The organism is Buchnera aphidicola (Melaphis rhois) (assembly GCF_005080745.1).
GTDB lineage: Bacteria > Pseudomonadota > Gammaproteobacteria > Enterobacterales > Enterobacteriaceae > Buchnera_B > Buchnera_B aphidicola_AT.
This window is the reverse complement of the sequence record NZ_CP033004.1, coordinates 139,384-254,726: the sequence shown is the minus strand read 5'-3', so window position 1 is coordinate 254,726 and position 115,343 is coordinate 139,384. Positions and strand designations below refer to the sequence as shown.

Sequence of the window (115,343 nt, the reverse complement as noted above, 5' to 3'; positions counted from 1 at the left end):
AAATTTTTTCGTTTTAATTCGAACGATTTTATCAATTTCTAATATATCTCTGAATATTATAGGATTAGAATAAGACAATGAACTCAAAGCAAAATCAATAACTCTATAAATATCGGTAAATTTGATTTGAGAATTTAAAAATGCAGAAACAGCTACTTCATTAGCGGAATTTAATATTACCATAGAAGAATGCCCGCTAGAAAATGCATTAAGAGCCAAATTTAAACATGGATATTTTTTAAAGTTCGGTTTCAAAAAAGACAATTTTTTAATCTTAAAAAAGTCTAAATGAGGTAAATTAAAATTAATACGATCTGGCCAAAACAGTGCATACAAAATAGAAATTTTAATATCATTAATTGACAAGTTTGCAATTATGCTACCGTCAATATATCTAACCATAGAATGTATAATAGATTGAGGATGAACAACTAATTCTATTTCAATATCAGAAGCATGAAATAATAGCTTTGCTTCAATATATTCAAATCCTTTATTCATCATAGTAGCAGAGTCAACCGAGATTTTTTTTCCCATAGACCAATTTGGATGCATACAAGCTTGACTAGGGGTAATAGTATGAAACTGTTTCAATGGAAAATTTAAAAATGGTCCACCAGATCCTGTTAAAATCATAGATTTAATTCCATTCTTACTAAGTTTAATTAATCCTATTTTTTTTTGAATATGAATAGGCAAACTCTGAAATATTGCGCTATGTTCACTATCAATTGGTAATAATAACGCATTATTTGATCTTACCTCTTTCATTAATAAATCATTACCAATAACAAGCGATTCTTTATTTGCTAACAATATCGTTTTACCAGATTGAATTGCATATAATGTAGGCATAAAACCTGCAGCACCTGCAATAGCAGAAATAACATAATCTACTGATTCTAAACTAGCTAACTTACATGCAGAGTGATCACCTGAAAGTACTCGAGTTGTGATGTTTCTTTTTTTAAGTTGAATCATTAATTCTTTAGCAGCGTTTATATTTTTTAATGATACCCATTCAGGAGAAAAAAGTTCACATTGCCGCAACATTACTTTAATGTTTTTGTTTGCAGACAAAGCAACAATTTTGAATAACTTAGGATATTTATGAACAATTAATAAAGTATTAATTCCAATTGATCCTGTAGAACCTAAAATAGTTAATCTTTTCACGACTATTTTCCAAGCTATACGATAATGTCACAAATTTAATAACAAAAATTTTACATTATTTTATAATAAAATATCTCTGATTTTGTTTTAACTCAAATTAAAATTTTTTACAAACATAGATATGTGATCTATTATATCTTCATAAGATCTTTATCTTTTTTATCTAAAATATGATTTATTTTTTTTATATATTTATCGGTTAGATTTTGTATTTTACTTTGTAAATTTCGCTCTACATCGTTGCTAATGAGTTTATCTTTTAAAATACGTTTTATTTTTTCATTAGAATCACGACGAATATTACGAATACTAATTCGACCTTGTTCTGCCATATTTCTTGCTAATTTTACATAATTTTTTCTTCGTTCTTCTGTTAAATTAGGAAGTATTATCTTTAAAGTATTTCCTACAGAAATAGGATTAATATTAAGATCAGAATTTGCAATAGCTTTTTCAACGTTTTTTTTAATAGAAACGTCAAACAAATTAATTTTCAAAGTATTAAAATTTTCTACAACTATATTTGATAATTTACATAATTTAACTTTATTTCCAAGATAATCAACATAAATAGAATTTAAAATTGAAGGAGATGCTCTTTCTGTTCGTAATGTACTAAGATGATTTATAAATAATTCAATACAATCATTCATTTTGGATTCTGTAAATGTTATGATTTTTTTTACCATAACAAGCCTCCTTACAATTTTTTGTTTACAAATATTGATACACAAAATATATTATATAATATTAAATATATAATTTAAAATAATAAACATCTATAAATCTTTCAAAGATTTTATCAAAATGATGATTGAATCAATGTTCCCTCTTGATTTCCTATTACGATTCGATATAAAATTCCTGGATTACATATATTAAAAATGCAAATAGGTAACTTATAATCTCGCGCTAATATAAAAGCAGACAAATCCATTACTTTTAATTCTTTATTTAATACTTCATTATGAGTAATTTTCTTATATAATTTTGAATTGAGATTTTTCTTAGGATCGCTAGAATAGACACCATTCACTCTAGTACCTTTTAAAATAATATCAGCTTGTATTTCTATTGCACGTAAACAAGCAGCTGAATCTGTAGTAAAACATGGATTTCCAAGCCCGCCAGAAAATATTACTACATGTTGATTATTTAACCAAGATATAGCTTTTTTAAAATGATACATTGCACATACTGATTTAATTGGAACCGTAGACATTAAATGTGTTTTAATATTTTTTTTATTCATAGCATCATGAAGTATTAATCCATTAATAATAGTAGACAACATACCAACATGATCAGAAACAACTCTATTAATCCCAAATTGAACTAATTTATCCCCTCGAAATATATTACCCCCTCCAATGACGATACCTACCTGTATACCTAGATTTACAATATTTTTTATCTCTTTTATAATTCGATTTAACTCATTTACATCTATACCAAATTGGTTATTTCCCTGTAAAGATTCACCACTTAATTTTATTAATACACGTTTAAATTTAAATACTCTATCATTTTTTTTTTCATATATATAGCTCATTTAATAAAACAAAATTTAAAAAATAAAATATAAACATAATATTTATACACTAAATTAAATACACTAATTAAAGATATAATAACCGCCATTTGGCGGTTTAATAACAATTTTACTACTACTTCAATTATTATTATTTGAAAATTAACGCGATTAATTCGAAATAAACTCTCCTATTTCGAATCGAACAAACGACACTATATCAATATTATTTTCTATAATAATATCACCAACAGTTTTATGAGGATTTAAAATAAAAGCTTGTCCTAATAGCGATCGTTCATTAGCGAATTTAGTCATTCTACCTTTTGCTATCTTTTCTATAATAAATTCAGATTTTTTAGATCTAGAAGCTAATTCTAATTGTATATTATACTCACGTTCTATAATATCACTAGGAATCAAATCTGGTCTTAAATATTCAGGTTTACTAGCAGCTATATGCATAGCAATATTTTTAACTAATGTCATATCATTACATGATGTGGTTTTCAATAATACACCAATGCGATTATGGTGCAAATAACTATTAACATTATTTCCGTTTAATACTGCTATACGACGAATGACAATATTTTCATTAACTTTTGAGATTAAATCAATTCTTTTTTCCTCGAAAAGTTTTTTTAATGAAATATAATCATTTTTTTCTATAGTAATTGCATTGTTGACTATATCTTTTCCAAAAGAAATAAAATTATGTTCTTTTGAAACGAAATCAGTTTCACAATTTAATTCTAACATAGCAAAACGCTTTTTATTACCACTAATAAATATAGAACCATGAGAAGTAACACATGATTGTTTATTTAATGCCTTAACCCTGCCAAGTTTTCTTAAAAAATCAATAGACTTATCTATATCCCCTTTCGTTTCTATTAATGCGTTTTTACAATCAACTATTCCAGCTCCAGTCTGAATACGTAACTGCTTTATTAAACGTGCTGAGATTACTTTCATCAAATATCCTTATATAAGTTTTATTATTATAATTATTAAAATCATATTAGTTAATTAATGTGAGGGTAATTTACCTAAAATTGTTTGAGAAACAGCGTTTAAATACAAATTAATCGCTTTAATAGCATCATCATTTCCAGGAATAATAAAATCTACTCCATCAGGATCAGAGTTAGTATCTACTATAGAAAATACTGAAATTCCTAAATTATTCGCCTCTCTTATAGCTATTTTTTCATATTCTGCATCAATAACAAATAAAGCATCAGGTAAACTACCCATATTTTTAATTCCACCTAAACTATGTTCTAACTTAGAAAGTTCACGCATACGCAATAATACTTCTTTTTTTGTTAATTTGTTAAAAGTACCATCCTTAGATTGTAATTCTAGATCTTTTAATCTCTTGATAGATTGACGTACTGTCTTCCAATTTGTTAACATACCACCTAACCAACGATGATTAACATAAAATTGCTCACATGATATTGCTGAATCTTTAATTGCTTTTCTCGCTGCTTTTTTCGTACCAACAAATAATATTTTACCTTTTTTTAATGAAATTTTTTTTAATTCAGATAAAGCAATCTTAAACATGGAAAGAGTAATTTCTAAATTGATAATATGAACTTTGCTCTTTGATCCAAAAATAAAATATCTCATTTTCGGATTCCAATAACGAGTTTGATGACCAAAATGAACACCTGCTTTTATCATATCTTTCATTGATACTACCGACATACAACCTCCGAAATAATAAATATAAATTAACTTAAGATAAAATAAAAAGTTTTATTTAGTACAAATAATATTTTGTAAAGCTTAAAGCCGTAATCTTGATAAAATAAAACATTAATTTAAAAGTATTTCAATATAATTAAACATATAAAATAACATATATAAAGAACCATATTCAAAATAGTTTTAAATAAATAAATAATAAAATTAAAAAAGATAAAATCTAACTATGTTAAAGAATATAGATAAGGAATAATATCTGTTTTATTAAAAAACAATTATAATTAAATTTATACAAAAATTAGCGTATAAGAAAAATAATGACTACCGTTTCTATTAAAAACACAAAAGAAATAAAAAAAATGCGAGTAGCAGGTAAACTCGTAGCAGAAGTTTTAGAAATGATTGAAACATACATTCAACCAGATGTATCTACAGAAGAACTAAATTATATTTGTCACAATCATATAATAAATAAACAAAAAGCTAAACCAGCTTGCTTAGGATACAATGGATTTCCAAAATCTATTTGTATTTCTGTTAACGATGTTGTTTGTCATGGTATTCCTAACTATAAAAATAAATTAAAAAATGGAGATATTGTGAATATTGACGTAGCAATCATCAAAAATAAATACTATAGTGATGCATCAAAAATGTTTTTTGTCGGACAACCTACACCATTAGGAAAAATGTTATGCGAAGTAGCAAAAAAAAGTTTATATTCATCACTATATATAATTAAACCAGGAATATACCTTAATCAAATTGGAAAAACCATACAGAAATATGTAGAAAAACATAACTTTTCTATAGTACGAGAATATTGTGGTCATGGCATTGGTACTAAATTTCATGAAGATCCACAAATATTACATCACAACTATTATAATAGCGAACAAATACAATTGCGATCCGGAATGACATTCACAATAGAACCTATGATAAATGCTGGTAAATGTGAGGTAAAGTGTATGAATGATGGATGGACGATAAAAACGAAAGACCATAGCTTATCCGCTCAATATGAACACACTATTTTAGTCAACGAAAAGGGATGCGAAGTATTAACAATACAAAAAGGAGAAACAATACCAAGAATATTATGTAATTCCTACTAATCTTACATAAAAATTTACATGTTACTATAAAAAACCCTATAATAAATTTATTAATAAAATATTTCAACTATATTAAACACACAAATAAAATTAAAAAAGATATGGAAAGCTTACAAAAAATAATTCAAAATACATTTGAAAATAAAAATAACATAAATTTTAGAAACCTAGATATAAATATATCTAATGCCATTAATCAAGTAATAGACATGCTAAACCAAGGAGTATTAAGAGTTTCAGAAAAAATACAAGGACAATGGGTAACTCACCAATGGATAAAACAAGCAATTTTATTGTACTTCTATGTTCAACAAAATACTGTTATAAAAAGTCATGATATGAAATATTATGACAAAATAAAACTAAAGTATTCAAAATATCAAGAACAACATTTTATTAAAGACGCAATAAGAATAGTTCCTCCAGCATCAATTCGATATGGTTCATTTATTGGGAAAAACACGATATTAATGCCTTCTTTTATAAATATAGGAGCATATATTGATACAGGAACAATGATAGATACATGGGCAACTGTTGGATCCTGTGCCCAAATAGGAAAAAATGTTCACTTATCCGGTGGAGTAGGAATAGGAGGTGTATTAGAACCATTACAAAACAACCCGACAATTGTTGAAGATAATTGCTTTATCGGAGCTCGATCAGAAATCGTCGAAGGAATAATAATTGAATCCGGTTCAGTTATTTCTATGGGTGTATACATTGGTAGAAGTACTAAAATTTATGACAGAAATAGTAAAACGGTTTCTTATGGTAAAATTCCAAAAGGATCCGTAGTAGTTCCTGGAAGCTTACCATCTAAAAACAGAGATCATAATCTATATTGCGCTATTATTGTTAAAAAAGTAGACGAAAAAACATTAAGTAAAATAAAAATTAATGAGATTTTGAGAAATATAGATTAATATTATTTAAAGCAACTTTCTTAAGTTATTACATAGTATACTTAAGATTACATAAATTTAAAATCCTACCTAAAAATAAAAGACATCTTTACTATTTTCTAGGTAGGTTAAACTTTAGTCTTGCATAACTAAATATATCATTTCACTTCCACGTTTAACATGAAAAACTAATACTTCTGGTTTTGTTCGAAGTAATATTCGAAAACTATCTAAAGACGGTACAAAATGCTTATTAATATCAATAATAATATCATTTTTTCTTAAACCAATTCGAAACGCATTTGTATTTTTCTTAACATTATCAACATAAATTCCTTTTTTTTGTCCATTTACATAAAAATCACTTACTTCAGCACCTCCAAGAGAAGCATGTAAAGTAACAGAATCAATCTTGTTTTTTATACGTGGTTTTAATTCTACTATCACAGATTGAAAAATTCCGTCCCGCAATAAACCTAACTCCATTTTAGTATTCACTGGTAAAGACGCTATTTCAGCACGTAATGCTAAAAAACTAAAAATAGGCTTCTTGTTTAAAGAAATAATTACATCTCCTGGTTTTATTCCTGCAACGTCAGCTGACGACTTTAATAAAACACGACTGATAAAAGCCCCTCTGCTTATATTGAGTTTCATAACCTTGGCTAAATCAGAATTTAACTCTGATCCTATAACACCTAATTCATTACGATAAACTTGTCCATAAACTATCATTTGATTAGTTAAACTTTTAACTATATTCACTGGAATAGCAAAACCTATTCCAATATTTCCGCCATCTGGAGCTAAAATGGCAGTATTGATTCCTATCAATTCTCCTTTTAAATTAATTAATGCTCCTCCAGAATTTCCTCGATTAATGGCTGCATCAGTTTGAATAAAATTTTCATAACGCTCAATATTTAAACCACTACGGTTTAAAGCAGAAATAATTCCAGAAGTAACAGTTTCTCCTAATCCATATGGATTACCAATAGCAATAACATAATCTCCTACTCTCAATGAATTAGAATCAGATACTTTTATTTCCTTTAAATTTTTAATTTCATTTAGCTGAATTAAAGCAATATCAAAACGCGCATCTCTACCAATTATTTTGGCGCTATATTTGCTCCCGTTACTTAACTGAACTTGAATTTTATTCGCATGATCAATAACATGATTATTAGTTACTACATATCCTTTTCTGGCGTTGATAATCACTCCTGACCCTAATGCATAAAATTTTTCTTGATTAGAACTTTTATTAAATTTTTTTTGACATAACGGTGATTCTTTCAATGGAGACTCTTTTTGACACAATGGGGAAGCATCTCCAAAAAATGGATGAAATTGATGAGGTAAATAAGAATGTCGAACAGTATTACCTTCAACACTGATACTGACCACAGAAGGCATTACTTGTTCTAGCATTGGCGCCAAACTAGAACTCATAGATTCTGAACGCATAACATCACTAGTAGATGTTGATTTGCTCCATGATAAACCTAAACTTAGTAACACAAGAACAAATATAGGTATTATTTTCCTTAATATTAATATCATAGTTTTCATTTTTTTCTCATTATCAAACTAAAATTAACTATTATAAACAACGATTGAATTACTGTTTTAACTTATTTAATTAAGTAATTTATTAATAAAAAATTATTAAGTTTACCCCTTTAACTATATAATTTTTTATATGCATATAAAACGTATAATATAAGTATGAAATAAAAAACGAAACTTATATTATATTTTAAAAATAAGTATATTCTTATTATAATTTAAAATAATAATACAACATATAATTTTAATGAACTAAAATTCACAGCAGTATAAAAACAAAATTTTATATATGCTAACATCTTAAAATTTTAAATTATAATTATTAGAAAAATACATATTTATTAATTTAACTTATTTCATTTTTTAAAACATGTTATTCGAATAAATAATATATATTAATATCTTATTATAAGAAGTATAGAGGTAAAGTGAAAACATTATATAAACGCGCATTTTTTTTTTATTTGTAATATTGTATATACACTTATATAAAACAAAACAAATTAAAACAGTTTATTTATCTGGAATAACTATGGGTACAATATGGAAAATAAATTTTGTTAATGAATATACGAATAAAAATATTTTAATAAAAGCAATCGAACAACAAATTTATGAAGATAACAAAAAATTATCTTTTTGGGAAAACAGTTCGGATATTTCAAAATTTAATAACTATAAAAGCACTAAACCTCAACGTATTGATAAAAATTTAGCAAAAATAGTGTCAGTAGCTTTATTGATAGGAAAAAAAACATTTAATGCATTAGATATAACTGTAGGAACATTAGTAAATTTATGGGGATTTGGGCCAAAAATGATTCCAAGAAGTATTCCAACACCGAAACAAATCAAACACGCTCTTTCATTAACAGGACTGAAACATATACAACTTATTAAACAACATAAAAAATATTATTTAAAAAAAAATATCAAGGACACAATATTAGATCTATCTACACTAGGAGAGGGTTTCATTGCAGACCATCTAGGAGAATTACTAAAAAAATATAAAATACAAGATTTTACTATCTCTGTTGGAGGAGCAATAGTTACACATATTAAAAATAAATTCTCTAATCCTAAAATGATAGCTATTCAAGAACCAACAGATAAAATAACTAAAATACATACCATCGTTAAACTTAAAAATAATGCTATTAGTACTTCAGGAACTTATAGAAATTATTTTTATCTAGAAGGAAAAAAAATTACACATATCATTAATCCTATAACAGGTAATCCTATTACAACTAACCTAATCTCTGTTAGCGTAATTACAAAATCAGCGTTAGAATCAGATGCATGGGATACAGGATTAATGATATTAGGTTTTAACCGAGCTAAAAAATTAGCTATTAAAGAAAAATTAGCTGTGTGTTTGATAAAAAAACACAAATCTGTCTTATTTACTTGGATATCACCTCAATTTCGACTTTTTTTAAAAGATAATATTTTAAAAACATATTTTATATAAATAAAACTAATAATACGTAATACTTCACTAAAGTAATAGTGTCAAATTTTAATAATTATAAATAATCAATAAATATTTTAAAAAAAGTCAAAACTAAAATATATCGATTTACATTTAAAAACAAACATTTTATCATAAACTTAACAAGTTAATTGAAAATAATAATTTATATATCTACTATAGAACAATTTATATAAATAAACTGCAATAATCATTTTACATATAATATTAAGTACACGCATTTAATATTATATGTAAAACTATATTAAAATAAATATTAAAATTATAATCGGAGAAAAAATGGAAATGTTATCAGGATCTGAAATGGTTATTCAATCACTGATCGATCAAGGTATTAAATACATTTTTGGTTATCCTGGAGGAGCAGTACTAGACATATATGACTCTCTGAAATCAACTAATAAAATTAAACACATATTAGTACGTCACGAACAAGGTGCTACTCATATGGCTGATGGATATGCACGAGCTACGGGGAAGGTAGGAGTAGTTTTAGTCACTTCTGGACCTGGTGCAACTAATGCTATCACAGGTATTGCTACAGCATATATGGATTCAATTCCTATAGTAGTAATATCAGGACAAGTAGCGTCGTACTTAATAGGATATGATGCATTTCAAGAATGCGATATGATAGGAATTTCCCGACCAATAGTTAAACACAGTTTTTTAGTAAAAAAAACAGAAGATATTCCTATTACTTTTAAAAAAGCATTTTGGCTTGCGTCAAGTGGTCGACCTGGTCCAATTGTAATTGATTTACCTAAAGACATTCTTAACTCATGTAAGAAAAAACCATATGTATGGCCAACTAAAATCAATATACGTTCTTATCATCCAATAATTAAAGGCCATTTTGGACAAATAAAAAAAGCTATTGATGCTTTAAAACTAGCAAAGCAACCTATAATTTACGTAGGAGGAGGAGTTATTAGTTCGAACAGTCACAACGAACTAAAAGAATTTGCAGAAAGACTTAATATTCCAGTGACTACTTCTTTAATGGCACTTGGAGCATTTCCAGGTCAACATCCACAAAATTTAAATATGTTAGGTATGCACGGTACTTATGAAGCTAACATGGCTATACATAACTCTGACTTAATCTTAGCAATAGGAGTTCGGTTTGACGACAGAACTACCAATAACGTTGATAAATATTGTCCAAATGCTACGATTATACATATTGATATCGATCCTACATCTATATCAAAAACTATTACTGCACATATCCCAATTATAGGAAATGCAAAAAACATTTTACAACAAATGCTACAACTTATAAACGATAGCATGTTTGTAAAAGAACTTTATTGCTTAAAAAAATGGTGGATCAAAATTAATCATTGGAAAAGTATGAATAGTTTACATATTAACATAGATAACGTAAAGATTAAACCACAAAGCGTTATCAAAACTATCTGGAAACTTACTAAAGGAGAAGCTTATATTGCATCCGATGTTGGACAACATCAAATGTTTACAGCATTATATTATCCCTTTCAAAAACCTAGAAGATGGATTAATTCAGGTGGATTAGGTACTATGGGATTTGGTTTGCCAGCAGCTTTAGGCGCCAAACTAGCATTACCAAAAAAGACAATTATTTGTATCACTGGAGATGGAAGTATTCAGATGAATATTCAAGAACTATCTACAGCGATGCAATATGAATTACCAATATTAATATTAAATTTAAACAATAGATCATTAGGTATGGTACGACAATGGCAAGACATAATCTATTCGGGTCGACATTCTCACTCTTACATGAAATCCTTACCAAATTTCGTTCAATTAGCTGAATCATATGGACATATAGGAATATACATTGAACATCCTAAAGACTTAGAAAAAAAATTAAGAATAGCTTTAGAACAATTAAAAAAAGGACACTTAGTTTTCGTTGACGTAATAATTGATGCTTCGGAACATGTATATCCCATGCAAATCCGAGGTGGAGGAATGAATAGTATGATATTAAGAAAAAACGGAAAATAAATACTATGAAAAGAATTATATCTATTTTATTAGAAAACGAATCTGGAGCATTATCACGAGTAGTAGGACTATTTTCACAAAGAGGATATAACATAGAAAGTATAACAGTCGCGCCAACAGAAGATTCGTCTATATCAAAAATGACTATACAAACCGAAGGAGATGAAAAAGTAATTGAACAAATAGAAAAACAATTACATAAGTTAATAGATGTTTTACAAGTCACCGAAATAGAATATGAAAATCACTTAGAACGAGAAATTATATTAATTAAAATCAAAAGTATTACAAGTAGTACACGAAAAGAACTAAAACAAATTACTGATATCTTTCAAGGTATTATTGTTAATGTAACATCTTTACATTATACGGTACAACTATCAGGAACCAGTAATAAAATAAACTCATATCTAGCTGTAATACGAGATATATCAGAAATAATTGAAATTTCTCGATCAGGAATCATAAGTATTTCTAGAAATTAGTAATCTAACTACAATTTATATATAATCATAATTGTATATATTGTTAAGCGTAATATTCAACCAATACGATTTTTATTATATGATATTTAATTATTTTATATAAATACAATGTATCATTAAAATATAAAATATATCAGTTAACATATATAAATTACATAACTTAAATATTAAAGTGTTGTACTCAAAAACGTGAATAATATACATTTAAATCATATTCCTGTCTTAACAAAAGAAGTAATTAAATCGTTAAATATCAAAAAAAACGGAACTTATATTGATTGTACATTTGGATTCGGAGGTCATTCAAAAAAGATTTTAGAACATTTAAACGATAGAGGAACATTATATGCTATTGATAAAGATCCATATTCTATTAATATAGCGAAAAAAATATGCGATAATAGGTTTCATATCATTCCAGGTAATTTTTCAAAAATTTTAAAAAATTTTCAAAGAAATAATACTAAAAAAATTGACGGAATATTATTAGACCTAGGAATGTCGTCTATGCAACTAAATAATCCAAATAGAGGATTTTCTTTTTTATTAAATGGACCACTTGACATGCGTATGAATCCAAAAGTGGGAATTAAAGCCTCTGAATGGTTAATGAAATCTGATGTTAAATCTATTACGAAAGTTTTATACGAATTTGGAGAAGAACGTTTTGCAAAAAAAATAGCTATTAAAATTGTTCAGCAAAACAAAATTAAACCTATTACTACAACTATCGAATTATCAAATCTTATAAAAAAAATTGTTCCAAAAAATAAAAAACATCCCGCTACAAGAACTTTTCAAGCTATTAGAATACATATCAATCAAGAATTAAACGAACTTAGAGAGGTTCTTAAATATGCATTAAAAATATTAACTTACAAAGGGCGTTTATCAGTAATAAGTTTTCATTCACTTGAAGATCGTATAGTTAAAAAATTCATACTAAAAAATAGTAAACCACCATTTATTCCAACTGGAATTGGAATTAATGAAATACAATTAAGTAATTTAAAACAAATCACATTAAAAATTATCGATAAAGTTATACCAACGAAAATCGAAATTAACACTAACCCAAGAGCACGCAGTGCAATTTTAAGAATTTCTGAAAAGAAAAATATCAATGAACAATAATTATTATCATTTACCTAAAATTATTCTAAACGATTTAATAAAATTTTATAAATATATACTAATTTTACTATTAATAATTACAATATCTTCAATCTTATTAATTACTATTATCCAGAAAACACGATTATTAATTTCACGAGAAGAGCGATTAAACATAATTAAAAACAAAATAGAATCAGAATGGAACACTTTAATTATAGAAAGAAGTTTATTAACATCTCATAGTAGAGTTGAACAGAACGCTATAAAAAAATTAAATATGACATATGTTGATCCATTTAAAGAAAAAATTATTATCCAATCAGAACCAAAAAAATAGGAAGTTATTATACTCATGAAATATATTGTTAATAACATAGAAATTAATAACTTTACAAAAAAACGTTACTATACTAATAACCGTTTTATTATTTTGTTTAGTATAATTATTACTTCTATTACTATAATTTTTTTTAAAATAACTATATTACAATTATTTAATACTAAACAATTAATACAGAAAAGCGATTTAATATCATCTAGAATACAATTAGAACCTAATTCAAGAGGAATTATCAAAGATAGATCAGGAAATATATTGGCTCTAAGTATACCTGTAAACAATATTAGTATAGATCCAAAATTTTTTTTAAAAAAAAAATTGTTATAAATGAAAAATGGAAAGAATTATCAAAAGTATTATCTATTCCTCTAAGAGAAATTATATATAAAATTCATCATTTCAAAAATAGTCATTTTACATATTTAGCACAAAAAGTTAGTCCAAAAGTTGGAGAATACATAAAAAAATTAAACTTGCCTGGAATGTACGTTACTGAAGATTTTAAGAGATATTATCCATCTGGAAAACTAGTTTCACAATTAATCGGATTAACTGACGTTGACGGAATAGGAATTGAAGGGTTAGAGAAAAGTTTTGATAAGATACTTATAGGAACCCCAGGAAAGCGAAAAATTAGAACCGACAAGTTTGGAAATATCGTTGAAAAAGTTACATTAGTTAAAAAAAATATACCACACAACATAAATTTAAGTATAGACATAAGATTACAAACTATTATATATCGTGAATTAACTAATGCTGTTAATTTTAACCAAGCTAAATCTGGAACAGCTATTTTAACAAACATAAAAACTGGTGAAATTTTAGCTATGGCTAATAGCCCAACATATAATCCAAATAACTTAAAAAAAGTATCTATGGAATTAATTCGAAATAAAGCCATTACTGATATATTTGAACCTGGATCTACAGTTAAACCTATGGTAATCATGCAAGCGTTAAAAAATAAAATTATAACACCAAAATCTGTAATTAACACTACTCCATTTGAAATAAACCAACATACAATACAAGACGTATCGTATCATAATAAATTATCAATTACTGATATCCTAAAAAAATCAAGTAATACAGGTGTATCTAAATTAGCACTTCTAATGCCAGTATCTGCACTAACTGATGTTTATTCTAAATTTGGTTTAGGGAAATCAACTAACTTAGGATTAATAGGAGAACAAAAAGGAATATATCCACAAAAAAAAAATGGTCTGATTTAGACAAAGCTACATTTTCTTTCGGATATGGATTGATGGTTACACCCCTTCAATTAGCAAATGTTTACACAATCATCGGTAGATACGGCTTGTCTAAGCCATTATCTATTATTAAAACTCATAAAAAAACTAATGAAGTACAAGTATTTTCTAAATCTCTAGTAAAAATTGTATTAAAAATGCTTGAATCCGTGACTAAACCAGGAGGTGTGGGAATAAAAGCAGCGATTAGAGGATACAAAGTTGCAGCAAAAACAGGAACTTCAAAAAAAGTAAATATAAATGGAAAATATGTTAATAGATATATATCTTATACGGTAGGTGTTGCTCCAATTAGTCATCCAAAATTTTCTCTTATTGTAATGATCAACGATCCAAAAGCAGGAAAATATTATGGAGGAACAATTTCTGCTCCAGTATTTAGCTCAATCATGAACTTTGCATTAAGAATAATTAATATTAAACCTGATGATATCTATTAAAATATTAAAATAATAAATCCATATAAATGGTTTAAAAAATTATTATATTATCAGATCAATATAATTAAATTACATATATCAATACAAGTACAATAAAATAATTAAAAATTAATACAACTACCGTGTATTCATATCATGCTTTACAATGTTATACGTAATACCCATAAGAATATTTTGATAAACGTATTAATATACATAGCAGGAGACTATTTTAATACAACAAAATATTATAGAAATGTTATACATAATAAAATTTTATGATACATTTTATAAAATACTTTGAATACTTATTTACAATGCAAAATAAAACTATAATAAAAAAAAAATGAGTTAACACTTATTGGAGTCACCGGGACCAATGGAAAAAGTTCTGTAACTCACCTTATTGCTCAATGGAGTTACCTACTAAAACGAACAATAGGCATTATGGGCACTTTAGGAAATGGAACTTATAATGATCTCAAACCATCCGTAAATACAACAGAATCTTTTGTTAATATACAAAGATTCTTAAAAAAAATGTTAAAAAAACACATTAAAATTATTGCTATGGAAATTTCTTCACATGGAATAGCTCAAAATCGAATATCTAAACTTTACTTTTCCATAGCAATACTTACCAATATTACATCTGACCATTTGGATTACCATATAAATTTAGAAAACTATATACAAGCAAAATGGAAATTTTTTTCTCAAAACAGAATACAAACGTTTATTATTAATACTGATGATAATATTGGAAGAACCTGGATTAAAAAGTTGCCAAAAAACAATGTTATTATAGTTAGTACACATCAAACTTTTAATTTTTCATCGTTTAAAAAATGGATATTTGCACATCATATAATATATAAAAAATCTCAAACTGATATTTACTTTAAATCTAGTTGGGGAGAAGGAGTACTCAACAGTAAATTATTTGGACGATTTAATGTTATTAACTTATTATTAGCTCTAGCAACACTTCTAGAATTAGGATATCCAATTTCTTATTTAATAAAGACATGTAATAAAATACAAGCTATTTATGGAAGAATGCAATTATTTAAAGTTCCAAACAAACCATCAATTATCATTGACTATGCACACAACGAAGATGCATTTAGAAATGTATTAAAAACCATTCGTGAAATATATTATCATAATAAAATATGGTGTGTTTTTGGTTGTGGAGGAGATAGAGATAAATCAAAACGATCTTTAATGGGGGCAGTTGCCGAAACAATAGCTGACAATATAATTTTAACTAATGACAATCCAAGAAATGAAAATCAAAAACAAATTATTGAAGATATCTTAGAAAAATGTACATATAAAAAAAATATTTATATCATATTAAATCGAAAAAACGCTATTACTTTTGCCGTAACTCACGCTAATATTGACGATTGTATTGCAATATTAGGGAAAGGTCATGAGAAATACCAAATTATAAAAAATAAAAGGTATCATTTTTCTGATCATGAAGTAATTAAAAAATTATTGGAATAAAAATATGATCCAAATATCTCTTAATCAACTATGTTCAATTACAAACGGTATGTATTTCCACAACGATACTTATAAAAAAAATAATTTAACTTTTAATGCCATTAGCATAGATTCCAAAAAAATCATTCCAGGATGTCTATTTATTGCTATATTAGGAAAGCGTTTTAATGCACATAGATTTATTAATGAAGCAATAATAAAAGGAGCTTCTGCAATATTAGTAGAAAATAAAATTAAATCAGATATACCACAAATTATTGTAAAAGACACTACTATAGCTTTGGGTAAAATAGCATTCTGGATAAGAAAACAAAGTAAATCACATATTATTGCATTAACTGGATCATCTGGAAAAACATCTGTTAAGGAAATTACTACTTCTATATTACGACATTGCGGAAAAACTTTATCGACATTTCAAAATTTAAACAATAATATTGGAGTACCACTGACATTATTAAATCTTACTTCATCACACAAATATGCTGTTATCGAGATTGGTGCTAACCATCATAAAGAGATCTCATATTCAACACAATTAACTAAACCTAATATAGTACTAATAAACAATATTCATTATTCTCATTTAGATGGATTTAAATCATTATTAGGAGTCTCTAAAGCAAAACAAGAAATTTTTATTGGATTATCCAAAACTGGTATAGCCATATTTAATGCAGATAGCCACCATTGGTCAAGATGGAAAAAAAATATAAATACAAAAAATGTAATTTGGTTTTCAATAAAAAAAAAACGACTTATTTGCGAGTAACATTGTTCTAAATAATAATGGTTCTTCTTTTATACTACATTCTCCACATGGAAAAACAAATATTGATTTACCTTTGTTAGGATTTCATAATGTTTCTAACGCCCTCGCTGCTGCAGCTATAGCAATTTCATTAAATATTCCTCTAAAATATATTCAACGTGGACTATCTAAAGCTCCAACTATTCCTGGAAGACTAGAAATTATTAAACTAAATAAATATCAAATAATTATTAATGATACTTATAATGCTAATATTGCATCAACGATTGCAGCAATCAAAATTTTAGAAAATATGCCAGGGTATACAATTTTCGTTTCTGGAAATATATCTGAACTCGGAGCGGCAAGTATTTTATATCATAGAATGATCGGAAACGTTTGTTTTGCTTCCAAAATAAATGAAGTTATGAGTATTGGTACATTAAGTAAGGAAATAAGTAAAAACAGTAAAAAAGGATATCACTATACTTCACCGAAAGTATTAATTAATAATTTAATACAAAAAATATTTTTATATAAAAAAATAACAATTCTAGTGAAAGGATCTAGAAGCGAAAAGTTAGAAGTCATAGTACAAAAACTAATTCAGGAATATACTTATGCTTGTTCTCATAATTAAGCATTTTTTTAATACAAATTTTAACCAGTTATCATATTTAATCTATCGATCTCTTATCAGTTTGTTGACGTCATTATCTTTCTCTCTAATATTTGGATCACACTTAATTACATACTTAAAAAAATACCAAATTTATCAAATTATTAGGAATAAAGGACCGAAAACACATTATAAAAAGCAAAATATACCAACTATGGGGGGGTTACTAATATTATCTTCTATTCTTGTATCTGTTTTATTATGGTCAAATTTATTAAATATATATATTCGATACACATTAATAGTTTTAATAGGATTTGGAATAATCGGGTTAATAGACGATTATAAAAAAATTTACTTTAAAACATCCAAAGGATTATCATCTAAGTGGAAACTTTTTTTTCTATCTATATTTTCCATTTTTTTAATTACAATAATATGTTATAACACAAAAAATAACTTTTTTATTCAATTAATACTTCCAATTAAAAAAAATGTTGTGATTCATATTGGAATAATATATATACTTTTATCATATTTTATATTAGTTGGATCTAGTAACGCTGTAAACTTAACAGACGGTTTAGACGGATTAGCAATTATTCCTGTTGTTTTTATATCTATAGGATTATGTATATTATCATTTATTTCTGGAAATTTAAATTGTGCAAAATATTTTAATATCATGTATATAGCTCATATTAATGAACTTGCTATTTTTTGTTCAGCTATTATCGGATCAGGATTAGGATTTTTATGGTTTAATACATATCCAGCAAAAATATTTATGGGAGATATTGGATCTCTTCCTTTAGGAGGAATGATAGGAACAATAGCTATATTATTACATCAAGAAATAATATTTTTCATTATGAGCGGAATTTTCATTATAGAGACTTTATCAGTAATGATTCAGGTAACATATTTTAAATTAAGAAAGAAAAGAATATTTAGAATGACGCCAATTCACCATCATTATGAATTAACCACTTGCCCCGAACCGAGAGTAATAGTTCGATTTTGGATTATTGCTTTTGTATTTACTTTACTGGGCTTAACTTGTATATTTAAGATTAACTAAAATGTATAATTATCATAAAAAAAAATACTAATACTTGGAATGGGATTAACAGGAATTTCTTGCTTACATTTTTTTGTATCTCGAAAAATTTATCCTAAAATAATGAATTTCGATTCAAATTCAAAGTATATTAAAAATATAAAACTATTCAAAAATATAACTTATCATATAGGTTCAATAAATTACGAATGGATCAGAGAATCTGATTTAATTATCAAAAGTCCTGGAATAACATTGTCTCATCCAGCATTAATATATGCTCATAAAAAAGGTATTGAAATTATCGGAGACATTGAATTGTTCGTCAGAGAAACAAATGTTCCTATAATTGCTATTACTGGATCTAATGGTAAAAGTACAGTAACAACTATGGTAAATAATATATTGCAATTATCTGGTCTAAAAGTGTATATGGGGGGCAATATAGGTATTCCTGCACTAAATATTTTAAATCATTCAGCAGAATTATATATTCTAGAATTATCTAGTTTTCAATTAGAAACTACTTCTACTCTGAAACCTGAAATTGCAAGCGTACTTAATATTAGTCCCGATCACATGAACAGGTATCCATTAGGAATGACTGAATATAGACAAAAAAAACTAAAAATTTATAACAAAGCAAAATTGTCTATTCTAAATTTAGAAGATGAATTATCATATAATAAAGACATCAAAACACGACCTAACATTACGTTTGGCGTTAAAAAAGGAGAATACCACTTAAAAAAAATATACAATTGTATTTGGCTATGCTATAAATCAACAAAATTGTTAAATACTAATAAACTATTAATATCAGGTCAACACAATTATATAAATGCATTATCTGCATTATCTATTGTTCATAATTTAAATATTGATATTAAAATTAGTTTGAAAGCACTACAACAATTTTTAGGATTACCTCATCGTTTTCAATTTGTATATAAAAGAAATAATGTTGTATGGATTAACGATTCTAAATCTACAAATATTGGTAGTACGCAATCAGCTATTAATAACTTATTGCCATATGTAATAGGAAAAATTAGATTAATATTAGGAGGAGACGGAAAACTAGCCGATTTTTCTTTATTAAAACCCTATTTAAAACACGAAAACATAATTATTTATTGCTATGGAAAAAGTCAACGAACATTATCCACACTGTTCCCTGAGAAATCAATGTGTTTAAATACATTAAAAGATACAGTATATTTTATAAAAAAAATACTAAAACCACATGATATAGTTCTATTATCTCCTGCTTGTAGTAGTGTAGACCAATTTTCTAACTTTGAAGAACGAGGAAATGTTTTTATGAAGTTAATAAAAGACATACATCAATGAAGCTTAAATATTTGCTATTCAAAAAAAAACAAAAAAAAAACATACTAGAACGTTAAGTAAAATAAAACTATACGATTCTACATTAGTTTGGTGTACAATAATATTGATACTGATCGGGTTGACTATGGTAACTTCTGCTTCTATGCCAATAGCTAATCATATACATAAAGATTTATTTTTTTTTACAAAAAAGGAAATTGTATATTTAATATTAACCCTATTTTTAGTAAATATTGTTCTTCAAATTCCTATATTTTTTTGGAACAATCATAGTATAAAGATTCTTCTAATATCTATTATTATGTTATTGCTAGTTATGATAATAGGTATTCCAATTAATGGTTCTTCTAGATGGATCAAAATAGGTTTAATACATATACAACCTGCTGAATTATCTAAACTTACTCTATTATGCTATTTATCTCGTTATCTATCACGTAAACATCATGAAGTTATTAATAGTTTTTTTGGATTTATTAAACCTATAGGAATAGTATGTATTATATCAATATTACTGCTAATAGAACCAGATCTAGGAACAGTAGCTATATATTTTATAACTACATTATCTCTGCTATTTATTTCTGGTGTTCAAATTTGGAAATTTATACCTATTATATTTTTAGGTATAATAATAACTACTATATTAATCATGATTACACCTTATCGTAGTGAACGAATATTATCTTTTTTAAATCCTTGGAACGATCCATTCGGGAAGGGTTACCAATTAACACAATCGCTAATGGCGTTAGGAAGAGGAAATGTCTTCGGAGTAGGTCTAGGACAATCTATTCAAAAGTTAGAATATTTACCTGAAGCACATACTGATTTTATTTTTTCAATAATAGGTGAAGAATTAGGATATCTTGGAATTTCTATCATATTATCTATGATATTTTTTATTGTGTTTCGAGCATTAAATATCAGTAGAAATGCATTAAATAATAACGATATTTTCTCTGGCTATTTAGCTCATTCAATTGGTGTATGGATTGCTAGTCAAACTTTAATTAACGTTAGTACTGCAATCGGAATATTACCAACTAAAGGATTAACTCTACCACTGCTTAGCTACGGTGGGTCTAGTTTAATAGTTATTTCTCTTTCTATTGCTATATTGTTACGAATCGATTTCGAAACACGAATAAAAATAAATTTTTATCAGGACTTCAAATGAAAAAAAAAATAATGATTATGGCTGGTGGTACTTGTGGACATATTTTCCCTGGGCTAATTATTGCTAATGCATTAATAAAACGAGGTTGGAATGTATCTTGGCTAGGCACGTCTAACAGAATGGAATCTAATATAATACCTAATCATGGAATTCCTATTGAGTATATTAACATACGCACTATTAAAAAAAAAATATTTTTAATTTAATTAAATTTTTTTTTCAAATTTTTCGATCTTGTTATCAAGCTAGCTCAATTATAAAAAAAATAAATCCTGATATAATATTAGGAATGGGAGGATATATCTCTTTCCCAGGAGGGTTAGTATCAATTCTATATAAAAAACCATTATTAATTCATGAACAAAATAGAACTATGGGATTATCTAATAAAATATTATCCAAATTTTCAACTCGTGTAATGCAAGCATTTCCGAAAACAGCATTAAATGCAGAAACAGTAGGTAACCCATTAAGAAAAAAAATTATGGATTTACCAAATCCCATGTCTCGATTTAAATACAGAATTGGTCCACTTAAAATATTGATTTTAGGTGGAAGTCAAGGAGCTAATATACTTAATATCACATTTCCTAAAATAGCTTATACTTTAAAAAATAAAATTATCATTTGGCATCAAGCAGGAAAAAACAATATAATTAAAACGTTAAAAAACTATAAGAAGTTTGAAATACATCCATATAAAATAACTGATTTTATCAAAAATATGGCCGAAGCATATAGTTGGGCTGATATGGTTGTTTGTCGTTCCGGTGCACTTACAGTAAGTGAAATTGAATACATTGGTCTTCCAGCTATATTTATCCCTTTTCCTCACAGAAACAAACATCAGTACTGGAATGCCTATCCATTACAAATAAAAGGGGGAGCAATAATAGTAGAACAAAATTGTCTTCTTAAAAATAAAATAATTAAAATTTTAGAAAAAATAACTCGCAAGAAACTTATTATTATGGCAAAAAAAATATATTCTAAGCATAAAAATAATCCTACTAAAACTATTACTACTATTATCGAAAATACAAATAATATTAATTAAAATATCATTGAATTTTACTAATCTACAATTATATAACAACTTCATATATTCACTAATTATGAAAACTAAAAAACATGACGACTATCTTAACTTTCTCATAACTAAAATGAACAATGTAAATTACATTCATTTTGTAGGAATTGGTGGCGTAGGAATGAGTAGAATAGCTGAAATTTTGCTAAAACAAGGTTATATAGTCAGCGGATCTGACCTAGTTCATACTTGCATTACAAAAAAGTTAATTAATTTAGGAGTAAAAATATTTTTTAAACACTCAAAAAAAAATGTTAAGAATGCTAACGTTGTAGTAATATCCAGTGCAATCTCGCATTATAATCCTGAAGTAATACAAGCTAAAATTCTAAACATACCTATAATATTAAGAGGAGAAATGCTTGCAGAAATAATACGATATAAATATGGGATAGCATTTTCCGGAACACACGGAAAAACCACTACTTCTGCAATAACTTTTAACATATTCTATAATAGTAATTTAGATCCAACACTTATAAATGGAGGATATATAAAGAACAAAAACAACAAAATTCAATTAGGAAATAGTCCTTATTACATAATAGAAGCAGACGAAAGTGATGCTTCTTTTTTATATTTAAGACCAATTATAATTGTATTAACTAATATTAACAATGACCATTTAGAAAACTATCACGAAAATTTCGATAATATTAAATTAGCTTATATTAAATTTATTAAAAATCTCCCTTTTTATGGAACAGTAATAATATGCATAGATGACAAAAACGCCAGAAGTATTATTTCATCGATAAATTGCAATATTATTACTTATGGATTTAGTCTAGATTCTGATGTACAAATAAGCGAATATAAGCAACAAAAATTTTCTAGTAATTTTACAGTAACAAGGAAAAATAAGCCAACATTACATGTAACTTTAAATATACCAGGTAAACATAATGCTCTTAATGCAACAGCAGCAATAACTGTTGCAACCAAAGAAAACATTAGCGATATTAATATTCTTAAATCATTAAAAAATTTTAGAGGTGTTGAAAGAAGATTCGAATTATGTGGAAAATTTTTAATTAATAACCAATTGGACAAAAATAAAACAATTACTATTATTAAAGACTATGGTCACCATCCAAACGAAATTTCTGCTAGTATCGATACTGCTAGATCTGGATGGCCAAGAAAAAACTTAATAATGGTATTTCAACCTCATAGATACACTCGTACTTATTATTTATTTGATCAATTTATAAATACTTTACTAAAAGTAGATGAACTTTTCATTTTAGAAGTGTATTCAGCTAACGAAAATATAATTTCAGGATCAGATAGTCTAACTTTATATAATGAATTATACAAATATAAAAAAATGTCAATTACTTTGATATACAACTATAATACGATATTTACAACATTGATAAAAAAATTATCAGGAAACGATTTACTGTTAATACAAGGCGCCGGAGACATAAACGTTATAATAGATGATTATATTATCAAAAACCTTAAAAAATTGAATAAGGAATAATTTTATGATTGAAAAAATAGCAGTACTATTTGGTGGTACATCCCAAGAAAGAAATATATCATTATTATCTGGACACAACATATTAAATAATTTACTAAAATCTAAAATAAATGCGTATCCTATAGATACAAAATACTTTCCCATTAATCAGTTACCTAACCAAGGATTTAAAAAGGCATTTATTGCTTTACATGGAAAAGAAGGTGAAAATGGAATTATACAAGGAGTATTAACACACTTAAATATCGCTTATACAGGAAGTAAAATTTTATCATCTGCTATTTCTATTGATAAAATGAAAACAAAATTACTATGGCATAGCATCAATTTACCAATTATTCCTTATTATTTTATAAATATTAAACAATTTAAAACAATGACTGCAATAACACTCATAAATAACGTTTCTGAATTGAAATTACCTCTAATTATTAAACCTAATACTGAAGGATCTAGTATTGGTATATCACTTATTCATTCATATGATTATTTATACAATGCCTGTACAACAGCATTTCGATATGATAATGATATACTTATTGAAAAATTTATATATGGATCAGAATATTCTATTGGCATTTTAGAAGACGAAATTCTTCCTACAATTCGGATATGTCCAAGTAATATTTTTTACAACTACGAATCTAAATATACGTCTAAAGCAACCAAATACTTTTGTCCTAGTGGATTAAGTAATAATAAAGAAATAGAACTAAAAAAAATAATAAGAAAAGCTTGGAATGTTCTTGGTTGTACAGGATGGGGAAGAATTGACTTAATAATGGACAATTCTCAAACATTTTGGTTACTGGAAATAAATACATGTCCTGGTATGACAAAGAACAGCTTAATACCTATAGCTGCTAAATACGCTAAAATATCTTTTCAAAAGTTAGTTCTAAAAATCTTAAAATCAGCTAATTAAAACAAACATAATAAACACATAATACGAAATGAAATGTAAATTAAATAGTAAAAATGTATGGATTATATTAAAATACATAATAATATTATATACAACTATTTTTATAGTAGTAAATAGTTGTATACTTATAAAAATGTCACAACAGTTGTCTAAAAAAAAACTATGCAACTTAATAATTACAGGAACATTTCACAAACTAAATATTACAGAACTTAAACATTTTATTTTATCTCTAAGAAGAACATGTAATTTTTTCTCTCAGTATGATACTTTTATACAACACAAACTAAAAACGTTTCCTTCCATCAAGTCAGTAACAGTGAAAAAAGAATGGCCTGATAAATTACTGATTCATATTGTAGATATTCACCCTATTGCTTATTGGAATAATACATACATACTAGACAAACAAGGAACGCTAATAAATATATTACAAAAATTAACTATCAACAATATTCCATATTTTTATGGACCAAAAAATAGTGAAAAAGAAATTTTACAAAACTACAACATAATAAAAAATATACTAAAAAATAACAACATATTATTAAAATCTATCCTACTAACTCCACAGCATTCATTAAAGTTTCTAACTCAAGAAAATATTGAAATAATTATAGGTAGAATTAGTAATTCTGCACAGCTAAAAAAATTGACGCACATTTGGAACATTTTAAAATATCAAGAAAAGGTAAAAAGAAAAAAAATACAATATATTGATTTAAGATATAAATCAGGTATAGCCATAAAATGGAAATAATATAAGTATAGGCCAAACAAAAACATGATTAAAGAAAGAAATAGAGATTTAATAGTTGGGTTAGATATTGGCACTACTAAAGTAGTTACTTTAGTAGGAGAAATGTTAATAGATGGTATAGTCAACATTATTGGAATTGGTATTTGTCCTTCAAAAGGAATAAACCAAGGCATAATAAACGATTTAAAATCGATTATAAAATGCGTAAAAAATTCTATTAATCAAGCTGAAAACATGGCTGACTGCCAAATATCTTCTGTATATTTAGCACTATCTAATAAATATATAACTTGTCAAAATGAAATAGGAATGGTACCTATATATAATGACGAAGTTACAAAAAACGATATAGATAATGTAATACATACAGCAAAATGCGTACGAATAAAAGATAAACATCACATCTTGCACATCATACCACAAGAATATTACATTGATGAACACTCTGGTATAAATAATCCTATTGGACTATCTGGTAAAAGAATAAAAGCAAAAGTCCATTTGATTACATGTAATTCTGAAATGAAAAAAAATATAATTAAAGCAATAGAAGCATGTGGTTTAAAAGTTAATCATATTATTTTTTCTGGATTAGCTTCTAGTAAAGCAGTACTAACCAAAGATGAATGTCAATTAGGTGTATGCATGGCAGATATTGGAAGCGGAACAATAGATATTACTATATACACTAACGGTATATTACAATATAGCTGTGTTATTCCATACGCTGGAAATACTGTAACAAATGATATATCTTATGCGTTTAATATTCCTTTCGTGCAAGCTGAAACAATAAAAATTCAATACGGATATGCCGAAGCTTGTTCTTCATCAGAACTATGTGAACAAATTCAAATAACTAATGATAACAATAAACATATCAAAACATTCAAACAAAGTACGCTAATAGAAGTAATTGAGCCAAGATACACTGAATTATTACATTTAATAAATACCAAAATTTTAAATATACAAGAAAAACTCAAAAAATTAAATCACTCTTATCAATTTAGATCAGGAATAGTTTTTACTGGGGGTGCTGCACAAATTAAATCGCTCAAAAGCAGTGCTAAAAAAATTTTTAATATGCCTATAAGAATAGGAATACCAACTAAAATTAGCAGCTTAGTAAATCATGATATTTCAAAATCTAACTATTCTACTGCAATAGGTTTGCTATACTATGGGAAAGAACATTTCCAACATTATCAAAAACATAATGAAACTAAAAATATTTTTAAAAAATGGTTTCAGTATATTAGTCACTGGATAAAAAAAGAACTATAATCATATCAAAAAACAATGGACATAAATATATGTTTGAACCTGTAGAAAAAAATAATGATGCAATCATCAAAGTAGTTGGAGTAGGAGGAGGTGGAGGTAATGCAGTAGAACATATGGTTCGAGAACACATTGAAGGAGTAGAATTTTTTGCTATTAATACAGATACGCAAGCATTACGAAAAATAGAAGTTGGAAAAACAATACAAATTGGAAGTCATATTACAAAAGGGTTAGGAGCTGGAGCTGATCCAAAAATTGGTCGAAATGCAGCTGAAGAAGACAGAGACAACTTAAAATCAATCTTAGAAGGTTCAGATATGGTTTTTATAGCATCTGGTATGGGGGGGGGAACCGGTACAGGTGCAGCTCCGGTAATTGCAGAAATTACCAAAGAATTAGGAATTCTAACAGTGGCTGTAGTAACTAAACCTTTTAATTTTGAAGGTAAAAAAAGAACAACTTATGCAGAACAAGGTATAATAGAACTATCAAAATTCGTGGATTCACTCATTATTATTCCAAACGACAAATTATTAACAGTACTAAATAAAGGTATATCTTTGCTAGATGCTTTTAGCTCAGCTAATGATATTTTAAAAGGGGCAGTACAAGGAATAGCAGAACTTATAACTAAACCTGGTTTAATTAACGTAGATTTTGCTGATATACGTACTGTAATGTCTGAAATGGGATATGCTATGATGGGTACCGGAATTTCTTCTGGCGAAAATAGAGCAAAAGAAGCAGCTGAAATTGCTATATCTAGTCCACTTCTGGAAGATATTAATTTATCTGGTGCACAAGGAATATTAATAAACATTGCTTCCGGTCTCAATATGAAATTAGACGAATTCGAAACTGTAGGTAATATTATCCGATCTTTTTCTTCAGATAATACTACTGTAGTAATTGGAACATCTTTAGACACAGAAATGAACGATACTATCCGTGTAACAGTAGTAGCAACAGGAATTAGAACAGAAAAAGCGTCTACAGACCTAAATTTTTCACAAAATACATACTCACGTAAAGAACTATTCAACTTCAAGATGATGGAACATAAACTTCAAAATACACATGATAATATCCAAAATATAAATAAACAAAACAAAAAAAATAAAACATTATTGAATAAGAACGATATTAATTACTTAGATATTCCTGCTTTTTTAAGAAAAAGATCTAAATAAAAATCTTTGTTTTTTAAACTATGATATAACAAGAAAATAAATTAGATCAACAGAAACGTATTTAAGAATACTTATACATAATTTAAATAGTCTATATTACATACAAAATAAATGCTATTTGTTTTTAAATATCAAAAATTAGTTCAAAATACAATTAAAACGCACAATATTTCAAATTGGAGTACACTTTATGATATACAAAAAAAAATTACCTTTATCTTTCTCTGATTCAGCTATCAAAAAGATTCATCTTATTACTAAAGAAAAAAATATATCTCATCTTAAACTCAGAATTTACATTACTGGGGGAGGATGCAGCGGTTTTCAATATAATTTTAAGTTCGATACACAAAAATATCACGATGACATAATTATCACTCAATTTGGAGTATCTCTTGTGGTTGATCCTATTAGTTTGCAATATTTATCAGGCGGGAAAATAGATTATCAAGAAAATTTAAACGGATCAAAGTTCACTATATTTAATCCGAAAGCGAAAACTACTTGCAGTTGCGGAGCTTCATTTAGTACTTAACAAATAACAATAACTCATTAAATACCTTTTAATATGAAAAATATACTACTTAAAAAAAACGTCACAATTGGAATTATCGGTGCTTTAGATAAAGAAATTGCATCTTTACGAAATTACATCCAACCTTTAAAACGAACCAAGGTATATAATAAAACATTATATATAGGAAAATTATACAATATAAATATCATACTAATTAAATCAGGAATTGGGAAAGTAGCTTCTAGCGTAGCGTGTACTATATTATTAAATTTGTGTAAATTAGATTTAATAATTAATATCGGCACTGCCGGGAGTTTAAATATGGAATTAATACCAGGAAATATAGTTCTTCCTAACAGCACATGCTATCACGACGTAGATCTTACAGTATTTGGTTATAGTTTAGGGCAAATACAAAATTTTCCTAAATTATTTTTAGTAAATAATTTTATGATGAGATTAGCTGAAACATGTATAATAAAATCTAAAATTAAATATAAAACAGATCTTATAATAAGTGGAGATTCATTTATTAGTAAAATAGAATCTCGAAAGATTTTAAAAAAAAATTTTCCTACAGCAATCGCTGTAGATATGGAATCAACAGCAATTGCTCAAGTATGCTACCAATTTAAGAAACCTTTTTTAATTATTAAATCCATATCTGACAGTTCAGACAATTACGCTGTATCAAAGTTTGAACAGTTTGTCACCTTAGCATCAAAACAATTTTCAAAAATTATTCGAGATTTATTATACAATTTGTATACAAGAAACATACCTAAAATACATCAAAATTATTTTAAATAATATTTAAATATGAAACTAATAAAACAAGTTATTTCTTAAATTATTTAAATAAAATTAGCGTATTATTTGAACTATTTTAAATACTATAATGTTAATTATAAATAAATTTAAATTCTTTTTGTAGAAATTAAGAATAACTACATTAAAATTAAATGACGTTAATATATAAATAGTTCTAAAAAAATAAAATATAAATATATGCCTATTTATATCCTCATTTTCAGTAAATATTATACAAAATAATATTTTATTTTTAAAATTTAACAATTTTTATTATTAGTTTCAAAGTTAATATTATTTTACCTTTACATTGATCAAATCAGTAATCGTGCCTTGAAACATTTGTGCTGATAAATTTATAGATTCATATAAAGTGGGATGTGCATGTATAGTTAACGCAATATCTTCTACATCACAACCCATTTCAATAGCTAACCCAATTTCTCCTAATAGTTCACCAGCATTACTACCCACTACAGATCCACCTATAACTTTTCTTGTTTTTACATCAAAAATTAATTTTGTCATTCCATTAGAATAATTAGAAGCAACAGCTCGTCCCAAAGCACTCCATGGAAAAACTACACTTTCATATTCTATATTATTTTCAATAGCCGTTTTTTCTGTAACTCCTACCCAAGCCACTTCTGGATCAGTATAAAGTACACACGGAATGACATAAGGATCAAAATAATGATTTTTACCTGAAATGATTTCAGCTACTATATGTCCTTGATGAATTCCTTTATGTGCCAACATTGGTTGGCCAACAATATCACCAATAGCATATATATTAGATATATTTGTACATAATTTATCATTTACTTCAATAAATCCATGATTATTCACATGCAAACCTATTTTATCAATACCTAACGAAGTTAAATTAGGTACTCTTCCTACTGATACTAAGATAGCGTCATATAACTTAGTTTCTTGAATATCATTATTATTATCTATACTTCTTGAAACTAAGAGACCTTGTTTATTCGATATAATTTTGCTAATTTCAGAGTTTAAAAAAATGTTAAAATCACGACTAACTGCATTATAAAACATTTTTACTATATCTCGATCTAAGTGAGATAATAAATTGCTAGAACTATCTACGACATCTACTTTCGAACCTAACGAACTATAAATAGTAGCTATTTCTAAACCGATAATTCCTGACCCGATAATTAATAGATTTTTCGGTATAATAGGAATAGATAATGCAGAAGTAGAATCCCATATTCTAGAATCATTTGAAGGAACATATGATAATTTTCTAGGTGAAGAACCTACTGCCAAAACTATATTGTCAAAAGCAATAATAATATCTTCTGTTTTACCCTTAATGAAAATACTATTTCGATTTAAAAATTTAGCAGATCCAAAAATAACGTTTATATTGCGTTTATCAGCCATTTTTTTTATGCCAAAATTAAAATTATTAATAACTTTATTTTTCCACGTACATATTTTATGTATATCAATAACAGGATTTAAAAATTCTACACCAACGTCAGCTAAACTTTTTGCTTCTCTTATAACTTTAGCTATATGTAATAAAGATTTGGATGGAATACAACCAACGTTAAGACATACTCCACCTAAACAACTATACTTTTCTACTAAAATAGTATCTAATCCTAAATCCGCACATCGAAACGCAGATGAATATCCTGAAGGTCCAGATCCAACAACAACTACTTGAGTGTGTATCGTTTTACATGACATATTTTTACCTATTTCATAAAATTATAGTATATAACTTAACTATAATAAAATATTTCGAATTTACCGTAATTAATAAAGCCACTAAATATCAAATTTTGCATAACCAATGTGAAATACCATTTTATAAAACGAGATTTAAATCATTAATAATCTGATATCCGATAATAATTTACTAATAAAAGAAATAAATCTAACAGCTTCTACTCCATCAATAACACGATGATCATAAGATAATGATAAAGGTAACACTAGACGAGGTATAAACTCTTTCCCATTCCAACATGGTTTTATCATAGCTTTAGACATACCAAGAATAGCTACTTCTGGATAATTTATAATTGGAGTAAACCCTGTTCCACCAATTCCACCTAAATTAGAAATTGTAAAACTTCCACCTGTCATATTCGATATATTTAACGTACCTAATTTAGCTTTATTTGATAATGACCGTAATTCTATAGATAAATCTACTATCTTTTTTTTATTAACATTATTAATTACAGGAACTAATAATCCTTGTTTAGTATCTACCGCAATTCCTATATTAATATACTTGTTTAGTATCAACTTTTTTTTAGTATCAGTACACAAAATACTATTAAATTTCGGAAACACTTTTAATGATTTAGCCACAACTTTTATTGCAAAAACTAATATAGTTAGCTTTAAATGAACATTTTGAGTATTTAATTTAGAATTATATTCTCTTCGAAATTTATCTAATTCTGTAATATCTGACTCATCAAACTGCGTTACATGAGGAACAGTAGACCAGCTTTGAAATAAATGTTGACCGGAAACTTGTTGTACGTTAGTCAAATATAACTCATTAATATCTTTAGATTTATTAGAATCACTTAAAATAGAATCATCTGTGCTTAGATCGTTAATACTATCATTTTCTTCTTTAACATGTTTCTTCTGTAAATATGGCATAATATCTTCTTTAATAATTCGACCTTTTCTCCCACTACCTGTTACTTTACTTAAATTAATATTTAATTTTCTAGCTAATCTTCGAATAATAGGAGTAGCATGAATTAATTTTTCTTTTACAAACTCTACTTTATCTGAAGACCCATATTGACTGAGATCTAATTCATCATTTTCTAATGATTCAAGTAAAACAATTAATGAACCAGTATTTACTTGTTGCCCAACTTTTACTAAAACAGATTTTACAATACCAGAACTCGTAGACGGTATTTCCATCGATATTTTTTGTCCTTCAACAGTTACTAAAGATTCATCTTTTTGTACTGTATCTCCTATTTTCACTAAGATCTCAATAATTTCGACTGCATCTGCACCAATATCAGGCATTTTAACTTCAATATCCATTTTATCTCCTATGCTAATCTCGGATTAATTTTACTAATGTCAATATCAAATTGATCCATTGCATCAGTAATGATAGTTTTGTCAAAATTATTAAATTTAGATAATTCTACTAGAGCTGAAATAACTATATAAAATTCATTAATCTCAAAATAATTTCTTAAATTCTTTCTACTATCAGAACGTCCAAATCCATCTGTTCCTAATACACGGTAACTTATTGAAGGTATATAAGCTCTAACCTGTTCAGCAAACAATTTCATATAATCAGTTACAGCAATAGCTGGAGAATTATTCATTATCGTAGAAATATAAGGAATTTTTTTATCCTTACTAGTTGGATGTAATAAATTCCATCGTTCGCAATCTTGTCCATTTCTAGCTAATTCTGTAAAAGACGTTACGCTATAAATATCTGAACTAATATTATATTTGTTTAATAATATCGAGGCAGCTCGGAAAACACATTGTAAAATGGAACCAGATCCTAATAATTGAATTTTTACTTCTGTTTTACCAACATTTTTTAATTTATATATACCTTTACGAATACCTTCTTCTGATCCAATAGGTATAGAAGGCATTATATAATTTTCATTATAGGTAGTAATATAATAATAAATATTTTCCTGGACTTCACCGTACATTCTGTTTAATCCATGATGAATAATAACTGCGAGTTCATATGAATACGCGGGATTATACGATATACAATTTGGAATAGTTAACGCTTGAATATGACTATGACCATCCCCGTGCTGTAATCCTTCTCCATTTAATGTTGTTTTCCCAGAAGTCCCTCCTATTAAAAAACCTCTAGCTTGCTGATCACCTGCTGCCCAGCATATATCGCCTATTCTTTGAAATCCAAATATAGAGTAATAAATATAAAAAGGAATCATAGGAAAATTATTAGTACTATACGAAGTAGCCGCAGCTAACCAAGATGCAAAAGCTCCAAGTTCACTGATTCCTTCTTGTAAAATTTGACCATTTTTATCTTCTTTGTAATATGCAAGTTGTTCTTGATCTTGAGGAGTATATTTCTGTCCGTTAACACTATAAATTCCTATTTTTCGAAATAATCCTTCCATTCCAAATGTACGTGCTTCATCTGCAACAATAGGAACTATTCTTTCTTTGATATAAGTATCTCTTAAAATAATATTTAATATACGTACAAAAGCTATAGTCGTAGACATTTCTTTTTTTTGTTCTATTAGAAGTATTTTGAAATCATTTAATTTCGGAAGTTTAAGCTTTTCAGTAAAATGAGAAAGACGAAAAGGAAGATATCCTCCTAAACTTTTTCTTTTATGATGAAGATATTTATACTCTCGACTATTAATTTTAAAAGAAACATAAGGTAAAGAATCGATTTCTTCGTCTTTTATTGGAATATTAAATCTGTCACGAATATCGCGTATTCCTTGTATGTTAATTTTTTTTAGTTGATGAGCAATATTTTTTCCTTCAGCAATGTTACCTAATCCGTGACCTTTTATTGTATGCATCAATATTATTACAGGCTTATCTAAAATAGAATTAGCTCTTCTCAAAGCAGCATAAATCTTTTTAAAATCGTGTCCACCCCTATTCAAATTCCAAATTTGTTCATCTGTCATATTTTTTACTAAATCCGTTGTTTCTTTATACTTTCCAAAAAAATACTTTCTTATATAAGCTCCATTTTTAGATTTAAATGTTTGATAATCGCCATCTACAGTTTCATTCATTAGTTTAACTAATCGTCCAGTTATATCTTTTTCTAATAATTTATCCCATTTACTTCCCCATACAACCTTAATAACCTCCCAACCTGCTCCTTTAAAAACACTTTCTAATTCATCTATAATTTTCCCATTTCCCATAACAGGACCATCTAGTCGCTGCAAGTTACAATTTACAATAAAAATTAAGTTATCTAACTTTTCACGAAAAGCAATGGAAATGGCTCCTTTAGATTCTGGTTCATCCATTTCTCCATCTCCTAAAAAAGCATATACTTTTTGACTAGATGTATTTTTTAAATTTCTATTTTGCAAATATTTTAAAAACTTAGCTTGATAAATAGCGCATAACGGACCTAATCCCATAGATACTGTAGGAAACTGCCAAAAATTAGGCATACATTTTGGATGCGGATAAGAAGGCAGGCCATTTCCATATACTTCTTGTCTAAAGTTATCTAATTGTTCTTGACTTAATCTCCCCTCAACAAATGCACGAGCATAAATTCCTGGAGATATATGTCCTTGAAAATATACTAAATCGCCACCATCTTTTTTATTATATGCACGAAAAAAATGATTAAAGCAAACTTCATAAATTGCAGCTGCTGATTGAAAAGAAGATAAATGACCACCTAAATCTAAATTCTTTCTAGATGCACGAAGTACAATCATAATTGCATTCCATCTTATTATAGAACATATCTTATATTCTAAAGATAAATCACCTGGATATGCAGACTCTTCTAAGACAGATATAGTATTAACGTAATCACTAACTATTTTTTTTTCTAAAAACTTTATATTTTCTTTTTTTAATCTCTTAATGATAGAATAGGTAATAAATTTTGCTCGTTCGATACCTTCTTCGCGAATCACTGATTCAATTCCCTTTATCCAATCATCTGTCTCAATAGGATCAATATCATTAAGTAAAAACTCTGTCATATATAAATCCTTCATAAATTATAAAAATCAGTTAATTTACTAATTTATTTTATAACGGTATTAAAAATATAATATCAATACATTTCAAAAAATTATAAAATAAAAACTAAAACAATAAGTAATTTTACATAATTAACGCGTTAATAACTTTATTAATATAAGTTAATTTAACACTCGTCTATTAAACTAATATAGCTTTATAAAACCAAATAAAATATTAAAGATACATTATTTTATTGACTATTTTAAAATAGTAACAATATATACGTTATAAAAACTTAATTATTGCAAAATTGAATGTTAACATTGTATTAATAATGTTGTATTACGATAGTAAAATTATAACCCAACATTAATTTTAGAATTATTATTAATTGATTTAACATATTATTAGCTAAAATATAAATTTACTGAATAATATAAATACTATAAATACAGTATGTTAAATATTATTTTCAAAGAAAACATAAATTAAATATTAACAATAAATACATTTCAAAACAGTTTTATACATATAGATCATCTAACATTCTCATATCTTCATTAAAATAATACATACTACGCTTCTTGATTATTAAAGGTCTTATTTTCTTGTTCAGAAACTTTAATAAATGTCGTACGTTTTGTTAGTTCTTTTAAACTTGATGCACCTACATAGGTACATGTCGAACGAAGACCTCCTAAAATATCACGCATAGTTTTATCAACTGAACCACGAAATAATAATTTTACTGATTTACCTTCGACAGCTTTATATCCAGCTACGCCTCCAACATATCGATCCATTGCAGATTTAGAGCTCATACCATAAAACATCATATATTTTTTTTTATTTTCTTCAAAAATTAATCCTTCGCATTCATGGTGTCCAGCTAACATTCCACCCAACATAACAAAATCTGCTCCACCTCCAAATGCTTTTGCTATATCTCCTGAAACAATACAGCCTCCATCACTTATAATTTGTCCTCCTAATCCATGAGCTGCATCCGAACATTCAATAACAGCAGATAATTGCGGATAACCTATAGCTGTTTTAATACGTGTAGTGCATACAGATCCAGGACCTATACCTACTTTTACTATGTCAGCACCAGACAAAATTAATTCTTCTACCATTTCTCCAGTAACTACATTACCTGCACAAATAATTTTTTCTGGAAAACTATCTCGTATTCTTTTCAAAAAAGAAACAAATTGTTCAGTATAGCCATTAGCTACATCTATACAAATATATTGTAATTTAGAAGATAGAGAAAAAATTTTTTTTAATTTTGTCAAATCTTCTTCTAACATTCCAGTAGAAACAATAACGTAATCTAATACAGTATCAGGAACACTGTGGACAAAATCTTTCCAATACGTATATGAATAATATTTATGCACAGCTGTCAATACATGAAACGATGATAAAACTTGAACCATTCTAAAAGTACCTATGGTATCCATATTAGCAGCAATAAGAGGAATACCTGTCCATACTCTACCAGAATTTCTAAAAGAAAAATTACGAGTGAGATCAACTTGAGATCGACTTTTTAATATAGAACGCTTTGGTCGAATAAGAACATCTTTAAATCCTAACTTAACATCTTCTTCAATACGCATAAATCAATAATCTCTAATGTTAAATAAAATAATATTTCTTGTTTTAAAAAAATAGTTTACAATTTATTTTAATATCACATAATGCAATATATTTATAAAATTTTTAATTAATTAAATATAATTTTACACTTACATTCTATGACTTATATTGTAGCTCTTATTGGAGGGATTGGTAGCGGTAAAACTACCATATCTAATTTATTTAAAAATATTGGTATAACAATTATTGATGCTGATGTAATTACAAGAAACATCTTGAAATATGACCAAATCATAATAAATACGATTATAAAGAGATTTGGAACAAAATTTTTAAATACAGATCAATCAATAAATCGAAAATATCTAAGAAATTATATATTTTCTTACAAGACAGAAAAATTATGGTTAGAAAAACTATTACACCCCATAATAATAAATAAAATGAAAATAAAATTAAACACTGTACTATCCCCATGGTGTTTGTGGGTAGTTCCTTTATTAATAGAAATGAAACTACATAAATATGCTAATAGAATATTATTAGTCGACATACCCATACAGAAGCAAGTCGAAAGAACTATAAAAAGAGATAAAATTAACGCAATACAAGCTAAACTAATTATTTCTTCTCAAGTTACTCGATTAGAACGTCTTTTAATTGCTCATGACATTATAAATAACACTAGAAATATAAGTTTTTTAAAAAAAAATGTCACAATGTTAAATAAATATTATATGAAACTATCTAAATCGTTTCGTCTCAAAAATAAAAAAACTTAAATAAAATAAAGATCAAAAATTTATATAATACAATAATACTATTTACATAACTAATTATCAGTACTTAAACATATTTTAATATCTATAATTATTTTTATAACTAATATATTAATAACTTTCTATCTAAAATGAAGCATATAATGATCTACTCACACTAAGACTACTTTACAAATAATTAATATAAAATACTTAAAAAAAATATAAATGTTTTTACATTCACACTTAGTCTTAGTTTTTTTTAGAAAAAAAATTAATTTTAAATAAAATAGAAATAACTTCATACTTTAGTAGTTTTAACATATTTGAAAACATAATAAAGGACTCTCTTTTATATTCTTGTTTAGGATTTTTCTGTGCATATCCTCTTAAATGAATACCTTGACGTAAATACTCCATATTTGATAAATGTTCTTTCCAAAATTCATCTAAAGTTTCAATCATAACTGACTTTTCAAGCTGTTTCATATTATCTAATCCAATAATGTTCTTTTTTCTTATATAATTTGTATTAGCAAATCGTAAAATTTTTTTCGTTAATTCTTTTTCATACAAAGTATTATCATTATCTAACCATTTAATAATTGAACATACTAATCCGAAATCATTATATAAACATAACTCTAATTCAAAAACTTTCCATGTTTCCTTTAATGAATTTTTTTTTATATGTTTGTCAATAACATTAACGAATACATCACAAGACATTTTATATATAATGTGACTAATATCTTCAGAATCAATTATATAGTTCCTTTGATGATAAATGACGCGACGTTGTTCATTTGAAACATCGTCGTATTCTAATAATTGCTTACGAATGTCAAAATTACGATTTTCTACTTTTCTTTGAGCATTAGAAATTGCTTTAGTTACAAAAGAGTGAGTAATAGCCTCACCTTGTTTCATTCCTAAAGCTTTCATAATTCCAATAATTCTATCAGAAGAAAAAATACGCATTAAAGAATCTTCCATTGATAAATAAAACCTAGAAGACCCGATATCACCTTGACGTCCTGATCTTCCCCTTAATTGATTATCAATTCTTCTTGATTCGTGTCTTTCTGTACCTATAACGTGTAATCCACCAGATTTCAAAACAAGATCATGATTCTTCTTCCATTCACTTTTAAGATCTTGTATTTTTTTTATATTCAATTGTTTTGCATGAATTAAATTAAATTCTAAACTACCTCCTAATACTATATCCGTTCCACGCCCTGCCATATTAGTAGCTATAGTAACTGCTCTTAACTTTCCTGCTTGAGCAATAATTTCAGCTTCTCTAGAATGAAAATTTGCATTCAAAACATTATGTTTAATACCTAATTTTACTAAACGATTAGAAATTAATTCGGATTTTTCAATAGATATTGTTCCTACTAACACTGGTTGATTTCGTTTAAGACAATTTTGAATATCTTTGATAATTGCATCTATTTTTTCTGATTCTGTCATATATACTAAGTCAGGCATATCATTACGTATCATAGGACGATTAGTCGGTATAACAATTGTATCTAAGTTATAAATAGCGCTCAATTCAAAAGCTTCTGTAGCAGCAGTTCCAGTCATTCCCGATAATTTATCATACAATCGAAAATAATTTTGGAAAGTAATCGATGCTAATGTTTGACTTTCACATTTTATTTGTACTTGTTCTTTAGCTTCTATAGCTTGATGCAAACCATCTGACCATCTTTTTCCTTCCATAATTCGACCAGTATGCTCATCAACGATGACTACATTTTTATTCTTAATAATATAATCTACATTTTTGAAAAATAAATTATGAGCTCGTAAAGATGATATAACACAATGCATTAACATAATATTCTGAGGTGAATACAATGATTCTTCGTTCTTTATTAATTTTTCTTTTACTAACCATTTTTCAATTGCTATTAATCCTCTCTCAGTTAAACTAACTTGACGATTTTTTTCATCAATTAAAAAGTGACCTATTCCAACAAATGTATCTGAATCTTCTTTCTCTTGAGATATTAACTGTGAAGTAAGTTTATTAATTTTAAAATATAACTCTGAACTATCTTCTGAAATCCCAGAAATTATTAATGGTGTACGTGATTCATCTATCAAAATCGAATCTACTTCATCAACTAATGCAAAATTTAAACCTCTCTGTACTCTATCTTCCTTATAAAACGCCATATTGTCTTTTAAATAATCAAATCCATATTCATTATTAGTACCATATGTTATGTCAGAAAAATAAGCTTTTCTTTTTAACTCCGGAGAAGTGCCTGAAATATTCACACCAACAGTCAAACCAAGAAAATTAAATAAGACTTCATTACTTTTAGCATCTCTTTCGGCAAGATAATCATTCATAGTTACAACATGAACACCTTTTCCTTCTAAAGCGTTCAAATATACCGGTAATGTTGAAGTTAAAGTTTTTCCTTCACCTGTTCTCATTTCCGCTACACATCTATGATGTAATACAATACCTCCTAGCAATTGAACATCAAAATGGCGCATTCCAAATACTCTTTTACTAGCTTCTCTTACTATTGCAAACGATTCTGGTAACAAACTATTTAATTCACAACCTCTTTTTAAACAAGCTCGAAAAAAGTTGGTCTTATTTCTCAATTCTTTGTCTGATAATTTTTCAAATTTACTTTCTAATCTATTAATATTGACTATTATTTTTCGAATTTGTTCTAATATCCGATCATTACGATTACTAAATAATTTACTAAAAAATTTAATTATCATATTTTTATACTCATATTTTAATAGAATATTAAAACACTATATTTTATATAAAATTTATTTAAAATTATATAGAAGTAGAAATACAATACTACAAAACAATTATTTCTATTTATTATGAAACAATTAAACTCATTTAATAAATTAACGCTCTATTTAAATTTAAAAAAGTAATTTAAATATGCTACAAACACATTACCAAACTTCATTAAATAATACTTAACAAGACAACTTTAATTGTGCTAATCATTAAATATGCTACTGCATAAAAATAATTAACATCATTTAATGTAATTACACACGATCAATTAATATTATCTGTTAAAAAGATAATTAAAAAATATTACTAATAAAATATAAAGTATTTTTATTAATTACAAGAAATAGATCCATTTTTATTCCATATTGGTAAATCGCGATAGAATTTATCACGAACATTGATATCACACACTATATCTCCCTTAAAATTAACATGTAATATATTTATTTCTGCAGGAGGAACAAGAATCAATGGTTTAGGTTTATAAAACTTTAAATAATGACGATATACCTGCATTGCACCAGAAGATCCATACAAATTAGTAGATTTATTATTATCCCTTCCCACCCAAACTATTACTACTTGTTTTCCATCAATTCCTATAAACCAACTGTCCACTAAATTATTTGTCGTTCCTGTTTTTCCTGCTAAAAAATAATCTTTAAATAACAATCCTAATTGTTGAGCTGTACCATTTTTAACTACTGATTGCATAGCATATAATGTTAAGTAAGACGATTGAGCCGATGCTACTTTTTCAGATTGAGGAAAACTATTATATAATACAGTTCCATTTTCTGATATTATCGATCGAATAGAAGATAAATTTGATCTATTACCTCCACTAGCTATAACCTGAAAAACTTTTGCTACTTCTATAGGAGTCAAATTAATTGATCCTAAAGACATAGCTGGTATTGCAAAAACTTGATTACAATTTAAACCTAATCTAATCCAAGTTTTTACTAATTGATCTAATCCTAATTGCATACCTAAATTAACTGTAGGAATATTAATTGAATATGTTAGAGCATCGATTAACATTACTTTTCTCATAAATTTAAAATTATTATTTTTAGGCTTCCACAAAGTTCCATTTTGCAATTTTATAGAAATAGGTTCATCTAAAATCCAGGTATTTAAATTAAATTTATCTGGTTTAGATAAAGCAGTTAAATATGTTATCGGTTTAGATAATGATCCGATTGAGCGACGCGCTTGAATAGCGCGATTATATCCTAAAATTTTAGAATGAGCACTTCCTAATACACCTTGAATTTCTCCATTAAACTTATCAACAATAACTATTGCTGTCTCTAAATCGCTAAGATTTTCTTTCTTATTTAACAAAGGTATAACATATTCTACCGCACGTTCTGCAGAAGTCTGCGATACTAAATCTAGTGTAGTAAAAATTTTTGTTCCTGATAAGCATTTAAATTTATTACCCAGTTTTTCTTTTAGTTCATTTTTAATAATTTGAATAAACGACGATTGAGGTGAAATAATTTTTCCACGAGGTTGGATTTTTACAGGTTTTTCTATAAGAGAGCTATATAAATTTTTATTAATAACATTTTGCTGTAATAACATATGTAATACTACATTACGTCTATTAAATACTATTTTAGGATTTTTCCAAGGATTATATAAAGAAGCTCCTTTCATCATACCTACTAATACAGCATATTGATCGAGACGTAATTCATTTATAGGACAACCGAAATAATATAAACTAGCTAGAGGAAAACCACGAATTTGTTTATTACCATCTTGTCCTAAATATACTTCATTCAAATATAATTCTAAGATTCGATCTTTACTATATTTCCAATCCATAATTAACGCCATATATATTTCGTTAATCTTTCTCAATAACGATCGAGTATTAGTTAAAAACAGATTTTTTACTAACTGTTGAGTAAGAGTACTCCCACCTTGTATAGCTCCACCAGATTCCATATTAACCAAAAAAGCTCGAATAATAGAATAAATATTTATTCCATCATGTCGATAAAAATATCGATCTTCTGTAGTTAATAATATATCAATTAACATTTTAGGATAATATTTCCTAGATAAAAATAATCTTTGCTCTCCGTTAGGAGGATCTAACATGGTAATTAATTGAGGATCTAAACGAAATACTCCGAAATTATGATTATTAGACAAATTTTTAATTTTTATTAGTACATTATTGTCAAAATATAATTTAACATGAATTTTTTCTTCTCTTCCATCAGGAAAATTAAAAGCCCGTCTTATCAATACAATAGTTTTTTTATTTACAAGAAATTCTCCAGATTGTTTTAAAATGGATACACGTCTATATCTAATACCTTTTAATATGGAAATCATTTCTCGTTTAGAATAACAGCTTCCGGGTTCTAAAGTGATTATTCGACTATATACTGATATAGGCAAGTCCCAAACTTTTCCATTTATAAAAAAACTAATTTTAATATATAAAAAACATCCATATAATATTACTAAGAAAAAGAGAAAAAAAAACATTTTTACAAAAAGAGCCATATTACATCTTACATTAATGCTATACATCATTTATGACCTTTACATACAACACAAAATACTTGTTAGTATAATATGATTATATAAAATAAATTGTAATAAAGTTATTAAAATTAATAAAATAACATAATATACAAACCAAATATCTCTGAAATATTAAACGAAACAATGTATTTTATTTAATATAAAGTATACATAGAAAATAGTTAAAATTAATACACGTATAGATGCATTTTACTCTTTTAAAAAACAATATACCTTAATATATTCAATATTATATCATTTATATATAAAAAACGGACCAATAGGACTATGTGGTAAATTAAAAATATTGGGATATTTTACATCTACTAAATATAAACCTTCAGATTTAGCAGTAGGTGATGCTAATCTCCTATCCTTATAGGATAACAGTTCTTTGATCCAGTATTCACTATATTTAGATATACCTATCTCAATTAAACACCCTACTATATTACGAACCATACGATATAAAAACGAACTTGCTACAATATCTATAATGACTAATCGACGTATACTATATACTTTCAAAAATAAAATTTTTCTAATAGGAGTAATTGATTGACAATTAATAGCTTGAAATGAAGTAAAATCGTGTTCACCTACTAAATACTGAGCAGCACGATTCATTTTAAATACATCTAACTTTTTATAAAAACTATATAATCCTTTAAAAAAAATAGATGATCTACATTTATAATTGTAAATAATGTAACGATATCTTCGTGATATAGCACTATGACGTGCATGAAAACATTCTGGAACTTCTTGTTTCCACAATATAGAAATATCTTTTGGTAAATAATGATTTACACCAACAGTCCAAGAACTATAGTTTCTAATTGAAGAAGTATAAAAATGTACTACCTGTCCAGTACTATGAACTCCAGAGTCAGTTCTTCCTGCACAATACACTTCTACTACATGATTTGCAATAATCGACAATGCTCTTTCTACTTTCTCTTGAATATTTGATGCTAATTTTTGATATTGCCATCCGTGATAGTTACTACCTTGATATTCTATACCTAATGCAATTTTTACTTTTTGGGTTGTTCTTTCGTTCATTAAAAAAATTACTCTAACTTAAAATGTAAAATATATAAAATACTATGTCTTCGTAGTATTATTACTAAACCTAATTATTACGATTAAATTAATATTCGAAATATAACTTTATCTATATAAAATATAATCACTTTTAAAAGATACAAAGTTTGCAATAAATTTATATTTTGATATTATCACAACATTAAAAAATAAAATTTTAAATGTAAAATTAATTCTTTACTATAAAATAGTATAATTATTATATAACAGAATAAATTATTCTAAAATATTTCACATGTAATATTCATTATTAAATTATGACTTCAACATTTACCTTTAAATACAGTGCATTTATGGAAAATATATTATGCAGAAAGAAAAAAATAAAAAACAATCTTCTTTAAGTATACTATTCATGGCTGGAGTAAAACCTTACGAAAATACAAAAAACGAAAGATATATGAACACAAAACAAATTAATCATTTTAAAAAAATTCTCGTCGCTTGGGCTAATCAATTGAAAAATGGTATACCCCAAAACAAATTATATATACAAGAAAAAGCTACAAACTTCCCAGATCCTATTGATCGTGCTGTACAAGAAGAAGAATTTAGTTTTGAATTACGTCATCGAGATAGAGAAAGAAAGTTAATAGATAAAATAGAAAAAACTTTAAAAAAAGTTGAAGAAAACGATTTTGGTTATTGCGATTCATGTGGAGTAGAAATTGGAATACGTAGACTAGAAGCAAGACCTACTGCTGATTTATGTATAGATTGCAAAACATTAGCAGAAATCAGAGAAAAACAAATGTTAGGATAATTTATTGAACTTAATCCAATGTGTTGTTTTATAGTGAGCGGGATTTAACCCGTTTCACTCTAATTTTACTTAAAATACATTTTATATTAAATCACAATCATTTAAAAATAGTAACGATAAAATATGAAATATTTTTACTCAATTATTTTTAACATATCCTTAATAAATATTCACTTAAATTTTTTTAAATTTTTGTATATTTCTAAAATAACATTTTAGATATTACAAAACAATCATAGAACTAATTCTGTATTACGCATTACTAATTCAATGTAAATAGATTATAGAAATAAAAATGATGTAATAACTTTGAAAAACTAGTTTTATCTATTATTTAAGTTTAAAAAAACAATTTTAACTAAATAATAATTTGAAAATTACATATTGTATAATAGTTTTTATTGTTATGATAAATCTATTAACACTTAAATACAAACAACAAATATAATCAAACTTACATTAAAATCCATAAAATATAATATTAAAAGTATTTTAAAAATAAATATTTATTTTATAAAATATATAGTGTTAAATGTCTTACATATTTGATTAAATAAAAAATATTTTAAACATAGATATGATAATATAACAAATATAATGTGCAAAATAACGTTAATTTAACTCATTTTAAACAAAATTTGCAATTAATACAAAACTTATATGTTCAACAAAATTGAAATGTATAATTATTATACACAAAAAAATATATTTATTTCCAATAGTGTATTTAAAATTAGTTCACACTGAACTATATGTGAATAAAAAGAGCTTACTCTTCTATCAAGTGTGGGCTTTTCTTATGTAATACTTCAGGATTACTTTAAATATGAAAATTCTTAAATTTGGCGGTACTTCTCTTGAAAATGCAGCAAAGTTTTTGTTTGTGTCCAACATAATTGAAAAAAACTATAAATCAGAACAAATAGCTGTTATACTCTCCGCACCTGCAAATGTTACTAACCTATTAAATGACATAATTGAAAAAGCAATTAATAAAAAAAATATATTATCCGATGTTAACTTAATAAAAAATATTTTTTTTAAAATAGTTTCTAACATATATGATGAAAATAAAAATTTTCCATATAAAATAATAATAGAAAAAATCAATAACAAATTTGAAAAGCTGAAACAAATTATACATGGAATAAATTTATTAAACCAATGCCCTGATAACATTCGTGCTAAAATAATTTGTTATGGAGAATTATTATCTGTAACTATTATGGATGGTATTTTACAATCTAAATATTATAAAGTTACTATTATTGATCCAGTTAAAAATCTTTTAGTAATAGGTAAAAACTACCTAGATTCTATAATTGATATTCCAATATCTACTAAAAGAATTAATGAAATAAATATTCCAAAAAATCATATTATACTGATGGCTGGTTTTATAGCTGGAAATAAAAATAACGAACTAGTAGTATTAGGGCGCAACGGTTCTGACTACTCTGCAGCGATTTTATCTGTATGTTTAAAAGGAAATATTTGCGAAATTTGGACAGATGTGGATGGAGTATATACATGCGATCCTAAAATAGTAAAAGATGCTAAACTATTAAAATTTCTGTCATATCAAGAAGCTATAGAATTCTCTCATTTTGGAGCGAAAGTACTACATCCAAAAACAATTTTACCTATTTCACAATTTAACATTCCATGCTTAATTAAAAATACTATAAATCCAAATTCTATCGGGACAATAATATGCCAAAATTCCAATGAAAATACAATGTTTATTAAAGGAGTTGCTAATCTTAATGACATAGCTATGTTCAATATTTCAAGTTCTAAAATGAATAATATGACTAAAATATCATCTCGAATTTTGTCTTCTATGTCTTCTATAGGAATTTGGATGATATTAATCATCCAATCTTCTTCAGAATTTGATATCAATTTTTGTATACTTCAAAATTATGTAAAAATAACTCGTAATATATTAGAAAATGAATTTCAACTAGAACTAAAAAATAAACTATTAAAACCAATAAAAATAATAGAAAAATTAGCTATTTTATCTGTAATAGGATCAGGAATAAAAAATCAAGAAGAAAATGTATTTTCTAAAATATTTTTAGCGTTAGCTAGGAATAATATAAATATATTCGCTATTTCTCAAGGATCTTTACAAAATTCTATTTCAATAGTAATAAAAAATGATTCTATCATGTCTGGAGTTAAAGCAGTTCATAGTGTGTTATTTAATAAAAACAGTATAATCGAATTATTTTTAATTGGAATTGGAGGGGTCGGAAAAGCTTTACTAGATCAGTTAGGCGCACAACAAAATTCATTAAAACTAAAACATATCGATATACTAGTATATGGAATAGCTAATTCAAAAAAATTTCTTATCAACACGAACGGAATTAATTTAAAAGATTGGAATAAAAATTTTTCTATTGCTACTGACTTATTTGATATAAACAGTTTAATTAACTTGTCTAAAACAAATAATTTAATTAATCCAGTTGTCGTCGATTGTACTTCTGATAACAATATAGCAAATCAGTATCCTATTTTACTTTCTAATGGGTTCAATGTCGTTACATCTAATAAAAAAGCAAATACATCTAGTTTAAAATACTACAAAGAAATTAGATTAGCTGCTTTACATACAAATAAAAAGTTTTTATACGAAACAAATGTTGGAGCTGGTTTACCTGTAATAGAAAATTTAAAAAATTTGCTCAATGCTGGAGATAAATTAATACATTTCAAAGGTATTTTATCTGGTTCATTATCTTTTATTTTTGGAAAATTAGAAGAAAATATTCCGTTGTCTAAGGCAATCAAACAAGCACAACAATTAGGGTTTACTGAACCTAATCCGAAAGATGATCTATCTGGAATCGACGTAGCAAGAAAGCTATTAATACTAGCACGAGAAATTGGCCTAAAATTAGAACTAAAAGACATCTTAATTGAGCCAATACTACCTAAAGATTTTAATTATATTTCGAACACTAACAACTTTATAGAACAACTTACAGTATTAGACAAAATATTTTCTGATCGAATCAAAAAAACTAAAAAAATAGGAAAAACTCTTCGATACATTGGCATAATTAATAAAGAAGGACAATGCCAAGTAAAATTAGATGAAGTGGATAAAAGAGATCCATTATATGACATTAAAAATGGAGAAAATGCATTAGTTTTTTATAGCAAATATTATCAACCCGTTCCATTAGTACTAAGAGGATATGGCGCAGGAAATAATGTAACTGCTGCTGGGGTGTTTTCTGACATATTACGAGTATTACCATGATCAATAAGGAGTATAAATAATGATAAAAATTTATTCTCCTGCGTCAATTGGGAATGTAGGAGTAGGATTCGACGTGTTAGGCGCAGCAATTGCACCAATAGACGGATCATTCTTAGGAGATACTGTTACAATTCTTCCTTCTAAAAAATTTAATTTAATAAATAAAGGAACATTTTCGAATCAACTACCAATAGACGTGAATAATAATATAGTTTGGAAATGTTGGGATTACTTTTGCTCTTTTTTAAAAAAAAATCTTCCAATAACAATTATTCTAGAAAAAAATATGCCAATTGGATCTGGATTAGGATCCAGCGCTTGCTCAGTTGTTGCTTCTATTATTGCTATGAATATGTATTTTAATAATCCAATTCAAAAAACTGAATTATTACTTCTTATGGGAAAGTTAGAAGGGAAAATTTCAGGAAGTATACATTATGATAATGTTGCACCATGTTTCTTAGGAGGGCTTCAACTAATAATTAACAATAATGGTATAATATGTCAAAGATTGCCTATATTTAAAAATTGGTTATGGACTATTGCTTGGCCTGGGATAAAAGTTAAAACAGCTGATGCTAGAACAGCATTACCATTACAGTATAGCAAAGATATTTGTATTGAACACAGTCGTTACTTAGCTGGATTTATCCATTCTTTATATACTAAGCAACCTGAGTTAGCTTCAAAACTTATGAACGATGTTATTGCTGAACCATATCGAATTAAGTTATTACCTAATTTTTTAAAAACGAGACAAGAAATACAAAAAATAGGAGCAATAGGATGCGGAATATCAGGATCTGGACCAACTATTTTTTCTATTTCTGATAATCTACAAACTGCAAAAAATATCAAAAAATGGTTAAAAAAAAATTATCTTAAAACACATCAAGGATTCGTTCATATTTGTAAAATAGATACTATAGGAACTCGAAAAATAGGATAATAAATGAAACTATATAACCTTAAAAATATACAAGAAGAAGTTAACTTTTCAACAGCAGTAAAACTAGGACTTGGAAAAAATCAAGGATTGTTTTTTCCAAAAAAACTTCCAGTTATTTCACAAGACAAACTGATAAAATTATTGAATATGGATTTTTTAACAAGAAGTAGTGAAATACTATCTATTATTATAGGAAACGAAATTTGTAATTTTGAATTAAAAAAACTAATTAAAAAAGCATTTTCTTGTACAACTCCAATAATTGTTCCTATTTCAGAAAATATAGCTTGTCTTGAACTTTTTCATGGACCTACACTAGCTTTTAAAGACTTCGGAGCTAGATTTATGGCTCAAGTAATTTCTTTTCTTAACCATAAAAAAAATGAAATTATAACCATATTAACTGCTACATCTGGAGATACAGGAGCTGCAGTCGCTCATGCATTCTATAAAATGAAAAATGTTAGAGTAATTATTCTCTATCCTAAAGGTAAAATAAGCGAATTACAAGAAAAACTATTTTGTACATTAGGAGAAAATATAATCACTATTTCAGTTAATGGAAGTTTTGATGAATGTCAAGACTTAGTTAAACAAGCTTTTCAAGACCATGAACTAAAAACATTAATAGGTCTTAATTCTGCTAACTCTATTAACATTAGTAGGTTATTAGCACAAATATGCTATTACTTTGAAGCATTTTCATTGATTTCGACTGAACAACAAAAAAAAAAGTTAGTAATATCTATTCCTTGTGGAAACTTTGGTAATATTACTGCAGGACTATTAGCAAAATCATTAGGATTACCTATACAATCGTTTATAGCCGCTACTAATTCTAATGATACTATTCCAAGATTCCTTAATACAGGACAATGGTCTCCTAATAAAACTATATCAACTATTTCTAATGCTATGGATATTAGTCAACCTAATAATTGGCCAAGAATAGAAGAACTATATAAAAGAAAGTCATGGGATTTGAAGAAATTAAGATTCGGTAGTGTATCTGATAAATTAACACAAAAAAGTCTAAAAGATCTCAAAAAACTAGGTTACATATCAGAACCACATGCAGCAGTAGCATATAATGTATTAAAAAGTAAAATTAAGAATGATGAATTTGGCTTATTTTTAGGTACCGCACACCCAGCAAAATTTAAACATACTGTAGAAGCAATTTTAAATATAACTTTATCTTTACCAAATGAGTTAGCTAGCCATATTGCTCTACCACTATTATCGCACAATATTTATCCTAACTTTACTATATTAAAAAAATTCTTACTGCAACAATAAAACATAGCTTGTATATAGAGAAAATATCTCTCTATATACAAAATATTTCGAATATAAACATTTAAAATATCTCGTGATTAAAACATTACGAAAAATTTTTTATATGATGATATTATTATATCTTATATAAAACATTAATAATATCTCCATCATTAATGTGATAATTCTTCCCTTCTATTCTCACTTTTCCAAATTTTTTAGAATTTTTTTCTCCACCATACTTCACAAAATCGAAATATGAAATCACTTGAGCTCGAATAAAACCTTTACTTAAATCTGTATGAATACATTTCACTGATTGACAAATTTTAATATTATTCGTTGTTGTCCATGCATGTATTTCTTTTTTTCCAACAGTAAAAAATGTTTTTAATTTCAATAACTTATATCCGTGATAGGTAATAGCACTCAAACCTGATTCATCTGAATTCAACTCTAATGTTTTAAAATTATTATTTTTTTTATTGTTTGATATGAAATTATCATTTCTTATATCCATATAAACTACTAATACAATGGAATCTTCATTTTTTGAAATGTCATTAATACCTTTAATACAAACATTATCTTTAAAATTTCGACTAGCATTGACAACATAAATCATTGGTTTTAATGTAATAAACTTTAAATAGTCAATTATGTTAATTTCTTCTGAAGTCAAATTTAATAATTTCAACAATCTATTTTCTTTTAAACAAGCTAAACAACGATCAAGGATTTCAATTTCCCGATCTATTATGCTTCTTTTTAATATATAATTTTTTTTAAGTCTATACATTCTATTTGTACAAATTTCAAGATCAGATAGCATTAACTCTAGATTAATTATTTCAATATCATTAACGGGATCTATTTGACCATATATATGGGTAACGTTATCATTTTTAAAACCACGCACTATATGAATGATTAAATCTGTTTGCCTTATATGATCTAAAAACCTATTTCCTAATCCCTCTCCTTTATACGCGCCTTTAACTAAACCGGCTATATCTACTAATTCTACATATGCAGGAATAATTTTGCTAGAACTAACTATATTATAGAGTGTGTTTAAACGATCATCAGATACTAACATTATTCCAACGTTTGGTTTAATAGTACAAAATGGAAAATTATCTGCTGGTATTTTTAAATTTGTTAACTGATTAAATATAGTTGATTTTCCTACATTAGGTAATCCTACTAAACCACACTTAAAACCCATAAAAATGTTTATACCTTATTCGTAGATGAAGAATATCTTGCTATAAAACATACATTTTAATTTAAAAAATTTTTAATAATTTCTATTACATTTTAATATTTTTTTTATTATTAGAATATTACTATCCTTTACCAAAAAATTAGTTATATTAACAGCATTTAATATGGATTCTTCAATCAATTTTCTCTCATTAAATAGAGGAGAAGATAAAACGAAATCCGCTATTTTTTTAGATTTCATAGGACGACCGATACCAATTTGAATTCTTAGAAAATGTTTTTTTTTTGATAATAAGTTAACAATATTTCTAACTCCATTATGACCATTATGTCCATATCCTAATTTAAGTCGTATTAATCCAGGATTTAGATCTAATTCGTCATGAACTATGAGCATTTCATTTAACTTAATATTATAAAATTTAGATATAGTTAAAATAGATTCGCCATTTATATTCATAAAAACATTTGGTATAAATAAGTAAACTCTAGAATTTGAGTATATAAAAGATGCAGTATAACCTAAAAGTTTTTTATTCTCCTTTAAAACTTTATGATGATAATTAGCTAAATTTTGAATAAACCAAGAACCAACATTGTGCCTAGTTTTATCATACTTAACAATCGGATTAGCTAGTCCAACTATCAATTTAATTTTTTTCAAATAAATATCACGTTATAAAAACTATCAATACTTTAAGAGATACAATGTACTCTGTCTTGATAGAATAATTAAAATTAAAATATATGTATAAAAGTTTTGTATTTTAAATAAAATACGATTTTATATATTAAACTGATTTTAAACTAAATCGTCTATTTGCTTCATCCCAATTAATGACAGTCCAAAAAGCATTAATATAATCTATGCGATTGTTTTGGTATTTTAAATAATAAGCATGCTCCCAAATATCTAAACCAAATATAGGAAAACCAGATGTACCAGATATAACCTCTCCCATTAAAGGGTTATTCTGATTGACAGTAGATGAAATAAATAATTTTCCATTTTTTTTAATTAACCAAATCCAACCAGAACCAAAGTGATTTATAGCTATTTTTTCAAACTCTACTTTAAAATTTTTAAAAGAACCAAAGTTTTCTTCAATAGCAATTTTTAACTTTCCATTTAAAATTGTACCTAACTTTAAAGTAGTCCAAAATAAACTATGATTTGCATGTCCCCCAGCATTATTTTGTAATGATATTTTATTACTAACATTTATAACGCTTAATTGAGAAATTATACTTTCAATAGGATAATTTAACCAATTAGTATTGTATAATATGCTATTTGTATTATTAATATACGACTGATGATGTTTAGTATGATGAATATACATCGTTCTTTCATCTAAATATGGTTCTAAACTATCATAAGAATAAGGAAGTGATGGTAGAGTATACTGCATTTTATAATCCTATAAATCTTGTTATGTACCTGTTAAAAAGATTATCTTTTAAAAAATTTTATGACGTCATTATCAAATTATAATATAATTTCATAATAACTATCTAGTACTTTACATTATTATACAGTAAATGATAAAAAATTATAGACATTTAATTACAAAATGAGAATCTGATGTACAAAATAAAAGAACATTATTTCTTAAGTAAACGATTTCGAACTCTTTATCCAGTAGTTATCGATATTGAAACTTCTGGATTTGATTCAACAATACACGCATTATTAGAAATTGCTGTTATTACATTAAAAATGAACTCACTAGGACTATTAGAACAAGAAACCACTTTACACTGTCATATAAAACCTTTTACAGGATCAATTATCGATCCCAATGCTATTGCATTCAACGGAATTGATCCTTTTAATCCACTTCGTGGTGCAATTAGCGAATGCGAAGCATTACACTCTATATTTCAACTAATTAATGCAGGAATTCAAAAACAAAAATGTAGTAAAAGCATTATTGTAGCTCATAATGCAATATTTGATTTTAATTTTCTTATGGCAGCTATTACAAGAAATAAAATAAAAAACAACCCATTTCATCCATTTACTATATTCGATACGGCTACATTAAGCGGACTAGCTGTAGGACAAACTGTTCTAGCAAGAGCATGTAAAACAATCGGATTAAAATTTGATAATAATCAAGCACATTCAGCTTTATATGATACAAAAAAAACAGCTAATCTATTTTGCGAAATAGTTAACCGATGGAAAAAATTGGGTGGATGGCCACCCACCCAATAACCAAAAAAATACTATTATTACGTACAAATTGAATAATAGAATTATTATATCTTAAATCTTTTACACATCTATAGTACTTAATCTAGTTTAATTAAAAACTAAACTATTTAATTAAAAAAATCAAATATCTATTACTTTACTCAGATCTATTGACATTATTAATAGCTTTTTTAAGCAAAAGTTCAAGTTCTCCACTTTCAAATAATTCTAAAATAATATTGCAACCTCCTATAAGATTTCCACTAATCCACAATTGCGGAAAAGTTGGCCAATTAGCATATTTCGGCAATTCACTTCGAATATCCGGATGTTCAAGAACATTAACAAATGCAAATCTTATTCCACATGAAGATAAAGCTTGAACAGCTTTAGCAGAGAAACCGCAATTAGGAGAATCAGGAGATCCCTTCATATAAATTATGATAGGATTATTTTTAATTTGGTCTCGAATTCTTGTTACAGTACTCATATCAATTACTCCTATATATCTTTTAAATAAACTGTAATTAATTGCAAAGTTATATGACTATTAATCAAGTTTTAAATATTCACTAAAATTTATTACTAGATTATAAATTTATTTTGTTATATAATCAAAATAGGGGCTGATTATGGATTCGACAAAATTATTGAAAACTAAAGTGCATGCCGAGGAACGGTTTGCCTCGTTAAAAGCCGTAAAAATATAATAGCAAAACATAAAAACTACGCTTTAGCAGCTTAATAACCTAAGTTAAAGCCCTCTTTCTTTACTTATTCTCTTAAAGAAAAGATAAAAGGGGTTAAAAAAACAAGAGATCGCAAATTCGAGTCATACTTACAATCTTGATTTGTTAAAATTTCTGTAAGTAATAATCTATACGCGTGTCTATACGTTTGTAGATAATCACCAATAATAGACTAAGCATGTAGTACTGAAGTCGTAAAAGTTTTGGACGCGGGTTCGATTCCCGCCAGCTCCACAAATAATAACGTATTCTATAATTATCGATATAAAAATTATTTTTTTAACCAATTTAATTTAGAACTTAAAACGTCAAAATAATTATAATTTTTTGGATGTATTAAAGATAAAAAATCTCTACTCCGTTTAATAAAAATTACATCCTGATTTTCTACCGGTAGTATTATTTGACCATCGCAACTTATTTTTAATTTTGATACAGTTTCCATACATTTCAAGCAAATAATACTAGTACTACTGATTACTAAAGGTCGAGAGGATAAAGTATGAGGAAACATAGGAACTAATACAATAGCTTCTAATGAAGTAACTAAAATAGGACCACCAGCTGAAAGAGAATATCCAGTTGATCCTGTAGGAGTAGAAATAATTAAACCATCAGAACGTTGAGAAAAAGCAAAAGAACTATTAATGTACACTTCAAAATCTATCATATGAGCTACATGTTCGGCATGCAATACTATTTCATTAATAGCTTTGCTTTCAGAAAATAATCCATTTTTCTTAATAACTCTAACTTCTAATAAGAAACGATTTTCTTGAATATATTTTCCTGAAAGTACATAAAGCAATTGTTCAAATGCAGTGTCGGGATTTAAATCAGTTAAAAAACCCAAATTTCCTCTATTAATTCCAATAATTTTAATTTTATATGCAGACAATACGCGGGCTGCACACAACATATTTCCATCACCTCCCACTACTATTACTAAATCACACTGCTTGCCAATATTAGATAAAGAATCTATATTAATTTCCTTCAAACCTAACTTAATAGCTACTTTATCTTCAATAATTACATGATACTTTTTTTTTTTAGCCAATTATAAAGGACTTTATGCGTAGATAGTGCGCTAAAATGACGTGGGTATCCTACTATTCCAATACAACTAAAATATTGTTTCACAAAATAAATTCCTTTATGATAAAATTACAAATTATTATTTAATATATCATACTAAAAAAACTTATTGTTATTTCTAAAACTTAACAAATATTTAGCTTCTAAAAATACATAAGGATATTTATATGAGTAACAACAATATAAAACTAGATACTACAAATGATAACGAAAATGTTACAATTCAAAAAAACCAAACAAAAAACATTCCAAACCAACGTGATTCTTTTAATAACATCAACCAATTAAACGAAAAAATATTAAATATAAAAAAAAATATTGTTGATATAAAATTACGAGAACAAGCAGAAATAGAAAATATAAAAAAAAGAACTGATAAAAAAATAAAAGAAATAGAAAAAACACAACTACAATATTTTTGTACTAAATTAATTCCAATATTAGATGATTTAAACAACATAAAAAACATTGCACATACACTAAATATTGAACACAATAAAATAGTTAAGGGAATTTCATTAACTTTAAAATCATTATTAAATACAATCAAACAATGTAATATAATAGTAGAAAATAAAATAAATATAAAATTTAATCCATTGCTCCACCAAACTGAATCTAACGAACAATTAAATGATACTGATTCCTACTATGTCTCTTCAATAATTAAAGATGGTTATATATGCCAGGATACAATTATACGCAAAGCTACAGTAAACATAAAAAAAGAAACGCTATAATTTAATCTTGTAAACTACTTTAATTAAGAAAAAATTATATTTAAAACATATAAAAACACATAACGTTTGTATAAAAATATAAAAAAATTAATCATAAAACCAATTAATTGTAGCTTTATTTTGATCCTTCAATAAAATATTTGTTTTTGAAAAATGGCGGCATCCAAAAAACCCTTTATAAGATGATAATGGTGATGGATGCGATGCCAATAGTACATGATGACGACTAATATTATTTACCTTTTTTTTAGCATATGATCCCCATAACAAAAAAACAATTCCCGAATGATATTTACTAATAATATTTATAACTTGACTAGTAAAAATTTCCCATCCTAATTTAGAATGAGAACCTGGCTTACCTGATTCTACTGTTAAAATTGAATTTAATAATAAAACTCCCTGACGCGCCCAACTCTCTAAACACCCATGTTTAAATAAAAAAGGTATACCCATATCATTAATTAGCTCTTTATGTATATTAGCTAAAGAAGGAGGAATATTTGTGTTTTTTCGAACAGAAAATGCTAAACCATGTGCTTGTCCTGGTCTAAAATATGGATCTTGACCAATAACTACTACTTTGATATCAGAAAATTTCGTCAACAAAAAAGCATTAAAAACTTCGTTTTTAGGAGGATAAATTACCTTATATTTTCTTGCATTATCAAGATATCGAATGATGTTAATGAAATATGATTTTTTTTTTCTTGTTCTAATACATCTTTCCAGTCTATGATATAATTATTCATATAAACGTTCCAAGTTGGTTATTTATACATAAAAATATTATTTTAAATTATCTTTTTTAATAATATTATACTGTTTAAACTAGTTAAATAAAATTATTTATACAAACATACAATGGAAAACTCATAGTCTTAAAAACTATTTTAATTTTATTAGTAAAAATAGTTTTTAAGACTAAAATTAAATTAATAAAACAAGAGAAAAAAATGTTAATAACTTATCCAGCACCTGATTTTACTGCACCAGCTATATTACATGATAATGATATCATGGAAAATTTTAATTTTAAAAATCATATTCACGGGAAAACAGCTGTATTATTTTTCTGGCCTATGGATTTTACGTTTGTTTGTCCTTCAGAAATTATAGCATTTAATTCATCTTTGTCAGAATTTAAAAAAAGAAATACGGAAATAATAGGAGTATCTATCGATTCAATATATGTACATAACGCATGGCGCCAAACTAATCCTAACCAAGGAGGTATTGGACCAATCAAATATATAATTGTTTCTGATGTAAAAAGAGAAATACAAAAATCATATCAAGTTGAACATCCAACATTAGGTATTGCACTAAGAGCATCTTTCTTAATCGATAAACATGGAATAATTCGACATCAAATTATTAATGATTTACCTTTCGGTAGAAACATTTCCGACATCATTAGGATGATAGATGCGCTTCATTTTTACGAAAAATACGGAGAAGTATGTCCAGCTAACTGGGAAGTAGGAAAGAAAGGAATGAAAGCAACTCCGAATGGAGTAAAACAATATTTAAAAAGTTTATATGATGTTTAATAATATTGATATTAAAATTAACTATATTAAGAGTTAATATTTTAAATCAAACCAGCAAAAACTATACATCATTGCTGGTTTGATTTTTTAACAAAAATATATAAAATATATATTTTGAGATACTAAATAAAATTATCATCTTCAAAAGTATTACAATCATCATTATCACAAATTTCGTTATAATCAGTTTGATGAAAATTTTCAACATTGTTATCAAAATATGTTGTATCTTCACTAACATATTGATTATGTATAGGATCACTATCTATAATATTAGGTTCTATATGAGAAGCATCAACATCATGAACTGCATCTATCACGTCCTCTTCAGGTTTTTTATTTTGAAAAAGATTCATTAACATATTTGCCATAACTACACCACCAGCAACTCCTGCAGCTGTTTGAAGTGCTCCACTAAGAAATCCACTCGTATTATTAATAGTTCCTGATTGAGGTATAGTATTAGAACGAGTTTGTGAAGGAAAAGAACCAAAATTAGAATCTCGTACTGTGTTATTTGGTTTATTTTCATTACTATACATATGTTCTTTCGAAGCAACTTGATGTTTTTTTGTGCCAAATAAGTTAGATAAAAAACCACCACCTGATGCACTCTTATCGTCTTGCTTATTCTTTTCAAGATTATTATTTAATACAGAAATTTTTTCATTCAACTTTTTTATTGCTGTTTCTTGAATTAAAATAGTTTGAGCCATATAATACGGCGAATTAGGATATTTTTCTAATAAATCCTTTATTAATTTTTCAGCTATATCATCTCGGTTAGAAGATTTTATTTCAGTTTTATATAATCTAGAAAATAAATTCTCTATTAATTGTTTTTCATCACTATTCATAATAAACTCCATACATTTATATTATATAAAATAATATCATTCATTAATAGACTTTAATAAAATACTATCTAATAGTAAATCAATTCAAAAATATAGTAAATAATATTTTAAATTAAGTTCTATATAAAATAATTCTAAAATATTCGAATAAAACTAATTTAAAACGTAAATATTCCGATATGCTAAAGTAACTATTTTAAATGTATAAATTCATTATAATTCAATTAAAATCAAATATACGATTTTGTTAAAATTACATCTCAAGAATTCTTCGTTTTATTTGATACAAAAACACATTGTGCAATATCTCAAAATAATGTTTTTGTATTAATTAAATTTTTCATTATGATATTATCATAATGCTTAATGTTATTAAAAAAAAAGAAACTAATTATGAAAAAAATTGCAAACGAAATAATAGAAATTAACATCGAAGATGAGCTTAAAAATTCTTATTTAGACTATGCTATGTCAGTGATAATAGGACGTGCATTACCAGATGTTCGAGATGGATTAAAACCAGTTCATAGAAGAATATTATTTGCCATGAAAAATTTAAATAACGATTGGAATAAACTGTACAAAAAATCAGCTAGAATTGTCGGTGATGTTATCGGAAAATATCACCCTCATGGCGATACAGCTGTATACGATGCTATAGTAAGAATGGCCCAATCATTTTCATTACGATATACACTAATCGATGGACAAGGAAATTTTGGATCAATAGATGGAGATTCTGCTGCAGCTATGAGATATACTGAAATTAGAATGTCTAAAATAGCATATGAATTTTTAAATGATTTAGATAAAGACACAGTACAATTCTATCTTAATTACGATGAAACAGAAAAAATTCCAGAAATATTACCTACAAAAATACCTAATTTACTAGTAAATGGCTCATCTGGCATTGCAGTAGGAATGGCTACTAACATTCCTCCTCATAATATAAACGAAGTAATCAATGGATGTTTAGCATTTATAGACGACAATAAAATCACACTAAAAAAACTTATGGAATATATTCCAGGTCCTGATTTTCCAACTGCTGGAATTATTAATGGATGTACAGGAATTGCAGAAGCATATCAAACAGGAAGAGGAAAAATTCATATTCGAGCCAAAAGTAAAACAGAAATTCACAAAAAAACAAAAAAAGAATCTATAATTATCTTTGAATTACCTTATCAAGTTAACAAGTCACGCGTTATTGAAAAAATTGCTGAACTAGTCAAAGATAAGAAAATAGAAGGTATTGTCGGATTACGCGATGAATCAGATAAAGAAGGCATGAGAATAGTTATAGAAATAAAAAAAGAAGCAAAATCAGAGATTATTCTTAATCAATTATATACTTTAACTCAATTACAAATTTCTTTTGGCATTAACATGGTTGCATTAACTAATGGGCAACCAAAAATAATGTCGTTAAAAGATATATTACGCGAATTTATATCACATCGTCGAACAATAATTACAAGACGTAGTCTATTTGAATTAAAAAAAATTCAAAAAAAAATTCACATAATTGAAGGACTAATCATTTCTTTAGAAAACATTGATATGATCATATCATTAATTAAGAATTCAAAATCATTGTTAGAAGCCAAAGAACTATTGTTATCTAAAAACTGGTATTCAAGTAATTCCAAACATATGAACATATTAAATAATCATATCCTAACATCTCACGTCATAAGACCTAAATTAAATAAAAACAATACATTTTTTTTAACTCAAGAACAAGTAAACGCAATTTTAGAACTACGTCTTCATAAACTAACACATTTAGAATCTTCAAGACTCGTCCAAGAACATAAAAAACTTATAGAATCTTCTACAACACTAGATAACATATTAAAAGATACCGATAAATTAATTCATGTTATGAAAGAAGAACTAACTAAAATTAAACATAGCTTTGGAGATAAAAGACGCACACTAATTACTAAAACTTATGAAGACATTAATCTCTCTGACATGATAAACAAAGAAGACGTAGTAGTTACTTTATCCCATTCAGGATACGTAAAATATCAACCGTTATCTACTTATGAAGCACAGAAAAGAGGAGGAAAAGGAAAATCAGCGGCAAAAACAAAAGAAGAAGATTTTATAGAAAGTTTATTAGTTGCAAATACACACGATACAATTCTTTGTTTTTCTAGCCGTGGAATAATATATTGGATGAAAGTTTATCAATTACCAGAATCTAGTAGAAATGCACGTGGACGCCCAATAGTTAATCTTTTACCTTTAAGTACAAAGGAACGAATAACAGCAATATTACCTATTTCAGAATATAAAGATAGTATAAATATTTTTATGGCTACTGCTCAGGGAATGGTTAAAAAAACTAATTTATGCGAGTTTAAAAAACCCAGAGTTTCAGGGAAAATTGCTATTAAGTTAAAAAACGATGATGAATTAATCGGTGTGTCACTTACCAATGGAGAAGATAAAATAATGTTATTCACTGCAATAGGAAAAGCTGTCCACTTTTCTGAAAAACTAGTCAGAACAATGGGAAGAAATGCTTCTGGAGTAAAAGGTATTGCAATAAAAAAACAAGATAAAGTCGTTTCCTTAGTAGTACCCCGAGGTACTGGAAATATATTGATTGTAACTGAACGTGGATACGGGAAAAGAACAGAAATTCATGAATTTCCAATAAAGTCTAGAGCTACCCGAGGAACAATAGCTATAAAAATAACTAAAAAAAATGGAATAATGATTGGATCCATGCAAGTTATGGAACAAGATCAAATTATGATTATAACTAATGCTGGAACATTAGTTAGAACTAGAATATCAGAAATCGGAATTCTTGGAAGAAACACACAAGGCGTTATTTTAATTAGAACTTCTGAAAAAGAAAAAGTAGTTGCTGTACAAAAAGCAAATAAATCGTTTTTATAAATCATCATACAAATAAATATATATGAAACATACACTATTTTTATAAAAAAATATACAACACAATTTTTGTTTTTAAAAAAACATAAAACGTAATATATACAAACTATTATGTAACGATAAAATACTTTTTATAAAAAGAAATGTATGTAACCTTGCATTAATATATATATAATTATTAAATACAAGTTAAGCATTTTAGAATTTAATTTCTATTAAAACTTCTTGTAATTGTAAAAATCTTTATCAATATCAATATCAAATAGAACTTAATCTATTAATAAAAAGTAACCAATATGCACATGCTTGAAAATTAGGAAGTATAGAATGAATCAAACATTACTAGTTACAAAACGAGATGGACGAAAAGAACTAATTAATTTAGATAAAATTCATCGAGTATTAAGTTGGGCAGCAAAAGATCTAGAAAATATTTCTATATCTCAAGTAGCACTCAAATCTAGAATACAATTTTTTAATAATATAAAAACCACAACCATACATAAAACTATTATAAAAGCTGCAGCAGATTTAATTTCTGAAAATTCGCCCGATTATCAGTATATGGCAGCTAGATTAGCTATATTCCATCTTCGTAAAAAAGTATTTGGACAATTCAATCCTCCTAATTTGTACGAATATATACAAAATATGGTAAAGCTAGGTAAATATGATAAACACTTACTACAGGATTATTCTAAGAATGAATATATGAAAATAAACTCATTCATTAAACATCAACGTGATATGAACTTTTCCTATGCAGCTGTAAAACAATTAGAAGGAAAATATTTAATACGAAATAGAATTACCAAAAAAATTTATGAAAGCGCTCAATTCTTATATATTGTAATATCAGCATGTTTATTTCACAAATATCCACAAAATACAAGAATGAAATATGTAAAAGATTTCTATAATGCTCTTTCTACTTTTAAAATTTCTCTACCAACTCCTATTATGGCTGGTTTAAGAACCCCTATACGACAGTTCAGTTCTTGTGTTTTAATAGAATGTGCTGATAGCCTAAATTCTATTAATGCTACTACTAGTTCAATTGTAAAATACGTTTCACAACGTGCTGGTATTGGAATTAATGCAGGACAAATTAGAGCTTTAGGGAGTCCAATTAGAAATGGTGATGCTTTTCATACCGGATGCATTCCATTTTATAAACACTTCCAAAGTGCTGTTAAGTCATGTTCTCAAGGAGGCGTTAGAGGCGGCGCTGCTACAATATTTTATCCTATTTGGCATCTTGAAGTAGAAAATTTGCTTGTATTAAAAAATAATAGGGGAATAGATGAAAATCGAGTACGACACTTAGATTACGGAATACAAATTAATAAACTAATGTATCAACGTATGATATCAGGAAAATATATTACTTTATTTAGTCCATCAGATGTTCCAAATTTATATGATTCCTTCTTTTCTAATCAAAATACATTCGAATCTTTATATAAACAATATGAAGAAAACAATAAAATTCGAAAAAAGAAAGTAAAAGCCACGAACTTATTTTCTTTAATAATGCAAGAAAGAACTTCTACTGGGCGAATTTATATACAAAATGTTGATCACTGTAACACACATAGTGCATTTAATCCAGAATTAGCTCCTATTAGGCAATCTAATCTATGTCTAGAAATTACATTACCAACCAAACCTTTAAATGATATTCACGATACCAATGGTGAAATTGCCCTATGCACGTTATCTGCCATTAATCTAGGTTCTTTAAAAAAACTCGAAGACCTATCCGAGTTATCACATCTTCTAGTAAGAGCACTAGATTCAGTATTAGATTACCAAGATTATCCTATTTTAGGAGCACAAAGATCAGCTTTGTCTCGACGCTCTCTGGGAATAGGAGTAATTAATTTCGCATATTATTTAGCCAAAAATAGAGTTCGCTATTCAGATGGTAGTGCAAAAATACTTACTCATAAAACATTTGAAGCAATTCAATATTACTTGTTAAATGCATCGTGTAAACTAGCAAAAGAAAAAGGAGCATGCGATTGGTTTAATCAAACAACATATTATCAAGGTATCTTGCCTATAGATACCTATAAAAAAGAAGTAGATAATATTTGTAACGAACCATTGCATCTAGATTGGGAACATTTAAGAAAAAAAATAAAAAAATACGGTCTTCGTAATTCTACACTATCAGCATTAATGCCCTCAGAAACATCTTCACAAATATCTAACGCTACTAATGGAATAGAACCACCAAGAGGATTTATTAGCATAAAAGCTTCAAAAGATGGTATGCTTCGACAAGTAGTTCCTGAATATAAAAAATTAAAAACATACTACGAACTATTATGGACGATTCCTAACAATATAGGATATTTACACTTAACTAGCATTATGCAAAAATTTGTTGATCAATCTATTTCTACTAACACCAATTATGATCCAAAATCATTTTCAAATGGGAAAATACCTATGAAACAATTAATTATGGATTTGCTCATAGCTTACAAATTAGGCTTAAAAACATTATATTACCAAAATACCCGAGATGGTGCAAAAGATCGTCAAATCGAACTCTCAACTATTGCAAATAATGATCATTGTGATAACGGAGCTTGTAAAATATAAAATTAATATCTTATTTTTTTAACCTTTAATAATATGTATTTTATTTATATAGGAAAATTATTACATGACATACACAACTTTTTCTAAGAAAAAAAATGACCAACTTCGCGAACCTATGTTCTTCGGACAATCTGTTAATATATCTAGATACGACCAACAAAAATATGCTATTTTTGAAAAACTAATAGAAAAACAACTATCTTTTTTTTGGAGACCAGAAGAAGTAGATTTGTCAAAAGATCTAATCGATTTTCAGAATCTTCCAGATCATGAAAAACATATCTTTATAAGTAACTTAAAATATCAAACATTATTAGATTCGATCCAAGGAAGAAGTCCTAATGTTGCTTTTTTGCCAATTATATCATTGCCTGAATTAGAAACATGGATAGAAACGTGGTCTTTTTCGGAAACTATCCATTCTCGATCATATACACATATCATTAGAAATATTGTTAATACGCCATCATTAATTTTTGATGATATCATTCATAATAAAAATATAGCAAATAGAGCTAAAGACATTGCTAAGTATTATGATGATCTCATTATAATGACTAGTTATTGGCATTTATTAGGTGAAGGAAAACATGTAATTAATGGAAAAAAAATTCTAATTAATTTACATGAACTTAAAAAACTATTGTATCTCTGTTTAATTAGCGTAAATGCATTAGAAGCTATTCGATTTTATGTAAGTTTCGCGTGTTCTTTTGCTTTTGCAGAAAGAGAAATTATGGAAGGAAATGCAAAAATAATTAGATTAATTGCTAGGGATGAGGCATTACATCTTACTGGAACTCAACATATTTTAAACATATTAAAAAATAATAAAAACAATGAAGAAATGACTGAAATCGCTCAAGAATGTTATTCAGAATGCTGTAACTTGTTTATTTCAGTATCGGAACAAGAAAAATTATGGGCAGAATATTTATTTCAAGATGGATCTATGCTTGGACTAAATAAAGAGATTCTATCACAATATATTGAATATATTACTAACGTTCGTATGAATGCTATTGGTTTACCAATGCCATTTTTAATAACCTCTAATCCTATTCCATGGATTAATTCGTGGTTAATTTCAGATAATGTTCAAGTAGCGCCTCAAGAAATTTCTGTCAGCTCTTACTTAATAGGACAGATTGATTCTGATATCAATCATACCGAATTTGATTCATTCAAACTATAAAAAAATGGATTTAGATATCAAATTTTTAAATAAACATCACACAATTTATTATAAATTATAAAACAATTGCATTTTGATATATAATAGCATGTATAAATAATAGTTTAAAATACTGTATAACATGTAAATAGTATTATTTAAAATAATCTTTTATATTATTTTATTAAATTTTTTAGATTGCACTGCTGTTATAGCAATAGTATATACTATATCTTGAACTGAAGATCCTCTAGATAAATCATTAACTGGCTTTTTTATACCTTGTAATATCGGTCCAATAGCGATTGTGTTAGTAGATCGTTGCACTGCTTTATACGTAATATTTCCTGAGTTAAGATCAGGAAATATAAAAATCGTAGCAGATCCATTAATAATAGATTTAGGACATTTTAATTTTGAAACTATACTTTCTATAGCTGCATCATATTGAATAGGACCTTCTACAATCAAATGAGGACATTTACTTCGTACTATACTTGTTGCTTTTCTAACTTTATCTACTTTTTCACCACTGCCAGACGATCCTGTAGCATAAGATAACATTGCAATTTTAGGAAATATTCCAAATGATATAGCAGTATCAGCAGATTGAATTGCAATTTCTGCTAACTGATCAGAATTAGGATCAGGATTAATAGCACAATCTGAATATAACAATACATGATCCGGTAATAACATAAAAAATACAGATGATATTAAAGAATCCAACTTAGATGTTTTGATTAATTGTAAAGCAGGAAGAATAGTATTAGATGTAGTATTGATAGCTCCTGATACCAGTCCATCTACTTTATTAGATTCTAGAATTAATGTAGATAAAACAGTATCATCTTTAAGTATTTGTTGCGCATGAGCAGTAGTTATGCTATGTTTATTACGTAGTTGTACAAAACGTTCAATATAATTATTTCTTATCAATTCTGGATTTAAAACTTCTATATTTGGCGATAATTTAATATTATATAATTTAGCAATATGTTTAATTTCTTCTAAATTACCTAATAATACACAATCAGCAATGTTTTTGTTCGAACAAATTGTTGCAGCTTCAATAATTCGACTTTCATTACCTTCAGGAAGAAGAATTTTTGCTTTATTTTTTTTAGCTAAATTTAGTAAATTGTAAATGAACATTGATGGACGTACTTGACATTGATGTTTTTTCGTATATGTTGTTTTTAAAGAAGTTATAAAACTATTACTAATATGTTCTGAAACATAATCTTGAATCATTTTAAATTTTATAGAATTTTTAATAGATAGCTTAAAATTAAATTTCTGCAATAGCACAATAGTTTGTAATACATTGCTTTCTACTAATAAAATAGGAATTTTAAGTATTTTAAAAAAATTCCAAGATTTTACAAAATTCATTAAAAATTCATTACTATCTGTTAACAATATAGCAATAATAGAATTGTTCTCATTTATGTATTCACATATTACCTTCAAATCATAAATATAATCCGATGAAACTATTAACATTGAACGATAAAAAAAACCATTTTTGTATTTACAAAAAATATTTCTTTTATATAAAATGATAGACTTGATACATAAAACATTTAAATAACACTGATTAATAACGTGTGCTCGAAAATAAAGTGACAACTCTTCTAAAGTAGGTTCAAGTAACTTTGAATTCCATGGAATATATCCTAATATTGGTATATTATAATATTCATATAATAACTGTTTGCTCATAACTTTTTCATCTTTATCTTTCTCACGAATATTAAATATATCGAAAAAATTCACAAAACATCCAAAAACGTCAAATTTTTCTATTTTAAATTCGTTAATTATAATACCTTTAATATTAATATTCTTTTTGTGTATAAAACTTTTTTTAATAATTTCTACCGTATTTGTAATATCAAATATATTATTTTTTCTTATAGTACATACAAAAATAACTTCTGCATTAGTTAACTGTGCAATTTCATAGTTTATTTCATTAGATAACAAGAAAGAAGACCGTAAGCATAATCCTTCTAAAAATAACACATCACTATGTTTAATATTATTACTAATCTCTGAAAGTATTATGTCTATGATATTTTGTTTTTTATCTTCTACTAAAAAATTATTTATATTACTAATTTGAATCGGATTAAAACACGAAACAGAACTCATTTGCTTTAAAATTTTTGTAGTGTGATCAATATTATGATTTTTATCCATATTATAAAAAATAGGCTTAAAAAATTTAACATCAAAATTGTTTTTACATATCTTTTGAACTAATCCTATACTAATAGTAGTTAATCCAATATTCATTCCTAAAGGAACTAACATCAAAGTACGCTTCAAAATCAACTCCATAAGTGTAAATACTATTTTGAAATAATTGTTGATAAAAATATTATTATATCCCTTAACTATTGCTAGTTAATAATATTGCTTCTTTCGCTATAACTAACTCTTCATTAGTCGGAATTACTAATATCATCATACTATTTCTTTTATTAATAAAACCTTCTCGACCTAGTTTCATTGATAAATTAACTGTTTTATCAATTTTGCAATTTAACAAAGATAACTTAGATACAGTAATAGATCTAATTAAACAAGAATTTTCTCCAATACCCCCAGAAAAAATAATAGCATCTAGTTTTCCCTCCATTAACGAAGTATATGCACTGATATATTTAGATAGACGATGACAAAATATATCAATAGATAATTTAATTTTGTTATTCGAAACATATTCTTTTTCTAAATCTCGACAATCATTACTAAACTCATTTAGTCCTAACAATCCCGATTTCCTAATTAAAGTATCTTCAATATCATCAATGCTCATTTTTAATTTATTATACATAAAAAAAATAATTGAAGGATCTATATCTCCACTTCTAGTTCCCATAACTAATCCTTCTAATGGTGTCAAACCCATAGAAGTATCTACGCAAATACCATCTCGAATAGCTGCTACCGATGCACCATTACCCAGATGACAAATAATAACGTTTAAGTTATCTACTGATATTTTTAAAATTTTAGAGACACGACTCACTATATAAGTATAACTAATACCATGTGCTCCATATCTTCGAATTCCATAGTGTTTATAAAAACTATAAGGAATAGCGTATAAATAAGATGTTTTTGGCATTGTACTATGAAATGCTGTATCAAATACAGCTACATTTTTTTTTTTTAAATTAGGAAATACGTTAAACGAAGCTTGTATTCCTAATAAATTAATCGGATTATGAAGAGGGGCAAACAAAGAAGCATCTTTAATATACTTAATAACTTTTGAATTAACTATTACTGATTTATTGATTTTTGATCCACCATGAACTACTCGATGCCCTATACATGAAATATTTTTAAAAATATTTAAATCATTTTTTAAAATATTATTTGAAATAAAACTAATGATCTCTTCATAATTTACTGTTTTATTCAATATATCACTACTGTATGTTTTATTATCTATTTTCCATGAAATTTTCGCATGTAAAGAACGTGAAAAGTCAACTATCCCTGATAATACTGTTTTATTATAAACTGGGTTTATTACAGAAAACTTCAAAGACGAACTACCACAATTTAATATTAAAGCTAAAGAAGTTGACATAAGAACATCCTAAATTTATGAAATATACTATTTTGTTATTTCTTATAAAAATACACATTGAATAAAATTTACTGTAAAAAAATATTTCAAACTAACCTACAAAATATTTATTAACATATTATAAAACAAATATAAAATTACTATAACATGTAATTTTATTTATTCTTTACAAATATATTATATATAATATAATTATTGAAACATTTATATATTGTGATGAGTACTAATGAACCTACAAAATAAAATAATAAAATTATTAGGAGTAAAACCCGTTATTCATCCTCCATCAGAAATCAACAGAATAATCAACTTTATTAAAATGTATCTTTTGTACTACAAACACATAAAAACATTAATTTTAGGGATTAGTGGTGGACAAGACTCTACATTAACTGGAAAATTATGTCAATTAGCTATACAAGAACTAAACAAAAATAATCATTTTAAAAAAACTTACAAACTTATTCTATTATGCCTACCCTACGGGCAACAAATAGATGTACAAGATTGTAAAGATGCTATAAATTTTATCCAACCTGAAATAATATTAAACATTAATATAAAAAACTCTGTTCTAAGTACAGAAGAATCATTAAAACAAGCAGGAATAGAAATATCTAACAATGCGCATGAAAATAATAAAGCTAGAGAAAGAATGAAAATACAATACAACATTGCTAGTATCAATAATGGAATCGTAGTTGGAACATATCATGCTGCTGAAGCTATAACTGGTTTTTTTACAAAATATGGAGATGGTGGATCAGATATTAATCCAATTTCCGAATTAAATAAAAATCAAGGAAAATTATTATTAAAAGAACTGAAATGTCCACCTAACCTCTATCTAAAGCAACCTAGAGCTAACTTAGAAGATACTCATCCATATAAAACTGATGAAGAAGTTTTAGGAATAACTTATCTTGATATCGATTCTTATTTAGAAGGTAAAAAAATAAGTAAAGAAAACCAACTAATAATTGAAAAATATTATCTTTATACTCAACATAAACGTCATATGCCAATTACACCGAGCACGTTATCAAAAATGTATTAAGCGTAATTCATATGTAAATTTTATTGTATATATCATAATTTATTATATAACAATATATTGATTTAAATCATCTCATAAAAACATAAATATATCTAATGCAACGTCATTCTTTTTTTCTCAATAGAATGAATTTGAATCTTTATTATTTCACTAACTGGGTCTTCAGGACAATGTTCTACAAAATAAATTAAATCAGTTAAAGCTACATGATTACAGTCTAGTTTAGCATATATTAATCCTCGATCTCGTATTTCATAAGGATCGTTGGGGTTAATTTTTAATAATACATTGCTAACGTTTAATGCTAATTCCATTTTTTTTTCTTCTATCAATGCATTCTTCAATATATCTAGCATTTTTTGTATAACTGTTGAATATTTAACTGTATCTAAATCATTCTCATATAATTCTGCTGTTGGACTTATATTTCCCTTTAACCAAACCGTTAAAATATGCTCGTTCAACGTTTCTCCATTCAATGGATTTATTAACCACATTTTTTTATTAAATTCATCAGAACGTAAAATAAGTTGAGTCGGGAAGATGACAGGCATAATAGGAAGATTAAGCTGTTGAGCAATATGTAATAGTATTGCTCCTAATGATACTGCAGTACCTGTTCGTGTTTTTAGAACATTGTCTAACCACAACATATTCGACAACTTATAAACTCCTGCTGCTCCTCCAAATTTCCAGTGTCTATAAAATAATTTTATCAACTTTTTTAATTTATAATATATTTCTTTTTCCGATTCTATATAAGATCTAGCTTCTTCTACTCTACTATTTAATTCTTGAGTAACAACATCGACAGGAAAATCTGGTCGAATCATACGTAATACAGCGATAATGGATTCACATAATGGTGATTTAGACACATCACAATCAAAAAAAGATGTCATATTTTTTCCAATAATTACATTATAGATGTTTCAATTTATTTAAAAATTTAAATACAACTACATAATCAGATATTAATATAAAAATATTATACCATGAAATAGTAACAACTTACCGAAAGATAGTACGTAGTTGCACGTTGAAAATACGATATTTATATTTGTTTTTTTTGACCGACTGTAATTCTATCATTTCTAGAATAATCCTTATAAGTCATGACATTAAAAAAATGATATTTCTTAAATAATTTTTGTACTGATATTTTTTGCGTCCAACCATGTTCTATTAATAACCAGCCCATATCATTTAAATATTTTTTAGAGTGTTTTATAATATATTTAATAGAACCTAATCCATTATTCGTAGAAATTAACGCAATCAATGGTTCAAATGACAATGATTTATCTAAACTAGTAATTTCATTTAAACTAACGTAAGGAGGGTTACTAACAATAACATCAAAAATTTCATTAACAGAAGAGAACCAAAAACTATGAAAAAATATAACGTTATTTAAATGTAATACTTTTGCATTTCTTTTAGCAATTTTAAGAGATTCTTGCATACAATCTACACCTATAATACAACAAGTTTCTCTTTCACTAGCCAATGCTAAAGCTACACAACCACACCCCGTTCCTAAATCTAATATCTTTTTTTTACTATCTTTCTCTACTCGCATTAATGTTTGTTCTACTAAAATTTCAGTATCTGAACGAGGTATCAAAGTAGCATTAGAAACCAACAAAGATAAAGACCAAAATTCTTTTTTGCCAACTAAATATGCAATAGGTTCACCACACATTCTGCGCATCAATAAACTATTTGCCAATTTGAGATCTTTACTATTTAGCTTATAACAACCATAACACATTAACCAGCTAATATCCTTATTAAGAACATAGCTAAGTAATACTTCAGAATCTAATCTAGCACTAATATTACCAATACTTTGTAATTTTATATAAGCTATATTTAACCAATATTCAATGTTCATAATATAGTATAGTTAGAAAAGTCAGACAAATAGTTAGCTTGGTATTCTTGAATAATTGGTTCAATTAATAAATCTAATTTTCCATTTAATATATCGCTCAAAGAATATAAAACTAAATCGATCCTATGATCAGTTACTCTATTTTTTGAAAAATTATATGTTCTATTTCTATCTGAACGCATTCCACTACCTACAAGATCGCGACGCATAATAGCATTTTTTTTACGACGTTGAGAATATTGCTCTGCTTGAATTCTTGAAACTAAAACAGATAACGCTTTCGCTTTATTTTTATGTTGTGAGCGTTCATCTTGACATTCTACTACATGACCAGTTGGAATATGAGTAATTCTAATAGCAGAATCTGTTGTATTTACATGTTGACCACCTGCTCCAGAAGATCTAAAAGTGTCAATTTTTAAATCATTAGGATTAATTTTCTCTATTTCTTTTTCCAATACTACTGGCATGACCGCCACTGTGCACGTAGAAGTATGTATTCGTCCTTGAGAATCTGTTCTAGGTACTCTCTGTACTCTGTGTCCTCCAGATTCAAATTTTAATCTACCACACGCTCCTTTACCAGTAACCTGCATGATAACGTCTTTCAAACCACCTTGATCGCTATGAGTAATATTAATTGTTTCTGTTTCCCAATGACGTAATTCTGAATAACGCATATACATTTTAAATAAATCACCAGCAAAAATAGCAGCTTCATCTCCACCTGTTGCTGCTCTTATTTCGACGAAACAACTTCTTTGATCAAACGGATCATTAGGCAATAATAACGCTTTCAATTGATTTTCTAATTTAACTTTGTTAAGAAGAACTATTTTTAATTCTTCTTCAGCTATATCACGCAATTCAATATCATTCAATAAATGTGAAACTGTTATTTTATTGCGTTCATTTTCTTTCCAATTAATAAAACAATTGTTAATGTCAGATAATTTTAAATATTCCTTAGATAACTCGCGAAACTTATCTTGATTAGTAATAATATTACTATCAGATAACATATATTCAATTTTCTTATACCTTTTATGTAAAGCTTGCAATTTTTTAATAATAGAACTTTTCACTTTTTAAATTACCCTTTAAAATAGTTTTTCAATATAATTATACACATAGTATACCCTTCTTTATAGATTTTCGATCTAAAACAAAAGTATAGATTTTACTGAATACATAAAAACATTGCTATCAATTGTTTCATACAGTTTGAAATAACCTTAATATAATTTTAAAAAATTAATACAACAATATTTTAATATTAATATAGTTTTAATAGTTTCTAACAAACTAAATAATTGTTAATAAAATAAATAGTTACTATATTTATAAAAATAATTTTAACTAAATATATACTGAATATTTCAAAATAATGATAAAATTTATTTAATACAAATAATTTTAAAATATATCGGAATTTCGTTTAATTTATGCGATTTAAACATTTTTTCTTTACCACAATATTTTGTTTATTACATACCTCATGTTCTATCAATATATCTAATACATTAAAATATAGATTAACGTGGGAAAATCAAAAAAATGCTTTAAAAAAAATAAAAGAATTTCAAATAAATGGTTACTTATTATGCTTTTCAAGAAAAACGAAAATTTTTAGTTGGTTTTTATTTAAACAATATTCACCGCAGCATTACGACATTACATTTATTAATCCTATTGGACAGATACAATTAAAAGTCGTTTTTTATAAAAACATTTTCAAAATCACTGATAACGAAGGTAAAATGCACATTAATCAACAACCAGAAATAACTTTATTCAAAGCAATTGGTTTAAAAATACCATTAAATTCTTTTAATAAATGGATGATTGGATTACCTGAAAAAAAACAAAAATATAGTCTTAAAGATCATACATATGTAAACGAGTTACAGTGTTTTTATAAAAAAAAATTATGGAAAATTACATATTCATATCATAAAAATAAAAAAACTCTTCCATTACTACCTAATTGGATTAAAATAAAACAAGAAAATGATTTTATTATTTTTAATATTAATAAATGGATTTTAAAATAATGAATACTATGTGGTTTTCTCCCGCAAAAATCAATCTATTTCTCTATATTACAAACGTTCGAAAAGATGGCTATCATAACATTCAAACATTATTTCAATTATTGAATTATGGAGATACAATATACATTACTCCTAACAATAGTGGAAAGATAAAGTTATTAACGCATATGCCGCATATATCTTATTCCCAAAATACAATGATTCATGCAGCAAAGCTGTTAAAAAGAAAAGCACAATATCTAATAAATCATTCATTACCACTAGGAGTTAATATTTCTATAAAAAAAAATATTCCGATAGGAGGAGGGCTAGGAGGAGGATCTTCTAACGCAGCAACAATTTTACTGGTACTCAACAAACTATGGAACATAAAATTTAAACTCTCGACATTAATTAAACTTGGAGAACAAATTGGATCTGACGTTCCTGTATTTATTACAGGTAAAACATCTATAGCAGAAGGAACAGGAAATATATTATATCCTATAAAAACAAAAAAAAAATGGTACTTAATATCTTATCCAAAAATCAAAATTTCTACTAAAAAAGTTTTTTCTCATCCAAAATTAAAAAGAAATTCGAAAAAAAAATGTATCACGTTACTATTAAAAATGCCCTTTAAAAATGATTGTGAACAACTTATCACAAAAAAATTTCGAAAAATAAAAAATTTAATTACATGGCTATCTAAGTATGCACCTTCTCGAATTACAGGAACAGGATCTTGTGTTTTTTCTGAATTTAATTCAAAACAAGATGCAAATAAAATTCTTTCTATACTACCTTCAAATATTTTCGGATTTATTACAAGTAGTACTAATACCTCCATGTTATATAGACAACTATAGTAATATTATTTATTTTAAACCATATTTTAATTATTATAACTAAGCAATTTACATATCTTATATAATGAGGTTTTATCGTGCCTGATATGAAATTATTTTCTGGAAACTCTGTTCCTAACTTAGCAAAATCTATAGCTAATAGATTATATATGAGCCTAGGACATGCATTAGTAGGCCAATTTAGTGACGGTGAAATTAGCGTTCAAATAAATGAAAATGTTCGAGGAAATGATGTGTTTATTATTCAATCAACATGTTATCCCACTAATGACAATCTTATGGAACTAATAGTAATGGTAGATGCTCTAAGACGAGCATCAGCAGGTAGAATTACAGCCGTAATTCCTTATTTTGGATACGCTAGACAAGACCGTCGGGTGCGTTCCTCTCGAGTACCAATTACTGCTAAAGTAATAGCTGATGTTTTCTCTAGTATTGGAATAGATCGAGTACTAACAGTAGATCTTCATGCTGAACAAATTCAAGGATTTTTTGATGTTCCCGTCGATAACGTATTCGGTAGTTTAATTTTATTAGAAGACATGCTACAAATAAATCTCAATAATCCTATAGTAGTTTCTCCAGATATTGGAGGAGTAGTAAGAGCAAGAGCTATTGCAAAATTACTGAACGATACAGATATGGCTATTATTGATAAACGCAGACCTAATGCTAATATATCACAAATTATGAACATCATCGGAGATGTTTCAAATCGAGATTGCGTTTTAGTAGACGACATAATTGATACAGGAGGAACATTATGCAAAGCTGCAGAAGCGCTAAAAGAAAGAGGAGCTAACCGAGTATTTGCATATGCAACACATCCTATTTTCTCAGGAAATGCAGCGAAAAATTTAAAAAATTCAGTTATTGACGAAGTGGTAGTTTGCGATACCATTCCTTTATCACAAGATATTAAAGTACTTCGAAATGTAAGAACGCTAACACTAGCTGGTATGTTAGCAGAAGCTATCCGTCGAATTAGTAATGAAGAATCTATATCTGCTATGTTTGAACATTAATTATAGATTAACTACATAAGCATTTTGAGTACAATAAAATTATTATTTTAGTTTACTGTACTCAAAAAACGTTTTTAAGTAAACATAAATTATTGTAAAATGTTATTAAAATCACATTCATTTTATAAAAACATTTTTTATAACATGCTTTAATAATATTTTTATAAAATAATTATAATAAGGAATTAATAATGAATTTTTAAAATTTTTACTATGAACAAAATTAGTTGAAAATTCCAGGAAAAACAATATCGTACAAATGATCAATACACCTCTAATAATACCAAAACATATTCCTAATATTTGGTTAAAAACAAATAAATGAAATTGGTTTATAAATGCTATTATTAAATAATTTAATATTTCTCTAATAATTAAAAAGAACATGAAAAAAGTTACGAAATGAATCATGTATCTTATAATCTTGTTATTAATATAAATCGATAAAAAAGAAAACCAATAATAATATTTTGAAAATATATATATTCCTATTCCCCACATCAACACTGATATAATTTCTTGAAAAAAACCACGAAAGAAGCTTATTGTAGTAGAAATGATAATAATCACTATTGAAATATAATCTATTCTGTTCATAAAGTATTTAATTTTTTATAAAAAATATGAATGCTATTTAACATTGTTTAACACATTTATTTAAATTTTAACATCTTATACATTTCATATACTGTAAAAAAAGATCCAAAAGCTATAATAATATCTCGAGTACTAACAATATTTTGAATCTTGTTCCAAGCATGTTTAGTACTAGAGCAAATTATAGAAGAACCAATAGGTAAATATTGAACAATGATTTCAGCAGAAACGCTTCGATTAGTTTGTAATGTAATACAATACCAATAATCTACTACTGAAATTAATGGTAAAAAAACATTTTTAATATCTTTATTTTTTAATATCCCAACTATAGCATATATTCGACTAAATCCTTTTATATCTATTAATTGTTTGGATAAATATGTCGTAGCATGAAAATTATGTGCTACATCTAAAATAACTTTAGGATTATAAGATAATATCTGAAAACGTCCAGGAATAGATATTTGACTAATACAATGTTTAACAACATTTTTATTTATAAAACATTTTGATTCAGAAAGAGCTGCTAACGCCGTAGCAGTATCTATTAATGATACTTTAGGAATAGGCAAATTTAGGCAATGAAATTCTTTACTAATAAACGCCCAACTATTATTATATTTTTTATAAAACCAATCTTTATTTATTAATTTTAAACGTACTCTATCCTTTTTAATGATATATTTTAATGATCTAGGTAAATTTTTTTCAGAAATAATTGCAATTTTATTTTTTCTAAGAATTCCAGCTTTTTCAAAACCGATTAGATCTCGATTGTTACCTAAAATTTCAGTATGATCTAAACCTATATTTGTTATAATTGAAATATTTGGATTAATTATGTTAGTAGTATCTAATCTACCACCTAAACCTACTTCTAAAATAATTACATCTAATTCACTGTATCTAAGTAAATATAAAGCAGACAAAGTGATAAACTCATAATACGTTAATGATAACGTATCTCGTGCTTGCTCAGTACGAATAAAAGAAAGCACATGCAAATTCTTGTTTAATTCACGTCCATTAATGCGAAGACGTTCAGTATATTGAAATAAATGCGGAGAAGTATATAATCCTACTCGATAACCAAGACCCAACAATATTTTTTCTAATACAAAACATGTAGTTCCTTTTCCATTAGTTCCTCCAACTATATAAATAAATGCATTTAATGGCAATATCCCTAACTTTCTAGCAATACATATAACATTATGCTTTCTATGTTCAATATTTATGCGAAATTTCTCAATATAATTTAACCATTCGTAAAAAGAAAATTGTTTAATAATATTATTTTTCATACATATAACCAAAAATCATGTTATTCAATAAATTATACATATATTATCGAATACATTAAAATATAAAAACTTGTTAACATCACTTTTTTAAACATACATAAATTAGATATCATATAATTTAATTTTTTTAATATAAATCTCTTCATAAAAACTTATTCACTAAAACAGTTTTTTAATATGTTCAATACTTTATTCTAAAAAAAAACTTATCAAAACTATTAATATATACTTTAATTTAACAAATTATTAACAGTTTAGATTAAAATAATAAACAGAAACTAATTTAATTAACAAAAAACAAATCATTGTACACTTATTTTATGAAATTATATTAAATAAAATAGGCTCAGACGTTGAAGCTATGTCTATCACTATATTAGGATAAACACCTAACAATAACACTATCAATGATATAATGAATAAAAAAATTATATGATTTCTATGACTTGAATTTAAATGTATCATTTCAGAATTACTGTCTAATGGTTTTAAATATAAACATGTAATTATTTTTAAGTAAGAATACATTCCAATTATTGATCCTATCAAAAAAATAATTCCTAAAAACCAAAAATTTTCTTTAACTATTAATGATAATATATAAAATTTACCAATAAAACCAATAGTCATAGGAATACCAGATAAAGATAATAACATTATAGTCATAATACTTGAAAAAATTGGATTACTCCAAAATAAACCACGATAAAAAGTAATAGAATCAGACTTTGATTCGTTATTTAAACTAGATACGATACTAATTAATCCGAATATTCCAATACTGGACAATAAATAACCTATCAAACATACACCTACTACTTCTAAAGAAAAATGAAAGTCATTAGAAGATAACAGAGATACCGAAAAATATCCAAACTGAGAAATAGATGAATATCCTAGAAATCTTTTAATACTAGTTTGAAAAAAAGCCATAAAATTCCCGAAAATAATCGATAAACATAATATAGCTTCTAAAGAAGTTCTAAAAAATTCTACATTAAAAGATGTTAAAAAAATAAAAATTTTGAAAAATAAACTAAATACTGCAATCTTTGTAGCAGTGGATAAATAAGTCAATACTATTGAAATAGTTCCATTATAAACATCTGGAGTCCATATGTGAAATGGAAACATAGACAACTTAAAAGAAAAAGCTAAGATAACCAATCCTAAACCACATAACAAAATATTATCTGGACTTGAAATAGAAGTTACTAATTCATATATCACACTCGATAATGTTAAACTTCCTGTAATAGAATATATTAAAGCAATACCAAATAATGCTAATACCGATACTGCTCCAGATAAAATCATATACTTAAAAGCTGCTTCTAAAGAATTTTTTTTAAAATATGCATATGCAATTAATCCTAATGCAGGTAAAGATATTAATTCCATGCCAATGAATATAATTGACATATGATTAGCAATAATTAATGAAATACAACCAATTGTAGAAAATAGCAATAATAAATAATACTCTTCACAATTGTATAAAATTTTTTTTAGATACGAATATGAAAATATACATGAAAAAATACTCGATAAAACAATCATTGAAATATACAATAATGAATACTTATCTATATGAAATAATACAGTAATATCGATTGGTATATCTTTTCGAATTATATACAAAGATAATAAAGTAAACGTTAACCCTGTAATAGAACATAAAAAAGTAAAAAAATGATCACGATCATATGCAATAAGCAACATTATAATTACTACAGTTAATACTAAAATAAATATTGGAGACAATGCTATTAACTGTTTTGCAGTTATTATCATTAAAAATTACGACCTTGTAGTTAAAATAAAATTAGAAAAAACAGTCCGGATATTGTTTATAGGGGATTCGGACATATTCAAAATTATATTAGGATATAATCCAATTAATATTAACATGACTAACAATGATATCGATATAAACATTTCACGACGAGATATACGTCGAATAAAATGTTTGCAAGTATATTGGAAAGAATAACCAAAATATGTCCTTTGTATCATAATTAAAGAGCATAGTGCAGAAATAATTAAAGAGAAAGAAACAATGCTAGATAATAATACATTATTATTAAATGTGCCTAACAATATCATAAATTCGCCAACAAAATTTCCAGTTCCAGGCATACCTAAATTCGCAGCTGCAAAAAACATAGAAAAACCGGGTATCCAACATATGTTGGACCATAATCCACCCATTTGCTTCATATTACGGGTATGAGTATATTGAAATAGTTGCCCTACAAGACTATATAAAGCAGCAGTAGAAAACGCATAAGCAATAGTTTGTATAATAATTCCTTGATAAGCTATCTGATTAGCACTATAAATAGCAATTAAAATAAAACCTGTATGTGATATAGACGTATAAGCGATTAAACGTTTAATATCAGTCTGAGAAAAAGCTACAAATGAAGCATAAAATATAGTAATAACTCCTAATAGCATAAAAACATACGCAAACCTAGACGAAGAATTAGGAAAAAGAACGATATTAAATCGTAGTAATGCATAAACAGATGTTTTCAATAAAATACTCGAAATATCTAATGCACCTGAAATCGGAGAATAAGTATGAAATTCTGCAAACCATCCATGAAATGGAAAAATCGGAACTTTTATAGCGAATGCTAAAAAAAATCCTAACATAATGCAACTTTCTGAAAAATCATTTAATTTAATACTACGAAGCAAATCATAATTAAAACTTAAAATATGGTTAGACGCATAATAAGAATACACTAAATATAAAATCGAAAATAATAAAATTAAACCAGAACATTGAGAATACATAAAAAATTTGTTAGCAGCTGCATATCGTTTTAAACATGTTCGCGCATCATTAATCCTATGACCCCAAAAAATAATCGAAAAATATACTGGAAATATTATCATTTCCCAAAATAAAAAAAATAAAAATAAATCAATGGAAAGAAAAATTCCTATAGAAAAACTTAAGATCCATAATAAATTTAGATAAAATAATCCAATACGATCCTCAACTGTATCCCAAGAACACAATATAGATATGATTCCTAAAATGCTAGTTAATATTAGCATAAGAATAGAAAATCCATCCGCAGCTAAATGAAACATAATTCCAAATCGTTTTATCCAAGAAACTTCGTATTCAAAATTCCAATAAGACTTATTTGTATTCGTAGATACCAGCGTTAGATCGTAAAATAATAATGAAATAGATAGCATCAAAACTATACTCATTAATACTAATGCAATATAATGAGAAATTTTTATACCATATCGATCGAAAAGCCAACACAGTATTCCACCCATGAAAGGAATTATAATAAAAATAGGAAGTAGCATGTTAATTATGTTCCCGATTCTAGTATATTTACTTAGTAAATTTAATAATATGTAAATAATTAGAAATATTTACCCCAATTAATTTAAATAACATCTTATTATATCAAGTTAAAAATTAACTATGTAATGTTACAGTTAATAGTAATATTAAACATCCAGATAAAACCAATATGATGTATGAATGTAAATATCCATTATGAATGAATAATAATTTTTTATAAAAATCATTTAACAAAATTTTAGGATAACGAATAACAATATCAATAGGATCAGAATATAAAATTTTAGAAATATAAAGATAAGGTTTAATAAAAATTAAATTATACACACAATCAAAACCCCATGCATTAATCCAAAAATAATTTATATACATTCCCACTCTAGTACGTAATATATTATCAATTATCTTACTATTTACTACCCATAAATAATAAGATAAAACAATGCCAAATAAAGATATAAAACCACATATAACTTCTAATAAAAGCCTTGAATGAAAAATTACTTTTTCCATAGGGAAAACGTAAGACAATGGGAACACAATATACGATTCAATAAAAGTAGAAAAAACTATCAATAACACCAATGGGAAATTATGACTAAATGATGATTTAGATATACACTGTTTCTTTACAACTCTATGAAATATTACAAACACCATTCTGAATGTATATATAGTTGTTAACAACAAACCTAAGAAACAAGATATAAAAAAAATAATATAATTATTTTCCCAAGCAAAAAATAAAATATCCCCTTTACTGTAGAATCCTGACGTAATAATAGGAAACGAAGATAAAGAAGCACCGCCAATTAAAAATGCAATGTATAAAAAAGGAAGTTGATTCTTTAATCCGCCCATTTTAAAAATGTTTCTTTCATTGTTTAATGAAATAATGATTGAACCAGCAGAAAGAAAAAGCAAAGCTTTTAAAATTGCATGAGCAATTAAATGTCTAATGGTTGCAGTCCAATTTTGCATACTTAATGAAATCAACATATAACCTATTTGACTCATAGTCGAATAGGCTAATATTCGTTTTATATCAGTTTGAACTAAAGCCGAACAACAAGAAATAATTAAAGTACTACTACCTATTATTCCTAAAATATATAACACTTCTGGACAAAATAAAAATAAAAAATGAGTTCGAGCTATCAAATATACTCCAGCTGTAACCATAGTAGCAGCATGTATTAGAGCAGATACCGGAGTAGGACCAACCATAGCATCTACTAACCAAGTATGTAATGGAACTTGAGCAGATTTTCCTATAGCTCCAATTAACAGAAATACAGTAATAAAATATAACGATCCTATATGCTCATTTATTGTAATTGTTTTTAAAATTAATTTTAATTCTTCAAAATTTGTAGTTCCAAATTCTCTATAAATAAAAAATATTGATAATAATAAAAAAATATCTCCAATTCTAGTAATAATAAATCCTTTTAAAGCGGCATAACCAGAACTGATATTTTTATGATAAAATCCTACTAATAAATAGGAACATATCCCAACTCCTTCCCATCCTAAAAACATAAATACTAAATTATCAGATAGAACCAATAATATCATGCTAATAATAAACAAATTCATATAAGCAAAATAATTTGATAACTCACATTTAATACGCATATACCAAGCAGAAAATAAATGAATCAGAAATCCTATACAAGTTACCATAACTAACATAGTAAGAGACAAACCATCTATCAATAATCCAAAATTAATTTTAAAACCATTTACGGATATGAATGTCCATAATTTTTTAGTTAATATATTTTCTCCTTGATAAGAAAATGTTGTCATTAAATAAATTGAAAATAACATAGATAAAAAAATAGATCCAATTGCAAATCTTAACACTTGCTTATCAGAAAAACATTCTTTAAAAAAAAATAATGAAATACAACTTGTTAACGGAATTAAAATTATTATATACGCAATACTCATCCATGCATCTCACTTAACTTATTAATGTCTAAAGTTTTAAATTGTCGGTAACATTGTACTAATAATGCTAATCCTATTCCTGACTCTGAAGCACCTAAAGTTAAAATTAAAATATACATTATTTGTCCATCTACTTGGTTCCAATAACTACCCACTACTACTAATGCCAAAGATACTGCATTAATCATGATTTCTAAACTAATCAACATAAATAATATATTTCTGTGCATAATTAACGATATTAAACCTAGGATTAATAAAATAGACGATAAAACCAGACCATGAAATAAAGAAATCATACGTAATTATCCTAACTTAATTAATAATATTTATCATACTTTCTTATTCTTTCCAATATGGCATACAACTACCAATGCACTCAATAATAATATTGATGCCAATTCAACCAGAAAAATATAATCACTAAATAATTTTATTCCTACTTCTTTCGTACTAATTACTGTATTAAATATATATCTATTGTTTAAGCCAAATAACAAAAACACTATGGAAATAGTTAATACTAAGAACAGAATAGCAAACATTGTTAATTTAACTACAGATTTATCGGATGTTACCGAATAATAAGTGAAATCTTTAAAATTAAACATCATAATTACAAATACAAACAATACCATAATAGCACCAGCATAAATTATAACTTCTAATGCAGCTGCAAAAAACGCTCCTAGTGAAAAAAATATACCAGACGTAGATAAAAAAGATATTATTAAATAAATCAATGAATGCATGGGGTTTTTACTGAAAATAGTTAATATAGTACATATAATTGATATCAATCCAAAACTATAAAAAGAAAACTCCATACTATTGCCCTTAAGGTAGTAATGTTTTTACATCAATCGGATGAGATTCAAAATCTAAATCTCCTTTTTTCTTTTCTTCCATATCCACACCTGAAAATCGATAGAAATCATAGTCAGAATATTTACCAGGCCCAGAAATTAATAAATCTTCTTTTTCATACACTAAATCCTGCCTTTTATGTTCCGACAATTCAAAATCAGGAATCAATTGAATAGCAGCTGTCGGGCAAGCTTCCTCACATAATCCACAAAATATACATCGAGAAAAATTAATTCGAAAAAATTCAGGATACCAACGTTTAGTTTTTGAGACAGATTTTTTCAATGAAATGCAGCCTACAGGACATACTACTGAGCACAAATTGCAAGCAACACATCGCTCTTCACCTTTCAAATTTCTAGATAATATAATACGACCCCTATATCTAGGAGAAAGGTAAACAGGTTGCTCTGGATACATAACAGTTTCACGTTTTGAAAAAATATTAATAAAAGTTAGCCACATACTACGTACTTGACTAATTAAACTATACGCTTTTTTTAAAATATTCATATAATTAATCTCTGATTACTAAGATTTACATAATATAACAATAGAAGTGATCATTAAATTTATTAATGTTAATGGAAAACAAAATTTCCATCCGAATAATATTATTTGGTCATAACGAGGACGAGGTAAAGAAGCTCTAATTAAAAAAAACATAAATACAAAAAACATAGTTTTTAACATAAACCAAAAAATAGAAGAAGATCCAAATAATAAACTACCACCAAAAAATAAAGCAGTAATTAAACTCGAAACTATTATGATAGAAATATATTCTCCGATAAAAAATAAACCAAATTTCATTCCCGAATATTCAATATGATAGCCATCTGCTAATTCCTGTTCTGATTCAGGTTGATCGAAAGGATGTCTATGGCATAATGCTAAACCTGCTATAAAAAAAGTAATAAACCCAAAAAATTGAGGAATACAATTCCACATAAATAACTGACTTTTAACAATATCAATCATATTAAAAGACTGTGCACGAGCTACTACTCCCATTAAAGAAAGGCCTAAAAAAACTTCATATGACAATGTTTGTGCTGTAGCTCTAATTGAACCTAATAATGCATATTTATTATTACTAGCCCAACCAGCCAACAATACAGAATATACAGATAATGAAGCCATCATTAAAAAAAATAAAATACCTATATTCAAATTGATTATCACAAAATGAAAGCTAACAGGTATTATTACTATAACCAATAGCAAAGACATAAACCCTAATATCGGAGCTAATACAAAGATTATTTTTCTACTAAAATCGGGAATCCAATCTTCTTTAAAAAATATTTTAATCATATCTGCTACTATCTGTAACGTTCCCTGCCAACCAACTCTATTAGGTCCATAACGATTTTGTAATAATCCTAATACTCTACGTTCTACGATACTCATCATTGCTGAACAAATTAAAATAAAGAACAAAATTAAAATAGATTTTAAAACTAGCACTTTCCCCCCATTATAATTATTAAAAACATAATCATACAGTTATCTTCCGTAAATTTACAACCATTCTCCGAGATAAAAAAAGAGGAATATCAAGATAACCTAGAAGCAATCCCAACTGTCCAGACTCAATTTCAGAAGAAACTTTAACTTTTATTACAAATTTTGTATCAAAATAACTAAATTCCATTGTCGATCCTGATTGAACAGATAAACAATCTGCATCTTGTTTACTAATCATGCCTATTGCATCTTTTAATGTATTTCTTTTTATTACTGGAGATAATTGTGACAATTGTTCACTACCAAATAACAAATAATAAGGAAATATACTATAATTTTTGTGAAAAATACCAACAAGAGTATTGTCAAACCAAGGCATAGATTTATTAGAATCGTACAAACACAAGCGTTTACCAGAATCTCCACAATATAATTCTCCATTAATATTCTTCTGAAACTTATTCCATGCTTGTATAGAATTCCAACCTGGAACCCAAGCAAAAGGTATATAAGAAGAATGCTTGTAGGATTGTTGACAACCTTCCATCGAAAATGAAAACATAGAATTCTTATCTTCTGGCTGGCTAATCTCATGTACATCAATATTAGATCTTACGGAAGTTCTCCCACTACATCGATGTGGAGATCGAGCTAATTTTTGACCAAAAACTTTAAAAGATGAATCAGGAGCTATAATTCTTAACTGCTTAAAATTCAAATTATCAGAAAATATACTATGAACAACATCATCTAACCTATACCACATCTGATGCTTCTTACGTAATGTACAATCTATACGATGCAACCACATCCAACTATCTAAAATATGCCAATTATTACCATAAAAATTTGGATCATATACCTGAAAAAAACGTTGTGCTCGACTTTCATAATTTACAACAGTTCCTGAACTTTCAAAACTATTAGTTACTGGAAGAGCAATATGAGCTTTTTTCATAGTATTAGTATTAATATGATCAATAACCAAGATGTTTTTAACATTATTAAATACTTGTTTAACTTTAGATTTAGGAAAATATCGATATAAATCATTTTCTAAAATTATTAAAGAATCATATTTTTTTTCTAATATACTATTCATAGCTCTTTCTAAAGAAATACCCTCTAACAAACCTACACCTAAACTATTAGAAGCAGACGTTAACAAAACTAATCCAACTCGTTTTTTTATATTCTTTAACGCTTTTGCTATATTATGAGCCGCTTGAATTAATTCAATACTATTAGAATGAGATCCTGAAATAATAAGAGGATTTTTAGATGATAACAATGCATAAACAATTTTTTCTACAATTATAATTTCATTTTCACTCAAATTACTTACATTAGAAAAATTACGATCAATTTTATGAGCAATTTCAAAACTTAATTTAACCTGATTATTTATAGAACAAAAATAACTTGCTTCAGAAATATCATCCAACTTAGTACTATGAGTATTAATGATAAACAATTTATTTCTTATCTTTTGTGAAACGTTCTTAATAGCCAATGTATGCCACTTTGGAATATTTTTAGATAAGGCTATGCTTCTAGACTTTCCTTTTACTGCTTGACGAACAGAAAGTGCTATCATTGGAGAGGTTTGAGTAATATCTTCACCTAAAATAAGAATTGTATCATACTCCTCAATTTCTCGTAATGTAGGAGTATAAATTCCACTATTTTTCAAAATTTTTATAATTAATATTACACAATCCCACTCATTTTGAAGCATTCCAACCGAAAAATGTTCTATTCCCACCAAATTTTGTAGTGCATAATTGCTTTCTAAACTAGCTCTACTAGAACCTATTCCTAATACTTTAGATACAGATACAAGACGTTTTGTTATTAGTTCGATAGAAGAATCTACACTTTCTAATACTTTTTCTTCATTTTTAAATCGAACAACAGAATATCTAGGACGATCTTGCAAATTAGAATAGCTATAACTAAATCGACCTAAATCACACAAAAAATAACGATTTATACTTCCGTGATATCGATTTTCAATCTTACATATTTCTCCATATTTTTCTCCAGCAGTGATATTACACCCAATACAACAATGCTGACAAATGCTTGGTGCATATTGTAAATCCCATTTTCTTGTATATTTTTCTGATTGTATTTTGTCAGTAAAAACTCCAGTAGGACAAACATCAATTAAATTTCCCGAAAATTCACTGTCCAGAGGTCCTTCTTCTAATCGTCCAAAATAAACATTATTACTAATTCCATACACTCCAAAATCTATACCATCAGAATAATCTTTATAATAACGAACACATCTATAACACGATATACATCGATTCATTTCATGTCCAATAAAAGAACCTAAATACTGGTTATTATGAGTCCGCTTTTTAAATCTATAACGACGAATATAATGTTTATTCATTACTGTCATATCTTGAAGATGACAACTACCACCTTCTTCACAAACAGGGCAATCATGAGGATGATTAGTCATTAACAATTCAGTAACGCTTTTTCTAAAATCTTTTGATTCATGATCATCGGTAGAAATTATTAATCCTTCTACAATAGAGGTCATACAAGATACTACTAACCGACCAATTTTATCTTCAAAACTATGATATTGTTTTACAATACACTGTCGACATGCACCAACACTTCCTAATGCTGGGTGCCAACAAAAATATGGAATATCAAAACCAAGAGATAAACAGATATGTAATAAATTATCTGATTCATTAACATCATATTTTTTATTATTTATAAAAATAATAGTCATAAAATCGTTTTTATTCCCATTCAATAGAATCTTTATGAAGGTATAAAATATTATATTTAACAAACTCAATAATATTTCGTTTAAAACAATACTATTAAAATATTTTTCATTTGATTAACTTACTCCATATTCGATTGAATACCTTCAATAGATTTAACACTGATAATTGAAGATCTCGAAAGACCAGATTCAAATTCTGAACGAAAATGTTTAATAGCACTTTTTAAAGGTGAAATTGCTCCTGGAGCGTGCGCGCAAAATGTTTTTCCTGGTCCTAGATGATGACACAATTGCTCTAAAATTTTAATATCATTATTTTGACCTTGATGTTTCTCTAATGATCTCAAAATAGAGACAATCCAAGGTAAACCATCACGACACGGAGTACACCACCCACAAGATTCACGAGAAAAAAATTCTTCAATATTTCTAACCAAAGATACCATGTTTACAGTATGATCTACTACCATAGCAATAGCAGTACCTAATCGACTACCTGCGTTGCTAATACTAGAAAAGCTCATAGGTAAATCAATATGTTCAGGCGTTAAAAAATCTGTACTAGCTCCACCTGGCTGCCAGGCTTTCAATTTTAGTCCATTTTTCATACCACCAGCATAATCTTCCAATATCTCGCGCGCAGTAATTCCAAAAGGTAACTCCCATAAACCTGGGTTTTTAACTTTTCCTGAGAATCCCATCATTTTAGTACCAGAATCAGTACTTTTCGATAAATTTTTATACCATTCTGAACCGTTAGAAATAATAGACGGTATATTAGATAACGTTTCCACATTGTTTATACAAGTAGGCTTTCCCCACAGTCCCGCCATAGCAGGAAAAGGAGGCTTAAATCTTGGATTCGCTCTCTTTCCTTCCAGCGAATTAATCAATGCAGTTTCTTCTCCACAAATATAACGACCTGCACCACTATGCAAAAAAATTTCAAAACTTAATCCTGACTTCAACACATTACTGCCTAAATATCCGTATTCATTTGCTTCAAAGATAGCTTTCTTTAAAATATTTTCAGATTCAATATATTCACCTCTCAAAAAAATATAACTTCTTCTAACTTTCAATGCTAATGCACTAATCAACATACCTTCTATTAATTGATGAGGGATTTTTTCTATTAAAAATTTATCTTTATACGTTCCAGGTTCCATTTCATCAGCGTTACATAACAAATAACGAACGCTAGAGCTACTATTTTTAAAAACCAAACTCCATTTTATTCCTGTAGAAAACCCTGCTCCTCCGCGCCCCTTTAGTCCCGAATTTTTTATAGTATTTATGATTTCTTCAGATTTAATAGTTTTAATTGCTTTTTCAAACGCACAATACCCACCATTTTTTTTATATTCTTGAATCCAGACTACATCTTCATTTTCATTTAACCACCAAGTTAACGGATGGGTTTCTGAAGTACGCAATATTTTTTTCACTTATGTAATTCCAACAATTTAACTATTGATTTTAAAGTTACACGAGAAAAAATAGTATCGTTTATCATTATAGTCGGAGCTTTATCACAATTTCCTAAACAACATATCGGTAACAAAGTAAAACGCAAATCTTTTGTTGTTTCTCCAATTATAATATTCAAATGATTTTCTAAAAAATGTCTAATTTTTTCGCAATCATACATATAACATACTACACTATCACAATAACGTATTATATTACGTCCTACGGGACGTCTAAAAATCTGACTATAAAATGTAGCAATTTCTTCTAAGTCACTGGCAGAAATATCAAGAATTTTTGCTATTTCATAAATAGCTTTTTTAGAAATCCAACCTCTTTTTTTTTGAACAATTTTTAATGCTTCTATAGAACTAGCTCGAGCATCTTCATAATCATTTTTTTTATTCAATATCTCTGTTTTTTCTTCATTACTTAATATAAAATCATTATCTAACGTTTCTTTTAACATATTTTTAAGTTCAACGATCAACATCAGACATAACGAAATCAATACTACCTAAATAAACGATTAAATCTGATATTAAACTTCCACGAATAACTGACGGTATTTGTTGTAAATGAGGAAAACTAGGTGTTCTTATTCTAGTCCTATAACTTGTAGTATTACCATCACTAATTAAATAATAGCTATTGATTCCTTTAGTTGCTTCAATCATTTGAAAACTCTCATTAGGAGGAATTATCGGACCCCAAGAAACTTGTAAAAAATGAGTAACCATAGTTTCAATATGTTGAAGCACTCGTTCTTTAGGTTGAGGTGTAGTTAATGGATGGTCTGCCTTAAAAGGACCATCTGGCATATTGTTTAGACATTGCTTCAAAATAAAAAGACTTTGCCAAATTTCTTCTACTTTTAACATAACTCGAGAATAACAATCACTAATACCAGTTCCTATAGGAATTTCAAACTCGAAATTGTTATAACCTGAATAAGGTCTATTTTTCCGAACATCAAAATCTAGGCCCGTAGCACGTAGTCCAGATCCTGTTACACCCCATTTTAACGCCTCGCATTTATTGTATTCAGCCACACCTTTTGATCTACTAATTAAAATACTATTTTTTAATGCAGAATTAACATATTTAATTAACCGGTCAGGCATCCATAATAAAAAACTTTTTAGTAATTCACTCCATCCTTTAGGCAAATCATGAGCAACTCCTCCAATTCTAAACCATGCTGGATGCATACGAAATCCAGTAATCGCTTCAATAATGTCATAAATTCTCTGACGATCAGTAAAAGCTAAGAAAACAGGTGTCATAGCACCAACATCCTGAATAAAAGTAGAAATATACAATAAATGACTATTGATTCTAAATAATTCGGATAACATAATACGAATCACTTCTACCTTTTCTGGAACTTTAATGCCTGCCATTTTTTCTATTGCTAATATATAAGGCATTTCGTTAACACATCCACCAAGATATTCGATACGATCAGTATATGGAATATAACTATGCCACGTTTGACGTTCTCCTATCTTTTCAGCTCCACGATGGTGATATCCAATATCCGGAACACAATCAACTATTTCTTCTCCATCCAATTGCAAAACAATACGAAATACTCCGTGAGAAGATGGATGATTAGGTCCTAAATTTAAAAACATATAATTACTACTAGTACTATGTTTTTTCATCCCCCACTCTTCCGGGCAAAATTTTAATGAACTCATTTCCGAATCTTCTTTAAATTTATTCAAGGTAAAAGGAGAAGACTCAGTCGCTCTAGAAGGATAATCTTTACGCAAAGGATGACCAATCCAGGTTTTAGGCATAATAATACGAGTCAAATGTGGATGATTGTCAAAAATAATTCCGAACATTTCCCAAGTTTCACGTTCATACCAATTAGCATTCGGATATAATCCTGTTAATGTAGATACATTAAGTTTGTTACTCAATAACGCAATTTTGAATATCACATCACTATTTCGAGAAAAAGAAATAAAATGGTAAAATACCGAAAAATCAGCTGATGGTAACCCATATCGATGAATACGACATCTTTCATCGATACCATGAAGATCAAATAATGTAGTATATGGATTACAAATATTTAACAAAAATTTTCCAATTTTTAATAATAAATCAGAACTAATCCATAGTACGGGAACGCCCATTAAAGTAGATTGAAGAACAAATTTATCCTTACCAAAGTTATTAAACAATTCTTTTACAATATCACTATTAATATGACTAGCGATCATATTCTCTTTTACATCATTATATCTAGCCACAATATTTTTTTTCATAGATTACATAATAATCTCATATTATTTCGTTAAATAGAAAATAAAGCAAAATAAAACTATCACAATCAAGTTTACTTATACTTCGTTTTAAACTTTATCTTGAGAGCGAAGTGTCTTAATAGAAATATGTCTTTCTCTACGTTTACTTTTCTCTGAAGGAAAATTAGCACGATAAACTCCTTGCTCTCCAATAACCCACGAAAGTGGGCGACGTTCTTTAGAAATAGATTTTTGCAACAACATTAACCCATCTATGTACGCTTCAGGTCTAGGAGGGCAACCAGGTATATATATATCTACAGGTAAAAATTTGTCTACACCTTGAACTACAGAATAAACATCATACATACCTCCTGAATTAGCACAAGAACCCATAGAAATTACCCATTTTGGATCTAACATTTGATCATATAAACGTTGAATAACAGGAACCATTTTAATGAATGGAGTCCCAGCTATAACCATAAAATCAGCTTGCCTAGGAGATGCGCGAAACACCTCAGAACCAAATCGCGCGACATCATTTATGGAAGTAAATGAAGTAACCATTTCCACATAACAGCAAGATAATCCAAAATTATAAGGCCACAAAGAATTTTTTCTGCCCCAATTAACTAGGTTATGAATATATTTACTAATTTTACCCATATAAATATTTTTTTTAATATAATCTTCAATAGGATCAGATGTAGTTTCCTGTTTTTGAATAGGATAATTTTTATTTTGCTCTGAAACGTTTATTTTAGTTAACGTATATTTCATAAAATTACCTGTTTGTCAGAAAGTTAACCGCTGGTTTTTCGTAGGACTTTCGACTCCCAATTTAACGAATTTAAGCGAATTAAATAAATTAATCCAAACAACAAAAATAGAACAAAACACATAACTTCTACAAAACCGGTCCAACCTACTTGAACAATACTAATCGACCACAAATATAAATATAATGCTTCGACATCAAATAAAACAAAATATATCGCTATTAAATAAAACTTTATAGATATATTGACACAAGAATCATCAACAGGATCTATTCCTGATTCAAAAGGAGTATGTTTATATCGAGATTGAGATTTTCCACCTAATATTGAACTCAATAGTAACATTAATAAACAAACTCCTAAAGCCATAAAAAAAAATACAAAAAAAGCTAAATATTCAGAATAATAAAACATTCTTACAAAATTCATAATTTTATCAATATAATTTTTGATGAAAATATAGATATACTAAACTAAAAATCAAAGATTTTCTATTCAAATACAATATATTAATCACTTTAAATGATTTTTTTTTACGTAAACCTTGATGATTAAAAAAGCGACCCCATCTATTTATTATCAAACTATATAAATTTTAAATATGTTTTAAAAATAGTTACATTAAAAATCATATTTAATAAATTTATACATATATCAATAGGAAATTAACAATGAGTAAAATAATTGGTATCGATTTAGGAACTACCAACTCTTGTGTAGCAATTATGGATGGAAATAAAGCACGAGTTCTAGAAAATGCAGAAGGTGATCGAACAACACCATCAATAATCGCGTATACCCAAGATGGAGAAATATTAGTAGGAAAACCTGCTAAACGTCAAGCAATAACCAACCCAAATAATACGTTATTTGCAATAAAACGTTTAATTGGAAGAAAATTCACTGATGACGAAGTACAACGTGATATCAAAATAATGCCATATAAAATAATTAAATCAGACAATGGAGACGCATGGATTAATATAAAAAAACAAAAATTAGCACCTCCTCAAATTTCTGCAGAAGTATTAAAAAAAATGAAAAAAACTGCAGAAGATTACCTAGGAGAATCAATAACAGAAGCAGTTATTACTGTTCCTGCTTATTTTAATGATGCCCAAAGACAAGCTACAAAAGATGCAGGTAAAATTGCAGGATTAGACGTAAAAAGAATAATTAATGAGCCAACAGCAGCAGCATTAGCTTATGGTTTAGATAAAGATAAAAGTAACAAAGTCATAGCTGTATACGATTTAGGTGGAGGAACATTTGACATTTCAATCATAGAAATAGACAATGTTGATAAAGATAAAACTTTTGAAGTTTTAGCTACTAATGGAGATACACACCTTGGTGGGGAAGACTTTGACAGTAGACTAATAAACTATCTATCTGAAGAATTTAAAAAAGATCAAGGTACTGATTTAAGAAATGATCCGTTAGCTATGCAACGTCTAAAAGAAGCTGCAGAAAAAGCAAAAATTGAACTTTCTTCTACACAACAAACTGATGTTAATCTTCCATATATCACAGCTGATTCAAATGGTCCTAAACATTTAAATATAAAGGTTACTAGATCTAAATTGGAATCTTTAGTAGAAGATTTAATAATACGTTCTATCGAACCACTGAAAACCGCGCTAAAAGATGCTAAACTATCTATTTCAGATATTAATGATATTATTTTAGTAGGCGGTCAAACACGAATGCCTATGGTTCAAAAAAAAGTAGCAGATTTTTTTAAAAAAGAACCAAGAAAAGATGTAAATCCAGATGAAGCAGTAGCTGTCGGAGCAGCAGTTCAAGGAGGCGTATTATCTGGAGAAGTAAAAGATGTACTATTATTAGACGTTACACCATTATCTTTGGGAATTGAAACTATGGGTGGAGTAATGACTACGTTAATTAACAAAAATACGACCATTCCCACAAAACATAGTCAAATATTCTCTACCGCAGAAGATAATCAATCAGCTGTAACAATACATATACTTCAAGGAGAACGAAAAAGATCAATAGATAATAAATCATTAGGCCAGTTTAATTTAGATGGTATTCAACCTGCTCCAAGAGGAATGGCACAAATTGAAGTAACATTCGATATTGACGCTGATGGAATTTTACATGTATCAGCAAAAGATAAAAATACAGGAAAAGAACAAAAAATTACAATCAAATCCTCATCCGGATTAAGCGAAACTGAAATTAAAAAAATGGTATCTGATGCAGAAGCAAATTCTGAAGCAGATCGAAAATTTGAAGAACTAGTAAAAATAAGAAATCAAGGAGATCAAATTTCTCATAGAACTAGAAAACAACTTCAAGATGTAGAAAAAACTATAGATAAACAAGATAAAGATAAAATTAACAAAGCTTTAGAAGATTTAGATATCTCCTTGAAAGGAGAAAATAAAACAGATATAGAAAATAAAATTCAAAATTTATTAAAAATTTCTGTAAAATTAATGGAACATACCAAAAACAACTCGAAACCTAATAATGTTGATAACAATGAATCTACTTCAAAACCTGAAGAAAACGTTGTAGATGCAGAATTTGAAGAAGTAAAAGATCCGAAAAAATAACATTAATTAATACAATACTTTAAAATGAATAACACGAGCATAAAACATTAATTATGCTCGTAAAAATTTGTGCAATCAGGAAAAGAACGAATGTCAAAAAAAGATTATTACCAAATTTTAGGAGTTAGTCAATCATCTGACGATAGAGACATAAAAAAAGCATATAAAAAGCTGGCTATGAAATATCACCCAGATAGAAATCCTGGTAGCAAAATAGCTGAAGAAAAATTTAAACAAATAAAAGAGGCTTATGAAGTCCTTAATGATTCAAAAAAAAGAGCTGCGTATGATCAATATGGACATACAGCATTCGAACAAGGAAATTCCAGCAATCATACATTTACTCATACCTTTAGTACTAACTCAGACTTTAGCGACATATTTGGTGACGTATTTGGAGATATATTCAGTGGTAGAAAAACAAGAAAAGCTTCTCAAGGATCTAATTTACGTTATAACATGAACCTTACTTTAGAAGAAGCTGTCAAAGGAACAACAAAAACAATTCAAATTCCAACTCTACAGATATGCTCATCTTGTAATGGATACGGAACTCAATCAGGATCTAAACCTCAAAATTGCCTAAAATGCCATGGAAATGGACAAATACAAATTCGAAAAGGATTTTTTACTGTTCAACAAACGTGTCCTCAGTGTCAAGGTAAAGGTAGTGTAATACAATTTCCTTGTTATACATGTAATGGACATGGGAGAATAGAAAAATCTAAAATTTTATCAGTCAAAATCCCTCCTGGAGTAAATACAGATGATCAAATTCGTTTAAATAATGAAGGAGAAGCAGGTGAAAATGGAGCAGCTTCTGGTGATTTATATGTACAAATTTCAGTGAAAAAACATCCTATTTTTTCACGAGAAGAAAACAATTTATATTGTGAAGTACCAATTAGCTTTTCTATGGCTGCTCTAGGAGGAGAAATTGAAGTACCAACGTTAGATGGTAAGGTTAAGTTAAGAATTCCATCAGAAACACAATCAGGAAAACTATTTAGAATTAAAGAAAAAGGGGTAAAATCTATTAGAAATAACAAAAAAGGAGATTTATTATGTCGAGTAATTGTAGAAACACCGGTAAATCTTAGCGAACAACAAAAATATCTTTTATACCAATTAGGCGAAAGCTTCGGAGGTTTTAAAGGAGAAAAAAATAGCCCCCGATCAAAACGATTCTTCGAGGGAGTAAAAAGGTTTTTTGATGATCTTACTAAATAAATTTTAAAAAATTTGCTTCTATATAATATTTGTATGGAAGCAAATTTTTAAAATACATACGTATGTCATATTACAATGCTAAGATAGAGACTTTATCTTATGTTCTAAATTTGATTTATGTCGTGCGGCTTTATTTTTGTGAATTAAACCTTTAGTTGCATATCTATCTAGAATAGACTGCATTTTACTAAATTCTAACTTAGCCTTATCTTTGTTTCCTGACGATATTTCAAGGTTCACTTTTTTCATTAAAGTTTTAATTTGAGATTTTTTACTAAAATTAGAACGCCTCTTTTTTTCAGATTGTATTGCATGCTTTCTAGCTGATTTGATGTTTGCCAAAATATATACTCCTATATAATATTAAATAACTTTACATCTTTCATGGATAATATGTATTATAAAAGCTGAATGCATATTTTATCACATCTATATATTATTTTAAATAACCTACTATAATTCTAGATAATTCAAAAAAAACTATTAATTAGAAATATGAAATATAGTTTTTAAATTAAAATAGCTACACCAAATTTTATTATCAATTGCTATTACAATGAAACTAATACGAAATATAAACAATCTTAAATTTCAAACTAATTCCTGTATATTAACGATAGGAAATTTTGACGGAGTACATTTAGGACATCAAAAATTATTAAATATAGTTTGTAAAAAAAAGAAAGAACATAATAAACCAATCATTGTAACTATATTTGAACCATACCCTCTAGAATTTTTTTGTTCTGAAAATCCTCCTGTTCGATTAATGAACTTTCGAGAAAAAATACAATACCTATCTCAATGGAATATTGATGCGATATTGTGTATTTACTTTAATAAATCATTTTCCTCATTAAGTCCAATGAATTTTATTACTAATATCATGGTTAAAAAACTAAATGTTTTCTTTTTAGCTGTTGGAAAAAACTTTTGTTTCGGATCAAATAGACAAGGTAATACTATTTTATTAAAAAGCATAGGAAAACATTATAAATTTTCGGTCCATACAACCAAAATACTAAAAATAAACGAGATAGAAGTAAGCAGTACAGCTATTAGACAAGCGTTAAAAAATAACAATTTGAAATTAGCTAAAATGTTATTGGGACGATCTTTTAGTATGTCTGGAAAAGTAACATATGGTAAAAAAAATGGAACTAAAATAGGCTTTCCAACAGCCAATATCGAATTGAATAAAAATAACTCTCCAATCTATGGTGTATTTATAGTAAAAGTATTTATACTTTCGTTAAAAAGAATGTTTTTTGGAGTAGCTAATATTGGAACTCAACCTACTATGAATGGAAAAACACAAAAACTCGAAGTACATTTGATAGATTCATCACTTAACCTATACAAGCAATACATAAAAGTTATATTTATCAAAAAAATACGAGATGAAATTTTTTTTACTTCTATAAAAAACTTAAAAGAGCAAATTATGTGTGATATTAGTAAAGCTCGTTTGCACTTTAATAATCAAATTCATAAGAAATTATAAACATTCTATAAGAGACACGAAATGACAGATTACAAATCAACCTTGAATTTACCTCATACAAACTTTTCTATGAAAGGAAATTTATCTATAAAAGAGCCAGAAATACTCAAAAAGTGGAAGAAAAACAATATTTATGAAATCATTAGACAAGCCAAAAAAGGAAAAGAAAATTTTTTTTTAAATGATGGACCACCTTATGCTAATGGAAATATTCACATTGGACATGCAGTAAATAAAATTTTAAAAGATATCATAATTAAATCAAAAAATATGTCAGGATTTGATGCACCATATACTCCTTCTTGGGATTGTCATGGATTGCCTATTGAACATAAAATTGAAAAAATTAATAAGAAAAAACAACGAAACAGCACTCTACAAAACTTTCAGAAACAATGCAGAGAATATGCTAATGATCAAGTAAATAAACAAAAAATAGAATTTATTAGATTAGGTGTGTTAGGAGACTGGAATAATGCATATTTAACTATGCAATTCCAAAATGAAGCGAACATTATAAAAACTTTCGCTAAGATGATAAAATTAGGATATATTTATAAAGACTTTAAACCAGTAAATTGGTGTATTAGTTGTCGGTCATCACTAGCAGAAGCAGAAGTTGAATATTACTCTAAAAAAACTATATCTACTTTTGTCAAATTTAAAATTGCTAATAACAATGTCATAAAAAATATATTTAACGTTACTAACTTAAAAAATACGACACATATAATAATATGGACAACTACACCCTGGAGTTTACCAGCAAGTCGAGCTATTACGTTAAACCCAAGTTTTAATTATCAACTTATCCAGACGCCAAACCAAACATTAATATTAGCCAAAGAGTTAGTTGAACAAACTATGGAAAAATGTGAGATTAAAGAATGGAATGTTTTGAGTACAGTACTTGGAAATGTCCTCGAAAATTTGCAATTTATTCATCCATTTCTAAACATTTATATTCCAATAATTTTATCAAAACATGTAACTTTAGAACTAGGAACAGGAGCTGTACATACAGCTTCAGAATTTGGAAATGAAGATTATGACATCAGTAAAAAATACGGAATTCATATTACAAAAACAATTGACGAACATGGAAACTTTCTACCTAACATTCATCCCAAATTAAATGGAATAAATATTTTAAAATCTACAAAAATTATTATTGAAATACTGAAAAAAAATAACACTTTACTTAAAACTGAAATTTTTATTCATAGTTATCCACACTGTTGGAGACATCAAACACCTGTTATTTCTCGGGCTACCCCACAATGGTTTATTAAAATGGATCATAAAAATTTGAGGAAAAATTGTATAGAACAAATACAAAAAGTAAAGTGGATACCTAATTGGGGAAAAGAAAAGATGATTGATATGATATTGCATCGTCCAGATTGGTGTATATCTAGGCAAAGAACATGGGGTGTTCCTATCCCTATTTTTTATCATAAAATAACAGGAGAACTACATCCACAACTCTTGTTAATTATAGAAAATCTTGTACATAACGTAAAAAAACACGGAATACAAGCATGGATGAACATAGATAAAAATGAATTATTAAAATATAAATTAAATGAATATATCAAAGTAACAGACATTTTGGACGTTTGGTTTGAATCTGGATCTATCATGCTTTCTGATATATATAAAAAAAAATTCAGCCATAATAATATTTCAAACGTATATATAGAAGGATCAGATCAACATCGAGGCTGGTTTATGTCTTCTTTGATAATATCTATTGCTATTAATCAAACTACACCATATCACAAAGTTATTACACATGGGTTTACCGTAGATAAAAACGGAAAAAAAATGTCTAAATCTATTGGAAATACCATTCATCCAAATGATATAATTCAAAAATTTGGAGCTGATATATTAAGGTTATGGGTAGCCTCTACTGACTATTCGAAAGAGATCTCTATTTCTGATAACATTCTCAAACAAATATCTGACAATTATAGAAAAATTCGAAATACAGCCAGATTTCTTCTTGCAAATCTATATAAATTTGATCCAGATAGCGAAATGGTACCTTCTAAAGATATGATAGCATTAGATCAATGGGCAGTAGATAAAACACTCGATACTCAAAACAAAATAATAAACAGCTACAAAAATTATAACTTTCATGATGTAATTAAACGTATAATGTATTTTTGTTCTATAGAAATGAGTTCGTTTTATTTAGATATAATAAAAGACAGACAATATTTAATAAAATCTAAAAACATTGCAAGAAAGAGCTGTCAAAGTGCCATGTATTTAATTTTAGATTCATTGATAAGATGGATTACGCCTATTTTATCATTTACTGCAGATGAACTCTGGGATTATTTACCAGGAAAAAAAAATAAATTTGTATTTACTGAAGAATGGTCTAATAAACTATTTTATCTCAATAACAACAATATAATGAATAACCAATATTGGAATGAATTATTGATAATTAAAAGTGAAGTAAACAAAGTACTAGATATTGCTAGAAAAAACAAAGAATTAGGAAATTCTTTAGAATCATTAATTGTATTATACATAGATCAAGATATTAAAAAAAAACTAGAACTATTAAAAAACGAACTAAAATTTTTATTTTTAACATCAAAAATTCAGATCAAAAGTTATTCCTCTGCTCCTGATAATGCTATAAAAAGTAAATTAATAAAAAATTTTAAAATATATATTACAAAACTAGACGGGGAAAAATGCATAAGATGCTGGCATGTTATTGCTAAACAAAAAGACATAAATACTAAATTAAAAATATGTACAAGATGTATGTTGAATACCACAACAGGATTGGGTGAAATACGAAAGTTTCTATAATGAAAAAAATACTAACCTTAAACTTACTAGTTTCACTAAATATTACTAGTATAGTAGTACTATTAGACATATTAAGTAAACAGTGGGTAATTAATCATTTATCTTTATTTGAAGTAAAACCTATCACTTCAATATTAAATATATTTCACACACACAATTATGGACTAGCATTCAGTATTTTTTCTAATATTGTTAAAAACAGCAAATATTTTTTATATTTATTAAATATTTTAATTATAATCATAATATTAAAAATGATATATTCTATCCAAAACAATAAGATACATAATAATATTCTTTATACTTTAATTATTAGTGGTGCTATCGGAAATTTAATAGATCGATTGCGCTTTGGATTTGTTATAGACTTCATTGATATTCACCTTAAAGATTGGCATTTTGCTACGTTTAATATAGCTGATATAAGTATTCTTTTAGGTAGTGTCATGATGATGTATACACACTTTAATCAAAAAAATAAATGATATTTTACTTATCTAGAAATAATATATTGATGTAAGTCTAAAAAGTCATTAAATGAAATTTTAACATATAAACTCTTAAGAACATATATGAAAATTTTTTTAGCAAATCCAAGGGGGTTTTGTGCAGGCGTAAAACGTGCAATTAATATTGTTAACATTGCACTCAAAGCTTGGGGAAAACCTATTTACGTAAATCATGAAATAGTACATAATACTTACATAACAAATTATTTAAAATCGAAAGGTGTAATTTTTAACGAAAAAATTCGTTCTATCCCATTAGGATCAATACTAATCTTTTCAGCACATGGAGTACCTAAAAGTTTAAGAAATGAAGCAATAAAAAGAAAACTAAGAATTATAGATGCAACTTGTCCATTAGTTAAAAAAGTACATAAAGAAGTATCACAAGCTAGTAATTTAGGATTCGAAGCAATACTGATAGGCACTCTAAAACATCCAGAAGTAGAAGGAACATTAGGGCAATACGATTATGACCAAGGTAAAATTTATCTCATAGAATCAGTTAAAGATGTTTCAAAATTAAAAGTAAATAATCCAAACAAACTAATGTTTATGACTCAAACTACACTATCTTTAGAACAAATTCATCCTATTATTATAGCATTACGCAAAAAATATCCTAATATCATTAGTCCTAAAAAACCAGATATTTGTTATGCTACCATAAATCGACAAATAGCAGTCAAAGAAATATCTAAAATATCTGACGCTATAATTATAATAGGTTCAAAGCATTCGTCTAATTCTAATCAATTAATGAAATTAGGAAGAAAGACAGGAAAATACACTGCTTTGATAAACTCTAAAAATGAAATTGATACAAATTACTTAAGTAATAATATTCAATCTATTGGAGTATCAGCTGGGGCTTCTACTCCAAATATTATCATTAAACAAGTAATAAAAAGATTAAGTAAAATAAAAAAAACAACTATACAAGAAATTTCTGGAATTAAAGAAAATATTACATTTAATCTTCCTAAAGAACTAAAAAATATAAAATTTAAATAACTTTTTAAGTAAAATAGGATAGTATCATGTATACAAAACCATTAAAAATTGCTATTTCAGGTGCTCTCGGAAAAATGGGAACAAATTTAATTAAAGAAATATGTAGAAATAATTATCGAAATATATTTCTCAGCTCTGCTATAGTAAAAAAAGGAAATATCTTTATTAAAAAAGATGTAGGAGAAATAATAGGAATAGGAAATATAGGTACTCTAATAACTGATTCACTTCAAAAAGAAATAAATAACTTTGATGTTCTCATCGATTTTACGAATCCACAAAATACAATAGACAATTTAAATATTTGTGCTTTAAATAAAAAAAAAATTGTCATCGGGACAACAGGCTTGTCTGAAACAGACATAAAAAAAATTAAACTATTATCTAACACCATTGGAATTGTTCTTTCACCAAACTATAGTATAGGTATTAATTTAATGCTAAAATTATTAAAAATAGCTACCTCTGTAGTAGGAAAAAACTCTGACATTGAAATCATTGAAGCACATCACAGAGAAAAAATAGACGCTCCTTCTGGAACAGCTATAGAAATGGGAAAAACAATATCCAACGTAATGAACTGGGATTTTGAAAAACAGGCGATATATACGAGAAAAGGTGTAAACAATAAACGCAAAAAAGATGAAATTGGTTTCTCTACCATACGTGCTGGTGATATAATAGGAAATCATAAAGTTATTTTTGCGAGTATTGGAGAGCGTATTGAAATTATGCACAAAGCAACTAATAGATTAGCGTTTTCTAAAGGAGCAATACGAGCAGCAATATGGTTGACATTACATAAAAAAATCGGATTATTTAATATGTATGACGTACTAAATATATAGTTCTAATTTATATAATTATGCATCAAATATTATATTTACAAAGAAAAATTATCAATTTTTATAATAAATAAATTACAACTATATTTTCTCGTTGGAGAACATTTTGAGTATAACAAAATCATTGTCTGAAGCAATATTAATCTTAGGAAATGGAACAATATTTTATGGAAAATCAATAGGTGATACAGGAGAAACACTAGGAGAAGTAGTATTTAATACCTCAATGACTGGATATCAAGAAATTCTAACCGATCCTTCTTATTTAAATCAAATAATAACTTTTACTTATCCACATATAGGAAACGTAGGAATTAATAAAAACGATTATGAATCTAATATTATCCACGCAAAAGGATTAATTGTTCGTGACATTTCAATAACTGATAGCAACTATCGAAGTGAAATGAGCTTATCACAGTATTTAATAAAAAATAAAATTATAGCGATTTCTGACATTGACACGAGAAAATTAACAAGAATATTAAGAACCTCTGGATCTCAATATGGCTGTATTATTTCAAAACGATCATTTAAAATGTCTGAAATATTAAAAAAACTCCAAAATATACAACACTTAAAAAATATAGACTTAGTAAAAACAGTAAGTACAAAATCTTATTATACTTGGAATAAAGGTAGTATACAGATCAACAAAAGAAAAAATCTTCCTACTTTTAAGAAACCACTTATTTTTCATATTGTAGTATACGATTTTGGAATAAAACATAACATACTACGAATATTAACCGATATGGGATGTCGATTAACAATTGTTCCAGCACAAACTTCTGCTAAAGAAGCGTTAAAGTTATTACCACACGGCATTTTTTTATCCAATGGGCCAGGAGATCCAAGACCGTGTTATTATGCTATTAACTCAATTAAAACATTTTTATCTATTAATATTCCAATTTTTGGAATATGCTTAGGACATCAATTATTAGCTTTAGCTAGCGGAGCAAAAATACAAAAAATGAAATTTGGGCATCATGGAGGTAATCATCCCGTAAAAGAAATAAAATCTAATACTGTTATAATTACTTCTCAAAATCATAATTTTACAGTTAATCCTAATAATCTTCCAAAAAACATCAAAATAACACACATTTCTCTTTTCGATGGAAGTATACAAGGATTGCATAGAACAGACAGAAATGCATTTAGTTTTCAAGGTCATCCCGAATCTAGTCCAGGACCACATGATGCAAGACCATTATTTAAACAATTCATAACTCTGATAAAAACTCATAATAACCATATTAGGTATAAAGGAGAAAAATGCCAAAACGTACCGACATAAAATCCATTTTAATACTCGGATCTGGTCCAATCGTTATTGGACAAGCATGCGAATTCGATTACTCTGGAGCCCAAGCATGTAAATCACTCAAAGAAGTAGGATATAAAATTATTTTAGTAAATTCAAATCCAGCTACTATAATGACCGATCCTGATATGGCTGATGCTACATATATTGAACCTATACACTGGAAAATTATTAAAAAAATTATACATAAAGAAAAACCGAATGCCATATTACCTACTATGGGAGGACAAACTGCTCTAAACTGTGTCTTAGATTTAAGTATAAATGGAGTATTAGACGAATATAAGATAGAAGTCATAGGAGCTACCATTGAATCTATTCAAAAAGCTGAAAATAGAAGATTATTCGAAAAATCTATCAAAAAAATAGGGTTAAATACTTCAAAATCACAAATTGTTTGTAATTTAAGAGAAGCATTGCAATCCATACAAATAATAGGTTTTCCAGCAATAATTCGTCCTTCTTTTACTATGGGTGGAAGTGGAGGTGGAATAGCATATAACTATGAAGAATTTAAAGAAATTTGTGAAAGAGGATTAGAACTATCTCCATCTAAACAATTATTAATCGATGAATCTCTAATCGGATGGAAAGAATACGAAATGGAAGTAGTAAGAGATAAAAAAGATAATTGCATCATAATTTGCTCTATTGAAAATATAGATCCCATGGGGATACATACAGGGGATTCTATTACTGTGTCTCCCGCTCAAACCTTAACAGACAAAGAATACCAAATAATGAGAAATGCATCTATATCAATTTTAAGAGAAATTGGTATAGAAACAGGTGGAGCTAACGTACAGTTCGCTGTAAATCCCAACAACGGACATATGATTGTTATTGAAATGAACCCTCGTGTATCTAGATCATCTGCATTAGCATCTAAAGCCACAGGTTTTCCTATTGCTAAAATAGCAGCAAAATTAGCCGTTGGATACACATTAGACGAATTAAATAATGACCTAATAGGACTACATGCACCTGCCTCTTTTGAACCTACTATGGATTATGTAGTTACTAAAATACCTAGATTCAATTTTGAAAAATTTATAGGATGCAACGATCGACTAACAACACAAATGAAATCCGTCGGTGAAGTTATGGCTATTGGTAGAACTTTTCAAGAATCTATACAAAAAGCTATAATGGGACTTGAAATCGGAGCTAGTGGATTTGACCAAAAAATTTCAACAAAAACGTCAGACAGCATTAAAAAAATACATCGCGAACTTAGAGAGGCAGGATCTGATAGATTATGGTACATTGGAGATGCATTTCGAATAGGAATGTCTGTTAAAGATGTATTTAATCTAACGTTAATTGATAAATGGTTTTTAACTCAAATTAAAGAGCTAATAGAAATAGAAAACAAAATAAAAAACATAAATATAGAAAATATAGATTTTTCCTTTTTTCGATTACTAAAAAGAAAAGGGTTTTCTGATTGGAGAATTGCTATATTAACTAATAAATCTGAAAAAAAAATTAGAACAATTCGACATAATCTAAACTTACATCCAGTATACAAAAGAATTGATACTTGCGCAGCTGAATTCGAAAGTGAAACAGCCTATATGTATTCCACTTGGGAAGACGAATGCGAATCTAATCCAATTCATAATAGAAAAAAAATAATTATTTTAGGTGGAGGACCTAATCGAATAGGACAAGGAATCGAATTCGATTATTGCTGTGTTCATGCATCATTGGCTTTAAGAGAACATGGATTTGAAACTATAATTATTAATTGTAATCCAGAAACTGTATCAACTGATTATGATATATCAGATAGATTATATTTTGAACCAATAACTTTAGAAACAATTTTAGAAATCGTAAGAATAGAACAACCAAGTGGAGTTATTATACAATATGGAGGACAAACACCTTTAAAATTAGCACAAAAACTTGAAAAAGAAGGAGTACCTATTATAGGAACAAATTCAAATTCCATTGATAAAGCAGAAAACCGAAAAAGATTCCAAAAAATTGTATCTAATCTAAAATTAATGCAACCTGCTAATGCTACCGTAACAAATCTAGAAGATGCTATTAAACAAGCTAAAATTGTTAAATATCCAATTATGATTCGTCCATCATATGTCTTAGGAGGTAGAGAAATGGAAATTATCTATGATGAAAATTCTCTAAAAGAGTACTTTAACAACATTGTAATATCTAAAAATACAAATCCTATTCTATTAGATCATTATTTAGATAACGCTATTGAAGTAGATGTAGATGCTATTTGTGATGGAAATAACGTTTTAATTGGTGGTATTATGGAACATATCGAACAAGCCGGGGTACATTCTGGTGATTCAGCATGTTCTTTGCCTGCATATACATTAGACGTTAATATACAAAATACAATTAGACGCCAAGTTAGAAAACTTGCATTTGCATTATCTGTAAAAGGATTAATGAACATACAATTCGCAATACAACACAAAGAAGTATATGTATTAGAAGTCAATCCTAGAGCAGCAAGAACTATTCCGTTTGTTTCAAAATCTACTGGAATTGCATTAGCTAAAGTAGCTGCAAAAGTAATGATAGGTACTACTTTATTACAACAAGGTTATGTAAAAGAAATTATTCCATCTTATTTCTCAGTAAAGGAAGTAGTACTTCCTTTTAACAAATTTCAAGGATCTATTCCTGTACTTGGTCCAGAAATGAAATCTACTGGAGAAGTAATGGGGATAGGAAAAAACTTTTCTGAAGCATTTTCTAAAGCAATGTTAGGAGCACACATTAATATGAAAACAACAGGAAGAGTTTTACTATCTGTTAAAAATAGTGATAAGAAAAGAATTGTAAGTTTAGCTAAAAAACTCACAAAAATAGGATTTAAATTAGATGCAACATTAGGGACTTCGAAAATATTGAAAAATAACGGTATACACGTTAGAATAGTTAATAAAGTTCATGAGAGAAGACCGCATATACAAGATAGAATTAAAAATGGCGAATACACATATATAATAAATACTAGCGATTGTAACCAATCTATTCTTGATTCTAAAACAATCTGTCAAAATGCTTTACAATATCGAGTACATTATGATACTACATTAAATGGTGCCATTGCTACAATTATGGCTGTTAGTGAGTGTCCTATTAAAAATGTTGTATCCTTACAAGATAGGCATAAAACGAATTTCAAAAAATAGTATTTATATACTAAACTATTTTAAAACTAATTTAACTCTATTATATTTACTATATCAATTAAAATGAACATTAGTATTATTGCTGCCATATCAGAAAATTTTGTAATCGGAAAGAATAACTCTATACCTTGGCATATACCACTCGATTTAATTTGGTTTAAAAAACATACAATAAACAAAAGTATAATTATGGGAAGACTAACTTGGGATTCTATAAAATCTGAATTACCAATGAGACAAAACATTATATTAACTCGAAAAAATATAAAAAATTACAAAAATGTTAATTTCGTAAACTCTATTCAAAAAGCAATGCAATTAACAATTAACAAACGCGAAATAATGGTCATTGGTGGTAGTCAATTATATTTTCAAATGTTACCTCTAGCTAGTACACTTTACTTAACAAAAATACAAATTAATGTTCAAGGAGATTCTTATTTCCCAAAATATAAACATATGAAATGGAATAAAGTATTTGAAGAAAAACATAAAATTAATAAAAATAATAACTATAATTTTAAATTTCAAATTTTACATCGAATAAAAAAGTAAAACATTATCTTTACTTAACATACATTTTCAGATTTTTGATGAAACCATTTTTTGTCTTCAAATCGAAACATACTCAACATTCCCCCCCAACAACATCCAGTATCTAATGAAATAATCTTTAATGGAGTAATATTTCTTTTTAGAGAAGCCCAATGACCAAAAAAAATAAAATAATCTTGTAAACTACTATTTTTCATTGAAAACCATGGTAACATAGGAAATGTATCTATGGATGGTGTATTTTTATGCTTCATATCTAACGTTCCATTACAATAACAATATCTCATTTTTGTAAATACGTTTAAACTGAAACTCAAACTATCTAGATTTCTAGATGAATCATCAACATACTTTGTTATAGAACTATTAAATATAGTTTTAAAAAATATATCATAGTTTCTATTACATAGAATAGATTCTAATTTATTAGCATACATTTTAGCAGTTTTAATACTCCAAAAAGGATGAATTCCTGCATGCACCATAATAACTTTTTTATTTTCATCAATTTGTAACAAAGGTTGTTGACGCAACCAATCGATTAAATAATCGATATATTTAGATTTCAATATATTTAAAATAACATCACTCTCACATTTCTTACGTTTAATACTAGCATAAATAAAAATCAAATTAAGATCATGATTTCCTAAAACTACATGAGCATTCGAACCTAGAGAAGAAACAAATCGCATTACTTCAATAGATTTTAATCCTCTATTGACTAAATCCCCTGTTAACCATAAATGGTCTAACTTTTTATCAAATGAAACTTGCTCTAATAACTTCATTAACTCATCATAACAACCGTGAATATCACCGACAAAATACGTACTCATATAATATTATTACATCCATAATAAAATTTTTATTATTACACTAAATCAAAATTAATAATTAGCTTATATAATTTGATAATATACAATATTGAGTTATTGATAAATTTTCAGCACGCAATCTAGGATCAACTTTAAGTTTTATTAAAATATTTTCGCTAAATAACTCAGATAAACTGTGTTTTATCATTTTTCTTCTTTTATTAAAAGCTAATGCAGTAACTTTTTCCAAATTATGTATATTCTTAACATAATGTTCCTGATTTTTGTAAGGAACTAACCTTAAAAAAGTTGAACTCACTTTGGGAATAGGTCTAAAAGATCTCGGATAAACATCAAATAAACGCATAATTTTACAATGATATTGAGAAATAATGCTTAATCTTCCATAACTTTTTGTTCCTGGTAAAGCTACTAATCGATTGGCTACTTCTCTTTGAAACATAAAATTCATGTCAAAAATATTATCATATTTAAAAAGATACAATAATAATATTACCGAAATATTATACGGCAAATTTCCAAAAATTCGTATAGAATCATAATTTTTTTTTTCTATACACGAAAAATTAAATTTTAATACATCTTGTACAAAGATCTTTATAGAATTAACATTTCCAAAAGATAAAAATAATCTAGAAGCTAAATGTTTATCGTATTCTATTATAAATAGTTTGTTTAAAAATTTATGAATATGAGTTGTTAATGCACCTAATCCCGATCCAATTTCTATCATAATGTCTGTTTTTTTAGGATTGATACTATTTATAATATTACGAATAACGTCACTATCTATCAAAAAATTTTGACCTAAATTTTTATTAATAATGTGCTGATTATATTTTAATTTAATCATGTTGTCTCAAAACGAAAATCAAAATATCATACATTATAATAAAAAAAATGAATTAATGATATATTTATAAAAAATGTAAACTAATAATCTTATAAAACAACGTTTACTATTTAAAATAGAAATTTAATAATATATGTTAATTAATGTAATACATGACAAAAAAAATAAAATATTATTAATCAACATTTATATAAAACTATAATAATACTCATTAACTATACCAATTTACTACTTTGAAAAAATAACAAACAAACTATTCAGATAAAATGAAATATTTTAAACTTTGTAAAAAATACTACAACTAATAGATTTAACACAAAATGCATCTAACATGAAATATTTATATGTAATATTACTTGAGAAAACAAAAATTTTTATATACTATACATATAGTAAATTATTAAAGTACCTAAAATATATGCTTAAAACATATTCGTTTATGTATGAAAAATGTACTTTTTAAAATAACTGCACATATTTATATATGAATTAACAAAAACATTATAATCATTATTTAGCATTAAGAATATTGTTAAAATACTTTTCTAAGAAATTTCTAAGCATTATTCATACTCTAAAAAATTCTATTATCATTCAATATCTTATAAATAAAAAACGAGACAATATGGAAGATTGGTTTTTATATTTAATGACACAAACTATTTTTTATTCATTACCTATAATAACAATAGTAGCATTTCTAGAATCTCTAGCTTTAGTGGGATTATTTCTACCAGGAATTATATTAATGGCTGCTTTAGGTACATTAATCGGAAATGGAACACTAAATTTCTATTCAGCTTGGATAGCAGGATTTATTGGTTGTATATGCGGAGATTTAATTTCATACTACATTGGTTGGAAATTTAAACAATATTTAAATAACTTTTATTTATTAAAAAACAATAAAACTGTTCTCAGTCAAATAACAACTACATTAAATAACTATACTGCTGTTACGATACTAGTAGGGAAGTTTGTCGGACCTACTAGACCTTTAATACCTATGGTTTGTGGCATGCTAAATTTATCTTTAAAAAAATTTTCTGTCTCTACTATATTCGGATGTATATTATGGCCTCCTATATATTTTTTTCCAGGAATTATTACTGGAATAGCTATTAACACTGAACAAATAAAAAACAGCCTTAATTTTAAAATTTTTCTTTTTATAACTATTGCAGTAATCTGGATAGGTTTATGGATAACTTGGAAAGTTTTAAAAAAAAAATAATAATATTGTAAAAACAGTTTTCTAATGTAAAATATCTAATTACATAATTGCTACTAAACATAATAATCGACATAATCAGTGTATAATTATGCTATTACTACTATCTAAAAGCAATAATTATTTACTAATTATTATAAAAAATTTTTTTAAGATATGAGCAAAAACATATTTTAAACTTATAAAACATCTTTTTTCATTAAGACATAATACTATTATTTAATTTAATAAATTAGTGACTTAAACCTTATTCTATCGGCACGTCAAAATTTTTAGTTACTAAGTAATAGTAATTCTATTAATACTAAAAAAACTATGTTTTACGTGCCGATATACAAAAAAGTATACTATAATATTTGAGCAAAATCCATATGCAATATTTTCGGCTTAAACGCATGATGTTGAATGGATTGTATTTTAACGTTATATTCTATTTTATCTATTATTAAAAGTAGTTTTTCTTTATAAACATTAAAGTTAATCATAGTATTAAAAATAATATTGTGATCTAATTCTATACAAATATTAGATGTCAAACTACAATATAAAATCGCTGGAAACTTGTTGTTTAAGCGCAAGCGACGACTAGAACTTTTGCCTTCTTTGTCACGTCTAATTGCATTAATAGTTATCATTTATTTTCCAATTTATTAAATTACATACATATAGCACACATTCATTTTAAAATATATAAAATATTTATGTGTATAAATGTTTGTATATTTTATATCGATCATATAAATTTATATGTAGTTATAATGAACGCAACCAATGAATTTCTTTTTTCCAGAAATTTTTATTTTTTGTTTCTAATATAACAGGAAATCGTGTACAATCAATATTTTTTATAATCCATCTAAATGCTAACTTACCAATATATCCTTTTCCTAAATTATGATGTCGATCAGTTCGACTGTTAAATTTTGATTTAGAATCATTAAAATGCATTCCGCATAAATAATTCAATCCTACTATGCTATTAAAACAATTAAAAGTTTGCTCACATGATTGTTCTGTTCTTAAATCATAACCAGATGAAAATAGATGACATGTATCTAAACACACTCCAATACGAGTTTTATCTTCTATTTTATCAATAATAGAAATTAAATGCTCAAAAGAATAACCTACATTCGTTCCTTGTCCAGCTGTATTTTCTATAACTAATTTTACTTTAACAGTTTTTTCTAGTGCTAAATTAATTGAATCAGAAATTATTTCTAAACAATCTTTTTCACTAATTTTATTTAAATGACTTCCAGGATGAAAATTTAAAAGTTGCAATCCTAATTTTCGACACCTTACTATTTCATCAATAAAAGCTAACCTAGATTTATTTAAACAATCATGAAAGGGATGACCTAAATTAATTAAATAACCACTGTGAGGCAAAATTTGATGTGACGAATAATTAAAAGTTTTACATGCTAATTTAAAATTAGAAATTTTCTCGTTATTAAATGTAACTGTAGTCCATCTTAACGGATTATTAGTAAACAAAGCAAAAGCAGTAGCTCCTAGCTTATGCGCTCTAATAACAGCTTTATCTAGACCTCCTAACACACTAACATGCGCTCCTATGTATCTCATCTCCATTCCTATAAAATATTACACTAATTTATTTTATCTTAAATATTACATTTTAAAAGTTATATTAATAGTTTTTTAATATAATGCCATTTTAAATACATGAATAAAATAACGATATTACAATATTTTATACACATTGTTTCAATGTAATTAAATACTATTTTAAAATCTATATATTATTAAAAATAACTAATGTACTCTAAAAGTATCATTAATTCTCTTTCATATTATTTAACAAAAAAAAATAAATTATTATAATATTTAATAAAATAAATATAAAGTAACATATTATTTAGCTCTTATTAATACTACATATTTAACAAACTATAATTTTACTTTTTTTTAAAACTGATTTATTTATAATAAATGCATCCAAAATAAAAATGTTGTTTCGAGTTACCACAAAATATTTTAGAATTTATCACTATTAACAATATTATTTAATAAAGCATATTTAAAACAATGTTAAAAACACTTTATGTTACCAGGTTGGGGAAGCTAAATGGATAATTTAAAAACATTTCATCAAATAATTTGTATTTTAAAAAAATATTGGTACAACCAAAGTTGTACGATTATTCAACCATTAGATATACCTATAGGAGCTGGTACTTTTCATCACAAAACATTTTTTGGAGCTATTGGTACCGAACCTACTGCTTTCGCATACGTACAAGCTTCAAGACGACCATCTGATGGAAGATATGGAACAAATCCTAATAGATTACAACACTACTATCAATTTCAAGTAATCATAAAACCTACGCCAAATAATATTCAAAACTTATACTTACAATCATTAAAAGCACTCAATATAAACCTAAAAACTAATGATATACGATTTATAGAAGATAATTGGGAAAACCCTACATTAGGAGCACGCGGTCAAGGATGGGAAGTTTGGATAAATGGAATGGAAATAACACAGTTTACTTACTTCCAACAAATGGGAGGAATAAGCTGCAATCCTATTTCTACTGAAATAACATATGGTTTAGAACGAATAGCGCTACATATACAAAATAAAGATAATATATACAACCTTATTTGGAGTAATAATAAAAAGAACATAACGTACGGAAATTTATTTTTAAAAAATGAATTAGAACATTCCATCTATAATTTTGAATATTCTAATATGGATGTTTGTTCTAATTTATTCAATATACATATGAAAGAAGCAAAAAAAATAATAAATTTATCTAAACCTCTACTATTACCAGCATATGAACATGCATTATATGGAATACATTACTTTAATTTATTAGATGCCAAACGAGCTTTTTCTACTACTGAACGTCAACAATATATTTTATATATTCGATCTATTATAAAACAGATCGCAGAAAAATATTATTACTTTAAAACAAGTTAAAATTTATTTTTTTTAAATATAAAAATAATAGAGGCTGATTAGATATGAATAAAACATTCTTAATAGAAGTTGGAATCGAGGAATTACCTCCAAAGTCACTACGTACTATAGCTGAAACTTTTCAAAGTAACATGGTACATTCATTAATTAAAAACAACATAAAATATAAAACAATATTGTGGTTTGCTACACCACGGCGGATAGCCATAAAAATAGAAAAATTAAATACAAATATTACTAAAATCAAAAAATACAAAGGACCTTCAATTACTAATGCTTTTAACCATTTAGGATATCCAACTAAATCAACTCAATGTTGGATAAAAAAACTAGGAATTACAATTAATCAGGTATCTCGAATAAAAGAAAAAAACAAAGAATGGTTATATTACGAATGTTCCGTTGATAATAATCAAACAATTGAAAAAAAACTTATAGAAATGTCTATTTTCTCCATTACACATATTTCTGTATCTAATTCTATGAAATGGAACACAGAAAATATACAATTTTCTCGCCCAATTCGAAATATAGTCATGCTATTAGATAATAAACTAATAAAAGACAAAATATTAGGAATAAAAACTAATAGATTACTTTTTAGACATACTCTTATACAAGAAAATATAATTCGTCTCTCCCACGCACATGAATATCCAGCAATATTATTAAAGTCTGGTAAAATTATAGCCGACTACACTATACGAAAAAATAAAATTCAAGTTGAATCTGAAAATATAGTTAATACAATAGGAGGGTATTTAAAAATAAGAAACATACTGCTAGAAGAAATTACTTCATTAGTGGAATGGCCTGTGGTTTTATTAGCTAATTTTAATAAAACATTTCTTAGTCTTCCTCATGAATTACTAATACATATTATAGAAAATCAACAAAAACATTTTGCTATATACAAT

The 115,343-nt window shown here is 26.8% G+C and carries 92 protein-coding genes, 1 other RNA gene and 5 pseudogenes (1 of these 98 running past the window's edge); 53 read left to right on the top strand and 45 right to left on the bottom strand.

What is annotated here, in order from left to right:
* The 5 genes from ispC to rpsB all read right to left on the bottom strand — a co-directional run.
* A protein-coding gene (gene ispC, locus D9V73_RS01105) for a 1-deoxy-D-xylulose-5-phosphate reductoisomerase (protein WP_158336451.1) crosses the window boundary here: on the bottom strand, positions 1 to 1,176 show its 5' portion. The gene continues 21 nt to the left of window position 1, outside the view; only the first 1,176 of its 1,197 coding nucleotides appear in the window; its start codon is at positions 1,174 to 1,176; its stop codon lies off the left edge, out of view.
* Positions 1,177 to 1,307: 131 nt separating this feature from the next.
* Entirely contained in the window at positions 1,308 to 1,865 is a 558-nt protein-coding gene (gene frr / locus D9V73_RS01100; protein ID WP_158336450.1) for a ribosome recycling factor, read from the bottom strand.
* A 113-nt stretch (positions 1,866 to 1,978) separates the two neighbouring features.
* A complete protein-coding gene (pyrH, locus tag D9V73_RS01095) occupies positions 1,979 to 2,728 on the bottom strand; it encodes a UMP kinase (RefSeq protein WP_158336449.1) in 750 nt (249 codons plus the stop codon).
* A gap of 150 nt (positions 2,729 to 2,878) precedes the next feature.
* A complete protein-coding gene (gene tsf / locus D9V73_RS01090) occupies positions 2,879 to 3,685 on the bottom strand; it encodes a translation elongation factor Ts (RefSeq protein ID WP_158336448.1) in 807 nt (268 codons plus the stop codon).
* Between the two features lie 54 nt (positions 3,686 to 3,739).
* On the bottom strand, positions 3,740 to 4,426 hold the full coding sequence (gene rpsB / locus D9V73_RS01085; protein WP_158336447.1) for a 30S ribosomal protein S2: 687 nt from the start codon (positions 4,424 to 4,426) through the stop codon (positions 3,740 to 3,742).
* Between the two features lie 317 nt (positions 4,427 to 4,743).
* On the opposite strand from rpsB, the gene map reads away from it, so the two are divergent.
* Together map and dapD are read left to right on the top strand one after the other, a co-directional pair.
* Positions 4,744 to 5,544 (top strand): type I methionyl aminopeptidase, encoded by an 801-nt coding sequence (gene map / locus D9V73_RS01080; RefSeq protein WP_158336446.1) that lies wholly within the window; start codon positions 4,744 to 4,746, stop codon positions 5,542 to 5,544.
* A gap of 101 nt (positions 5,545 to 5,645) precedes the next feature.
* Positions 5,646 to 6,470 (top strand): 2,3,4,5-tetrahydropyridine-2,6-dicarboxylate N-succinyltransferase, encoded by an 825-nt coding sequence (gene dapD / locus D9V73_RS01075; RefSeq protein WP_158336445.1) that lies wholly within the window; start codon positions 5,646 to 5,648, stop codon positions 6,468 to 6,470.
* Between the two features lie 114 nt (positions 6,471 to 6,584).
* Here the strand turns inward: dapD and D9V73_RS01070 are convergent, their stop codons facing one another.
* The gene (locus tag D9V73_RS01070; RefSeq protein WP_158336444.1) at positions 6,585 to 8,024 is read right to left on the bottom strand and encodes a Do family serine endopeptidase; all 1,440 of its coding nucleotides are present in this window, start codon (positions 8,022 to 8,024) and stop codon (positions 6,585 to 6,587) included.
* A gap of 529 nt (positions 8,025 to 8,553) precedes the next feature.
* Here D9V73_RS01070 and D9V73_RS01065 point away from each other — a divergent pair.
* From D9V73_RS01065 to D9V73_RS00975, 22 genes and pseudogenes are all read left to right on the top strand, one after another.
* Entirely contained in the window at positions 8,554 to 9,498 is a 945-nt protein-coding gene (locus tag D9V73_RS01065; RefSeq protein WP_158336443.1) for an FAD:protein FMN transferase, read from the top strand.
* Between the two features lie 300 nt (positions 9,499 to 9,798).
* Positions 9,799 to 11,520 carry a biosynthetic-type acetolactate synthase large subunit gene (gene ilvB, locus D9V73_RS01060; RefSeq protein ID WP_158336442.1) on the top strand — a complete coding sequence of 574 codons (1,722 nt, stop codon included), beginning with the start codon at positions 9,799 to 9,801 and terminating at the stop codon, positions 11,518 to 11,520.
* Between the two features lie 5 nt (positions 11,521 to 11,525).
* The gene (ilvN, locus tag D9V73_RS01055) at positions 11,526 to 12,005 is read left to right on the top strand and encodes an acetolactate synthase small subunit (protein WP_158336441.1); all 480 of its coding nucleotides are present in this window, start codon (positions 11,526 to 11,528) and stop codon (positions 12,003 to 12,005) included.
* Between the two features lie 189 nt (positions 12,006 to 12,194).
* Positions 12,195 to 13,139 carry a 16S rRNA (cytosine(1402)-N(4))-methyltransferase RsmH gene (rsmH, locus tag D9V73_RS01050; protein WP_158336440.1) on the top strand — a complete coding sequence of 315 codons (945 nt, stop codon included), beginning with the start codon at positions 12,195 to 12,197 and terminating at the stop codon, positions 13,137 to 13,139.
* Positions 13,129 to 13,458 (top strand): cell division protein FtsL, encoded by a 330-nt coding sequence (gene ftsL / locus D9V73_RS01045; RefSeq protein ID WP_158336439.1) that lies wholly within the window; start codon positions 13,129 to 13,131, stop codon positions 13,456 to 13,458. Before rsmH ends, ftsL begins: the two co-directional genes overlap by 11 nt.
* Before the next feature lie 15 nt (positions 13,459 to 13,473).
* Positions 13,474 to 13,788 carry a hypothetical protein gene (locus tag D9V73_RS03010; protein ID WP_261979192.1) on the top strand — a complete coding sequence of 105 codons (315 nt, stop codon included), beginning with the start codon at positions 13,474 to 13,476 and terminating at the stop codon, positions 13,786 to 13,788.
* Positions 13,761 to 14,699, top strand: a complete 939-nt coding sequence (locus D9V73_RS03005; RefSeq protein WP_410051761.1) for a penicillin-binding transpeptidase domain-containing protein — start codon at positions 13,761 to 13,763, stop codon at positions 14,697 to 14,699. Before D9V73_RS03010 ends, D9V73_RS03005 begins: the two co-directional genes overlap by 28 nt.
* Positions 14,700 to 14,731: 32 nt before the next feature.
* Positions 14,732 to 15,178, top strand: a complete 447-nt coding sequence (locus D9V73_RS03000; RefSeq protein ID WP_261979191.1) for a penicillin-binding transpeptidase domain-containing protein — start codon at positions 14,732 to 14,734, stop codon at positions 15,176 to 15,178.
* A gap of 336 nt (positions 15,179 to 15,514) precedes the next feature.
* Positions 15,515 to 16,672, top strand: a pseudogene (locus D9V73_RS01035) (UDP-N-acetylmuramoyl-L-alanyl-D-glutamate--2,6-diaminopimelate ligase); the annotation flags it as partial.
* A gap of 4 nt (positions 16,673 to 16,676) precedes the next feature.
* Positions 16,677 to 17,508 (top strand): annotated as a pseudogene (locus tag D9V73_RS02900) (Mur ligase family protein); the annotation flags it as partial.
* 9 nt (positions 17,509 to 17,517) lie between these two features.
* A complete protein-coding gene (locus D9V73_RS02895) occupies positions 17,518 to 18,063 on the top strand; it encodes a glutamate ligase domain-containing protein (RefSeq protein WP_261979189.1) in 546 nt (181 codons plus the stop codon).
* Positions 18,044 to 19,123, top strand: coding sequence for a phospho-N-acetylmuramoyl-pentapeptide-transferase (gene mraY / locus D9V73_RS01025; RefSeq protein WP_158336437.1), 1,080 nt, complete (start codon positions 18,044 to 18,046; stop codon positions 19,121 to 19,123). The genes D9V73_RS02895 and mraY overlap by 20 nt, the downstream gene beginning before the upstream one ends.
* Positions 19,124 to 19,147: 24 nt before the next feature.
* Entirely contained in the window at positions 19,148 to 20,455 is a 1,308-nt protein-coding gene (gene murD, locus D9V73_RS01020) for a UDP-N-acetylmuramoyl-L-alanine--D-glutamate ligase (protein ID WP_261979204.1), read from the top strand.
* Positions 20,456 to 20,462: 7 nt separating this feature from the next.
* Positions 20,463 to 21,635, top strand: a complete 1,173-nt coding sequence (gene ftsW / locus D9V73_RS01015) for a cell division protein FtsW (protein ID WP_315984283.1) — start codon at positions 20,463 to 20,465, stop codon at positions 21,633 to 21,635.
* Positions 21,632 to 22,692, top strand: a pseudogene (gene murG / locus D9V73_RS01010) (undecaprenyldiphospho-muramoylpentapeptide beta-N-acetylglucosaminyltransferase). Before ftsW ends, murG begins: the two are co-directional and overlap by 4 nt.
* A gap of 58 nt (positions 22,693 to 22,750) precedes the next feature.
* Entirely contained in the window at positions 22,751 to 24,214 is a 1,464-nt protein-coding gene (murC, locus tag D9V73_RS01005) for a UDP-N-acetylmuramate--L-alanine ligase (protein ID WP_158336434.1), read from the top strand.
* Positions 24,215 to 24,218: 4 nt separating this feature from the next.
* Positions 24,219 to 25,139 (top strand): D-alanine--D-alanine ligase, encoded by a 921-nt coding sequence (locus D9V73_RS01000; RefSeq protein WP_158336433.1) that lies wholly within the window; start codon positions 24,219 to 24,221, stop codon positions 25,137 to 25,139.
* Between the two features lie 28 nt (positions 25,140 to 25,167).
* On the top strand, positions 25,168 to 25,899 hold the full coding sequence (locus D9V73_RS00995) for a cell division protein FtsQ/DivIB (protein ID WP_158336432.1): 732 nt from the start codon (positions 25,168 to 25,170) through the stop codon (positions 25,897 to 25,899).
* A 24-nt stretch (positions 25,900 to 25,923) separates the two neighbouring features.
* Positions 25,924 to 27,186, top strand: a complete 1,263-nt coding sequence (gene ftsA, locus D9V73_RS00990; protein ID WP_158336431.1) for a cell division protein FtsA — start codon at positions 25,924 to 25,926, stop codon at positions 27,184 to 27,186.
* Positions 27,187 to 27,215: 29 nt separating this feature from the next.
* A complete protein-coding gene (ftsZ, locus tag D9V73_RS00985) occupies positions 27,216 to 28,376 on the top strand; it encodes a cell division protein FtsZ (protein WP_158336430.1) in 1,161 nt (386 codons plus the stop codon).
* Between the two features lie 190 nt (positions 28,377 to 28,566).
* Complete coding sequence (gene erpA, locus D9V73_RS00980; RefSeq protein WP_158336429.1) at positions 28,567 to 28,911, top strand: iron-sulfur cluster insertion protein ErpA; 345 nt, start codon at positions 28,567 to 28,569, stop codon at positions 28,909 to 28,911.
* A 33-nt stretch (positions 28,912 to 28,944) separates the two neighbouring features.
* A complete protein-coding gene (locus D9V73_RS00975; RefSeq protein ID WP_158336428.1) occupies positions 28,945 to 29,703 on the top strand; it encodes a 5'-methylthioadenosine/adenosylhomocysteine nucleosidase in 759 nt (252 codons plus the stop codon).
* A gap of 294 nt (positions 29,704 to 29,997) precedes the next feature.
* On the opposite strand, the gene lpdA is transcribed toward D9V73_RS00975, so the two are convergent.
* The 4 genes from lpdA to D9V73_RS00955 form a co-directional block, all read right to left on the bottom strand.
* The gene (gene lpdA / locus D9V73_RS00970; protein WP_158336427.1) at positions 29,998 to 31,425 is read right to left on the bottom strand and encodes a dihydrolipoyl dehydrogenase; all 1,428 of its coding nucleotides are present in this window, start codon (positions 31,423 to 31,425) and stop codon (positions 29,998 to 30,000) included.
* 135 nt (positions 31,426 to 31,560) lie between these two features.
* Positions 31,561 to 32,766, bottom strand: a complete 1,206-nt coding sequence (locus D9V73_RS00965) for a 2-oxo acid dehydrogenase subunit E2 (protein ID WP_158336426.1) — start codon at positions 32,764 to 32,766, stop codon at positions 31,561 to 31,563.
* 8 nt (positions 32,767 to 32,774) lie between these two features.
* Positions 32,775 to 35,441 carry a pyruvate dehydrogenase (acetyl-transferring), homodimeric type gene (gene aceE / locus D9V73_RS00960; protein ID WP_158336425.1) on the bottom strand — a complete coding sequence of 889 codons (2,667 nt, stop codon included), beginning with the start codon at positions 35,439 to 35,441 and terminating at the stop codon, positions 32,775 to 32,777.
* 558 nt (positions 35,442 to 35,999) lie between these two features.
* The gene (locus D9V73_RS00955) at positions 36,000 to 37,049 is read right to left on the bottom strand and encodes a GMP reductase (protein WP_158336424.1); all 1,050 of its coding nucleotides are present in this window, start codon (positions 37,047 to 37,049) and stop codon (positions 36,000 to 36,002) included.
* A 138-nt stretch (positions 37,050 to 37,187) separates the two neighbouring features.
* On the opposite strand from D9V73_RS00955, the gene coaE reads away from it, so the two are divergent.
* Positions 37,188 to 37,811, top strand: coding sequence for a dephospho-CoA kinase (coaE, locus tag D9V73_RS00950; RefSeq protein ID WP_158336423.1), 624 nt, complete (start codon positions 37,188 to 37,190; stop codon positions 37,809 to 37,811).
* Between the two features lie 228 nt (positions 37,812 to 38,039).
* Here the strand turns inward: coaE and secA are convergent, their stop codons facing one another.
* From secA to truA, 3 genes are all read right to left on the bottom strand, one after another.
* Positions 38,040 to 40,550: a preprotein translocase subunit SecA gene (gene secA, locus D9V73_RS00945; RefSeq protein ID WP_158336422.1), complete on the bottom strand. Its 2,511-nt coding sequence runs from the start codon at positions 40,548 to 40,550 to the stop codon at positions 38,040 to 38,042.
* 367 nt (positions 40,551 to 40,917) lie between these two features.
* Positions 40,918 to 43,146 (bottom strand): bifunctional glycosyl transferase/transpeptidase, encoded by a 2,229-nt coding sequence (gene mrcB / locus D9V73_RS00940; protein ID WP_158336421.1) that lies wholly within the window; start codon positions 43,144 to 43,146, stop codon positions 40,918 to 40,920.
* A gap of 249 nt (positions 43,147 to 43,395) precedes the next feature.
* Positions 43,396 to 44,205, bottom strand: a complete 810-nt coding sequence (truA, locus tag D9V73_RS00935; RefSeq protein WP_158336420.1) for a tRNA pseudouridine(38-40) synthase TruA — start codon at positions 44,203 to 44,205, stop codon at positions 43,396 to 43,398.
* 349 nt (positions 44,206 to 44,554) lie between these two features.
* Between truA and dksA the strand changes: the two genes are divergently transcribed.
* The 4 genes from dksA (at position 44,555) to thrC (ending at position 50,538) form a co-directional block, all read left to right on the top strand.
* The gene (dksA, locus tag D9V73_RS00930; RefSeq protein ID WP_158336419.1) at positions 44,555 to 45,010 is read left to right on the top strand and encodes an RNA polymerase-binding protein DksA; all 456 of its coding nucleotides are present in this window, start codon (positions 44,555 to 44,557) and stop codon (positions 45,008 to 45,010) included.
* Positions 45,011 to 45,836: 826 nt separating this feature from the next.
* A complete protein-coding gene (gene thrA, locus D9V73_RS00925; protein WP_158336418.1) occupies positions 45,837 to 48,290 on the top strand; it encodes a bifunctional aspartate kinase/homoserine dehydrogenase I in 2,454 nt (817 codons plus the stop codon).
* Positions 48,291 to 48,309: 19 nt separating this feature from the next.
* A complete protein-coding gene (gene thrB, locus D9V73_RS00920; protein WP_158336417.1) occupies positions 48,310 to 49,239 on the top strand; it encodes a homoserine kinase in 930 nt (309 codons plus the stop codon).
* A 3-nt stretch (positions 49,240 to 49,242) separates the two neighbouring features.
* Positions 49,243 to 50,538 carry a threonine synthase gene (thrC, locus tag D9V73_RS00915; protein ID WP_158336416.1) on the top strand — a complete coding sequence of 432 codons (1,296 nt, stop codon included), beginning with the start codon at positions 49,243 to 49,245 and terminating at the stop codon, positions 50,536 to 50,538.
* Positions 50,539 to 50,653: 115 nt separating this feature from the next.
* On the opposite strand, the gene ychF is transcribed toward thrC, so the two are convergent.
* From ychF to D9V73_RS00900, 3 genes are all read right to left on the bottom strand, one after another.
* Positions 50,654 to 51,745 (bottom strand): redox-regulated ATPase YchF, encoded by a 1,092-nt coding sequence (gene ychF, locus D9V73_RS00910; RefSeq protein ID WP_158336415.1) that lies wholly within the window; start codon positions 51,743 to 51,745, stop codon positions 50,654 to 50,656.
* A gap of 72 nt (positions 51,746 to 51,817) precedes the next feature.
* On the bottom strand, positions 51,818 to 52,393 hold the full coding sequence (pth, locus tag D9V73_RS00905) for an aminoacyl-tRNA hydrolase (RefSeq protein ID WP_158336772.1): 576 nt from the start codon (positions 52,391 to 52,393) through the stop codon (positions 51,818 to 51,820).
* 142 nt (positions 52,394 to 52,535) lie between these two features.
* A complete protein-coding gene (locus D9V73_RS00900) occupies positions 52,536 to 53,156 on the bottom strand; it encodes a Fe-Mn family superoxide dismutase (protein ID WP_158336414.1) in 621 nt (206 codons plus the stop codon).
* Positions 53,157 to 53,329: 173 nt separating this feature from the next.
* Here D9V73_RS00900 and rnt point away from each other — a divergent pair, with 173 nt between their 5' ends.
* Positions 53,330 to 53,965, top strand: a complete 636-nt coding sequence (gene rnt, locus D9V73_RS00895) for a ribonuclease T (RefSeq protein ID WP_158336413.1) — start codon at positions 53,330 to 53,332, stop codon at positions 53,963 to 53,965.
* Between the two features lie 136 nt (positions 53,966 to 54,101).
* On the opposite strand, the gene grxD is transcribed toward rnt, so the two are convergent.
* A complete protein-coding gene (gene grxD, locus D9V73_RS00890) occupies positions 54,102 to 54,434 on the bottom strand; it encodes a Grx4 family monothiol glutaredoxin (protein WP_158336412.1) in 333 nt (110 codons plus the stop codon).
* Between the two features lie 132 nt (positions 54,435 to 54,566).
* Here grxD and ssrA point away from each other — a divergent pair.
* Positions 54,567 to 54,930: a transfer-messenger RNA gene (gene ssrA / locus D9V73_RS00885) on the top strand.
* A gap of 34 nt (positions 54,931 to 54,964) precedes the next feature.
* Here ssrA and nadK read toward each other — a convergent pair.
* Positions 54,965 to 55,836, bottom strand: a pseudogene (gene nadK / locus D9V73_RS00880) (NAD(+) kinase).
* Positions 55,837 to 55,958: 122 nt separating this feature from the next.
* Here nadK and grpE point away from each other — a divergent pair.
* On the top strand, positions 55,959 to 56,531 hold the full coding sequence (gene grpE / locus D9V73_RS00875) for a nucleotide exchange factor GrpE (protein ID WP_158336411.1): 573 nt from the start codon (positions 55,959 to 55,961) through the stop codon (positions 56,529 to 56,531).
* An 87-nt stretch (positions 56,532 to 56,618) separates the two neighbouring features.
* On the opposite strand, the pseudogene ung reads toward grpE, so the two are convergent.
* Positions 56,619 to 57,283 (bottom strand): annotated as a pseudogene (gene ung, locus D9V73_RS00870) (uracil-DNA glycosylase).
* Between the two features lie 204 nt (positions 57,284 to 57,487).
* Between ung and D9V73_RS00865 the strand changes: the two are divergent.
* Positions 57,488 to 58,084, top strand: coding sequence for a peroxiredoxin C (locus tag D9V73_RS00865; protein ID WP_158336409.1), 597 nt, complete (start codon positions 57,488 to 57,490; stop codon positions 58,082 to 58,084).
* 122 nt (positions 58,085 to 58,206) lie between these two features.
* Here D9V73_RS00865 and D9V73_RS00860 read toward each other — a convergent pair whose 3' ends face one another.
* Entirely contained in the window at positions 58,207 to 58,941 is a 735-nt protein-coding gene (locus D9V73_RS00860) for a DUF2076 domain-containing protein (protein WP_187307832.1), read from the bottom strand.
* A 393-nt stretch (positions 58,942 to 59,334) separates the two neighbouring features.
* Here D9V73_RS00860 and gyrA point away from each other — a divergent pair, with 393 nt between their 5' ends.
* The 3 genes from gyrA to nrdB all read left to right on the top strand — a co-directional run bounded on the left by gyrA (position 59,335) and on the right by nrdB (position 65,668).
* On the top strand, positions 59,335 to 61,863 hold the full coding sequence (gyrA, locus tag D9V73_RS00855) for a DNA topoisomerase (ATP-hydrolyzing) subunit A (RefSeq protein WP_158336405.1): 2,529 nt from the start codon (positions 59,335 to 59,337) through the stop codon (positions 61,861 to 61,863).
* A gap of 324 nt (positions 61,864 to 62,187) precedes the next feature.
* Complete coding sequence (nrdA, locus tag D9V73_RS00850) at positions 62,188 to 64,473, top strand: class 1a ribonucleoside-diphosphate reductase subunit alpha (RefSeq protein WP_158336403.1); 2,286 nt, start codon at positions 62,188 to 62,190, stop codon at positions 64,471 to 64,473.
* Between the two features lie 64 nt (positions 64,474 to 64,537).
* Positions 64,538 to 65,668, top strand: a complete 1,131-nt coding sequence (gene nrdB / locus D9V73_RS00845; RefSeq protein ID WP_158336401.1) for a class Ia ribonucleoside-diphosphate reductase subunit beta — start codon at positions 64,538 to 64,540, stop codon at positions 65,666 to 65,668.
* 150 nt (positions 65,669 to 65,818) lie between these two features.
* Here nrdB and pta read toward each other — a convergent pair whose 3' ends face one another.
* Positions 65,819 to 67,981 carry a phosphate acetyltransferase gene (gene pta / locus D9V73_RS00840; protein ID WP_187307831.1) on the bottom strand — a complete coding sequence of 721 codons (2,163 nt, stop codon included), beginning with the start codon at positions 67,979 to 67,981 and terminating at the stop codon, positions 65,819 to 65,821.
* Between the two features lie 64 nt (positions 67,982 to 68,045).
* The gene (locus tag D9V73_RS00835; protein WP_158336399.1) at positions 68,046 to 69,257 is read right to left on the bottom strand and encodes an acetate kinase; all 1,212 of its coding nucleotides are present in this window, start codon (positions 69,255 to 69,257) and stop codon (positions 68,046 to 68,048) included.
* Positions 69,258 to 69,483: 226 nt separating this feature from the next.
* On the opposite strand from D9V73_RS00835, the gene nadE reads away from it, so the two are divergent.
* Complete coding sequence (gene nadE, locus D9V73_RS00830) at positions 69,484 to 70,314, top strand: ammonia-dependent NAD(+) synthetase (RefSeq protein WP_158336398.1); 831 nt, start codon at positions 69,484 to 69,486, stop codon at positions 70,312 to 70,314.
* A gap of 92 nt (positions 70,315 to 70,406) precedes the next feature.
* Here the strand turns inward: nadE and sirB1 are convergent, their stop codons facing one another.
* The 3 genes from sirB1 to prfA form a co-directional block, all read right to left on the bottom strand.
* Positions 70,407 to 71,216, bottom strand: a complete 810-nt coding sequence (gene sirB1 / locus D9V73_RS00825) for an invasion regulator SirB1 (protein WP_158336397.1) — start codon at positions 71,214 to 71,216, stop codon at positions 70,407 to 70,409.
* A gap of 152 nt (positions 71,217 to 71,368) precedes the next feature.
* On the bottom strand, positions 71,369 to 72,211 hold the full coding sequence (gene prmC, locus D9V73_RS00820; RefSeq protein WP_158336396.1) for a peptide chain release factor N(5)-glutamine methyltransferase: 843 nt from the start codon (positions 72,209 to 72,211) through the stop codon (positions 71,369 to 71,371).
* On the bottom strand, positions 72,208 to 73,296 hold the full coding sequence (prfA, locus tag D9V73_RS00815) for a peptide chain release factor 1 (protein ID WP_158336395.1): 1,089 nt from the start codon (positions 73,294 to 73,296) through the stop codon (positions 72,208 to 72,210). Before prfA ends, prmC begins: the two co-directional genes overlap by 4 nt.
* A 360-nt stretch (positions 73,297 to 73,656) precedes the next feature.
* Between prfA and lolB the strand changes: the two genes are divergently transcribed.
* The 3 genes from lolB to D9V73_RS00800 all read left to right on the top strand — a co-directional run bounded on the left by lolB (position 73,657) and on the right by D9V73_RS00800 (position 76,138).
* The gene (gene lolB / locus D9V73_RS00810; protein WP_158336394.1) at positions 73,657 to 74,265 is read left to right on the top strand and encodes a lipoprotein insertase outer membrane protein LolB; all 609 of its coding nucleotides are present in this window, start codon (positions 73,657 to 73,659) and stop codon (positions 74,263 to 74,265) included.
* Positions 74,265 to 75,113: a 4-(cytidine 5'-diphospho)-2-C-methyl-D-erythritol kinase gene (gene ispE / locus D9V73_RS00805; RefSeq protein WP_158336393.1), complete on the top strand. Its 849-nt coding sequence runs from the start codon at positions 74,265 to 74,267 to the stop codon at positions 75,111 to 75,113. The genes lolB and ispE overlap by 1 nt, the downstream gene beginning before the upstream one ends.
* A 77-nt stretch (positions 75,114 to 75,190) precedes the next feature.
* Positions 75,191 to 76,138 carry a ribose-phosphate pyrophosphokinase gene (locus tag D9V73_RS00800; RefSeq protein ID WP_158336392.1) on the top strand — a complete coding sequence of 316 codons (948 nt, stop codon included), beginning with the start codon at positions 75,191 to 75,193 and terminating at the stop codon, positions 76,136 to 76,138.
* A gap of 117 nt (positions 76,139 to 76,255) precedes the next feature.
* Here D9V73_RS00800 and D9V73_RS02995 read toward each other — a convergent pair whose 3' ends face one another.
* The 15 genes from D9V73_RS02995 to ndhC all read right to left on the bottom strand — a co-directional run bounded on the left by D9V73_RS02995 (position 76,256) and on the right by ndhC (position 93,363).
* On the bottom strand, positions 76,256 to 76,735 hold the full coding sequence (locus D9V73_RS02995; RefSeq protein ID WP_158336391.1) for a CvpA family protein: 480 nt from the start codon (positions 76,733 to 76,735) through the stop codon (positions 76,256 to 76,258).
* A gap of 56 nt (positions 76,736 to 76,791) precedes the next feature.
* A complete protein-coding gene (gene folC, locus D9V73_RS00790; RefSeq protein ID WP_158336390.1) occupies positions 76,792 to 78,042 on the bottom strand; it encodes a bifunctional tetrahydrofolate synthase/dihydrofolate synthase in 1,251 nt (416 codons plus the stop codon).
* Between the two features lie 318 nt (positions 78,043 to 78,360).
* Entirely contained in the window at positions 78,361 to 79,836 is a 1,476-nt protein-coding gene (locus D9V73_RS00785) for an NADH-quinone oxidoreductase subunit N (protein WP_158336389.1), read from the bottom strand.
* A gap of 6 nt (positions 79,837 to 79,842) precedes the next feature.
* Positions 79,843 to 81,381, bottom strand: coding sequence for a NuoM family protein (locus D9V73_RS00780; protein WP_158336388.1), 1,539 nt, complete (start codon positions 81,379 to 81,381; stop codon positions 79,843 to 79,845).
* A 115-nt stretch (positions 81,382 to 81,496) separates the two neighbouring features.
* The gene (gene nuoL, locus D9V73_RS00775; protein ID WP_158336387.1) at positions 81,497 to 83,338 is read right to left on the bottom strand and encodes an NADH-quinone oxidoreductase subunit L; all 1,842 of its coding nucleotides are present in this window, start codon (positions 83,336 to 83,338) and stop codon (positions 81,497 to 81,499) included.
* Positions 83,335 to 83,637 (bottom strand): NADH-quinone oxidoreductase subunit NuoK, encoded by a 303-nt coding sequence (gene nuoK, locus D9V73_RS00770; protein WP_158336386.1) that lies wholly within the window; start codon positions 83,635 to 83,637, stop codon positions 83,335 to 83,337. Before nuoK ends, nuoL begins: the two co-directional genes overlap by 4 nt.
* Before the next feature lie 33 nt (positions 83,638 to 83,670).
* Positions 83,671 to 84,165 (bottom strand): NADH-quinone oxidoreductase subunit J, encoded by a 495-nt coding sequence (gene nuoJ / locus D9V73_RS00765; RefSeq protein WP_158336385.1) that lies wholly within the window; start codon positions 84,163 to 84,165, stop codon positions 83,671 to 83,673.
* A gap of 10 nt (positions 84,166 to 84,175) precedes the next feature.
* Entirely contained in the window at positions 84,176 to 84,718 is a 543-nt protein-coding gene (nuoI, locus tag D9V73_RS00760) for an NADH-quinone oxidoreductase subunit NuoI (protein ID WP_158336384.1), read from the bottom strand.
* 18 nt (positions 84,719 to 84,736) lie between these two features.
* Positions 84,737 to 85,675: an NADH-quinone oxidoreductase subunit NuoH gene (gene nuoH / locus D9V73_RS00755; protein ID WP_158336383.1), complete on the bottom strand. Its 939-nt coding sequence runs from the start codon at positions 85,673 to 85,675 to the stop codon at positions 84,737 to 84,739.
* A gap of 31 nt (positions 85,676 to 85,706) precedes the next feature.
* The gene (nuoG, locus tag D9V73_RS00750) at positions 85,707 to 88,436 is read right to left on the bottom strand and encodes an NADH-quinone oxidoreductase subunit NuoG (protein WP_158336382.1); all 2,730 of its coding nucleotides are present in this window, start codon (positions 88,434 to 88,436) and stop codon (positions 85,707 to 85,709) included.
* A 119-nt stretch (positions 88,437 to 88,555) separates the two neighbouring features.
* Positions 88,556 to 89,884 carry an NADH-quinone oxidoreductase subunit NuoF gene (gene nuoF / locus D9V73_RS00745; protein WP_158336381.1) on the bottom strand — a complete coding sequence of 443 codons (1,329 nt, stop codon included), beginning with the start codon at positions 89,882 to 89,884 and terminating at the stop codon, positions 88,556 to 88,558.
* Positions 89,881 to 90,375: an NADH-quinone oxidoreductase subunit NuoE gene (nuoE, locus tag D9V73_RS00740; protein WP_261979187.1), complete on the bottom strand. Its 495-nt coding sequence runs from the start codon at positions 90,373 to 90,375 to the stop codon at positions 89,881 to 89,883. Before nuoE ends, nuoF begins: the two co-directional genes overlap by 4 nt.
* Positions 90,376 to 90,385: 10 nt before the next feature.
* Positions 90,386 to 92,143, bottom strand: a complete 1,758-nt coding sequence (nuoC, locus tag D9V73_RS00735; RefSeq protein ID WP_261979201.1) for an NADH-quinone oxidoreductase subunit C/D — start codon at positions 92,141 to 92,143, stop codon at positions 90,386 to 90,388.
* A gap of 132 nt (positions 92,144 to 92,275) precedes the next feature.
* Positions 92,276 to 92,950, bottom strand: coding sequence for a NuoB/complex I 20 kDa subunit family protein (locus tag D9V73_RS00730; RefSeq protein WP_158336379.1), 675 nt, complete (start codon positions 92,948 to 92,950; stop codon positions 92,276 to 92,278).
* A 23-nt stretch (positions 92,951 to 92,973) separates the two neighbouring features.
* Positions 92,974 to 93,363, bottom strand: a complete 390-nt coding sequence (ndhC, locus tag D9V73_RS00725) for an NADH-quinone oxidoreductase subunit A (protein WP_158336378.1) — start codon at positions 93,361 to 93,363, stop codon at positions 92,974 to 92,976.
* 257 nt (positions 93,364 to 93,620) lie between these two features.
* Between ndhC and dnaK the strand changes: the two genes are divergently transcribed.
* Together dnaK and dnaJ are read left to right on the top strand one after the other, a co-directional pair.
* Positions 93,621 to 95,534, top strand: a complete 1,914-nt coding sequence (dnaK, locus tag D9V73_RS00720) for a molecular chaperone DnaK (protein WP_158336377.1) — start codon at positions 93,621 to 93,623, stop codon at positions 95,532 to 95,534.
* A 90-nt stretch (positions 95,535 to 95,624) separates the two neighbouring features.
* Positions 95,625 to 96,764, top strand: coding sequence for a molecular chaperone DnaJ (gene dnaJ, locus D9V73_RS00715; protein WP_158336376.1), 1,140 nt, complete (start codon positions 95,625 to 95,627; stop codon positions 96,762 to 96,764).
* 78 nt (positions 96,765 to 96,842) lie between these two features.
* On the opposite strand, the gene rpsT is transcribed toward dnaJ, so the two are convergent.
* Positions 96,843 to 97,106, bottom strand: a complete 264-nt coding sequence (gene rpsT, locus D9V73_RS00710) for a 30S ribosomal protein S20 (RefSeq protein ID WP_158336375.1) — start codon at positions 97,104 to 97,106, stop codon at positions 96,843 to 96,845.
* 214 nt (positions 97,107 to 97,320) lie between these two features.
* On the opposite strand from rpsT, the gene ribF reads away from it, so the two are divergent.
* From ribF to folA, 8 genes are all read left to right on the top strand, one after another.
* The gene (gene ribF / locus D9V73_RS00705; RefSeq protein WP_158336374.1) at positions 97,321 to 98,268 is read left to right on the top strand and encodes a bifunctional riboflavin kinase/FAD synthetase; all 948 of its coding nucleotides are present in this window, start codon (positions 97,321 to 97,323) and stop codon (positions 98,266 to 98,268) included.
* Between the two features lie 21 nt (positions 98,269 to 98,289).
* The gene (ileS, locus tag D9V73_RS00700; RefSeq protein WP_158336373.1) at positions 98,290 to 101,109 is read left to right on the top strand and encodes an isoleucine--tRNA ligase; all 2,820 of its coding nucleotides are present in this window, start codon (positions 98,290 to 98,292) and stop codon (positions 101,107 to 101,109) included.
* Entirely contained in the window at positions 101,109 to 101,594 is a 486-nt protein-coding gene (gene lspA / locus D9V73_RS00695; protein ID WP_158336372.1) for a signal peptidase II, read from the top strand. The genes ileS and lspA overlap by 1 nt, the downstream gene beginning before the upstream one ends.
* 87 nt (positions 101,595 to 101,681) lie before the next feature.
* Positions 101,682 to 102,629: a 4-hydroxy-3-methylbut-2-enyl diphosphate reductase gene (gene ispH, locus D9V73_RS00690; protein WP_158336371.1), complete on the top strand. Its 948-nt coding sequence runs from the start codon at positions 101,682 to 101,684 to the stop codon at positions 102,627 to 102,629.
* Between the two features lie 26 nt (positions 102,630 to 102,655).
* Positions 102,656 to 103,477 (top strand): 4-hydroxy-tetrahydrodipicolinate reductase, encoded by an 822-nt coding sequence (gene dapB / locus D9V73_RS00685; RefSeq protein WP_158336370.1) that lies wholly within the window; start codon positions 102,656 to 102,658, stop codon positions 103,475 to 103,477.
* Between the two features lie 109 nt (positions 103,478 to 103,586).
* Positions 103,587 to 104,777: a glutamine-hydrolyzing carbamoyl-phosphate synthase small subunit gene (carA, locus tag D9V73_RS00680; protein WP_261979200.1), complete on the top strand. Its 1,191-nt coding sequence runs from the start codon at positions 103,587 to 103,589 to the stop codon at positions 104,775 to 104,777.
* The gene (gene carB, locus D9V73_RS00675; protein WP_158336368.1) at positions 104,756 to 107,983 is read left to right on the top strand and encodes a carbamoyl-phosphate synthase large subunit; all 3,228 of its coding nucleotides are present in this window, start codon (positions 104,756 to 104,758) and stop codon (positions 107,981 to 107,983) included. The genes carA and carB overlap by 22 nt, the downstream gene beginning before the upstream one ends.
* Before the next feature lie 63 nt (positions 107,984 to 108,046).
* The gene (folA, locus tag D9V73_RS00670) at positions 108,047 to 108,538 is read left to right on the top strand and encodes a type 3 dihydrofolate reductase (RefSeq protein WP_158336367.1); all 492 of its coding nucleotides are present in this window, start codon (positions 108,047 to 108,049) and stop codon (positions 108,536 to 108,538) included.
* A 14-nt stretch (positions 108,539 to 108,552) separates the two neighbouring features.
* On the opposite strand, the gene D9V73_RS00665 is transcribed toward folA, so the two are convergent.
* Together D9V73_RS00665 and rsmA are read right to left on the bottom strand one after the other, a co-directional pair.
* Positions 108,553 to 109,377, bottom strand: coding sequence for a symmetrical bis(5'-nucleosyl)-tetraphosphatase (locus tag D9V73_RS00665; protein WP_158336366.1), 825 nt, complete (start codon positions 109,375 to 109,377; stop codon positions 108,553 to 108,555).
* 58 nt (positions 109,378 to 109,435) lie between these two features.
* Complete coding sequence (gene rsmA, locus D9V73_RS00660) at positions 109,436 to 110,230, bottom strand: 16S rRNA (adenine(1518)-N(6)/adenine(1519)-N(6))-dimethyltransferase RsmA (protein ID WP_158336365.1); 795 nt, start codon at positions 110,228 to 110,230, stop codon at positions 109,436 to 109,438.
* Positions 110,231 to 110,855: 625 nt separating this feature from the next.
* Between rsmA and D9V73_RS00655 the strand changes: the two genes are divergently transcribed.
* Positions 110,856 to 111,464: a DedA family protein gene (locus D9V73_RS00655; protein ID WP_158336364.1), complete on the top strand. Its 609-nt coding sequence runs from the start codon at positions 110,856 to 110,858 to the stop codon at positions 111,462 to 111,464.
* Between the two features lie 344 nt (positions 111,465 to 111,808).
* On the opposite strand, the gene rplY is transcribed toward D9V73_RS00655, so the two are convergent.
* Complete coding sequence (rplY, locus tag D9V73_RS00650) at positions 111,809 to 112,096, bottom strand: 50S ribosomal protein L25 (protein ID WP_158336362.1); 288 nt, start codon at positions 112,094 to 112,096, stop codon at positions 111,809 to 111,811.
* A gap of 118 nt (positions 112,097 to 112,214) precedes the next feature.
* Positions 112,215 to 113,051, bottom strand: a complete 837-nt coding sequence (gene nfo / locus D9V73_RS00645; RefSeq protein WP_158336360.1) for a deoxyribonuclease IV — start codon at positions 113,049 to 113,051, stop codon at positions 112,215 to 112,217.
* Between the two features lie 502 nt (positions 113,052 to 113,553).
* On the opposite strand from nfo, the gene glyQ reads away from it, so the two are divergent.
* Positions 113,554 to 114,426: a glycine--tRNA ligase subunit alpha gene (glyQ, locus tag D9V73_RS00640; RefSeq protein WP_158336358.1), complete on the top strand. Its 873-nt coding sequence runs from the start codon at positions 113,554 to 113,556 to the stop codon at positions 114,424 to 114,426.
* Between the two features lie 44 nt (positions 114,427 to 114,470).
* The coding region (locus D9V73_RS00635) for a glycine--tRNA ligase subunit beta (RefSeq protein ID WP_158336770.1) at positions 114,471 to 115,343 on the top strand (873 nt) is incomplete at its 3' end.

Bases quoted from the DNA above. Each gene is read 5' to 3' on its own strand.
- frr (WP_158336450.1), bottom strand. From the start codon at position 1,865: ATGGTAAAAAAAATCATAACATTTACAGAATCCAAAATGAATGATTGT.
- pyrH (WP_158336449.1), bottom strand. From the start codon at position 2,728: ATGAGCTATATATATGAAAAAAAAAATGATAGAGTATTTAAATTTAAA.
- tsf (WP_158336448.1), bottom strand. From the start codon at position 3,685: ATGAAAGTAATCTCAGCACGTTTAATAAAGCAGTTACGTATTCAGACT.
- rpsB (WP_158336447.1), bottom strand. From the start codon at position 4,426: ATGTCGGTAGTATCAATGAAAGATATGATAAAAGCAGGTGTTCATTTT.
- map (WP_158336446.1), top strand. From the start codon at position 4,744: ATGACTACCGTTTCTATTAAAAACACAAAAGAAATAAAAAAAATGCGA.
- dapD (WP_158336445.1), top strand. From the start codon at position 5,646: ATGGAAAGCTTACAAAAAATAATTCAAAATACATTTGAAAATAAAAAT.
- D9V73_RS01070 (WP_158336444.1), bottom strand. From the start codon at position 8,024: ATGAAAACTATGATATTAATATTAAGGAAAATAATACCTATATTTGTT.
- D9V73_RS01065 (WP_158336443.1), top strand. From the start codon at position 8,554: ATGGGTACAATATGGAAAATAAATTTTGTTAATGAATATACGAATAAA.
- ilvB (WP_158336442.1), top strand. From the start codon at position 9,799: ATGGAAATGTTATCAGGATCTGAAATGGTTATTCAATCACTGATCGAT.
- ilvN (WP_158336441.1), top strand. From the start codon at position 11,526: ATGAAAAGAATTATATCTATTTTATTAGAAAACGAATCTGGAGCATTA.
- ftsL (WP_158336439.1), top strand. From the start codon at position 13,129: ATGAACAATAATTATTATCATTTACCTAAAATTATTCTAAACGATTTA.
- D9V73_RS03010 (WP_261979192.1), top strand. From the start codon at position 13,474: ATGAAATATATTGTTAATAACATAGAAATTAATAACTTTACAAAAAAA.
- D9V73_RS03000 (WP_261979191.1), top strand. From the start codon at position 14,732: ATGGTTACACCCCTTCAATTAGCAAATGTTTACACAATCATCGGTAGA.
- mraY (WP_158336437.1), top strand. From the start codon at position 18,044: ATGCTTGTTCTCATAATTAAGCATTTTTTTAATACAAATTTTAACCAG.
- murC (WP_158336434.1), top strand. From the start codon at position 22,751: ATGAAAACTAAAAAACATGACGACTATCTTAACTTTCTCATAACTAAA.
- D9V73_RS01000 (WP_158336433.1), top strand. From the start codon at position 24,219: ATGATTGAAAAAATAGCAGTACTATTTGGTGGTACATCCCAAGAAAGA.
- D9V73_RS00995 (WP_158336432.1), top strand. From the start codon at position 25,168: ATGAAATGTAAATTAAATAGTAAAAATGTATGGATTATATTAAAATAC.
- ftsA (WP_158336431.1), top strand. From the start codon at position 25,924: ATGATTAAAGAAAGAAATAGAGATTTAATAGTTGGGTTAGATATTGGC.
- ftsZ (WP_158336430.1), top strand. From the start codon at position 27,216: ATGTTTGAACCTGTAGAAAAAAATAATGATGCAATCATCAAAGTAGTT.
- erpA (WP_158336429.1), top strand. From the start codon at position 28,567: ATGATATACAAAAAAAAATTACCTTTATCTTTCTCTGATTCAGCTATC.
- D9V73_RS00975 (WP_158336428.1), top strand. From the start codon at position 28,945: ATGAAAAATATACTACTTAAAAAAAACGTCACAATTGGAATTATCGGT.
- lpdA (WP_158336427.1), bottom strand. From the start codon at position 31,425: ATGTCATGTAAAACGATACACACTCAAGTAGTTGTTGTTGGATCTGGA.
- D9V73_RS00965 (WP_158336426.1), bottom strand. From the start codon at position 32,766: ATGGATATTGAAGTTAAAATGCCTGATATTGGTGCAGATGCAGTCGAA.
- aceE (WP_158336425.1), bottom strand. From the start codon at position 35,441: ATGACAGAGTTTTTACTTAATGATATTGATCCTATTGAGACAGATGAT.
- D9V73_RS00955 (WP_158336424.1), bottom strand. From the start codon at position 37,049: ATGCGTATTGAAGAAGATGTTAAGTTAGGATTTAAAGATGTTCTTATT.
- coaE (WP_158336423.1), top strand. From the start codon at position 37,188: ATGACTTATATTGTAGCTCTTATTGGAGGGATTGGTAGCGGTAAAACT.
- secA (WP_158336422.1), bottom strand. From the start codon at position 40,550: ATGATAATTAAATTTTTTAGTAAATTATTTAGTAATCGTAATGATCGG.
- mrcB (WP_158336421.1), bottom strand. From the start codon at position 43,146: ATGTATAGCATTAATGTAAGATGTAATATGGCTCTTTTTGTAAAAATG.
- truA (WP_158336420.1), bottom strand. From the start codon at position 44,205: ATGAACGAAAGAACAACCCAAAAAGTAAAAATTGCATTAGGTATAGAA.
- dksA (WP_158336419.1), top strand. From the start codon at position 44,555: ATGCAGAAAGAAAAAAATAAAAAACAATCTTCTTTAAGTATACTATTC.
- thrA (WP_158336418.1), top strand. From the start codon at position 45,837: ATGAAAATTCTTAAATTTGGCGGTACTTCTCTTGAAAATGCAGCAAAG.
- thrB (WP_158336417.1), top strand. From the start codon at position 48,310: ATGATAAAAATTTATTCTCCTGCGTCAATTGGGAATGTAGGAGTAGGA.
- thrC (WP_158336416.1), top strand. From the start codon at position 49,243: ATGAAACTATATAACCTTAAAAATATACAAGAAGAAGTTAACTTTTCA.
- ychF (WP_158336415.1), bottom strand. From the start codon at position 51,745: ATGGGTTTTAAGTGTGGTTTAGTAGGATTACCTAATGTAGGAAAATCA.
- D9V73_RS00900 (WP_158336414.1), bottom strand. From the start codon at position 53,156: ATGCAGTATACTCTACCATCACTTCCTTATTCTTATGATAGTTTAGAA.
- rnt (WP_158336413.1), top strand. From the start codon at position 53,330: ATGTACAAAATAAAAGAACATTATTTCTTAAGTAAACGATTTCGAACT.
- grxD (WP_158336412.1), bottom strand. From the start codon at position 54,434: ATGAGTACTGTAACAAGAATTCGAGACCAAATTAAAAATAATCCTATC.
- grpE (WP_158336411.1), top strand. From the start codon at position 55,959: ATGAGTAACAACAATATAAAACTAGATACTACAAATGATAACGAAAAT.
- D9V73_RS00865 (WP_158336409.1), top strand. From the start codon at position 57,488: ATGTTAATAACTTATCCAGCACCTGATTTTACTGCACCAGCTATATTA.
- D9V73_RS00860 (WP_187307832.1), bottom strand. From the start codon at position 58,941: ATGAATAGTGATGAAAAACAATTAATAGAGAATTTATTTTCTAGATTA.
- gyrA (WP_158336405.1), top strand. From the start codon at position 59,335: ATGAAAAAAATTGCAAACGAAATAATAGAAATTAACATCGAAGATGAG.
- nrdA (WP_158336403.1), top strand. From the start codon at position 62,188: ATGAATCAAACATTACTAGTTACAAAACGAGATGGACGAAAAGAACTA.
- nrdB (WP_158336401.1), top strand. From the start codon at position 64,538: ATGACATACACAACTTTTTCTAAGAAAAAAAATGACCAACTTCGCGAA.
- D9V73_RS00835 (WP_158336399.1), bottom strand. From the start codon at position 69,257: ATGTCAACTTCTTTAGCTTTAATATTAAATTGTGGTAGTTCGTCTTTG.
- nadE (WP_158336398.1), top strand. From the start codon at position 69,484: ATGAACCTACAAAATAAAATAATAAAATTATTAGGAGTAAAACCCGTT.
- sirB1 (WP_158336397.1), bottom strand. From the start codon at position 71,216: ATGACATCTTTTTTTGATTGTGATGTGTCTAAATCACCATTATGTGAA.
- prmC (WP_158336396.1), bottom strand. From the start codon at position 72,211: ATGAACATTGAATATTGGTTAAATATAGCTTATATAAAATTACAAAGT.
- lolB (WP_158336394.1), top strand. From the start codon at position 73,657: ATGCGATTTAAACATTTTTTCTTTACCACAATATTTTGTTTATTACAT.
- ispE (WP_158336393.1), top strand. From the start codon at position 74,265: ATGAATACTATGTGGTTTTCTCCCGCAAAAATCAATCTATTTCTCTAT.
- D9V73_RS02995 (WP_158336391.1), bottom strand. From the start codon at position 76,735: ATGAACAGAATAGATTATATTTCAATAGTGATTATTATCATTTCTACT.
- folC (WP_158336390.1), bottom strand. From the start codon at position 78,042: ATGAAAAATAATATTATTAAACAATTTTCTTTTTACGAATGGTTAAAT.
- D9V73_RS00785 (WP_158336389.1), bottom strand. From the start codon at position 79,836: ATGATAATAACTGCAAAACAGTTAATAGCATTGTCTCCAATATTTATT.
- D9V73_RS00780 (WP_158336388.1), bottom strand. From the start codon at position 81,381: ATGCTACTTCCTATTTTTATTATAATTCCTTTCATGGGTGGAATACTG.
- nuoL (WP_158336387.1), bottom strand. From the start codon at position 83,338: ATGAGTATTGCGTATATAATAATTTTAATTCCGTTAACAAGTTGTATT.
- nuoK (WP_158336386.1), bottom strand. From the start codon at position 83,637: ATGATTTCTTTATTTCATGGTCTGGTTTTATCGTCTATTTTATTAATC.
- nuoJ (WP_158336385.1), bottom strand. From the start codon at position 84,165: ATGGAGTTTTCTTTTTATAGTTTTGGATTGATATCAATTATATGTACT.
- nuoI (WP_158336384.1), bottom strand. From the start codon at position 84,718: ATGAATATTTTAAAAAAAGCGTATAGTTTAATTAGTCAAGTACGTAGT.
- nuoG (WP_158336382.1), bottom strand. From the start codon at position 88,436: ATGACTATTATTTTTATAAATAATAAAAAATATGATGTTAATGAATCA.
- nuoE (WP_261979187.1), bottom strand. From the start codon at position 90,375: ATGTTAAAAGAAACGTTAGATAATGATTTTATATTAAGTAATGAAGAA.
- nuoC (WP_261979201.1), bottom strand. From the start codon at position 92,143: ATGATCGCTAGTCATATTAATAGTGATATTGTAAAAGAATTGTTTAAT.
- D9V73_RS00730 (WP_158336379.1), bottom strand. From the start codon at position 92,950: ATGAAATATACGTTAACTAAAATAAACGTTTCAGAGCAAAATAAAAAT.
- ndhC (WP_158336378.1), bottom strand. From the start codon at position 93,363: ATGTTTTATTATTCTGAATATTTAGCTTTTTTTGTATTTTTTTTTATG.
- dnaK (WP_158336377.1), top strand. From the start codon at position 93,621: ATGAGTAAAATAATTGGTATCGATTTAGGAACTACCAACTCTTGTGTA.
- dnaJ (WP_158336376.1), top strand. From the start codon at position 95,625: ATGTCAAAAAAAGATTATTACCAAATTTTAGGAGTTAGTCAATCATCT.
- ribF (WP_158336374.1), top strand. From the start codon at position 97,321: ATGAAACTAATACGAAATATAAACAATCTTAAATTTCAAACTAATTCC.
- ileS (WP_158336373.1), top strand. From the start codon at position 98,290: ATGACAGATTACAAATCAACCTTGAATTTACCTCATACAAACTTTTCT.
- lspA (WP_158336372.1), top strand. From the start codon at position 101,109: ATGAAAAAAATACTAACCTTAAACTTACTAGTTTCACTAAATATTACT.
- ispH (WP_158336371.1), top strand. From the start codon at position 101,682: ATGAAAATTTTTTTAGCAAATCCAAGGGGGTTTTGTGCAGGCGTAAAA.
- dapB (WP_158336370.1), top strand. From the start codon at position 102,656: ATGTATACAAAACCATTAAAAATTGCTATTTCAGGTGCTCTCGGAAAA.
- carB (WP_158336368.1), top strand. From the start codon at position 104,756: ATGCCAAAACGTACCGACATAAAATCCATTTTAATACTCGGATCTGGT.
- folA (WP_158336367.1), top strand. From the start codon at position 108,047: ATGAACATTAGTATTATTGCTGCCATATCAGAAAATTTTGTAATCGGA.
- D9V73_RS00665 (WP_158336366.1), bottom strand. From the start codon at position 109,377: ATGAGTACGTATTTTGTCGGTGATATTCACGGTTGTTATGATGAGTTA.
- rsmA (WP_158336365.1), bottom strand. From the start codon at position 110,230: ATGATTAAATTAAAATATAATCAGCACATTATTAATAAAAATTTAGGT.
- D9V73_RS00655 (WP_158336364.1), top strand. From the start codon at position 110,856: ATGGAAGATTGGTTTTTATATTTAATGACACAAACTATTTTTTATTCA.
- rplY (WP_158336362.1), bottom strand. From the start codon at position 112,096: ATGATAACTATTAATGCAATTAGACGTGACAAAGAAGGCAAAAGTTCT.
- nfo (WP_158336360.1), bottom strand. From the start codon at position 113,051: ATGAGATACATAGGAGCGCATGTTAGTGTGTTAGGAGGTCTAGATAAA.
- glyQ (WP_158336358.1), top strand. From the start codon at position 113,554: ATGGATAATTTAAAAACATTTCATCAAATAATTTGTATTTTAAAAAAA.